Annotated in this window: 107 protein-coding genes and 1 pseudogene (2 of these 108 cut by a window edge); 53 read left to right on the top strand and 55 right to left on the bottom strand. The window is 68.2% G+C overall.

The window, feature by feature from the left end; all coding sequences use genetic code 11:
- Positions 1-1403: the 5' portion of a DASH family cryptochrome gene (locus tag WFQ67_RS02075; protein ID WP_213627529.1), read on the bottom strand. The gene continues 19 nt to the left of window position 1, outside the view; 1403 of the gene's 1422 nt are visible here — the first part of the coding sequence; its start codon is at positions 1401-1403; its stop codon lies off the left edge, out of view.
- Positions 1404-1599: 196 nt separating this feature from the next.
- On the opposite strand from WFQ67_RS02075, the gene WFQ67_RS02070 reads away from it, so the two are divergent.
- From WFQ67_RS02070 to WFQ67_RS02055, 4 genes are all read left to right on the top strand, one after another.
- Positions 1600-2280: a hypothetical protein gene (locus WFQ67_RS02070; protein WP_213627531.1), complete on the top strand. Its 681-nt coding sequence runs from the start codon at positions 1600-1602 to the stop codon at positions 2278-2280.
- Between the two features lie 74 nt (positions 2281-2354).
- Positions 2355-2948 (top strand): MarC family protein, encoded by a 594-nt coding sequence (locus WFQ67_RS02065; RefSeq protein ID WP_111259329.1) that lies wholly within the window; start codon positions 2355-2357, stop codon positions 2946-2948.
- Positions 2945-3757 (top strand): N-acetylmuramoyl-L-alanine amidase, encoded by an 813-nt coding sequence (locus WFQ67_RS02060; RefSeq protein WP_213627533.1) that lies wholly within the window; start codon positions 2945-2947, stop codon positions 3755-3757. The genes WFQ67_RS02065 and WFQ67_RS02060 overlap by 4 nt, the downstream gene beginning before the upstream one ends.
- Before the next feature lie 96 nt (positions 3758-3853).
- Positions 3854-5482: an EAL domain-containing protein gene (locus WFQ67_RS02055; protein WP_337056053.1), complete on the top strand. Its 1629-nt coding sequence runs from the start codon at positions 3854-3856 to the stop codon at positions 5480-5482.
- A gap of 137 nt (positions 5483-5619) precedes the next feature.
- Here WFQ67_RS02055 and WFQ67_RS02050 read toward each other — a convergent pair whose 3' ends face one another.
- Together WFQ67_RS02050 and algB are read right to left on the bottom strand one after the other, a co-directional pair.
- A complete protein-coding gene (locus WFQ67_RS02050) occupies positions 5620-7395 on the bottom strand; it encodes an ATP-binding protein (RefSeq protein ID WP_213627537.1) in 1776 nt (591 codons plus the stop codon).
- On the bottom strand, positions 7392-8738 hold the full coding sequence (gene algB / locus WFQ67_RS02045; protein WP_213627539.1) for a sigma-54-dependent response regulator transcription factor AlgB: 1347 nt from the start codon (positions 8736-8738) through the stop codon (positions 7392-7394). Before algB ends, WFQ67_RS02050 begins: the two co-directional genes overlap by 4 nt.
- Positions 8739-8966: 228 nt before the next feature.
- Here algB and WFQ67_RS02040 point away from each other — a divergent pair, with 228 nt between their 5' ends.
- From WFQ67_RS02040 to WFQ67_RS02015, 6 genes are all read left to right on the top strand, one after another.
- Complete coding sequence (locus WFQ67_RS02040; protein ID WP_337056052.1) at positions 8967-9791, top strand: BON domain-containing protein; 825 nt, start codon at positions 8967-8969, stop codon at positions 9789-9791.
- A 29-nt stretch (positions 9792-9820) separates the two neighbouring features.
- Positions 9821-10255: a ferritin-like domain-containing protein gene (locus tag WFQ67_RS02035; RefSeq protein WP_213627543.1), complete on the top strand. Its 435-nt coding sequence runs from the start codon at positions 9821-9823 to the stop codon at positions 10253-10255.
- A gap of 251 nt (positions 10256-10506) precedes the next feature.
- Entirely contained in the window at positions 10507-10770 is a 264-nt protein-coding gene (locus WFQ67_RS02030) for a hypothetical protein (protein WP_337056051.1), read from the top strand.
- A 19-nt stretch (positions 10771-10789) separates the two neighbouring features.
- Positions 10790-10984 carry a hypothetical protein gene (locus WFQ67_RS02025; RefSeq protein WP_213627545.1) on the top strand — a complete coding sequence of 65 codons (195 nt, stop codon included), beginning with the start codon at positions 10790-10792 and terminating at the stop codon, positions 10982-10984.
- A gap of 31 nt (positions 10985-11015) precedes the next feature.
- Positions 11016-11177, top strand: a complete 162-nt coding sequence (locus WFQ67_RS02020) for a DUF1328 domain-containing protein (RefSeq protein WP_021218842.1) — start codon at positions 11016-11018, stop codon at positions 11175-11177.
- A gap of 9 nt (positions 11178-11186) precedes the next feature.
- The gene (locus WFQ67_RS02015) at positions 11187-11651 is read left to right on the top strand and encodes an inhibitor of vertebrate lysozyme family protein (RefSeq protein WP_111259338.1); all 465 of its coding nucleotides are present in this window, start codon (positions 11187-11189) and stop codon (positions 11649-11651) included.
- Between the two features lie 273 nt (positions 11652-11924).
- Here WFQ67_RS02015 and wrbA read toward each other — a convergent pair whose 3' ends face one another.
- Positions 11925-12521, bottom strand: coding sequence for an NAD(P)H:quinone oxidoreductase (gene wrbA / locus WFQ67_RS02010; protein WP_213627547.1), 597 nt, complete (start codon positions 12519-12521; stop codon positions 11925-11927).
- A gap of 139 nt (positions 12522-12660) precedes the next feature.
- Here wrbA and WFQ67_RS02005 point away from each other — a divergent pair, with 139 nt between their 5' ends.
- Entirely contained in the window at positions 12661-13887 is a 1227-nt protein-coding gene (locus WFQ67_RS02005; protein ID WP_213627549.1) for a nucleoside recognition domain-containing protein, read from the top strand.
- A 152-nt stretch (positions 13888-14039) separates the two neighbouring features.
- Here WFQ67_RS02005 and WFQ67_RS02000 read toward each other — a convergent pair whose 3' ends face one another.
- From WFQ67_RS02000 to WFQ67_RS01975, 6 genes are all read right to left on the bottom strand, one after another.
- Positions 14040-15065 (bottom strand): DUF6602 domain-containing protein, encoded by a 1026-nt coding sequence (locus WFQ67_RS02000; RefSeq protein ID WP_337056050.1) that lies wholly within the window; start codon positions 15063-15065, stop codon positions 14040-14042.
- Between the two features lie 219 nt (positions 15066-15284).
- Positions 15285-16322 carry a DUF5924 family protein gene (locus tag WFQ67_RS01995; protein ID WP_337056049.1) on the bottom strand — a complete coding sequence of 346 codons (1038 nt, stop codon included), beginning with the start codon at positions 16320-16322 and terminating at the stop codon, positions 15285-15287.
- A gap of 91 nt (positions 16323-16413) precedes the next feature.
- Positions 16414-17805, bottom strand: a complete 1392-nt coding sequence (locus WFQ67_RS01990; protein WP_337056048.1) for a M16 family metallopeptidase — start codon at positions 17803-17805, stop codon at positions 16414-16416.
- Positions 17806-17865: 60 nt separating this feature from the next.
- The gene (locus WFQ67_RS01985) at positions 17866-19449 is read right to left on the bottom strand and encodes a methyl-accepting chemotaxis protein (protein WP_337056047.1); all 1584 of its coding nucleotides are present in this window, start codon (positions 19447-19449) and stop codon (positions 17866-17868) included.
- On the bottom strand, positions 19446-21677 hold the full coding sequence (locus tag WFQ67_RS01980; protein ID WP_337056046.1) for a putative bifunctional diguanylate cyclase/phosphodiesterase: 2232 nt from the start codon (positions 21675-21677) through the stop codon (positions 19446-19448). Before WFQ67_RS01980 ends, WFQ67_RS01985 begins: the two co-directional genes overlap by 4 nt.
- 163 nt (positions 21678-21840) lie before the next feature.
- The gene (locus tag WFQ67_RS01975; protein WP_337056045.1) at positions 21841-22146 is read right to left on the bottom strand and encodes a hypothetical protein; all 306 of its coding nucleotides are present in this window, start codon (positions 22144-22146) and stop codon (positions 21841-21843) included.
- A gap of 144 nt (positions 22147-22290) precedes the next feature.
- On the opposite strand from WFQ67_RS01975, the gene WFQ67_RS01970 reads away from it, so the two are divergent.
- Positions 22291-23244, top strand: coding sequence for a bile acid:sodium symporter family protein (locus WFQ67_RS01970; protein ID WP_442969564.1), 954 nt, complete (start codon positions 22291-22293; stop codon positions 23242-23244).
- Positions 23232-24194, top strand: coding sequence for an NAD-dependent epimerase/dehydratase family protein (locus WFQ67_RS01965; protein WP_213627562.1), 963 nt, complete (start codon positions 23232-23234; stop codon positions 24192-24194). The genes WFQ67_RS01970 and WFQ67_RS01965 overlap by 13 nt, the downstream gene beginning before the upstream one ends.
- A gap of 15 nt (positions 24195-24209) precedes the next feature.
- Here WFQ67_RS01965 and WFQ67_RS01960 read toward each other — a convergent pair whose 3' ends face one another.
- A complete protein-coding gene (locus WFQ67_RS01960; RefSeq protein ID WP_337056044.1) occupies positions 24210-25250 on the bottom strand; it encodes an AraC family transcriptional regulator in 1041 nt (346 codons plus the stop codon).
- 45 nt (positions 25251-25295) lie between these two features.
- On the bottom strand, positions 25296-26993 hold the full coding sequence (locus tag WFQ67_RS01955) for a Na/Pi cotransporter family protein (protein WP_337056043.1): 1698 nt from the start codon (positions 26991-26993) through the stop codon (positions 25296-25298).
- Positions 26994-27256: 263 nt separating this feature from the next.
- On the opposite strand from WFQ67_RS01955, the gene recC reads away from it, so the two are divergent.
- The 4 genes from recC to recD all read left to right on the top strand — a co-directional run bounded on the left by recC (position 27257) and on the right by recD (position 37115).
- Positions 27257-30505, top strand: a complete 3249-nt coding sequence (gene recC / locus WFQ67_RS01950) for an exodeoxyribonuclease V subunit gamma (RefSeq protein ID WP_337056042.1) — start codon at positions 27257-27259, stop codon at positions 30503-30505.
- A gap of 141 nt (positions 30506-30646) precedes the next feature.
- Positions 30647-31732: a Fic family protein gene (locus WFQ67_RS01945; protein WP_337056041.1), complete on the top strand. Its 1086-nt coding sequence runs from the start codon at positions 30647-30649 to the stop codon at positions 31730-31732.
- A complete protein-coding gene (gene recB / locus WFQ67_RS01940; RefSeq protein WP_337056040.1) occupies positions 31729-35268 on the top strand; it encodes an exodeoxyribonuclease V subunit beta in 3540 nt (1179 codons plus the stop codon). The genes WFQ67_RS01945 and recB overlap by 4 nt, the downstream gene beginning before the upstream one ends.
- The gene (gene recD / locus WFQ67_RS01935; RefSeq protein WP_337056039.1) at positions 35265-37115 is read left to right on the top strand and encodes an exodeoxyribonuclease V subunit alpha; all 1851 of its coding nucleotides are present in this window, start codon (positions 35265-35267) and stop codon (positions 37113-37115) included. The genes recB and recD overlap by 4 nt, the downstream gene beginning before the upstream one ends.
- Positions 37116-37125: 10 nt before the next feature.
- Here recD and WFQ67_RS01930 read toward each other — a convergent pair whose 3' ends face one another.
- The 4 genes from WFQ67_RS01930 to phoB all read right to left on the bottom strand — a co-directional run bounded on the left by WFQ67_RS01930 (position 37126) and on the right by phoB (position 41654).
- A complete protein-coding gene (locus WFQ67_RS01930) occupies positions 37126-37923 on the bottom strand; it encodes an alpha/beta hydrolase (protein WP_337056038.1) in 798 nt (265 codons plus the stop codon).
- Between the two features lie 270 nt (positions 37924-38193).
- The gene (locus WFQ67_RS01925; protein WP_173174856.1) at positions 38194-39534 is read right to left on the bottom strand and encodes a hemolysin family protein; all 1341 of its coding nucleotides are present in this window, start codon (positions 39532-39534) and stop codon (positions 38194-38196) included.
- Positions 39535-39635: 101 nt separating this feature from the next.
- A complete protein-coding gene (gene phoR, locus WFQ67_RS01920; protein ID WP_337056037.1) occupies positions 39636-40940 on the bottom strand; it encodes a phosphate regulon sensor histidine kinase PhoR in 1305 nt (434 codons plus the stop codon).
- A gap of 24 nt (positions 40941-40964) precedes the next feature.
- Complete coding sequence (phoB, locus tag WFQ67_RS01915; protein ID WP_111259356.1) at positions 40965-41654, bottom strand: phosphate regulon transcriptional regulator PhoB; 690 nt, start codon at positions 41652-41654, stop codon at positions 40965-40967.
- Positions 41655-41923: 269 nt separating this feature from the next.
- Here phoB and WFQ67_RS01910 point away from each other — a divergent pair, with 269 nt between their 5' ends.
- The gene (locus WFQ67_RS01910) at positions 41924-42295 is read left to right on the top strand and encodes a COG4315 family predicted lipoprotein (RefSeq protein WP_337056036.1); all 372 of its coding nucleotides are present in this window, start codon (positions 41924-41926) and stop codon (positions 42293-42295) included.
- Positions 42296-42330: 35 nt separating this feature from the next.
- Here WFQ67_RS01910 and ubiA read toward each other — a convergent pair whose 3' ends face one another.
- Positions 42331-43221, bottom strand: a complete 891-nt coding sequence (gene ubiA / locus WFQ67_RS01905; RefSeq protein ID WP_271104445.1) for a 4-hydroxybenzoate octaprenyltransferase — start codon at positions 43219-43221, stop codon at positions 42331-42333.
- Positions 43222-43248: 27 nt separating this feature from the next.
- Entirely contained in the window at positions 43249-43803 is a 555-nt protein-coding gene (locus tag WFQ67_RS01900) for a chorismate--pyruvate lyase family protein (RefSeq protein ID WP_173174862.1), read from the bottom strand.
- A gap of 168 nt (positions 43804-43971) precedes the next feature.
- Between WFQ67_RS01900 and WFQ67_RS01895 the strand changes: the two genes are divergently transcribed.
- Positions 43972-44139 carry a rubredoxin gene (locus tag WFQ67_RS01895; protein ID WP_021218867.1) on the top strand — a complete coding sequence of 56 codons (168 nt, stop codon included), beginning with the start codon at positions 43972-43974 and terminating at the stop codon, positions 44137-44139.
- A gap of 49 nt (positions 44140-44188) precedes the next feature.
- Here WFQ67_RS01895 and WFQ67_RS01890 read toward each other — a convergent pair whose 3' ends face one another.
- Positions 44189-44563, bottom strand: a complete 375-nt coding sequence (locus WFQ67_RS01890; protein ID WP_173174866.1) for a winged helix DNA-binding protein — start codon at positions 44561-44563, stop codon at positions 44189-44191.
- 212 nt (positions 44564-44775) lie between these two features.
- On the opposite strand from WFQ67_RS01890, the gene WFQ67_RS01885 reads away from it, so the two are divergent.
- The 7 genes from WFQ67_RS01885 (at position 44776) to WFQ67_RS01855 (ending at position 49924) form a co-directional block, all read left to right on the top strand.
- On the top strand, positions 44776-45624 hold the full coding sequence (locus WFQ67_RS01885; protein WP_213627577.1) for a sugar phosphate isomerase/epimerase family protein: 849 nt from the start codon (positions 44776-44778) through the stop codon (positions 45622-45624).
- Entirely contained in the window at positions 45621-46622 is a 1002-nt protein-coding gene (locus WFQ67_RS01880) for a fatty acid desaturase family protein (RefSeq protein WP_337056035.1), read from the top strand. The genes WFQ67_RS01885 and WFQ67_RS01880 overlap by 4 nt, the downstream gene beginning before the upstream one ends.
- A gap of 93 nt (positions 46623-46715) precedes the next feature.
- Entirely contained in the window at positions 46716-46883 is a 168-nt protein-coding gene (locus WFQ67_RS01875; RefSeq protein WP_111259362.1) for a rubredoxin, read from the top strand.
- Between the two features lie 72 nt (positions 46884-46955).
- Entirely contained in the window at positions 46956-48104 is a 1149-nt protein-coding gene (locus WFQ67_RS01870) for an NAD(P)/FAD-dependent oxidoreductase (RefSeq protein WP_337056034.1), read from the top strand.
- A gap of 188 nt (positions 48105-48292) precedes the next feature.
- Positions 48293-48565 carry an HU family DNA-binding protein gene (locus WFQ67_RS01865; RefSeq protein WP_021218870.1) on the top strand — a complete coding sequence of 91 codons (273 nt, stop codon included), beginning with the start codon at positions 48293-48295 and terminating at the stop codon, positions 48563-48565.
- A gap of 136 nt (positions 48566-48701) precedes the next feature.
- A complete protein-coding gene (locus WFQ67_RS01860) occupies positions 48702-49094 on the top strand; it encodes a helicase (RefSeq protein WP_213627583.1) in 393 nt (130 codons plus the stop codon).
- A 107-nt stretch (positions 49095-49201) separates the two neighbouring features.
- Positions 49202-49924, top strand: a complete 723-nt coding sequence (locus tag WFQ67_RS01855; RefSeq protein WP_285960339.1) for a hypothetical protein — start codon at positions 49202-49204, stop codon at positions 49922-49924.
- 67 nt (positions 49925-49991) lie between these two features.
- Here the strand turns inward: WFQ67_RS01855 and WFQ67_RS01850 are convergent, their stop codons facing one another.
- From WFQ67_RS01850 to exbB, 6 genes are all read right to left on the bottom strand, one after another.
- Positions 49992-51398: an aminoacyl-tRNA deacylase and HDOD domain-containing protein gene (locus WFQ67_RS01850; protein ID WP_213627587.1), complete on the bottom strand. Its 1407-nt coding sequence runs from the start codon at positions 51396-51398 to the stop codon at positions 49992-49994.
- A 91-nt stretch (positions 51399-51489) separates the two neighbouring features.
- A complete protein-coding gene (recG, locus tag WFQ67_RS01845; RefSeq protein WP_213627589.1) occupies positions 51490-53565 on the bottom strand; it encodes an ATP-dependent DNA helicase RecG in 2076 nt (691 codons plus the stop codon).
- Entirely contained in the window at positions 53562-54503 is a 942-nt protein-coding gene (locus WFQ67_RS01840; protein ID WP_213627591.1) for a hydrogen peroxide-inducible genes activator, read from the bottom strand. Before WFQ67_RS01840 ends, recG begins: the two co-directional genes overlap by 4 nt.
- Positions 54504-54590: 87 nt before the next feature.
- The gene (locus WFQ67_RS01835) at positions 54591-55331 is read right to left on the bottom strand and encodes an energy transducer TonB (protein ID WP_337056033.1); all 741 of its coding nucleotides are present in this window, start codon (positions 55329-55331) and stop codon (positions 54591-54593) included.
- Positions 55332-55754 carry a TonB system transport protein ExbD gene (exbD, locus tag WFQ67_RS01830; RefSeq protein ID WP_337056032.1) on the bottom strand — a complete coding sequence of 141 codons (423 nt, stop codon included), beginning with the start codon at positions 55752-55754 and terminating at the stop codon, positions 55332-55334.
- A gap of 4 nt (positions 55755-55758) precedes the next feature.
- A complete protein-coding gene (gene exbB / locus WFQ67_RS01825; protein ID WP_337056031.1) occupies positions 55759-56898 on the bottom strand; it encodes a tonB-system energizer ExbB in 1140 nt (379 codons plus the stop codon).
- Between the two features lie 202 nt (positions 56899-57100).
- Here exbB and WFQ67_RS01820 point away from each other — a divergent pair, with 202 nt between their 5' ends.
- The 3 genes from WFQ67_RS01820 (at position 57101) to WFQ67_RS01810 (ending at position 59448) form a co-directional block, all read left to right on the top strand.
- Entirely contained in the window at positions 57101-57958 is an 858-nt protein-coding gene (locus tag WFQ67_RS01820; RefSeq protein WP_213627602.1) for an SDR family oxidoreductase, read from the top strand.
- 2 nt (positions 57959-57960) lie between these two features.
- Positions 57961-58761 carry a helix-turn-helix transcriptional regulator gene (locus WFQ67_RS01815; RefSeq protein ID WP_337056139.1) on the top strand — a complete coding sequence of 267 codons (801 nt, stop codon included), beginning with the start codon at positions 57961-57963 and terminating at the stop codon, positions 58759-58761.
- 66 nt (positions 58762-58827) lie between these two features.
- Positions 58828-59448, top strand: a complete 621-nt coding sequence (locus tag WFQ67_RS01810; protein ID WP_213627604.1) for a LysE family translocator — start codon at positions 58828-58830, stop codon at positions 59446-59448.
- 4 nt (positions 59449-59452) lie between these two features.
- Here the strand turns inward: WFQ67_RS01810 and WFQ67_RS01805 are convergent, their stop codons facing one another.
- From WFQ67_RS01805 to WFQ67_RS01780, 6 genes are all read right to left on the bottom strand, one after another.
- A complete protein-coding gene (locus tag WFQ67_RS01805; protein ID WP_337056030.1) occupies positions 59453-60190 on the bottom strand; it encodes a hypothetical protein in 738 nt (245 codons plus the stop codon).
- 59 nt (positions 60191-60249) lie between these two features.
- A complete protein-coding gene (locus WFQ67_RS01800; protein WP_021218912.1) occupies positions 60250-60630 on the bottom strand; it encodes a RidA family protein in 381 nt (126 codons plus the stop codon).
- A 28-nt stretch (positions 60631-60658) separates the two neighbouring features.
- The gene (spoT, locus tag WFQ67_RS01795) at positions 60659-62767 is read right to left on the bottom strand and encodes a bifunctional GTP diphosphokinase/guanosine-3',5'-bis pyrophosphate 3'-pyrophosphohydrolase (RefSeq protein ID WP_111262950.1); all 2109 of its coding nucleotides are present in this window, start codon (positions 62765-62767) and stop codon (positions 60659-60661) included.
- 60 nt (positions 62768-62827) lie between these two features.
- Complete coding sequence (gene rpoZ, locus WFQ67_RS01790) at positions 62828-63091, bottom strand: DNA-directed RNA polymerase subunit omega (protein ID WP_111262951.1); 264 nt, start codon at positions 63089-63091, stop codon at positions 62828-62830.
- Positions 63092-63213: 122 nt separating this feature from the next.
- Positions 63214-63834 (bottom strand): guanylate kinase, encoded by a 621-nt coding sequence (gene gmk / locus WFQ67_RS01785; protein ID WP_337056029.1) that lies wholly within the window; start codon positions 63832-63834, stop codon positions 63214-63216.
- An 11-nt stretch (positions 63835-63845) separates the two neighbouring features.
- Positions 63846-64709 carry a YicC/YloC family endoribonuclease gene (locus tag WFQ67_RS01780; protein WP_173178548.1) on the bottom strand — a complete coding sequence of 288 codons (864 nt, stop codon included), beginning with the start codon at positions 64707-64709 and terminating at the stop codon, positions 63846-63848.
- 138 nt (positions 64710-64847) lie between these two features.
- Between WFQ67_RS01780 and rph the strand changes: the two genes are divergently transcribed.
- Entirely contained in the window at positions 64848-65567 is a 720-nt protein-coding gene (gene rph / locus WFQ67_RS01775; protein ID WP_111262954.1) for a ribonuclease PH, read from the top strand.
- A gap of 22 nt (positions 65568-65589) precedes the next feature.
- The gene (locus WFQ67_RS01770; RefSeq protein WP_111262955.1) at positions 65590-65955 is read left to right on the top strand and encodes a DUF4870 domain-containing protein; all 366 of its coding nucleotides are present in this window, start codon (positions 65590-65592) and stop codon (positions 65953-65955) included.
- 54 nt (positions 65956-66009) lie between these two features.
- Here the strand turns inward: WFQ67_RS01770 and WFQ67_RS01765 are convergent, their stop codons facing one another.
- Positions 66010-66789, bottom strand: a complete 780-nt coding sequence (locus WFQ67_RS01765; RefSeq protein ID WP_031287526.1) for an exodeoxyribonuclease III — start codon at positions 66787-66789, stop codon at positions 66010-66012.
- Between the two features lie 81 nt (positions 66790-66870).
- Between WFQ67_RS01765 and pyrE the strand changes: the two genes are divergently transcribed.
- Together pyrE and WFQ67_RS01755 are read left to right on the top strand one after the other, a co-directional pair.
- Positions 66871-67512, top strand: coding sequence for an orotate phosphoribosyltransferase (pyrE, locus tag WFQ67_RS01760; protein ID WP_111262956.1), 642 nt, complete (start codon positions 66871-66873; stop codon positions 67510-67512).
- A 26-nt stretch (positions 67513-67538) separates the two neighbouring features.
- Positions 67539-68123, top strand: coding sequence for a DUF4124 domain-containing protein (locus tag WFQ67_RS01755; protein ID WP_173178546.1), 585 nt, complete (start codon positions 67539-67541; stop codon positions 68121-68123).
- A 6-nt stretch (positions 68124-68129) separates the two neighbouring features.
- Here WFQ67_RS01755 and WFQ67_RS01750 read toward each other — a convergent pair whose 3' ends face one another.
- The 5 genes from WFQ67_RS01750 to coaBC all read right to left on the bottom strand — a co-directional run bounded on the left by WFQ67_RS01750 (position 68130) and on the right by coaBC (position 73952).
- Complete coding sequence (locus WFQ67_RS01750; RefSeq protein WP_213627612.1) at positions 68130-68579, bottom strand: acyl-CoA thioesterase; 450 nt, start codon at positions 68577-68579, stop codon at positions 68130-68132.
- A 136-nt stretch (positions 68580-68715) separates the two neighbouring features.
- Positions 68716-69621 (bottom strand): acetylglutamate kinase, encoded by a 906-nt coding sequence (gene argB / locus WFQ67_RS01745; protein ID WP_111262959.1) that lies wholly within the window; start codon positions 69619-69621, stop codon positions 68716-68718.
- A 16-nt stretch (positions 69622-69637) separates the two neighbouring features.
- On the bottom strand, positions 69638-72241 hold the full coding sequence (locus tag WFQ67_RS30310; protein WP_442969563.1) for a phosphomannomutase/phosphoglucomutase: 2604 nt from the start codon (positions 72239-72241) through the stop codon (positions 69638-69640).
- Between the two features lie 40 nt (positions 72242-72281).
- A complete protein-coding gene (dut, locus tag WFQ67_RS01735; RefSeq protein ID WP_111262961.1) occupies positions 72282-72737 on the bottom strand; it encodes a dUTP diphosphatase in 456 nt (151 codons plus the stop codon).
- A gap of 6 nt (positions 72738-72743) precedes the next feature.
- Positions 72744-73952, bottom strand: a complete 1209-nt coding sequence (gene coaBC / locus WFQ67_RS01730; protein ID WP_111262962.1) for a bifunctional phosphopantothenoylcysteine decarboxylase/phosphopantothenate--cysteine ligase CoaBC — start codon at positions 73950-73952, stop codon at positions 72744-72746.
- A gap of 136 nt (positions 73953-74088) precedes the next feature.
- Here coaBC and radC point away from each other — a divergent pair, with 136 nt between their 5' ends.
- Complete coding sequence (gene radC / locus WFQ67_RS01725) at positions 74089-74763, top strand: RadC family protein (protein ID WP_111262963.1); 675 nt, start codon at positions 74089-74091, stop codon at positions 74761-74763.
- Here radC and WFQ67_RS01720 read toward each other — a convergent pair.
- Complete coding sequence (locus tag WFQ67_RS01720) at positions 74760-75317, bottom strand: hypothetical protein (protein ID WP_337056028.1); 558 nt, start codon at positions 75315-75317, stop codon at positions 74760-74762. The two genes, radC and WFQ67_RS01720, sit on opposite strands and share 4 nt — an antisense overlap.
- Complete coding sequence (locus tag WFQ67_RS01715; protein WP_337056027.1) at positions 75317-76894, bottom strand: ABC transporter substrate-binding protein; 1578 nt, start codon at positions 76892-76894, stop codon at positions 75317-75319. The genes WFQ67_RS01720 and WFQ67_RS01715 overlap by 1 nt, the downstream gene beginning before the upstream one ends.
- 354 nt (positions 76895-77248) lie before the next feature.
- Between WFQ67_RS01715 and rpmB the strand changes: the two genes are divergently transcribed.
- Positions 77249-77485, top strand: coding sequence for a 50S ribosomal protein L28 (gene rpmB, locus WFQ67_RS01710; protein WP_039806568.1), 237 nt, complete (start codon positions 77249-77251; stop codon positions 77483-77485).
- A gap of 10 nt (positions 77486-77495) precedes the next feature.
- The gene (gene rpmG, locus WFQ67_RS01705) at positions 77496-77651 is read left to right on the top strand and encodes a 50S ribosomal protein L33 (protein ID WP_003457707.1); all 156 of its coding nucleotides are present in this window, start codon (positions 77496-77498) and stop codon (positions 77649-77651) included.
- A gap of 143 nt (positions 77652-77794) precedes the next feature.
- On the opposite strand, the gene WFQ67_RS01700 is transcribed toward rpmG, so the two are convergent.
- Complete coding sequence (locus WFQ67_RS01700; protein ID WP_111262965.1) at positions 77795-78157, bottom strand: cupin domain-containing protein; 363 nt, start codon at positions 78155-78157, stop codon at positions 77795-77797.
- Positions 78158-78465: 308 nt separating this feature from the next.
- Here WFQ67_RS01700 and WFQ67_RS01695 point away from each other — a divergent pair, with 308 nt between their 5' ends.
- Complete coding sequence (locus WFQ67_RS01695; protein WP_173178541.1) at positions 78466-79959, top strand: aldehyde dehydrogenase; 1494 nt, start codon at positions 78466-78468, stop codon at positions 79957-79959.
- Between the two features lie 166 nt (positions 79960-80125).
- Entirely contained in the window at positions 80126-81289 is a 1164-nt protein-coding gene (locus WFQ67_RS01690; protein ID WP_337056026.1) for an MFS transporter, read from the top strand.
- A gap of 1 nt (position 81290) precedes the next feature.
- Here the strand turns inward: WFQ67_RS01690 and WFQ67_RS01685 are convergent, their stop codons facing one another.
- The 3 genes from WFQ67_RS01685 to WFQ67_RS01675 all read right to left on the bottom strand — a co-directional run bounded on the left by WFQ67_RS01685 (position 81291) and on the right by WFQ67_RS01675 (position 84883).
- On the bottom strand, positions 81291-82838 hold the full coding sequence (locus tag WFQ67_RS01685; protein ID WP_442969562.1) for a phospholipase D family protein: 1548 nt from the start codon (positions 82836-82838) through the stop codon (positions 81291-81293).
- 88 nt (positions 82839-82926) lie between these two features.
- Entirely contained in the window at positions 82927-84258 is a 1332-nt protein-coding gene (locus WFQ67_RS01680; protein ID WP_337056025.1) for an NAD(P)/FAD-dependent oxidoreductase, read from the bottom strand.
- A 136-nt stretch (positions 84259-84394) separates the two neighbouring features.
- Positions 84395-84883, bottom strand: coding sequence for an Lrp/AsnC ligand binding domain-containing protein (locus tag WFQ67_RS01675; RefSeq protein ID WP_031287530.1), 489 nt, complete (start codon positions 84881-84883; stop codon positions 84395-84397).
- Positions 84884-85041: 158 nt separating this feature from the next.
- On the opposite strand from WFQ67_RS01675, the gene dadA reads away from it, so the two are divergent.
- From dadA to WFQ67_RS01645, 6 genes are all read left to right on the top strand, one after another.
- The gene (gene dadA / locus WFQ67_RS01670; RefSeq protein ID WP_173178537.1) at positions 85042-86340 is read left to right on the top strand and encodes a D-amino acid dehydrogenase; all 1299 of its coding nucleotides are present in this window, start codon (positions 85042-85044) and stop codon (positions 86338-86340) included.
- Complete coding sequence (locus WFQ67_RS01665) at positions 86315-86668, top strand: RidA family protein (protein WP_337056024.1); 354 nt, start codon at positions 86315-86317, stop codon at positions 86666-86668. The genes dadA and WFQ67_RS01665 overlap by 26 nt, the downstream gene beginning before the upstream one ends.
- A 59-nt stretch (positions 86669-86727) precedes the next feature.
- On the top strand, positions 86728-87795 hold the full coding sequence (gene alr, locus WFQ67_RS01660; RefSeq protein WP_213627622.1) for an alanine racemase: 1068 nt from the start codon (positions 86728-86730) through the stop codon (positions 87793-87795).
- 188 nt (positions 87796-87983) lie between these two features.
- Complete coding sequence (locus WFQ67_RS01655; protein ID WP_111262973.1) at positions 87984-88532, top strand: cupin domain-containing protein; 549 nt, start codon at positions 87984-87986, stop codon at positions 88530-88532.
- Positions 88533-88698: 166 nt separating this feature from the next.
- On the top strand, positions 88699-89229 hold the full coding sequence (locus WFQ67_RS01650; protein WP_213627624.1) for a sterol desaturase family protein: 531 nt from the start codon (positions 88699-88701) through the stop codon (positions 89227-89229).
- A gap of 142 nt (positions 89230-89371) precedes the next feature.
- Positions 89372-89794: a c-type cytochrome gene (locus tag WFQ67_RS01645; RefSeq protein WP_111262975.1), complete on the top strand. Its 423-nt coding sequence runs from the start codon at positions 89372-89374 to the stop codon at positions 89792-89794.
- Positions 89795-89877: 83 nt separating this feature from the next.
- Here the strand turns inward: WFQ67_RS01645 and WFQ67_RS01640 are convergent, their stop codons facing one another.
- Both WFQ67_RS01640 and rep read right to left on the bottom strand, forming a co-directional pair.
- Positions 89878-90450, bottom strand: a complete 573-nt coding sequence (locus WFQ67_RS01640) for a xanthine phosphoribosyltransferase (protein WP_111262976.1) — start codon at positions 90448-90450, stop codon at positions 89878-89880.
- 127 nt (positions 90451-90577) lie between these two features.
- Positions 90578-92590 (bottom strand): DNA helicase Rep, encoded by a 2013-nt coding sequence (gene rep, locus WFQ67_RS01635; RefSeq protein ID WP_213627626.1) that lies wholly within the window; start codon positions 92588-92590, stop codon positions 90578-90580.
- A 277-nt stretch (positions 92591-92867) separates the two neighbouring features.
- On the opposite strand from rep, the gene WFQ67_RS01630 reads away from it, so the two are divergent.
- Positions 92868-94544: a putative bifunctional diguanylate cyclase/phosphodiesterase gene (locus WFQ67_RS01630; RefSeq protein WP_337056023.1), complete on the top strand. Its 1677-nt coding sequence runs from the start codon at positions 92868-92870 to the stop codon at positions 94542-94544.
- A 4-nt stretch (positions 94545-94548) separates the two neighbouring features.
- Here the strand turns inward: WFQ67_RS01630 and WFQ67_RS01625 are convergent, their stop codons facing one another.
- On the bottom strand, positions 94549-95937 hold the full coding sequence (locus tag WFQ67_RS01625; RefSeq protein WP_337056022.1) for a NorM family multidrug efflux MATE transporter: 1389 nt from the start codon (positions 95935-95937) through the stop codon (positions 94549-94551).
- 137 nt (positions 95938-96074) lie between these two features.
- On the opposite strand from WFQ67_RS01625, the gene WFQ67_RS01620 reads away from it, so the two are divergent.
- From WFQ67_RS01620 to WFQ67_RS30300, 3 genes and pseudogenes are all read left to right on the top strand, one after another.
- Positions 96075-96995, top strand: coding sequence for a LysR substrate-binding domain-containing protein (locus tag WFQ67_RS01620; RefSeq protein ID WP_173178530.1), 921 nt, complete (start codon positions 96075-96077; stop codon positions 96993-96995).
- A 150-nt stretch (positions 96996-97145) separates the two neighbouring features.
- Positions 97146-98267: pseudogene (locus WFQ67_RS30305) on the top strand (Cache 3/Cache 2 fusion domain-containing protein); the annotation flags it as partial.
- Positions 98262-99122: a methyl-accepting chemotaxis protein gene (locus WFQ67_RS30300; RefSeq protein WP_420803764.1), complete on the top strand. Its 861-nt coding sequence runs from the start codon at positions 98262-98264 to the stop codon at positions 99120-99122. The pseudogene WFQ67_RS30305 and the gene WFQ67_RS30300, both read left to right, overlap by 6 nt.
- A gap of 73 nt (positions 99123-99195) precedes the next feature.
- Here WFQ67_RS30300 and WFQ67_RS01610 read toward each other — a convergent pair whose 3' ends face one another.
- From WFQ67_RS01610 to WFQ67_RS01600, 3 genes are all read right to left on the bottom strand, one after another.
- Positions 99196-100002 (bottom strand): TlpA disulfide reductase family protein, encoded by an 807-nt coding sequence (locus WFQ67_RS01610; RefSeq protein ID WP_213627633.1) that lies wholly within the window; start codon positions 100000-100002, stop codon positions 99196-99198.
- A gap of 90 nt (positions 100003-100092) precedes the next feature.
- Positions 100093-101589 (bottom strand): YifB family Mg chelatase-like AAA ATPase, encoded by a 1497-nt coding sequence (locus WFQ67_RS01605; RefSeq protein ID WP_337056020.1) that lies wholly within the window; start codon positions 101587-101589, stop codon positions 100093-100095.
- A gap of 34 nt (positions 101590-101623) precedes the next feature.
- The gene (locus WFQ67_RS01600; RefSeq protein ID WP_213627638.1) at positions 101624-101887 is read right to left on the bottom strand and encodes an accessory factor UbiK family protein; all 264 of its coding nucleotides are present in this window, start codon (positions 101885-101887) and stop codon (positions 101624-101626) included.
- A gap of 409 nt (positions 101888-102296) precedes the next feature.
- On the opposite strand from WFQ67_RS01600, the gene glnK reads away from it, so the two are divergent.
- The 4 genes from glnK to sutA all read left to right on the top strand — a co-directional run bounded on the left by glnK (position 102297) and on the right by sutA (position 105023).
- Positions 102297-102635, top strand: coding sequence for a P-II family nitrogen regulator (gene glnK / locus WFQ67_RS01595; RefSeq protein ID WP_003457590.1), 339 nt, complete (start codon positions 102297-102299; stop codon positions 102633-102635).
- A gap of 34 nt (positions 102636-102669) precedes the next feature.
- On the top strand, positions 102670-103989 hold the full coding sequence (locus WFQ67_RS01590; protein WP_111261183.1) for an ammonium transporter: 1320 nt from the start codon (positions 102670-102672) through the stop codon (positions 103987-103989).
- Between the two features lie 208 nt (positions 103990-104197).
- Positions 104198-104623 carry a secondary thiamine-phosphate synthase enzyme YjbQ gene (locus WFQ67_RS01585; protein ID WP_111261182.1) on the top strand — a complete coding sequence of 142 codons (426 nt, stop codon included), beginning with the start codon at positions 104198-104200 and terminating at the stop codon, positions 104621-104623.
- A 76-nt stretch (positions 104624-104699) separates the two neighbouring features.
- Entirely contained in the window at positions 104700-105023 is a 324-nt protein-coding gene (gene sutA / locus WFQ67_RS01580; protein WP_111261181.1) for a transcriptional regulator SutA, read from the top strand.
- A gap of 59 nt (positions 105024-105082) precedes the next feature.
- Here the strand turns inward: sutA and WFQ67_RS01575 are convergent, their stop codons facing one another.
- The 6 genes from WFQ67_RS01575 to lptM are packed head-to-tail and all read right to left on the bottom strand — an operon-like array spanning position 105083 to position 109655.
- Positions 105083-105787, bottom strand: coding sequence for an HAD family hydrolase (locus WFQ67_RS01575; RefSeq protein WP_213627642.1), 705 nt, complete (start codon positions 105785-105787; stop codon positions 105083-105085).
- Positions 105784-106683, bottom strand: a complete 900-nt coding sequence (gene xerC / locus WFQ67_RS01570; protein WP_263152011.1) for a tyrosine recombinase XerC — start codon at positions 106681-106683, stop codon at positions 105784-105786. Before xerC ends, WFQ67_RS01575 begins: the two co-directional genes overlap by 4 nt.
- 35 nt (positions 106684-106718) lie before the next feature.
- Positions 106719-107420 carry a DUF484 family protein gene (locus WFQ67_RS01565; protein ID WP_213627644.1) on the bottom strand — a complete coding sequence of 234 codons (702 nt, stop codon included), beginning with the start codon at positions 107418-107420 and terminating at the stop codon, positions 106719-106721.
- Between the two features lie 13 nt (positions 107421-107433).
- Positions 107434-108264 carry a diaminopimelate epimerase gene (gene dapF / locus WFQ67_RS01560; RefSeq protein ID WP_173176745.1) on the bottom strand — a complete coding sequence of 277 codons (831 nt, stop codon included), beginning with the start codon at positions 108262-108264 and terminating at the stop codon, positions 107434-107436.
- 4 nt (positions 108265-108268) lie between these two features.
- A complete protein-coding gene (lysA, locus tag WFQ67_RS01555; protein ID WP_213627648.1) occupies positions 108269-109516 on the bottom strand; it encodes a diaminopimelate decarboxylase in 1248 nt (415 codons plus the stop codon).
- A 10-nt stretch (positions 109517-109526) separates the two neighbouring features.
- Positions 109527-109655, bottom strand: coding sequence for an LPS translocon maturation chaperone LptM (lptM, locus tag WFQ67_RS01550; RefSeq protein WP_173176741.1), 129 nt, complete (start codon positions 109653-109655; stop codon positions 109527-109529).
- A gap of 151 nt (positions 109656-109806) precedes the next feature.
- Here lptM and WFQ67_RS01545 point away from each other — a divergent pair, with 151 nt between their 5' ends.
- Positions 109807-110612 carry the 5' portion of an AraC family transcriptional regulator gene (locus tag WFQ67_RS01545; RefSeq protein WP_173176739.1) on the top strand. The gene runs 238 nt beyond the window's last position, so the window shows 806 of its 1044 coding nt (coding positions 1-806); the start codon lies at positions 109807-109809; the stop codon falls past the right edge of the window.

Below are 110612 nucleotides of genomic sequence, written 5' to 3'. Positions count from 1 at the left end.
TAAGGCTTCCAGTCTTCAGGCACGTGCTCCAGGCGCGGGTAGTCCAGGGCGTCGAGTTGCAGGCGCGACAGCTGGAAGGGCGTGTGACGCAGCTCCGGCGGTAGCGCCCGCAACTCGGGCAGCCAGAGGCTCACATAGGTCGCATCCGGGTCGTAGTGACGGGCCTGGCGCAGCGCATTGAAGGCCTGGCTGCGTTGCGGGTCGCTGGCCACGCCGGCCAGGTAAGCCCAGTTGCCCCAGTTGCTCGCCGGGTCGTAGTCCAGGAGGTGTTCCTCGAACCAGGCCGCACCGTGGCGCCAGTCCTGCTCCAGGTCGTGCACCAGGTAGGCGGCCACCACCTGGCGACCGCGGTTGGACATGAAGCCCGTGGCGGCCAGCTCGCGCATGCTGGCGTCCACCAGCGGCATGCCGGTGCGGCCTCGACACCAGCTCTCGAAACGTTCATCCAAGTGTTGTGGCGCCCGCGCGGTGGCCTTCAGCCCGCCGGCCTCGAACAACGCGCTGCCATGGCGCAGCAGGGTCCAGCGGAAATAGTCGCGCCACAACAGCTGCTGCCAGAGCTGATGGGTGGAGGCATTGGCGCCGTACTGCGCCTCGTGACGGCGCAGCTCGGCGGCGACGCGCCGTGGCGAGAGGCTGCCGTTGGCCAGCCAGGGGGAGAACTTGGAGGAGTACTCACTGCCCACCATGCCGTTGCGGCTGTCCTGGTAGCCGCGCACGCTCTGGCTGGTCCACAGGTAGTCGCGCACCCGTGCCAGCGCGGCGGTCTCGCCACCGGAGAAGGGGAACGCACTGATCGATAGGCTGACCGGCTCGCCCAGCCCCAGGCGGGTCGGCGTCGGCAGGGGTTCGAACAGCGCATCCACCGCCTCGGGCAGCGGTGGCAGGGACTCGGGGGCCGGCCGCGGCTGGTACACGCTGGGGCGCTGCTCGATTTGCTCGCGGAACTGGCTGAACACCGCCGGCAGCCGCTCCACCGGCGTCGGCAGCTCCTCGCGGCGCAACAGGCTGTTGCCGGCCAGCTCGCGCAGGCGGATATCGCCCAGGGCCTGGCGCACCTCCTCGACCAGGGCGCGCTCCCGGGGCGCCACCTCTTCGAGGGTCAGCACCTCGTTCAGGTCCAGGTGCTCCATCAGCGCCGGGATCACCTGCGCAGCGTCGCCCTGCACCACCAGCAGGCGCGAGCCGCGCTGGCGCAGCTCGGCGTCCAGGGCGGTGAGGCTTTCCAGCTGGAAGCGGGCGCGGTGCACGCCCATGCGGCGGATGCCCAGGTCGCCCGGACGCAGCAGCTTCGGGTCGAAGACGAACAGGGGAAGAACCCGGTCGGCCGCCAGCGCGGCCTGCACGGCGGGGTGGTCGTCCAGACGCAGGTCCTGTTTGAACCAGAGCAGATGGCGGCGCATGACGTTGATCCTCGGCAGGCATTTCCCTATGCCAACGGATTCCGCTGGCCACTAGAAGTTATAGGCTTTTCGAAGGCGTTGAACAGTGCCGCCCGGAGGATGACCGGTGGCGTTGCTGCCCTCGGGCCGGGAGCTGCGTATAATCCGCCCCTTTTTTCGCGGGCCCCGCCCGCATTCACCTGTGGAGACATCGTCAATGCGTCTTTCCCTTTCGCGTATCGCCAGCTGGTTGGGTGGTTTTGCCCTGACCTTCGGCGCCGTCCAGGTCGCCGGCAACGAACTGCTGCAACTGCAGGACGGCAACCTGCAGTTCGCCACCCTTCCCTATTCCGCCGGCGAGAGCTTCCTCAGCTTCGCCTCCGAGCGCCCGGCCTTCACCGCCGGCCTCTCGCCCAAGGCCCTGGCCGACCTGCCCGGCCACACCCCCGCCCCCCTGCGCATGCGCATCGCCGGGGCCCACGCCACCCCGGCCCCCGGGCAGGGCGGCAACCTGCTCGGCCCCGCCTTCGACCTCCAGGCCCCGGGCTTCGACTACCTGACCCTCAGCCTCTACGACCGCGACGACCAGGACGAGCCCGGTCACAGCGTGCAGTTCAGCGGTGCCTGGGCCTACGCCTTCCGCCTCGGCGACGCCAGCTGGCTGCTGGACGGCGGCCTCGACTGGGCCGGCGCCGAAGGCGAGCGCGAGCAGGGCCTGAGCTTCAGCCCGCAGCTGAGCTTCGATGCCGGCGACTACTTCTTCGCCCAGGGTCGCCAGCTGTTCCTCGGCATCCAGTACCTGCAGCAGAGCGGCGGCTACAGCGAGCTGGACGACGTGCGCGGCAACGCCTCGCGCGACCAGCGCGCGGTCAACACCACCCTCAAGTACCACTTCTGACACCCGACCCGGCACGGCGGCGAGACGTCGCCGCCAGCGCCCTTTACACTTCGTCCTTCAGTTGAGGAGCGCCCATGGAAATTCTCGGCATCGCCGTGCTGATCTTTCTGGTCACCGACCCGTTCGGCAACATCGCCATCTTCCTCGCCGCGCTGAAGAACGTCGCGCCGGAGCGGCGCCTCAAGGTGGCCCTGCGTGAACTGGTGTTCGCCCTCGGCCTGCTGCTGCTCTTCCTCACCTTCGGCGAGAACATCCTCAGCGGCCTCGGCCTCTCCCGCGAGGCCATCGCCATCGCCGGCGGCATCATTCTCTTCATCATCGCCCTGCGCCTGATCTTCCCGCGCCCCGAAGGCGTGCTCGGCGACCTGCCCGACGGCGAGCCGATGCTGGTGCCCCTGGCCACCCCGGCCGTGGCCGGCCCCTCCGCGCTGGCGGTGCTGATGACCCTGCGCAACACCCACCAGGGCGAGCTCTGGGAGCTCTACGTCGCCGTGCTGGTGGCCTGGGCCTGCACCGCCCTGATCCTGCTCCAGGCCGCCTTCCTGCAGCGCTTCCTCGGCCAGCGCGGCCTGATGGCGGTGGAGCGCCTGACTGGCATGCTGCTGATCATGCTCAGCGTCGACATGCTCCTGGACAACCTGCAAAGCGTGCTACACATCAGCCCATGAGAACCCTAGCCCTCGGCCTGTTGCTGGCCCTGCTCGCCGGTTGCGCCAGCGGCCCGCGCATCGACCGCAGCCAGACCTCGGTCAACCAGAACAGCCGCGTGCAGTACGTGGTGCTGCACTACACCTCGACCGACCTGGAGCACTCCCTCGCGCTGCTCACCCATGGCGAGGTCAGCGCCCACTACCTGATCGGCGCCCAGCCGCCGACCATCTACCAACTGGTGGACGAGAACCGCCGTGCCTGGCACGCCGGCCAGAGCGAATGGCAGGGCCGCACCTGGCTCAACGCGAGCACCATCGGCATCGAGCTGGTCAACGAGGGCTACGAGCAGACCGCCACCGGGCGCAACTGGCAGCCCTTCGACGAGCAGCAGATCGACGCCCTGATCGTGCTGCTCAAGGACATCGTCAAGCGCCACAACCTGCCCCTGGGCAGCATCATCGGGCACAGCGACATCGCCCCCCAGCGCAAGGTCGATCCCGGCCCCCTGTTCCCCTGGAAGCGCCTCGCCGACGCCGGCCTCGTGCCCTGGCCGGAGGCTTCCGCCGTGGCGGTGGAGCAGGCGCGCTTCGCCCAGGCGCTGCCCACCGTCGGCTGGTTCCAGATGCAGCTGGCCCGCCAGGGCTACCCGGTGCCGCGCAACGGGCAGCTGGACGAGGCCACCCGCAACGTCATCGCCGCGTTCCAGATGAAGTACCGCCCGCACCTGTTCGACGGCCAGCCCGATGCCGAGACCGCCGCCCTGTTGCTGGTGCTCAACCGCACCCCGGGGGAGGGCCTGCCGCCCCGCCCCGTGACATTCAATTGACGCAATGACGCCGACGCGCGCCGGTCGGCGTCCGGCGCGATGATTTCCTGGCGGTGGGCTATACCTCACTGATCTCGCCAAGACGCGCTTGCCATCATGCAGCCCCCACTTTCCCGTTGGCGCCGCACCCTCTACCAGCCCCTGCCCGTGGCCATCCTGGCCGGCCTGCTGAGCGCCTGCCTGTTCGTGCTGGCGAGCCTGTGGCTGGCGGCCCAGCAGGCCCAGCGTGCCGAGCAGGAACAGATGAAGGTCCAGGGCGAACGCTTCCTGCAGCGCCTGGAGCAGGTGTTCGGCCAGCTCCACGAGGCCCTCGACAAGCTCGAAGCCCAGCCCCTGCGTGGCTGCGACATGGCCATGGTGGAGACGCTGCGGCAGATCAACTTCCGCTACCGCTTCATCTACGAGGCGGCCTTCATCGGCGGCGGCCAGCGCTGCTCCTCCTGGCCGCGGCAGAACTCCTTCGGCCCGGAGCGCCCGGCGGACATCGTCGGCCAGCGCCAGAGCTACTGGCTCAACAGCACCGACCAGCCCGACGACAACCTCGCCGCCCTGGTGGTGGGGCGCGGCTACTTCCGCCTGTCCACCTCGCGCGGGCACCTCAGCGACATGGTCGAGCTGCCCGCCGGCGCCAGTCTCCTGCTGCTGCCGAAAAGCACCGGTGCCGCCCTGCCCATCCTCGGCCTGGCGCAACCCTGGCCGCCCGGTTCCGAGTGGCCGATGCCCAAGGACTATGAGCTGGAGGTCAACGCCGATCGCCTGGCCTACCGCATGCCCACCCAGACGCCGGAGTTCGACCTGCTGGTGATGACCCCGCGCGGCGAGCTGTTGGCCCGCGCCCGTGACGCCCTGCTCGGCTGGCTGCCGGTTGCCGCCCTGCTGTCGCTGCTCTGCGGCGTGCTCGCCTACTACGCCATGTGCCGCCGCCAGTCCCTCAGCGGCGAGCTGCAGGGCGCCATCCGCCGGCGCGAGCTGCGGGTGCGCTACCAGCCGCTGTTCGACCTGGCCAGCCGCCGCTGCGTCGGTGCCGAGGCCCTGGTGCGCTGGCGCCGTACCGACGGCAACATGATGAGCCCGGACCTGTTCATCCCCCTGGCCGAGAGCACCGGGCAGATCCGCGACATCACCGACTTCATGATCGAGCAGGTGCTGGCCCAGCAGAGCGCCTTCCTGCGTGCCAACCCGGAGCTGTACATCTCCATCAACCTGGCGGCCTGCGACGTCGGCTCGCCGCGCATCGCCCCGCTCACCGCCGCGCTGCTGGCGCGCTACCAGGTGCCGGCGCGGCAGATCGCCTTCGAGGTCACCGAGCACGGCCTGGCCGATATCCAGGCCGCCCAGGAGGTGCTCGGCCAGCTGCGTGCCCAGGGCCATCGCATCCTCATCGACGACTTCGGCACCGGCTACAGCAGCCTCGCCTACCTGCAGGCGCTGCCGGCGGATGTGTTGAAGATCGACAAGGCCTTCGTCGACGCCCTCGGCCACGACGCGGCCAGCAGCGGCGTGGCCCCGCACATCGTGCACATGGCCCAGGCGCTGCAACTGAAGGTGGTGGCCGAAGGCATCGAGCACGAGGCCCAGGCGCTATTCCTCGCCAGCGAGGGTGCCCACTACGGCCAGGGCTGGCTGTTCTCGCGGCCGCTCACCGCTGCGCGTTTCCGTGACCTGGTGGCCGGCCAGCTCGACCTCGCCCAGGCCCTCAACGACGAAACCCTGCCCGCCGCCTGATCGCATCGGGAAACCCGTCGCTCCGAGGTGATGGGTTTCGCTTCGCTCTACCCATCCTACGAGGACGTTCGAGCCCGCCCTCGTAGGAGCGAGCTCTGCTCGCGAAGCGCCCCGGGGATGAAGGGAAAGGCGCGCCGCTAGAGCGGCAGCGCCAGGTAGAACTGCGCGCCCTCGCCGGGGCGCGAGTAGATGCCGATGCGTCCGCCATGGAGCTGGACGATCTCCTTGCACAGCGCGAGACCCAGGCCGACGCCGCCGGTGTAGCTGCCCAACTGCACGAAGGGCTCGAAGATGCGCGCCTGCTGGCTGTAGGGCACGCCCTCGCCGTTGTCCTCGACGCTGAGGATCACCCGCTCGCCATGGCGCCGCGACTGCAGGCGGATGTGCCCGCCGTTGGGCGTGTGGCGGATGGCGTTGCTCACCAGGTTGTCCAGCACGCGCTCCACCTGCGGCCGGTCGATGGGCACGCGGGGCAGCGGCTCCAGGAGGTCCAGCTCGATGCTGATGCCCTTGGCCTGCGCCGGCTCCTGGAAGCGCGCGCGCAGGCTGCCGAGCAGGTCGTCGATGTCGCAGGGCGCCAGGTTCAGGGTCTGCATGCCGTTCTGGTAGCGGGAGAAGTGCAGCAGGTCGTTGATCAGCCGCACCAGGCGCTGCATCTCCTCGTCCACGGTCAGCAGCAGGTCGGACTCGCGCGACTCCTCGGCGAAATCCAGGCGCTCGCGCAGCAGGCCGAACGCCATCTGCATGCCGGTCACCGGGGTGCGCAGCTCGTGGGAGGCGCGCAGCACGAACTCGTTGCGCACCCGCTCGAACGCGCGCTGCTCGGTGACATCGCGCAGCACCATCACCGCCCCGAGGATGCGCTCCTCGTCCAGGCTCACCGGCGTCAGGCGCCAGCTCAGCAGGCGGCTCTCGCCGTCGGCCTCGATGCTCAGGTCGTCCGGCTCCTGGGCCAGGGTCTCGCCGCGCAGCACCTGCTGGGTGGGCAGCTCCATGGCGGGGTTGTTCATGGCATGGCTGAGGGTCTGGCCGAGCTGCTCGGTCTCCCAGGCCAGCTGGCGCTGGGCCACCGGGTTGGCGTGCTCGATGCGGCCCTGGCGGTCGAGGATCAGCAGGCCGTCGTCGATGCTGTCGAGCACCGCCTTCAGGCGCCGCTGCTCGGCCAGCAGCTTTTCGATATTGGTTTCCTTGAACAGCCGCAGGCCCTCGGCCATCAAGCCGAAGCGACGGCTCAGCGAGGCCATCTCGCTGACCGTGGAAATCGGCAGGGTCACCTGGAAGTCGCCCTGCCCGATCCGGTCGGCCGCGCGCGCCAGTGCCTCGATGGGCTGGCCGAAGCGGCGGGCGATGCCGTGGGCGGTGACGAAGCCGATCATCAGTACGGCGATGCCCAGCACGCCCAGCAGCGTCGCGACCAGGCTGGCGCGCTCGCGGGCGGACTGCTCGGCCTCGGCGGCGCTGTGCAGCGCGTGCTTCTGCAGCGCCAGCATGGCGTTGCGGGTGGCGTTGAGCGCCTGGCTGAAATCGTCGTCGCGGCTATCTCCGTCCGCGCGCTCGCTGACCCGCAGGAAGTCGCCATAGGCATCGGCGATGGCCTGGAAGCCCTGGCGGGTCTGCTCGTCGCGGGCATTCATCAGCCCCTGCTGGAGGATGCCGAGGAAGCGCTTCTGCGAAGCCTGCAGCCCCGGCACGTCGGGGCGCTCGCGCGTCAGGTTGACCAACTGGTCGCCCAGGTGGGTGCGCAACTGCTCGCCCAGGCCGATGGTGGCGAAGTTGTAGGTGATCAGTTGCTCCTGCGAGCGGGCCAGTTGCATGACGCTGATCAGCCCCAGCAACAGGCCCAGCAGGGCGACGGTGATCAGGGCCGAGATGCTGAGAAAAAGCCGCGTGCGCAGCTTCATCGGCAGTTTCATAGACCGTACTGCTTGCGTTTTCGATAGAGCGTCGAGGCGTCGATCCCCAGGGTCCTGGCGGCCTGGTCGAGGGTCTCGCTGGCCGCGAGGACGGCGGCGATATGGGCCTTCTCCAGGTCTTCCAGGCTCATCGAGGCGCCTACGCGCGGTGCGTTGTTGGCCGGCGCCTCGCTCAGGCCCAGGTGGGCGATCTCCACCAGCTCCTGGCCGCAGATGATGCTGGCGCGCTCGATGACGTTGCGCAGCTCGCGCACGTTGCCCGGCCAGTGATAGCCCAGCAGGGCATCGCGCGCGGCGTCGCTGAAGCCGCGTGCCGGGCGCGCGTAGTCCTTCACGAAGCGGGCGAGGAAGCGCTCGGCCAGGCCGATCAGGTCCTCGGTGCGCTCGCGCAGCGGCGGCAGGTGCAGGGTGATGACGTTGAGGCGGTAGAGCAGGTCCTCGCGGAAGCGGCCCTCGCGGACCATTTCGTCGAGGTTGAGGTTGGTGGCGGCGAGGATGCGCACGTCGGCGCGGCGGGTCACCGCGTCGCCGACCCGCTCGTATTCCTTGTCCTGGATGAAACGCAGCAACTTGGGTTGCAACGTGAGGGGAAAGTCGCCGATCTCGTCGAGGAACAGCGTGCCGCCGTCCGCCTGGTTGACCCGGCCGAGGGTGCTCTCGCTGGCCCCGGTGAAGGCCCCGCGGCTGTGGCCGAAAAGCTCGCTTTCCATCAGCTCCGCCGACAGCGACGGGCAGTTGATGGTCACGCAGGATTTCTTCGCCCGCTTGCTCCAGCCGTGAATGGCGCGGGCCAGCTCGCCCTTGCCGGTGCCCGACTCGCCGAGGATGAGGATGTTGGCGTCGGTGCTCGCCACCTGACGCGCGGTTTCCAGCACCGCCATCATCGCCGGGCTCTGCGAGTCCAGGCCGTCGCCGGGCTTGCGCACCTCGCCTTCCAGGGCCTCCAGGCGCGCCGTGAGCTGGCGCACCTCCAGTTGCTTGGCGGCCGAAAGGCGCAGCTGGTCGGGGCTGCACGGCTTGACCAGGTAATCCGCCGCGCCGGCCTGCATGGCATCCACGGCGGTGTCCACCGCCGAATGCGCGGTGACGATCACCACGCGCATCCAGGGTGCCTGCACGCGCACCTGCGCGAGCACATCCAGGCCGTTGTCCTCGCCCAGGCGCAGGTCGAGGAAGCACAGGTCGAAGACCTGGCGCTGCAGGATGGCTTCGGTCTGCGCCGCGCTGCTGGCGGTGGCCACGCTGTAGCCCTCGTCTTCCAGGCAATAACGGAAGGTGCGCAGGATCGCCGACTCGTCGTCGACCAGCAGGATGCGTCCCTTGGTTTCCGTCGCTGTTGCCATTTTTTCGCTCCGCATTGTTCAGTCGTACCGCTTAGTCCAGGAATTATCGTGCAAGTTGCATGGTTCTTTCATACATGTATTGCAGCCTGCATGCAGTGACTGTCTGCGGGTTGTGATCAAGTAACTGATTAATAAGAAAAAATCAGCTCAAAAAGGGCTGGCATGACCCTTGCCATTTCCCTGTATCGGAAGGCGCCGGAGCGCCGGATCGCATGACAGGGGGTTTCCATGTGGCACTTGCGCAGGCTCGCGCTGGCGGTGATCGGCAGCACGCTGATGGCGGCCTCGTCGGCTCCCTCGCTGGCACGCGAGGGCTGGAGCCAGCGTTTGTACGAGGCTCGCCAGGAAGGCTCGGTGTGGACGGCCTTCGCCTTCAACCGCCATCTCTCGCCCTTTTCCCTCAACGTCGATGTCGAAGGCAGCCTGGCCACGCTCACCGGCACGGTGGAGAGCGAGGTCAAGCGCGAACTGGCCGAGCAGGTGGCGCTGGGCATCGGGGGCATCGAGGCGGTGGACAACCGCATCCGCGTCGATCCCGGCGTGCGCCCGCACCGGGTCTCGGTGGCCGCCGCGGACGAGCGCCTCGACGACGCCACCGTCAAGGCACGGGTGAAATCCAGGCTGCTCTGGAACACCCGCACTGAAGGCCTGGATATCGGTGTCGAGTCCCATGCCGGCCTGGTGACCTTGAGCGGCGAGACGGACAGCGCGCAGGCCCGCGAGCTGGCCGGCAGGCTCGCCGCCAGCACCGAAGGCGTCGAGCGGGTGGACAACGCCATCCGCGTGACCGGCGAGCCGGACAGCGCCGCCCGCGCCCAGGACCGGCCCGCCGCCCTGCTGGGCGACGCCTGGATCACCGGCCGGGTGAAGACCCGCTTTCTTTCCAGCGGCAGCCTTGGCGCCCTCGACATTTCCGTGGAGACCGAAGGGGGCGTGGTCCGCCTCGCCGGCACCGTGGCCACGGCTGCCGAAAAGGAACTGGCCGTGGAAACCGCACGCAATGTCCGCGGCGTGCTCGACGTGCAGGCCGCATCCCTCAAGGTCGCCGGCTGAGGCGATCACCATCGGCAAGGAGAAACTCCATGACCCGTACCACCGCGCAACTCAACGAACTGATCGAGATCACCCGTGACGGCGAGCGCTTCTACCAGCACGCCATCGAGGAAGTGAAGGACCCGGCCCTGCAAGGCCTGTTCCGCGACATGGCCCAGGCCAAGACCCAGGTCATCCAGGCCCTGGCGGTGAAGGTCGCTGCCAACCACGAGGACCCGTCCACCGGCGGCACCTTCGTCGGCAAGCTGCGCCAGGTCTATGCCGATACCCGCGCGTCGCTCTCCAGCGACGAGAAGGCCACCTATGTCGGCCAGCTGGAGGAAGCCGAAGACCGCATCCTGCACGCCTTCGAGGATGCGCTGGAAAGCGCGGAGCCCGAGGTCCGCGGCCTCATCGCCCAGGAGATGCCCCGGGTCAAGGCCTGCCACGACCGCATGCGCAGCCTGAAGCAGTCGATGAAGTGAGCCGGGACCGGACAGGGACGTCCGGCCATGCAAAACGCACGACGCCGCACCGGTGATCATGCAAGTTGCCAGTCACGATGCCCGCCGATAGATAACTAAGCTGTTGAATTTAAAGGGATTTAGTCGGAAGTAAAAACTGGCATGCGCTCTGCAATCTACATATCAGGAAGCGTCGCCAGGTGGCGATGAAAGCAGGAAAGGCAGGGGACTCCGGTCCCCCGATCGATCAACGGCCCAGGAGGTTTTTCAGGATGAACCGTCGTCACGCACGTATCGCCCTCGCGGGCAAGCTGCTGCTGGCCACCCTCGCCGTGGCGCTGGTCGTGCTCGCCGGTCAGTCCTGGCGCCTGCACCTGCATGCCGGGGAGCGCCAGCAGCCGCTGCCGGCGCGGATCGACATCCTCCCGACGCCTGCCGCCTTCCATGCCAACGGGATGCTCCATGACGGCTCGCTGCAGAGCGTGGCCCAGGAGCGCTGGAACGACCAACCCCAGCAGCCCCGCTGGGTGTTCTGAGCCAACAAGGAGATTCGAGATGTGGACCATCGCCCTGTTCCTGGTAGCCCTTCTGGCCCTTCCCCTGCTGATGCTCGGCAGCGCCCTGGCGGTCGGCCAGGCCCTGCAGGATAGCAATGATTTCAGCGGCATCGATTTCGTAAACCCGGCCGCGGAGGAAACGTCCGAAGCGCAGCCCACTCAGCCGCAACCGGCCTGGTCGCCGGCGCGCTGAGAACCCGACAAACCGAAGAAGGAGAACCACCATGCTCAGCTGGGCACTTACATTCCTCGTCATCGCCATCGTCGCTGCGGTACTGGGCTTCGGCGGCATCGCCGGCACCGCTGCGGGTATCGCGAAGATTCTCTTCGTGCTGTTCCTGGTCCTGTTCGTGGTGTCCTTCATCTTCGGCCGCCGCCGGGGCTAGGGAGGCGCAATGCACATCCTGCGCACCCTCTGCGCCGCCACCGCGTTCGGCTTCGCCAGCACCCTGGTGCTGGCGGCCGACACGGACGCGCAGCACAGGCTCAATGAACTGCTGGGCACCGACCCGCAGTACCGCGAGACCTGGCAGGCGCTGGTGGAAGATGAAAGCCGTCTGCCCGATTGGGTGATGAACCTGAGCGGAACGGCACCGCCGATGAAGGCGGTGGACCAGGACGGTGACAAGTTTCTGGTCGGCGAGTTGTGCGAGCCGCACGCCTGCGCCAGCCAACGCCTCCTGGTCGCCTTCAGCTGGGACAAGGAGGACGCCTACGCCCTGCTGGTGCAAGTGCCGGAAGGCCTGCCCCAGGACAAGTCGCCGAGCCGTCACGCCAGCTTCCGCTGGCTGGGCGAACCGGACGACGAGGTGAAGGCGATTCTGGACGAACAGCTCAAAAGCGATCCGAACTGGTACTGAAGCCGTTCAGACCACAGGCCCCGCAGGCGGGGCCATGACCAGGGGGCCGGGTTGTACCGCGTCGGTAGAGCGGCACGACCTAGGGGTAAAGGGGTTACCTCCGCGACTGCGGGCCGGGTCAGGCGAAGCCGCCGCCGGGAAGCTGCGATCCAGCTTCCCGGGGGCAGCGTTATCAAGAGCAGCTGCAAGCTGCAAGTTACAAGCTGCAAGTCAAGAACAGAAGCCGCGAGCCACTCGCTTTTAACTTGGCGCTTGTAGCTTGCCGCTATCCCTCTATTGCAACCTGATTGCCAACTTGGCCACGTGGGCGCCCTGGAACTTGGCGAGCGCGAGTTCCTTGCCGGTCGGCGTGCGCGAGCCGTCGGCGCCGGCGATGGTGGCCGCGCCGTAGGGCGAGCCGCCGCGTACTTCGCTGATGTCGGTCAGCTCGGGGGCTGCGTAGGGCAGGCCGACGATGAGCATCCCGTGGTGGGCCAGGGTGTTCCAGAACGAGGTGATGGTGGTTTCCGAGCCGCCGCCGGTGCCGGTGGAGGTGAAGACGCTGCCGAGCTTGCCCACCAGCGCGCCCTTCACCCAGAGCCCGCCGGTCTGGTCGAGGAAGGTGCGCATCTGCCCGGCCATGTTGCCGAAGCGGGTCGGGGTGCCGAAGAGGATGGCGTCGTAGTCGGCCAGCTCCTGCGGGCTGGCCAGCGCGGCCGGCTGATCGAGCTTGGCACCGGCGTTGCGCGCGACGTCCTCGGGCATGGTCTCGGCGACGCGCTTGAGGGTGACCTCAACGCCCGGCACGCTGCGCGCACCCTCGGCCACCGCTTCGGCCAGGCGTTCGATATGGCCGTACATGGAGTAGTAGAGCACCAGGATCTTCTTCATCGTCATCTCCCAGGTCAGAGGTCGCAGGCGACCGACCCGGTTCAGCCTAGATGGCTTTCATGACATTGCCGGGCGGCTTCCTGGCGCGGGCCGGCTTTGCGCCGCTATCATCCGCGCATCGTCTTTCGGGGGATCGTCCATGCTCAACGGCCTTTGGCTCGGCTTCTTCATGGTCGCCGCGACGGCGGCGCTGGTGCGCTGGATCGGCGGCGACCCGGGCGTCTGGGCGGCCATGGTGGAAAGCCTGTTCGCCATGGCCAAGCTCTCGGTCGAGGTGATGATCCTCCTGTTCGGCACCCTGACCCTGTGGCTGGGCTTCTTGCGTATCGCCGAGAAGGCCGGCCTGGTGGAGGCGCTGGCGCGCCTGCTCGGCCCCCTGTTCCACCGGCTGATGCCCGAGGTACCACCGGGGCATCCCGCCCTGGGGCTGATCACCCTCAACTTCGCCGCCAACGGCCTGGGCCTGGACAACGCCGCCACGCCCATCGGTCTCAAGGCCATGCGCGCCCTGCAGGAACTCAACCCCAGCGCCACCACGGCAAGCAACGCGCAGATCCTTTTCCTGGTGCTCAACGCCTCGTCCCTGACCCTGCTGCCGGTGTCGATCTTCATGTACCGCGCGCAGCAGGGCGCCGGCGACCCGACCCTGGTGTTCCTGCCCATCCTGCTGGCCACCAGCGCCTCCACCCTGGTGGGCCTGCTGTCGGTGGCCGTCATGCAGCGCCTCAGGCTTTGGGACCCGGTGGTGCTCGCCTACCTGGTGCCCGGCGCCCTGCTTCTGGGCGGCTTCATGGCGGTGCTGGCCGGCCTTTCCGCCACCGCCCTCGCGGCGTTGTCGTCGCTGCTGGGCAACCTGGTGCTGTTCGGCCTGATCCTGTCGTTCGTGTTCGTCGGGGCGTTGAAGAAGGTGCCGGTGTACGAAACCTTCGTCGAGGGCGCGAAGGAAGGCTTCGACGTCGCCAGGAGCCTGCTGCCGTACCTGGTGGCCATGCTCTGCGCGGTGGGGGTGCTGCGCGCCTCCGGTGCCCTGGAGTTCGGCCTGGACGGCATCCGCCTGCTGGTGGAATGGGCGGGGCTGGATACGCGCTTCGTCGACGCCCTGCCCACGGCCCTGGTCAAGCCGTTCTCCGGCAGCGCCGCCCGCGCCATGCTCATCGAGACCATGCAGAGCCAGGGCGTGGACAGCTTCCCCGCACTGGTGGCGGCCACCGTCCAGGGCAGCACCGAGACCACCTTCTACGTGCTCGCGGTGTACTTCGGCGCCGTCGGCATCCAGCGCGCCCGCCATGCCGTGGGCTGCGCCCTGCTGGCCGACCTCGCCGGCGTCATCGCCTCGATCCTGGTGTGCTACTGGTTCTTCGGCTGATCCCGGTTCGGCGATTCCCGGGCTGAAGCCCGGCTACCTGCCGAGCCTGTGGGAGCGAATTCATTCGCGATTGGCTGCGCGGGCCGCACCCGCCCTACGGCCCGCGCCCAGCCTCGTAGGGGCGAATTCATTCGCCCAGCGCCGCCAGGGGCTCAAAGCCCCTTGGCCTTGGCGAAGTCCAGCTTGGGGTCGCGCACGTTGGTGAGGTTCACCGCCGCGCCGGACCAGCCCCCTTCCATGTCCTCGGTCATGTGGTAGCGCAACAGGTTGTACTGGATGGCGGTACCCCCCAGTTGCTGGTGGCCGATGCGCGAGATCACCGTCTCCAGCAGGCTGGAAATCAGGTACTGCAGCGGCGTCGCGGAAGTCTTCAGGGCCAGGCCATAGTCGAAGCGCGCCTGCTCGCTGGTGCGGAAGGCCGAGTAGAACGCCTGCTTGCCGAGGGCAGCGTTCATCGTCTGGTTGTATGACCGGCGACAGGCCTCGAGGTCGTCCGCACCCGGGCGCGGCAGGTCGAGGAAGTTGCTGAGGTTCTTCAGGCTCACGCAGCCCTGGGCGGCGATGACTTCCGGCATCAGCGTGACGTCCAGTTCGCCGGCGGCGTTGGGCACGTTGTGCCAGCGGTTGAGGCTCCCGCGCAGGTCTTCCAGGCTGTTGGCGGTGAAGCCGCGATAGCCGTAGACGTAGGTGGGCGGCAGCACCAGGCCCATGAGCGAGTTGTACTGCTGGATCGAGAGTTCCGTGTGCGGCATGCCGAAGACGCAGCGGCTGTAGTCGTCCAGCGAGGCCTTGAGCAACGAAGGCCTGAGGTTGCGCACCGACTTGCCGTTCTCCAGGGCCTCGAACAGTGTCTTCTCGTTGAGTTGCGACTTGACCTCCACCGTGGCGACCACACCTTCGATCAGGTACACGTCCGCCGAGCCGAAGGTGCGCAGGGTGGGGAAATCGTTGCGGTAGATGATCAGGTCGATCTGCCTGGAGATGCCGCCTTCGCTATCGACGATCTGCCCCGAGCCGATGCTGATGTTGCTCGGCAGGAAGCGCTTGAGCACATCGCGGATGAAGCTCTCACGCGCATCGCCGAGAACGGTTGAGTGATCGGCGATGGTGCTGCTGACGGCAAAGCTGCTTTCCAGTACCCGGGCGATGGACTTCGCCCAGTCGCTGATGATGGCCATGGCTTCTTCCTTGAGTGGGTGAGCGCAGGGGAATCTACAGGCCCTGAGCCTGTGGGAGCGAATTCATTCGCGATTGGAGGCGGGTTGCACGCCCCTACGGGCGGCCGTCTGCCCAGGGACCTTGTAGGGGCGACTTCAGTCGCCAAGCGGTGCGTAGCAACGCCAACGGCTTCGCGAGCAGAGCTCGCTCCTACGGTCGTGCCTGCGCTGCGCCGGGGCTCAGTGGGGCTTGGGCGGCAGCGGGTCGTCGGTGACCTCGAAGCGCAGGGTGCCGATCATCTGGCCGGCCTCGGTCACCACGCGCACCTGCCAGTGGCCCACCGGGTTGGCGGGGAAGTTCTGCTTGTGGGTCCAGGCGCGGTAGCCCTTGTCGCGGCCGCCGTGGATGTCCAGGGCGATGCGGTCCACTTCCTTGCCCTCGAAACGCCACAGGTGATAGATGCGCTCGTTCAGCCCGCGCGGCGCATTGATCGCGGTGTAGGCGTAGAGGCCGTCGCTGCGCAGGTCGGCGGCGGTGACGGTGTGCACGCCCTTGCCGGGGGTGCGCTGGTGGTCGTCGAGCTCGGGGGTCACCGCCACTTCGGTCAGCCAGAGAGTCGCCGGCGGCACCATCACCCGGGTCAGCCAGCCGGCGGCGCCCAGTGCCAGGGTCAGCCCGACCAGGGCCAGGCCGCGCCACCAGCGCTGCACGCGGATGGTGCTGTAGAGGCTGAGGAACGACAGCAGCACGGCGATGCCCAGGGACCACTCGAAGCTCTGCGCGGTAGTCAGGTGGAGGATGATCGGCAGCGCCGTGAGCAACACGGCGAACAGGGTCAGCGTGTGATACGCGAGGAACAGCCAGCGGTGCGGCGCGAGGAAGCGGTTGTACAGCGGGTCGGTGATGGAAACCACCGCGGCCACCGCCAGCAGCCCGGTGAACAGGGCCTGTCCGCTGTTCCAGCTGGTGGTGATGAGGAAGAAGGGCAGCACGAAGAACAGGCTTTCCTGGTGGATCAGCTGGGTCAGGAAGCGCGTCAGCGGTGGCGGCAGCTCGATCCTGAACAGGCGCTCGATGCTGCTGCGGAACAGGTTCTCCAGCAGCAGCCAGACCCAGCTCACCAGCATGATGATGGCGATCACCTTGGCCAGGCGCGCCCCGCGGTCCACCAGCAGGAAGCTGCCGACACCCGAGCAGAAGCCGTAGAGCGCGATGAGCCGGGGGTGGCGCTGGATCAGCGCGATCAGGGCGAGCAGGCGGTTCTTCCAGATCGACATGGGCAAGTCGGACAAGGCTGCGGGGGCCGCAGGATACTGCCCGCCCGCCGGCCTGAGAAGGCGCGCGACGGCCGGGCCGACGGCCTGCGGCTCAGGCGGGCGCGGTGCGCGGGGCCTTGCGGCGCCGGTGCCACAGCAGGGCGCCGGGCAGGGCCAGGGCGAGCAGCGCCGGCAGCAGCCAGCCCAGCTGGTCATAGCCCAGCAGCGGCTGTTCGATGCGGATGTAGCCCGGCTGGCGGAACAGTTCGCGGGCGATCGCATCGACCTGCTGCGGCGTCACCGCGCGCAGGGCGGCGGCTTCGTCACCGAAGTGGCCGTCCTGGTAGTCGCCCAGGGCGCCCCAGTAGTAGTCGGCGAGCGCGGTGTTGCCCTGCGCCGCCCAGGCCTGGCGGCTGATGGCGAGGCCGCGCAGGCGCTCGAAGGTGGCCGGGTCCAGCCCCTGGTCGCGCAGGCGGGCGGTGATCCGCCGCAGCACCGCGAGGGCGGGCTCGACGTCGTCGCGCTCCAGGTCGGCGTTGAGGCTGAGGAAGACCTCGGCGCCGAAGGCGCGGCGCTCGGTCCAGGGCCCGTAGGACAGGCCGCCCTGGATGCGCAGCTGCTGGTAGAGCTCCCAGTCCAGGTAATCCTTGAGCAGTTCCCAGGCGGCGTAGTCGGCACCCGCCACCTCCGGTTCCGGGAAGATCCAGTGCAGCGTGGCGCTCTCGCCCACCAGGCCGCGACGCAGGGTGCGGCGCTCGGCGGCGTTGCCGTTGCTGGTGGGCAGCTCCGGGTGCTCGCGCACCTCCACCGGCGCCAGGGCGCCGAAGCGGCGCTCGATGAAGGCCGGCAGCAGGCGATCGAGGTCGCCGACGACGATCAGGCTCATGTTGTTCGGCGCGTACCAGTCGTGGCGCAGGGCCTCCAGGGCCTCGCGCTGCAGGTGCGCCACCTGGGGCCGCTCGGCGCAGGCCAGGCCCAGTTCGACGGCGAGCTGCTCGTGGGCCTCGCGGCCCAGGTCCTGCTGGTCCAGCAGGCGCTCCAGGTGCGAGTAGTGGCCGCCCCCCTCGCGCTCCACCACCTGCTTGGCGGTGGCGATGCGGGTGTCGTCCAGGGGCGTGTCGCCGAGCACCTGCAGCAGCAGGTCGAGTACCTTGCGCTGGTTCTGCGCCGGCGCCTCGATGACGAAGGCGGTGTCGCTGGTGCTGGTGAAGGCGTTCCATTCGCCGCCAAGGGCCTGCATGCGCGCCTCCAGGCCCGCTTCGCCGTCACCGTCCAGGCCGCTGAAGAACAGGTGCTCCAGCAGGTGCGGCAGCTCCTTGTCGCGGCAGGCGAAGTCGTCGAAGCCGACGCCCACCACCAGGCGGATGGCGACATGGCCACGCTCGGGCGTGGGTTTGAGGATCACCTGCAGGCCGTTCTGCAGTTCGTAGCCTTCGACCTTGTTGCGGTCGGCAGCGTGCACCGGGGTGCCGAGCAGGAGCAGCAGGCAGAGCAGGTAGCGCATGACATGGGTCTGATGGCGAGGAAGCGCCGAGCATAGCGGATCGCCCCCGCCCCTGCGCAATCACCCCAGGCCGCGGCGGCTGCTCCAGAACTGCAGGGCCAGCTGGCGCAGGTCGGCGGCCAGGCCGGCCACCTCGCCGGCGCTGCGCTGGCTGCACAGGCCGCTGTTGGCGTTGTCGTCGGCGGCGCGGCGGATGGTTGCCAGGCTGCGCTGGATCTCCTCGCTGGCAGCGCTCTGCTGCTCCACCGCGCTGGCGATCTGCAAACTCATGCCGTTGATGGCGCCGACCTGCTGGTTGATCCGCTCCAGGGACTCTGCCGCGCGCTGGGCCTGGGCCAGGCTGCTCTCGGCCTGGGCGCAGCTGCGCTGCATGGCCGCGACGGCCTGCTCGGCGCCGCTCTGCAGGCTGTTGATCATCTGGTTGATCTGCGCGGTGGACTGCTGGGTACGCCCGGCCAGGGCGCGCACCTCGTCGGCCACCACGGCGAAGCCGCGCCCGGCATCCCCAGCCCGCGCGGCCTCGATGGCGGCGTTCAGGGCCAGCAGGTTGGTCTGCTCGGCGACGCCCTGGATCACGTCCAGCACCTGGCCGATCGCGCTGCTGTGGTCCTGCAGCTCGCGCACCACGCGGGTGGCGTTGCGCACCTCCTCGTCCAGCTCGGCGATGCGGGCGCGGGTCGCGCTCACCTCGTGCTGGCCGATGCGCGCGGCGTCGTCGGTCTGGTCGGCGGCGCAGGCGCTCTGCTGGGCGCTGCGCGCCACTTCCTGGACGCTGCCGGCCATCTGCCCGACGGCGGCGGCCACCTGGTCGGTCTCCAGCTGCTGGCGGTGGCTGCCGGCACTGCCGTGGGCGACGGCGGCGGCCAGCTCATCGGCGTGTTCGGCGAGCTGGCGCGAGGATTCGGCGATGCGCCCGACCAGCGCGCCGGTCTCCATCTCCAGCATCTGCAGGCAGAAGCCGAGCTGGCCGAATTCGTCGCTGCGCTGGCCGTAGACCGCCTGGCTCAGCGGGTTGTCGGCGATGCCACGGGCGCGGTGCAGCAGCTCGCGCAGCGGGCGCAACTGGCGGTGCAGCACCAGCCCCGCGCAGCCCAGCGCCAGGCCCCAGGCCGGCACGGCGGTGAGCAGGCCATAGGGCGCCAGGGCCTGGTACAGGGCGAGGCCCAGCGCCATGCCCAGGGCCGGGCCGGCGAGCAGGCGCAGGTGCAGTGGCAGGCGCGCGCGGGCGGGCATGCGGCCGGCCTCGAGCCGGGCGTAGGCCCGTTCGGCACGCTGCACCTGCTCGGCGCTGGGGCGGGTGCGCACCGACTGGTATTCCAGCACCTGGCCGTCACGCACCACCGGGGTGACGAAGGCGCTGACCCAGTAGTGGTCGCCGTTCTTGCAGCGGTTCTTCACCAGGCCCATCCAGCTGCGCCCGGCCTTGAGCGTCCGCCACAGGTGGGCGAAGGCGGCGGCCGGCATGTCCGGGTGGCGCACCAGGTTGTGGCTCTGGCCGATCAGCTCGGGGCGGCTGAAGCCGCTGATATCGACGAAGTCCTGGTTGACGTGGGTGATCACGCCCTTGAGGTCGGTGGTGGAGAGGATGTTGGCGTCGTCGGCGAAGGCGACGGCACGCCCGCTGACCGGCAGGTTGCGTTTCATGGGGTGGCTCTCGTGGTGGCTTCGGGCAGCAGGCACCAGTGCCCGTCGAAGCATTCCTCGCCGTTGAACAGGCGCTCCAGCGCCTCGGGCGGACGGGGACGGCTGAACCAGAAGCCCTGGGCGTAGTGGCAGTCCTCGGCAGCGAGGAAGTCCAGGTGTTCGGGGCGTTCGACACCTTCGGCGATCACTTCCAGCCCGAGGCTGCCGCCCAGGCCGATGATGGCGCGGGAAATGGCGCGCAGCTCGGGGTCCTCGGGTGCGCCGTCGATGAAGCTGCGGTCGACCTTGAGGATGTGCAGCGGAAAGCGCTTGAGGTAGCCGAGGGACGAATAACCGGTGCCGAAGTCGTCCAGCGCCAGGCGCACCCCCTGGCAGGCCAGTTCGCGCAGGCAGGCGAGGGTGTCGGCGCCGTCCTGCATCAGCAGGCTCTCGGTGATCTCCAGCACCAGGCTGGAAGGGGCGAGGCCCGATTCCTCGAGTATCGACTTGAGCCGCGTGGCGAAGCCCGGCTGGTGCAGCTGGCGGCTGGAGAGGTTGACCGAGCAGCGCAGGTCCCGCTGACCTTCCTGCTGCCAGGTGCGGGTCTGGCGGCAGGCTTCGCGCAGCACCCAGTCGCCGACGGCGATGATCTCGCCGGACTCCTCCAGCGCCGGGATGAACTGTGCCGGCTGCACCAGGAGGTCGCCCTGGCGCCAGCGCAGCAGGGCCTCTACGCCCACCAGCAGCGGCTGGCCCTGGTCGGTTCGGCAGATGGGCTGGTAATGCAGTTCGAACTCATCGCGCGCCAGGGCCTGGGCGAGAGCGCTTTCCAGGTCCAGGCGGTTCTTGGCGGCGGCCTGCAGGTCGCTGCTGTAGCGGGCGATCTGCGCCTTGCCGGCCTCCTTGGCGCGGTACAGGGCGAGGTCGGCGGCCTGTAGCGCGTCGATGGTCTGGCCCTCGGCCTGGAGCCCGGTGATGCCGATGCTGGCGCTGACCACCAGGGTGCGTTCGTCCAGGTGCAGCGGCTGGTGCAGGCTGTCGAGCATGCGCTGGGCGACGACTTCGGCATCGCCCAGGCAGGCGAGGTCGTCGAGCAGCACGACGAATTCGTCGCCGCCGAAGCGCGCCAGGTGGTCGCCCGGACGCAGGCAGCGTTCCAGCCGATGGGCCACCTCCACCAGCACGCGGTCACCGACGGCGTGGCCGAGGCTGTCGTTGATCAGCTTGAAACGGTCGAGGTCGATGAAAAGCAGCGCCGCCTGGCGCGCGCCGGGCTTGAGCTGGCGTTGCAGGGCCTGCTGCAGGAGCTCGTCCAGGCGCATGCGGTTGGCCAGGCCGGTGAGCGGGTCGTGCCGCGCGGCGTGGCTGAGCTGGTGCTCGGTGGCCTTGCGCTGGCTGATGTCGGTCTGCGAGCCGGCCATGCGGTGGCCCTCGGCGACGCCGCGCACCAGCACCCAGAGGTAGCTGCCGTCCTGCTGGCGCATGCGGTATTCGTGGCTGAGCCAGGGGCTGTCACCGCGCAGGTGGGTGTCGATGGCTTGGCGCAGGGCCGGCAGGTCGTCGGGGTGCACGCGGGCGAACCAGCCGGCACTGCTCTCGCCGAAGGCATCGCGGGAGCGGCCGAGCATGCTCGCCCAGCGCTCGGAGATATACAGCCGGTCATGCTCCAGGTCCCAGTCCCAGAGGCCGTCGTTGGCGCCGCGCAACGCCCGTGCGAAGCGCGCCTCGCTGTCCTCCAGGGCTTGGCGCTGGGCGGCGCTGTAAGTGTCGATGGCCAGGGCGATGTCGAAGAACACCGCTTTCATCAGGCTACCCAGGGTGCGGGTGGACTCGCTGTCGCCGAGCAGGCCGGTGAGCATCTGGTCGAGGTACAGGCGGTACGCGCCGAGGTACCACTTCAGCTCGACGCCGACATGCTGGTGAACCAGGCCTACCTGCAGGCGGTGCATGACGTAGTCGCGGTCGTAGGGGCCCTTCCACAGGCGCTGGTAGTAGTCCAGCTGGCTGGCCTTCAGTCGTGCCAGGGTCGCCGGGTCGCGGAGGATGCTGGCGGTCGGCTCGAAGTGCTCGAGGTGGGCGTAGAGGCTTTCGACGAATACCTTGTGCAGGGCCTCCACCGCTTCCGCCTGGCGGTTCAGGCGCGCGGCATCGAGTGCCTGCCAGTCCAGGTAGCGGCAGCGCTGGTCGATCTCGCGGCGGCCGAGGCCCATCCTGCCGAGCATCTCCTTGAGCTGTGTTGCGAACCCCATACCTCGTCCCTCGTAAAACCTGCGGGCAATAAAAAAGGCGCCACGCGTGGCAGCTCCAATGAACTGCCACGCGTGGCGCCTTGTCTTGCAGGCCCTTGCGTCCTGCCCGGCAAAGCCGGTTTCCGCCCTGAGCGGAACCTTGCAGCGCGAGGTTGTACACCAGTCAGGCCGGGCGCGACAACTCTTCCAGCGCCTGCTCCAGGCGCCGACGCAAACGCCCGAGCTCCCGGGACTTGAAGGCATGGCGGGTGCGATCGAGCACGGTAACCGCCTCGTCGAGGAGCAGGCGCAAGCGGGTGGTTTCGCTGAGGGGCGCGTCCTTGAGCCATCGGCACACCGGAGCGCGCTGGCATTGGCCGGTTTCGGTGATCACTTCGCAGACGACGCCCATGGCGGGCAGCATTTCGCGCAGCAGGCAGGCGAGCGCGGGATCGGTTATGGCGGCGATCGGCGGATCGGAGCTGTCCATGGTCGGGGGCTACGGCTGATGGCAATTGGCTATGAACTCTAGCCATCGCCCGGTCGTCCGGCATTGATCGGCGTCAGTCTGTCGCGAATCGCCACGGAGCCTGGCGGCGTAGGCCACTGCCGTCTGTAGGAATCTGCCGTTACATTGGCGACCATAACAAGAACCACGGGCGGCCTTGCCATGAACTACGACGCGAACCAGCAGCTGATCCTCGCTCTGGTACTGGCGGTGATGATCTTCGGTGTTTCCCTGGAGCTGCGCATCGGGCAGTTCCTCGCGGTGCTGCGCCAGCCGCAGCCGGTGCTGGCGGGCATGCTCGGGCAGTGCCTGATCCTGCCCTGGGCGACCCTCGCGGTCACCCTGCTGGTGGACCTGCACCCCGGCCTGGAGCTGGGCCTGCTGCTGGTGGCCTGTTGCCCCGGCGGCAACCTTTCCAACGTGATGACCCACCTGGCGCGCGGCAACACCGCGTTGTCGATGAGCATGACGGCGCTGTCCAGCCTGCTGGCGCTGGTGCTTCTGCCGCTCAACTTCGCCCTCACCAGCGGCCTCAACCCGGAGGCCTCGGCCTACCTCGCCGGGCGCCTCAGTGCGCTGCAGATGGATCGCGGCAGCATCCTCGTCAGCGTCGTCGTGCTGCTCGGCCTGCCGCTGGTGGCCGGGATGCTGGTGGGCAACCTGTGGCCGCGCCTGGCGACCCGGGTGATGCCCTGGTTCAAGCGTTTCTCGCTGCTGGCCTTCGTGGTCTTCGTCGGCGGCGCGGTGGCCGGCAACTGGCGCCTGTTCGTCGACAACCTGGGCCTGGTGTTCTTCATCGTGGTGCTGCACAACGCCAGCGCCATCGTCCTCGGCTGGGCCATGGCCAGGCTCGCCCGCCAGCGCGGGGCCAACCTGCGGGCCATGGTCATCGAGATCAGCATGCACAACTCCGGCCTCGCCCTGGGACTGATCTTCGCCCAGTTCGGCGGCGAGCCGAACATGGCGCTGGTGGCCGCCTTCTGGGGCACCTGGCACCTGGTCAGCGGCCTGCTGCTGGTGGCGTTCTGGCGCAACCGCCCGCTGCCGGTCGGCGAGGAGGCCCTGCCATGCGCGTCCTGATCACCGGCGCCGCCGGCTACATCGGCCACCAGTTGCTGGAAGCGCTGGTCGCCCGGCATCCCGACTGGAGCCTGGTGGCCGCGGACATCCGCCCGCTGCCGGCCAGCGCCCGGGGGGCGAACGTCGAGGAGGTGCAACTGGACATCGCCCGGGCCGAGGCGGTGGAAGCCTGCATCGCCCACTGGAAGCCCCGGGCCATCGTCCACCTCGCTTCGGTGGTGACCCCGCCGCCGGGGATGAGCGAGGCGACCCTGCACGCCATCGACGTCGAGGGCACCCGCGCGGTGGTCGCGGCGGCGGCGACCCATGGCGTCGAGCAACTGGTGGTGACCAGTTCCGGCGCCGCCTATGGCTACTACCCGGAGAACGCCGAGTGGATCGACGAAGCCGACCCGCTGCGCGGCCATGACGCCTTCGCCTACGCCCGTCACAAGCGCGAGGTGGAGGAGCTGCTGGCCGAGGCCCGCGAGCGCCACCCGCAGCTGCGCCAGCTGGTGCTGCGCCCGGGCACCATCCTCGGGCGGCGGGTGGACAACCAGATCACCGCGCTCTTCGACAAACCCTCGGTGATGGGCGTGCGCGGCCACGACAGCCGCTTCGTGTTCATCTGGGACCAGGACGTGGTGGCGATCATCCTCCAGGGCCTGGAGCGCGGTGCCGAGGGCATCTACAACCTGGCCGGCGACGGTGCGCTGAGCATGGCCGAGATCGCCGCCATCCTCGGCAAGCCCTACCGGCCGCTGCCGGCGACGCTGATCCTCGCCGCGCTGGCGCTGTTCAAGCCCCTCGGCCTGACCCGCTACGGCCCCGAGCAGCTGGACTTCCTGCGCTACCGCCCGGTACTCGCCAACCGCCGCCTGAAGGAGGAATTCGGCTACCGGCCGCGTTACTCCAGCCGCGAGGCGTTCCTGGCGTTCCTCGATGCGCGGGGCATGTTGCCGCGTGCCTGAGCCGGGCGCCGCACCCTACGTCCTGGCCGGATGCCCTGCCTGTTGCTGGCGATATTCGCCGGGGGTCTTGCCGGTCCACTGGCGGAAGGCGCGGAAGAACACGCTGGGTTCGGAGTAGCCCAGCAGCACGGCGATCTCGGCGATGGGCAGGCTGCCTTCCTGCAGGTGACGCTCGGCCAGTTGCAGGCGGGTGTCGCCGAGCAGTTGCTGGTAGCTGCTGCCCTCTTCGGCAAGGCGCCGTTGCAGGGTGCGCTCGCTGAGGCCGAGGCTGGCGGCGAGGGCGCTGCGATCGGGTTCCCCGTGGGCCAGTTGGGCACTCAGCAGTGCCACTACGCGGGCGCGCAGGCCTTCGCTGGGCAGGCGCGCGAGCAGGGCTTCGGCGTGCTGGCGCAGCAATGCCTGGAGCGGCGGGTTGGCCTGGCGCAGGGCGGCGCCCCGCAACTTCAGTGGCAGCACCAGGGCGTAGTCGGGGGCGTCGAACTCCAGCGCGCAGGCGAAGCAGTCCTCGTAGGCGGCCAGGCTCTCGGGCCGCGAATGGATGAAGCAGGCACGCAGCAGGCGGAAGTCATCCAGCAGCGGCTGCATCAGGCGCATCCAGAAGGCCATCAGCGCCAGTACCCGCGTGCGGGTGGCGGGCACGTGCGGGTGCAGCGGACGGTACAGGGTCCAGAGCTGGTCGCCACGGATCTCCACCGCCAGGGTGCCGCCTTCGCCCACCAGGCGCTGGTAGCGCAACTCCGCTTCCAGGGCGTCGCCCAGGGTCGGGCTGCTCTGCAGCAGGTAGCCGAGCACGCTGAACTGGCCGGGCGCGAGCGCCTGGCCCAGCACCAGGCCGGGCTCGGGGTGGGCAAGGCGCGATTCGATGGCGCTCCACAGCACTTCCTGGGCCCGGAAGGGGATGCGCGCGTCAGGGTCACCCAATTGGGCTTCACCCAGGCCGCTGGCGGCCAGAAGCTCGGCACGCGGCAGGCCGAGGCTTTCGGCGGCGTGGAGGATGGCCTGGGTGAGGCTGGCGCTGACCGAGGCCTGGTCGGGTGATGCGGCGGTTGGGCTCATGGGTTGGATTCTGCCCAAGCCGCCGTTACTCAGGAAGGGCCGCGTTCAGCGGTGGGAGCCGATCTCCGGCTGGTAGTCCACATCGCCCTCGACCAGTGGCTCGACGCCCCCGTCTTCCAATGCCACCGGCGGTGCGTCGGGGTTGTCCAGCACGGCGTAGGAGATGGCGCAGAACAGCGAGTTGAGACGCTTCATGTCGCTGATCAGGCCCAGGTGCAGGGCGCTGGTCTCGATGCTCTGCACCACCTGCTGGTGCAGGCGCTCCACGTGGGCATGGGACAGGCGCCGTTCGAGGATGCGGAAGCGCTGCTTGGCGCGGCGAAGGCGCTTGGCGTTCTCCAGGTCGCCGTTGAGGAACACCGAGAGGCTCAGGCGCAGGTTGTTGACCAGCTGGTTGTGCAGCTCGGCGATGTCCGCCAGGCCCGCCTCGGAGAAGGAGCGCTGCTGCGAGGTCTTCTTGTGCTGCACGTCGCCGACCATGCGCTCGATCAGGTCGCCGGCCTGCTCCAGGTTGATGGTCAGCTCGATGATCTCGGCCCAGCGCCGGCTGTCGCGCTCGCTCAGGTCCTCGCGGGGCATGCGCGCCAGGTACAGCTTGATGGCGGTGTAGAGGGCGTCGATGTCGTCGTCGAGGCGGTGGATCTCCTTGCCCAGCAGCGGATCGCCACCGCGCATCAGCTTCAGCAGGTTGTTCAGCATCTGCTCGACGATGTCGCCCAGGCGCAGGGTCTCGCGCACGGCGTTGGCCAGGGCCAGGCTCGGCGTGTCCAGGGCGCTCTTGTCCAGGTGGCGCGGCTTGGCCACGTCGCTGGCCTGCTCGCGGTCCGGCAGCAGCCAGTCGCAGAAGCGCGCCATGTAGGGCGTCAGCGGCAGCAGCAGGAGGCAGCGCACGCTGTTGTAGAGAACGTGGAAGGCGATCACCAGCTCGGCGGTGGAGAAGGACCAGGTGTCCAGCCACTCCGCCGCGGGCCCCACCACCGGCAGCACCAGAGCGCAGCCGGCCAGCTTGAACAGCAGGCTGCCGAGCGCGACCCGGCGGCCGGCGGCGTTCTGCGAGGTGGCGCTGATCATGGCGAGGATGCCGCTGCCGACGTTGGCGCCGATCACCAGGCACAGCGCCACCTTGAGCGGGATGACCTTGGCCGCGGCCAGGGTCGCGCTGAGCAGCACGGCCGCCAGGCTCGAGTAGGTGACCATGGCGAACAGCGCACCGGTCAGGGCGTCCAGCATCACATCGCCCGTGAGCGAGGAGAACAGCACCTTCACGCCCTTGGCGGTGGTGATGGGCTCGGCGGCGGCGACGATCAGCTGCAGCGCGAGGATGATCAGCCCCAGGCCGATGGCCACGCGGCCGAGCTGGCCGAGGCGGGTCTGCTTGCGCGAGAGGAAGAAAATCACCCCGAAGAAGATCAGCAGCGGCGACAGCCATGACAGGTCGAAGGTCAGCACCCGCGCCATCAGCGCGGTCCCGACGTCGGCGCCGAGCATGATCGCCAGGCCGGAGGAAAGGCCCATCAACCCCTGGGCGACGAAGGAGGTGACCAGCAGCGCGGTGGCGTTGCTGCTCTGCACCAGGGCGGTGACGCCGATGCCGGCGGCGAAGGCCAGGGGCGCGTGCTTCATACTGTGGCTGAGCCAGCGGCGCAGGTCGCTGCCGTAGACCCGGAGGATGCCGGTGCGCACGATGTTGGTGCCCCAGACGAGCAGGGCGACGGCGGAGAGCAGGTTGAGCAATGTCAGCATCGGTTCCCTCCTGACGGTAACGACGTGAGCCGCTCCTGGAGGTGGAGCGACTGTATGGGGGGGCGGGTTTGTAACATATCCGTCATGTTCTGACTTGCCGGCCAGCGTCCCGTTCGCCCCTGTCGGTCACCTTTTCTACCCGTCAGTTAAGTCGCAAAACGCCGCCCCCGCTTCGTTGGGAGCTGGCGACAGACCCTGTCGCGCGGTGCCGATAGCCTCGGTGAACTGATAACCTGTGGCATCCCTGCGGACGCGACCTTCCGATGCTCAACCTCTACCACGCCAACGACCTGGAAAGCCTCGGCGAGCTGGCTTGTACCCTGCTCGTGCAGCCCCAGCGCGACCCTTTGGCGCCCTCGCGCGTGGTGGTTCCCAGCCAGGGCATGGGGCGCTGGCTGACCCTGCAGCTGGCGCGGCGCCAGGGCATCGCCATGCAGCTCGACATCCAGCTGCCGGCGCGCTTCATCTGGGACCTCACCCGCCAGGCACTGGGGGAGCTGCCGCCGCAATCGGCGTTCAACCCGGTGACCCTGTCCTGGCGCCTCTACGACTGGTTGTGCGAGCCCGCCAACCTCGAACGCACGCCGCGCCTGGCGCAGTACCTGGACGGCGGCGACGAGCGCCGCCGCCTGACCCTGGCGGCGCGCATCGCCGACGTGCTCGACCAGTACCTGCTGTACCGCGACGACTGGCTGGCCGCCTGGGAGCGTGGCGAGCTGCTCGGCCTCGGTGCCGACGAACAGTGGCAGGCGCTGCTCTGGCGCGAGCTGACCGCCGACGGCCACCCGCACCGGGCGCGCCTGCTCGGCGACCTGCTGGCCCGGCTGCACGATGACGCGCCCATCGAGGGCCTGCCGGAGCGGCTCATCGTCTTCGGCATCAGCAGCCTGCCGCCGCACCACATGCGCGTGCTGGAGGGGCTGGCGCGGCATTGCGAGGTCATCCTCTTCGCCCTCAACCCCTGCCGCGAGGCCTGGGGCGACATCCGCGACATCCGCGAGCTGGCCGCCCTGCCGGAGCCCGGCATCGACGACTGGTACCTCGATGTCGGCCATCCGCTGCTGGCCAGCCTGGGCAAGCAGGGGCGGGATTTCTTCGATGCCCTCTTCACCCTCGGCGGCCAGGAGGTCGGCATCTACGCCGAAGACCAGGACCTGGCCGACGACAGCCTGCTGCGCGCCATCCAGAACGACATCCTGCGCCTGCGCACCCGCCGCGCCGACGAGCGCATGGCCCTGCGCGCGGGCGACCGTTCGCTGGAAGTGCACGTCTGCCATTCGCCCCTGCGCGAGGTGGAGGTGCTGCACGACCAGCTGCTGGCGCGCTTCGCCGCCGACCCCGGGCTGACCCCCGACCAAGTGGTGGTGCTGACCCCCGACATCGAGCGCTACGCCCCCTACATCGAGGCGGTGTTCGCCCCGCGCGAAGGCGTGCCGCGCATCCCCTTCAGCCTCGCCGACCGCAGCCTGCGTGCCGAGCTGCCCTTGGTGGAGGCCTTCCTCGCCCTGCTCGACCTGGCCCAGAGCCGCTTCGCCGCCGAGGAACTGCTCGGCTGGCTGGAGCAGCCGGCCCTGGCCGTGCGCGCCGGCATCGAGGCCGAGGATTTGCCGCTGGTCCGCGACTGGCTGCGCGAGGCCGGTGTGCGCTGGGGCCGCGATGGCCGCCATCGCGCGCGCCTGGGCCTGCCGGAAGAGGACGCCTTCAGCTGGCGCCAGGGCCTGGAGCGCCTGGTGCTGGGCTTCGCTGCCCCGCCCCGGTTGGCTGGCGATGCCCCGCCCCTGCTGGGCGACAGCTGGCCGCTGGACGCACTGGAAGGCGCTCGCGCCCAATTGCTCGGGCGTCTGGCCGGCTTCATCCAGCGCCTGGGGCATCTCGCCGACGACCTGGCCCGCCCGCGCCCGCTGGCGGACTGGGCCGAGACCCTGCAGGGCCTGATCGACCAGCTGTTCGACGAGCGCGAGGCCGGCGAAACCCTGCTGCTGCTGTCCCAAGCCTGCGGCGATTTGCGCAAGCAGGCCGAGGCGGCGGGCATCGAGCGGCCCATCGACATGAGCCTGGTGCGCCAGCAACTGGTGGCCGCGCTGGACGCCGGCAGCGGCGCCTCGGGCTTCCTCACCGGCGCGGTGACCTTCTGCACCATGGTGCCGATGCGCAGCCTGCCGTTCCGCCTGGTGTGCCTGCTCGGCCTGGACGACGGCGCCTTCCCCCGGCGCACCCCTGCCGCCGGCTTCGACCTGATCACCCGCAAGCCGCGCCGGGGCGACCGCGCGCGGCGCCTCGACGACCGCTACCTGTTGCTGGAAACCCTGCAGTCGGCGCGCGACGGCCTCTACCTCAGCTACGTGGGCCGCGACCCGCGCGACAACGCGCACCTGCCGCCCTCGGTGCTGATCAGCGAGCTGCTGGAAACCATCGACCTCACGGCCACCGCAGGCGACGCCAAGGCCAGCGAGCAAGTGCTGATCAGCCACCCGCTGCAGCCCTTCGCTTCCGGCAACTTCGCCGGTGGCAGCCATGCCGGCTTCTCCGCCCCCTGGTTCCGGGCGGCGCAGCGCCTGGCCGAAGTGCCCCGCGAGCCGGACGCGCCCTTCGCCCTGCCGCTGCCCGAGCCTGACGCCGACTGGCTGGCCCTGGAACCTGCGCAACTCATCCAGTGCTTCCGCCACCCGGCGCGCTTCCTTCTCGAACAGCGCCTGGGCCTGCGCCTGGCCGAGGCCGAGGAGGCGCTGGCCAGCGACGAGCCCTTCGCCCTGGAAGGCCCCGCCTGGCGCGGCCTGCGCCAGCTGGCCCTGGACGCCGTGGAGCGCGGCTGGTCGGAGGCGGACGAACGCCGCATCGCCCGTGCCGCCGGCTGGCTGCCCACCGGCGAGCTGGGCCATGCGCTCTGGGGCCAGCTGCGCGGCCCGGTGCGCGCCTTCGCCCCGCGCCTGTTCGAGGCGCGCCCGGACAGCGCCCCGCAGCCGCTGCTGGTGGACATCAGCCTGGCCGGCGTGCGCATCCACGGCTGGCTGGACGGCGTCACCGAAGACGGCCTGTTCGGCTGGCGCCTCAACCGCCTCGGCGAATGGGAGCTGGCGCCCTTCTGGCTGCGCCACCTGCTGCTCAACCTCTCGGCCACCCCCGGCATCGCCCGTGAAAGCCGCCTGCTCTCGCCCGCCGGCGACTGGCAGGCCGGCCCCCTGGCCGACGCCGGGGCGCTGCTCGAGCCCTGGCTGCGCGCCTACCGCGAAGCCCTGTGCGAACCCCTGCCGCTGCTGACCAAGGCCAGCCATGGCTTCGCCTCCGGCTGGCGCAAGCCCGGCCGCAAGGAACCCCTCGACGCCGCCCGCAGCAAGGCGCGCCTCGCCTGGGACGGCATCGACTTCGGCCCCGTGGGCGAATCCCGCGATCCCTGGTACGCCCTCGCCTTCCGCGACCGCGACCCGCTGGACGCACGCTTCGAGCTTCTCGCCGAAACCCTCCTCGGCCCGGCCCTGGACGCCCTGGCGGACGACGGGGAGGAGGACGCATGAATGGCGTCAATAGTCATGCGTTTGCGCATATCCCTATGCATTTCAGGTCCAACATGCATAGAAATCAGCCTCTTTCTATATGTATTCGTATTGGGGGGCCGGAAAATCGTGATTTCCGTCGCACGAAGGGAGTCTGTCGCAATGGCTGATCTGCGCGGGTTGCACGAACTCGACCCGGCCCGTTTCGAGAGCAGGTCGATACTCCGCAAACTGACCACGGCCAGCCGCGCGCTGGCTGAGCTCAAGGGCGTGGCGTCGTCCATTCCCCATCAGGGCATTCTGATCAACACGTTGGGCATGCAGGAGGCCAAGGACAGCTCGGCCATCGAGAACATCGTTACCACCCATGACGATTTGTTCCGTGACGATGCATTCCCCGATTCCTCCAACAGCCCCGCTGCCAAGGAAGTCCTGCGCTACCGCCAGGCGCTCCACGTCGGATTCGCCTCCGTGCGCGAAACCGGCTTGTTGACGACCAATCAGATCATCGACATCCAGGCCGAGCTTGAGCGCAACAACGCAGGTTTGCGTCGGCTTCCGGGAACCACGCTTAAGGATGGCCTGGGGCGGGTGGTCTATACGCCTCCTCAGGATGCCGAACGTGTTGTCGAGCTGATGCGTGACCTGGAGCGTTTCATCAACGACGACGAGCTTTTCGATGCCGACCCGCTGGTGAAGATGGCGCTGATCCACCACCAGTTCGAGAGCATCCACCCGTTCTACGACGGCAATGGCCGGGCGGGCCGTATCGTCAACGTCCTGTATCTGCTCAAGTGCGGAATGCTGGATATCCCGGTGCTCTACCTGAGCCGCCATATCGTGCGTCACAAGGCCGAGTACTACCGCTTGCTGCAAGCCGTGCGCGACGATGGGCAATGGGAAGACTGGGTGCTGTTCATGCTGGCGGCGGTCGAGGAAACCGCGCGCCGGGCCATCGGCACGATCGAGGCAATCAAGGCTGCGCTGCTCGACTACAAGCACCGTATACGGGCGCAGCACAGGTTCTACAGCCAGGACCTGATCAACAACCTGTTTACCCATCCCTACACCAAGATCGAGTTTGTCATGCGCGATCTGGGCGTATCCCGCCTGACCGCCACGCGCTACCTGCAGGAACTCACCGACAGTGGGTTCCTTGAGAAACGCCGGATCGGTCGCTCCAACTACTACAGCAACCTGGCGCTGAACGCGGTGCTCACCGGCGACGACCTGAGGGACGACGCATGAGCCTCGACCTGCTCAACGATCCCTTCACCGGGCGCAGCCTGATCGAGGCCAGCGCCGGCACCGGCAAGACCTGGACCCTGACCGCGCTCTACGCGCGGCTGCTGCTGGAGCGCCGGCTGGGCGTGGGGCAGATCCTGGTGGTCACCTACACCACCGCCGCCACGGCCGAGCTGCGCGAGCGCATCCGCGCGCGGCTGGCGGCGCTGCTCGCCGTCTATGAAGGCGCGGAGGCGCCCGACCCGGTGCTCGCCGGGCTGCATGCGCAGTACCCGGGCGAGGACGCCCATCGGCGCCTGCTGCTGGCGGTGCACGGCTTCGACGAGGCGGCCATCTTCACCATCCACGGCTTCTGCCAGCGGGCGCTGCAGGACGCGGCGTTCGAGGCCGGTGGCGATTTCGACAGCGAGTTGACGGCGGACGACCGCGAGGTGCTCGACGGCCTGCTCGCCGACCTGTGGCGCGCCGAGCTGGCGGCGGCGGAGCCCGCCTGGGCGCGTTTCCTCGCGCAGAAGCGCATCACCCCGCAGTCGCTGCGCCAGCGCCTGCGCTCGCACCTGGGCAAGCCCTACCTGCGCATCGAACCGCGCGACGGCGAGCTGGGTGACCTGGGCGCGGCCAGCGAGGCCTGGACCCACGCCCGGGACATCTGGCTGCGTGATGCACAGGCCTGCCTGGCGGACCTGGCCGCCTTCGACGGGCTCAACAGGCGCAGCTACGACGCCGCCAGGTTCGCCCTCTGGCAGGGTGAGCTGGACGCCTATTTCGCCGACCCGGCGGCGCTGTTCGCCGCGCCCACGGGCCTGGAGAAGCTGGGCCGCGAAGCCCTGTCCAAGGCGTGCAAGAAGGGCTTCGAGCTGCCCGGACACGCGCTCAATGCCGCGCTGCAGGATCTGTTGGATGCGCTGGAGGAGGCCAAACCCGCTGGCGAGGCGCGACTCATCGACCTGCAGGTGCGCCTGCTCGACACCCTCAACCGCGAGCTGCCGGCGCGCAAGGCTGCGCAGCGCATGCTGGCCTTCGACGACCTGCTCAACCGCCTCGACCAGTCGCTGCAGGGCCCCGCCGGCGAGGCACTGGCCGCCGCCCTGCGAGAACGCTACCCGGTGGCGCTGATCGACGAATTCCAGGACACCGACCCGGTGCAGTACGCCATCTTCCGGCGCATCTACCCGGGTGGGGACGAGGGCGGCGACCTGTGCTTCGTCGGTGACCCCAAGCAGGCGATCTACGCCTTCCGTGGCGCCGACCTGGCCACCTACCTCAAGGCCCGCGACGAAGCCGCGCGGCAGTACAGCCTGAACACCAACCACCGCTCGGTGCCGGCGCTGATCGCCGCGCTCAACCGCGTCTTCGACCGGCCCCTGCCCTTCGCCGAGCCGGGCCTGGCCTACCCGCCCGTGGGCGCCAGCGACAAGGCCCGCGCGCAACTGGTGCTGCCCGAGGCGGGGGCGCCGCTGGAGCTGGTGTGGCTGGGCGACGAGCCCCTGGGCAAGGGCGAGGCCGGCAACGCCGTGGCCATCGACACCGCGCGGCGCATCGCCGCCCTGCTGGCCGCCAGCGGCCGAGGCGAGGCCTATTTCGACGAGGCCGGCGTGCGCACGCCCCTGCGCGGCGGTGACATCGCCGTCCTGGTGGCCAGCCACCGCCAGGCGGGCGACGTGGCCGAGCAACTGGCCGCGCGTGGCGTGCCCAGCGTGCGTCGCGGGCGTGACAGCGTCTGGCACAGCGCCGAGGCCGAGGAACTGGCCGCGGTGCTCGCCGCCTATGCCGAGCCCGGCCGCGAGGGCGTGCTGCGCTATGCCCTGGCCACCCGCCTGCTGGGCCGCGACGCCCAGGCCCTGGCGCGCTGCCAGGACGACGAGCACGCCTGGGACCAGGAGCGCGAAGACGCCGAGCGCTACCACCAGTTCTGGCAGCAGCAAGGCTTCATGCGGGCTTTCCGCGCCTGGCTCGACGAGCAGCGCGTCGCCGAGCGGCTGATCGCCCTGCCCGACGGCGAGCGCCGCCTGACCAACCTCCTGCACCTGGCCGAGCTGCTGCAGGCCGAGAGCCTCCAGCGCCCGGGCCTGGAGCCGCTGCTGGCCTGGTTCAACGCCCAGCGCGCGGCCGAGAGCCATGGCGACGATGCCCTGCTGCGCCTGGAAAGCGATGCCGAGCGGGTGCAGATCGTCACCGTGCACACCAGCAAGGGCCTGGAATACCCGCTGGTGTTCTGCCCCTATCTCTGGGACGGCGCGCTGTTGCGCCGCGACGAAGACATCACCTGCCACGCCGAGGACGGCACCCCGTTGCTGGACCTGGGCGGCGCCGACTACGACGACAACCGCGAGCGTGCCCGGCGCGAGCGCTTCGCCGAACGCCTGCGCCTGGCCTACGTGGCCCTGACCCGCGCCCGTGACCGCCTCTGGCTGCACTGGGGCCCGGTGGCCCTGCCCAGGGCGAAGAAGGATGGCGAGCTGCCCGAGGACGGCCTGCACAGCAGCGCCCTCGCCTGGCTGCTGCACGGCCGTGAATTGCCCGGCGAGGCGTTGCTCGGCGAACTGGCCGGCCACCTCGCCGCGCTGGATGGCGCCGGCCTGCGCCATGAGCTGCAGAGCCTGGCCGATGCCAGCGGCGGCGACATCGCCCTGGTGCCCTGCCGCGACGCCGAGGCCAGCGCCCAGGGCGAAACCCGCGCCGCGCCGCCGGCCGCCCTGGCGCACCTGCAGCGCGGCCTGCACAGCGCCTGGCGGGTCGGCAGCTTCTCCGGCCTGGCCGCCGGCATGCACATGGAGGCGCCGGACCGCGACGCCTTCTTCGTCCCGCCGGCCACCGACCCGGGCGCCGGCTTCTACGGCTTCCCCCGTGGCGCCCGTGCCGGCACCTGCCTGCACGCGATCCTGGAGGACTGGGTGCGCGGCGAGGGCGAGCTGGAGGACCTGGTGCCGCTGCACCTGCTGGGCCACGGCCTGCCGGAGGACTGGGCGGCGATCGCCATCGAGCAGCTGCGCAAGGTGCTGGATGCCGACCTGGACGGCCGGGGGCTCGCCCTGTCGCGCCTGGAGCCGAGCCGGCGCCTGCCGGAGCTGGGCTTCACCTTCCCGGTGGCGCAGCTGGACATCCAGGGCCTGCGCACGGTGCTGGCCGACCCCGCCCACGGTCTGCCCGAGCCCATGCGCGCGGCCGCCGAGCGTCTGGAGTTCGACACCCTCAACGGCTTCATGAAGGGCTTCATCGACCTGACCTTCGAGCACCAGGGGCGCTGGTACATCGCCGACTACAAGTCCAACTGGCTGGGCCCGGACGCCAGCTACTACGGCGGTGAGCGCCTGGAGCAGGCCATCGCGGCCGAGCACTACCACCTGCAGTACCTGATCTACCTGGTGGCGCTGCGGCGCTTCCTGCGCCTGCGCCTGGACGGCTTCGCCAGCGAGCAGCTGGGCGGCGCCTACTACCTGTTCCTGCGCGGCATGCCGGATGCCGGCGTGTACTTCCACCGCCCCGGCGATGCGTTGCTCGATGCCCTGGATCGCCTGTTCGAGGAGGGCCGCCCGTGAAGCTCGCCGAATGGCCGCTGGGCCCGCTGGAGCGTTTCTTCGCCGATAGCCTGCTGCGCCTCGACCCTGACGCCGGCGAGGCGGTCACCGCTGCCGCCGCGCTGTGCTGCCAGGCCCTGGCCAACGGCGATGTCTGCCTGCCCCTGGCGCGCCTGGCCGGGCAGCGGGTGTTCGACGAAGGCGCCGCCGGGCTCGACCTGCCGGCCCTGCACGACTGGCTCGCCGCGCTGCGCGCCTCGCCGCTGGTGGCCAGCCCCGGTGGCTACGCGCCGCTGACCCTGGATGGCGAGCGCCTCTACATCAGTCGCTACCACGCCTACGAGACGCGCCTGGCCGCCAGCCTGCTGGCCATGGCCGGCGCCCGCCCGCCGGTGGACGAGGCGCGGCTGGCCGAATCCCTGGCCCGGCTGTTCGCTCGCAACACCCAGCAGCCCGACTGGCAGCGCCTGGCCGCCGCCCAGGCGGTGCGGCGCAACCTGGCGGTGATCTCCGGCGGCCCCGGCACCGGCAAGACCACCACAGTGGTGCGCCTGCTCGCCGCGCTGCTCGAACAGCCCGGCGGCGAGCGCCTGGCCATCGGCCTCGCCGCACCCACCGGCAAGGCCGCCGCGCGCATGGCCGAGGCCATCCGCAACGCCAAGGCCGAGCTGCCGGTGGACGATGCCATCAAGGCCCTGCTGCCCGAGGAGGCGCGCACCCTGCACCGCCTGCTGGGCAGCCGTGGCGACAGCCCGCAGGTGCGCCACCACGCCGACAACCCCTTGCCGCTGGACGTGCTGGTGGTGGACGAGGCCTCGATGGTGGACCTGGCGCTGATGGCCAAGCTGCTCGACGCCCTGCCGCCGGGCGCCCGCCTGGTGCTGCTGGGCGACAAGGACCAGCTCTCGGCGGTGGAAGCCGGCGCGGTGTTCGCCGAGCTCTGCGAGGGGCGTGGCCTGGACGCCGCCGCCAGTGCCGACCTGGAGCGCATCACCGGCCAGCGCGTGCCCGTGGAGCAGCCGCGCTCGCGCCTGGGCGACGCCGTGGTGCTGCTGACCCACAGCCACCGCTTCGCCGGCGACAGCGGCATCGGCGAGCTGGCGCGGCGCATCAATGCGGGTGACGCGCGGGGCACCCTTGAACTGCTGCGCGAGGCGCGCCCCGATCTCGGCTGGAACCCCGGCCCGCTGCAAGGCCCGCTGCTGGAGCGCCTGGACGCCGGCTACGCGCCCTTCATCGTCGCCGCGCGCACGGGTGGTGCGCAGGCCGCCTTCGCCGCCTTCGCCGACTTCCGCGCCCTCACCGCCCAGCGCGAGGGGCCCTGGGGCGTCAACGGCATCAACGAGGCGCTGGAGGCGCGGATCAAGCGGCGCCTGGGCATCGCCAGCCGCGAGCGCTGGTATCCGGGGCGCGCGGTGATGGTGCGGCAGAACGACTACGCCCTGGGACTGTTCAACGGCGATATCGGTATCTGCCTGCCCACGGCCCACGGCCTGCGGGTGTTCTTCGAGGGCGAGGCCGGCCATCGTCCCTTCGCCCCGGCACGGTTGCCCAGCCACGACAGCGCCTTCGCCATGACGGTGCACAAGAGCCAGGGGTCGGAGTTCCGCGAGGTGCTGCTGGCGCTGCCGGAGCAGCCGAGCCCGTTGCTCAGCCGCTCGCTGTTCTACACCGGCATCACCCGCGCCAAGCAGCGCGTGGAGGTCTGGGGCCTGCCGCAGCGCCTGGCCGAGGCGGTGAGCACCCGCGCCGAGCGCGCCGCCGGGTTGGCCGCGCGCCTGGCCGAGGCCCAGCCGGTGGTGGCCGAACCGGCCCCCGTCCCGCCCCCGCCCGCGCCACCTGCGGGCGGGCAGATGGACCTGTTCTAGCGGGCTGCTCTCACAGGGTGACGAAGCGCTGCAGGCCACCGGCGAAGCTGGCCTGGATGTAGTCGTACACCGCCGCCGCGCGCTTGTAGCCGCCATGGTTGGAGACCACCTTCTTGCAGTTGGCGACGAACACCGTACGGGTGGCCACCTCGATATAGGTCTTGTCCTCGGGGCCGTAGAGGCCCAGGGCCAGGTCGCGCTCGGAGGAGGCGTAGGCGAAGCGCAGCACCTCGTCCCGCGAGGAGTGGAAGATGTAGACCCGCTCGCAGGAGGGGATGGCGTCGGCGAACTCCTCGTCGCTCTCGAAGCATTCGTTGTCCACCGCCGGCGCGGTGCAGAAGTAGTTGCGCACGATGCGCCCGGGCGAGCCCTTGAGAGCCTTGAGCGTGACCCGCGCGCCGAGGCTGTGGGACATCACGTCCACGGCGCCGGCATCCCCGGCGAGGTTGTCCAGCAGGAAGCGGAACATCCGCGCCACGGCATTGGCGCGCTTCTTCGCCTGCCACCAGTCGAGCTTCTGGTCGCCGCCGGGCCAGGAATAGCCGAGCACCATGTCGTAGGCGTCGGCGAGGTGGACCATGGCCTGCTGCTCGATCACCTGGTAGGAGTCGAACACCTCGTACTGCTCGTTGTTGTAGCCGTGCACCAGCAGGAGCAGGCGCTTGCCCTTGACCAGGTGCAGCAGGTCCTTGAAGTCCAGCACGGCGGTGACGGTGTCGTTGGCCAGGTCCACCTCGCGAATCAGGTGGCCGGTCTCGGAGAGCTGGTCGGGATTGGAGAAGTCCTTGCGCGAACTGATGATGATCATGAGTGACTCCGCGTTCCTTGCGGCGAGGGGCCGGTCGCGGCCCGGCGATGAGCCGTCATGACCGGAACCCGTGGCACACCGCAGCGTTGATGGGGGGTTCAGCACGGGCGGCCGACGGCATCGCACGCCAGCGCCGGGGCCGGGGCCAGGCGCAAGCGAAACGGCGGGTGCAGGTGAACTCTAGATCAGGGAGGGGCGGTCAGGGGGCGAGTGCGTGGGCAGGAACGAGAACGGGGCCCGTGGGCCCCGTCTTTGCTGCCGGATGGCGGGTCAGTCGATGCTGACCACCTTGGCGAGGACGATCTTCGGGCCTTTCATCTTCTTGACGATGATGCGCAGGCCTTCGGTCTCCAGCACTTCCTCTTCCTCGGGGACGCGGTTGAGGGTTTCGTAGATCAGGCCTGCGAGGGTGTCCGCCTCGACGTGGTCGAGGTCGATGCCCAGCAGGCGCTCGACCTTGAACAGCGGGGTGTCGCCGCGCACCAGCAGCTTGCCGGGCTGGTAGGCGAGGATGCCGCGCTCGGTCTTGCGGTGTTCGTCCTGGATGTCGCCGACCAGCACTTCGAGCACGTCTTCCATGGTCAGGAAGCCGACCACCTTGCCGTCGGCCTCCTCGACCAGGGCGAAGTGCGCGCCGCCCTGGCGGAACTGTTCCAGGAGGCGCGACAGCGGCATGTGCTTGGTCACGCGCTCCACGGGACGGGTCAGTTCGGCCAGGTCGAAGGACTCGGGCAGGCTGTCCAGCGCGGAGAGGGCCAGGAGCAGGTCCTTGATGTGCAGCACGCCGATGAACTCGCCGGTCTGGGCGTTGTGCACCGGGTAGCGGCTGTACTTGTGGCGGCGGATCACGCTGAGGATGTCGGCCAGCGGCGCGTCGTGCTCCAGGTAGATCAGGTCCTCGCGGGAGTTGGCCCAGTCGACCACTTCCAGCTCGCCCATCTCGACGGCGGAGGCCAGCACGCGCATGTCCTGGTCGCTGGGGTCGCGGGCGCGGCTGGAGTGGAGGATCAGCTTCAGCTCGTCGCGGCTGTAGTGGTGCTCGTGGTGCGGGCCGGGCTCGCCTTGCCCGGCGATGCGCAGGATGGCGTTGGCGCTGGCGTTGAGCAGCCAGATGGCCGGGTACATCAGCCAGTAGAAGAGGTACAGCGGCACCGCCGTCCACAGCGACAGCAGCTCGGGCTTGCGGATGGCCCAGGACTTGGGCGCCAGCTCGCCGACCACGATGTGCAGGTAGGAAATGATGAAGAAGGCGGTGAAGAAGGAGATGCCGTGGGCCAGTTTCTCCGACTCGATGCCGACGGCGCCGAGCAGCGGGCCGAGCAGGTGGGCGAAGGCCGGCTCGCCGACCCAGCCGAGGCCGAGCGAGGCGAGGGTGATGCCCAGCTGGCAGGCCGAGAGGTAGGCGTCCAGTTGGTTGTGCACGGTGCGCAGGATGCTGCCGCGCCAGCCGTGCTTGTCGGCGATGGCTTCGACACGGGTGGCTCGCAGCTTGACCATGGCGAACTCGGCGGCCACGAAGAAACCGTTGAGCACGACGAGGAACAGGGCGAACAGAACGAGGCCGAAGTCGGCGAAATAGGAAGTCAGTGAACTAGCGGGGGACGGGTCCATTGGGGGCTTTGGTCAGCGAATGATCGGCTAAGGGTGAGGGCTGGGACGGCAGTTTGCAAGACGCCGGGCCCTGTCCGGGCCCGGTGCCGCCTGGCGCGCGTTCAGGCGCGCGGCGCGACCTGGCTGGGCGGGAAGTGGCAGGTGAAGGTGCTGCCGTGGTTGAGCACGGAGCTGATGTCCAGGCGGCCACGGTGGCGGATCAGCACGTGCTTGACGATGGCCAGGCCCAGGCCGGTGCCGCCGGTGTTGCTGGCGCGGCTGGAGTCGACCCGGTAGAAGCGCTCGGTCAGGCGTGGCAGGTGCTTGCTCTCGATGCCGATGCCGGAGTCCTGCACGGCCAGGTGCGCGCCCTGCTCGTCGCTCCACCAGCGGATGCGCACGTCGCCACCGTCGGGGGTGTACTTGACCGCGTTGAACACCAGGTTGGAGAAGGCGCTGCGCAGCTCGGCCTCGCTGCCGCGCAGCCTGCAGGCGGCGTCGGCTTCCAGGGTGATCCTGTGCTGGCGGCTGCCGGACAGGGCGATGGCGTCGTGGCGGATGCTCTGCAGCAGGGCGTCGACCACCACCGGCTGGTTGTCCGAGGGGTAGTCGGTGGCTTCGAGCTTGGCCAGCAGCAGCAGGTCGTTGAGCAGGTTCTGCATGCGCCCGGCCTGCGAGTTCATCTGTTGCAGGGCGCGGGCCCAGCGCGGGTTCACGTCCTCGACGTTGTCCAGCAGGGTCTCCAGGTAGCCGGCGATCACGGTCAGCGGGGTGCGCAGTTCGTGGGAGACGTTGGCGACGAAGTCTTTGCGCATCTGTTCCAGCTGGTGGATGCGGGTGACGTCGCGCACCAGCATCAGGTGCTCGCGGTTGCCGTACTGGGTGATGTGGAACTGCAGGCGCAGGCGGTCGTTGACCGGCGAGGGCAGGTCGAGGGACTCGCGGTAGTTTTCCTGCTCGAAGTATTCCTTGAAGCGCGGGTGGCGGATCAGGTTGGTCACCGGCTGGCCGCTGTCCTGCGGGGTCTTGAGGCCCAGCAGGTTCTCGGCGGCGCGGTTCCACCAGTCGAGGTTGCCCTCGCTGTCGAGCATCACCACGGCGTCCTTGAGGGCGGCGGTGGACTCCTGCACGCGGTCGATCACCGCCTGCAGGCGCCCGCGCACGCGCTGGTCGCGGCGCTGCAGGTGGTAGATGCTGTCGAACACTTCGCCCCACAGGCCGTAGCCGTCCGGCGGCGGCTCGTCGGGTTTGTGTTCCTTGAGCCACTTGTGCAGGCGCAGCAGTTGGCTGAGGGTCCAGCCGAGGTAGGCACCGAGGCCGACGGCCAGCGCCCAGCCGTACTCGCCGGTGATGAATCCGCCGAGCAGGCAGGCGACGAGGAGGAGGAGCAAACGGCGGATTACGGCGCGACGCCAGTCCTGGTTCAACGGTCGCTTCCTTGTTCGGTGGGATCAGCCCTTGGTGGAAAAACGATAACCGGTGCCGCGCACGGTCTGCACCAGGTTTTCGTAGGCATCGCCCAGGGCCTTGCGCAGGCGGCGGATGTGCACGTCCACGGTGCGCTCCTCGACGTACACGTTGCCGCCCCAGACCTGGTCCAGCAGCTGGCCACGGGTGTAGGCACGCTCCTGGTGGGTCATGAAGAACTGCAGCAAGCGGTACTCGGTCGGGCCCATCTCGGCGGGCTTGCCGTCGATGGTGACGCGGTGGCTGATGGGGTCCAGCAGCAGGCCGCCGATCTCGATCGGCGCTTCGCTGTCGGTGGGACCGGCGCGGCGCAGCACGGCCTTGAGGCGGGCCACCAGCTCGCGGGGCGAGAAGGGCTTGGTGATGTAGTCGTCGGCGCCGACCTCCAGACCCTGGATCTTGTTGTCCTCCTCACCCTTGGCGGTGAGCATGATGATCGGGATGTCGCCGGTCAGCTCGTCGCGCTTCAGGCGGCGGGCCAACTCGATGCCGGAGGTGCCGGGGAGCATCCAGTCGAGAAGGATCAGGTCGGGTTTGCGGTCGACGATGATGGCGTGTGCCTGCTGGGTGTTCTCGGCCTCCAGGCACTCGTAGCCGGCCATTTCCAGGGCCACCGCGATCATTTCGCGGATGGGCGCTTCGTCGTCGACTATCAGGATGTTCTTGCCAACCATGTATCCGCCTCGGGTCGCTTGTTCAGCTGGTTTGCGCGCATTAGATAACGGAATTATTGCAGCTATATGACACCGGGATGTTGCCGCCGGCTCCGCCGCGCGTCGACGGGCGGCGCGCTGGCCTCGACTATGCTCAGCGGGCTGCCGGCGCAATGCCGCAGCCGGACCGGCGCGGCCCATTCCAGGGTGCCGGCTGCCTGCCTGCCGTACCCCTTGCAATGGGGCCGGTGGTTGCCGGGCCGAGGTGATCCCACCCGAGGAGAAACATGATGAGCAGAACCTATCCACAGATCCTGGCCGTCCTGGCCGGCGCCCTGCTGTCCTGGCCGTTGCTGGCTGCGGAGCCGGCGATGGAGAAGGACGGCTTGCTGGTCGACCAGCAGGGCATGACCCTCTACACCTTCGACAAGGACGCCATGGGCATGTCCCACTGCAGCGGCGAATGCGCGAAAAACTGGCCACCGCTGATGGCCGAGGCCGGCGCCAAGGCCGAGGGCAAGTGGAGCCTGGTCAAGCGTGACGACGGCTCCAGCCAATGGGCCTACGACGGCAAGCCGCTCTACACCTTCGTCATGGACAAGAAGGCTGGCGACAGGACCGGCGACGGCAAGATGCAGGTCTGGCACGTGGCCAAGCCCTGAGCCCTGGTTCGCCTTGAAGTCCGCGCTGCGCGGGTTCAGCGCAGCGCGTAGTCGGCCACCAGGCCGATGAAGATCGCCATCCCCGCCCAATGGTTGTGCAGGAAGGCCTTGAAGCAGGCCTGCGGATCTCGCGTGCGTGTGCTCCAGGATTCCCAGGCGAAGCAGGCGGCGGCGCCGAGCAGGCCGAGGTGGAAGTACAAGCCCAGCTCGAAGCGGCTGCCGGCCAGCAACAGGCACAGGAGCGCCAGGCCCTGCAGGGTGGCGATGATGATGCGGTCGGCATCGCCGAAGAGGATGGCGGTGGATTTGACGCCGATCTTCAGGTCGTCCTCGCGGTCGGTCATGGCGTAGTAGGTGTCGTAGGCCACCGTCCACAGCAGGTTGGCGATGTACAGCAACCAGGCTGCCGCCGGCAGCTCGCCGGTCTCGGCGGTGAAGGCCATGGGCATGCCCCAGGAGAAGGCCGCACCGAGCACCACCTGGGGGTAGAAGGTGTACCGCTTCATGAAGGGGTAGCAGGCGGCCAGGGCCAGGCCGCCGAATGACAGCCAGATGGTGGTGGCGTTGGTCAGCAGCACCAGGCCGAAGCTGAGCGCCACCAGCACGGCGAAGAACACCAGCGCCTCGCGCGGCCTGATCGCGCCGCTGGCCAGGGGGCGGGCCTTGGTGCGGGAGACGTGGCCATCGAAATGGCGGTCGGCGTAGTCATTGATCACGCAGCCGGCTGCGCGCATCAGCACCACGCCGAGGACGAACACCAGGACGTTCTTCAGGCTCGGGCGGCCCTCGCCGGCGACCCACAGCGCCCAGAGCGTCGGCCAGAGCAGCAGGTAGATGCCGATGGGCTTGTCCATGCGCGTCAGCTGGACGAAGTCCCAGGCGCGGGGGTGCAGGCGGTTGAGCGATTGCAGGAGCTTGAGGTACATCGGCGGTCTCCGCTGGGCGTGGGCGGATTATACGGGCTCGATGCCGGCGTGCTGCCACAGTGTGGGCAGGAATATCTCGGCCACCAGCACCGCCAGATCACCCCGGCGGAAACAGGAGCGGCGCCCCCACAGGCGCTCTGCGCGTACCTCTGCCGGCAGCCAGGCGGCGGGATAGCGGGTGACTTCGATGGGGCCGCGGGCGAAGGCGCGGTCGCTGAACAGCAACTCGCCGAGAGAGCGGCTGCCCAGCTCGCCCAGGGCGAGGCCGGAGCCCTCCAGCGCACTGCGCGCCGCCACGCTGCGGGCGAATACCCAGGCTTCGCCGTGGCCGCGCAGGTAGACCTCGCGGACCCAGCCCTGGCTGCCGTCCGGCACGCCGAGGGCGGTGCATTCGTCGGTGCGCAGCACCTGCCAGCCCTCCACCAGCGGGGTGACGCTGAAGGCGTCGGCCGAGAGGGCGGTGAGGCGACGGGTCAGCGAGCCCTGGTCGAACAGCCAGTCACGCAGCCCTGCCGGGGGCGCGGGGTGCAGTTGCGTGGCGCTGAGCCAGCGGGGCGGATGGGCGAGGGCGGCGTCTGGCACGATGGTCCTGGCGGTCTGGGCGGCGCGGGAGTCTAACACGGTGCCAGGGGCGTTTCGTGGGGTGGCGCTTTGCCGCAGGCGCTCTTCATCCCGTCGCCCGGCGTCTTGGCGCTGTGGCGCGTTTGGTATAGGTTGCGCGCCAAACCGTGAGTTCCGCCGAGGACGATAATGAAAAAGTGGCAATGCGTGGTCTGTGGTCTGATCTATGACGAATCCCAGGGCTGGCCGGACGACGGCATCGCGCCGGGCACCCGCTGGGAAGACGTGCCGGCCGACTGGCTGTGCCCCGATTGCGGCGTCGGCAAGCTGGACTTCGAGATGATCGAGATCGGCTGATCCACCCCGGGCCCCCGTGCAAGGCGGCGGGCCCGTATCCCCTTTCGCTTCAGCCCCTGGCCAGTGCCGCGAAGTGTTCGCAGGCCTGGTCGTAGAAGCGCTCCAGGCGCTCGATCACCGGCTCGGTCAGGGCCACCTGGCGCACCCGCCTGTCATCTTCCGAACCGGTTTCCTCCAGCAGGCCCTGGTCGATCAGTTGCTGCACGTATTTCACCGCGGTGCGCCGGCTGATGCTGGGCATGCAGGCGTAGAGGTCGGTCTTGCGCAGCAACTGGTCACGGCGCAGCCACATGTGGGTGAACAGGTCGCTGTAGCAGAGGTCCCCCAGGCCGAGGTCGGCGAACAGGGCGATCCAGCTTTCGTCCATGTCGATGATCGCCTGGGCGACGGCGCGGCGATTGCTCTGGCTGTGGCGGCGGGTCATGGATCGAGGCTTCCTCGGGTGTGGTGTTTATGGTGCAGATTTGCATGTTCTTGCACGGTCTTCGTGCAGGGGGGCGAAGAGGCGCGAGCCGGCCGCTCGCCCATTAATGTGCAAATTTGCATTCAAAACAACGGCTTTGTCCGCTTGCCACCTGGCTGGCACGGCCGTTGCTCCCGCCTCTCCATCGGCCCATCCCGGGCGTGGAGAATGCGATGCAGTTTAAGTTATTCAAGACCCTGTGGGGGTTCCACGGAGCGCCCGATGAGGCGGCCCGGCTGGCGCTGGAGGCCGGCTTCGACGGTCTCGAAGCCGCGGTACCGGAAGCGCCCGAGGCCCGTGATGCGTTGGGCCAGGCGTTGAGCGAGCACGGCGTGCCCTTCATCGCCGAGGTCTGCACCGGCGGCAGCTATGTTCCCGATCGCCATGCGACCCCTGCCGAGCACCTGGCGGACCTGCGGCGCAAGGTGCGGGCCGCCCAGCCGCTGAGGCCGTTGCTGTGTAACGTGATCGCCGGTTGCGATGCCTGGCCGCTGGCGGTGCAGCGCGATTTCTTCGCCGCCGCCCTCGAACTGGAGGTGGACCTGGGCGTGCCCTTGAGCTTCGAAACCCATCGCGGGCGCTCGATGTTCAATCCCTGGGTCACCGAGACGCTGCTGCGGCAACTGCCGGACCTGCGCCTGACGGCGGACATCAGCCACTGGGTGGTGGTCGCCGAGCGCCTGCTGGACGATGACTGGGACCTGCTGCTGGCGGTGGCCGAACAGGTCCGGCACGTGCACGGGCGGGTGGGTTATCCACAGGGGCCGCAGGTGCCGCACCCGGCCGCGCCGGAGTACGCCGACTGCCTGGCGTTCCACCAGCGCTTCTGGGAGGCGGTATGGCGTGCCCAGCGGCGACGTGGTGCAAGCCTGAGCAGCATGACCCCGGAGTTCGGTCCCGATCGCTACCTGCACACCCTGCCCTTCACCGACCAGCCGGTGGCGGACCTGTGGCAGGTGAACCGCTGGATGGGCTACACCGAGCGCGAGCACTTTTGCCGCTGGATCGGAGGTGACGCATGAACCTGCCCCGCCTGCGTCATGACGACGGCCTGTGGCCGACCCTGCTCGCGACCCTCTATGCCTTCGCTGCCTGGGGCGGCGGCCTGGCGCTGATGGTGCTGGCCGAACCCTGGAGCTGGCCCCTGGGGGTGCTGGCGCTGGCCCACGGGATGGTCATCGGTGCCTACCTGATCCACGACTGTGCGCACCAGGCGGTGTTCCTCCAGCGCGAATGGAATGCGCGCCTGGGCGCCCTGCTCAGCGTGCTGGTAGGTGGCTGCTACGGGGACTACGACGGGCTCCGGCGCAAGCACATGCGCCATCACGTCGACCGTGCCGACGTGGTGGCTTTCGACTACCGCGCCCTGCTCCTGGCGCGGCCCGCCCTGTTGCACGCGGTGCAGGCGCTGGAGTGGCTGCATGTGCCGGCGGTGGAGCTGCTGATGCATGCCTCGGTGATCGCCAGCCCCTTCCTGGTCGAGGGCTATCGCGCTCGTCGTCGCCGCGTGCTGGGCTGCCTGGTGCTGCGCGGGGCCGCCTTCGTCGCCCTGGGCGTGCTGGCCTGGCCGGCGCTGCTGGGCTACGGCCTGGCCTACCTGTTGTTCCTCTGGGTGATGCGCCTGATGGACATGCACCAGCACACCTACGAGGTGGTGGTCGGCCTGGACCAGCCGGCCGGCGCGCGTCCCGATGCGGCCTATGAGCAGCGCAACACCTTTTCCAACCCGTTCGGCCATTCGCCGTTGCTCAACCTGCTGGTGCTCAACTTCGGCTACCACAACGCCCACCACGAGAAGCCGACCACGCCCTGGTACCGCCTGCCGGCGTTGCACCGCGAGCTGTATGGAGCGCAGGACGAGCCGGTGCTGCCGGCGCGCCGGCTGCTGGCCAATCTGCACCGGCATCGCGTGGAGCGGGTGCTGAACGTCGACCAGGGCGACCAGGTGGCGGGCCTGCCCCACCGCGAAGGCCCCGGGTTCATCGGTGTCTACGGGGTGTCGTTCCTCACCGCGATCTGAGCCCAACCTCCGTCGGGCGGGCCGCGCCAAGCCTTGGCGAGGGGTTGGCAATTGGAGTAGGGTCTCAAGGTTTTTCGCCTGGAGGAGGTGCTCATGCGCAAGTGGCAATGCGTGGTTTGCGGCTTCATCTATGACGAGGCCCTGGGCCTGCCGGACGAGGGCATCGCCCCGGGCACGCGCTGGGAAGACATCCCGCCGGACTGGGTCTGCCCCGACTGTGGCGTGGGCAAGATCGACTTCGAGATGATCGAGATCGCCTGATCCGCGACATCCCCCCGATATTCAGCGACGGCCCCTGGGCCGTCGCGTCGTTTTGCAGCTGAGGAGTGAGAGATGAGTGCACCCGTGGTGATCGTCGGGACCGGCCTGGCCGGCTACAACCTGGCCAAGGAGTTCCGCAAGCTGGACGGCGAGACGCCGCTGTTGCTGATCAGCGCCGACGATGGTCGCTCCTACTCCAAGCCGATGCTGTCCACCGGCTTCGGCAAGAACAAGGACGCCGACGGCCTGGCGATGGCCGAAGCCGGCGCCATGGCCGACCAACTGAAGGCCGAGATCCGCACCCACACCCGCATCACCGGTATCGACCCGGGCCACCGCCGCCTGTGGATAGGCGAGGAAGCGGTGGACTACCGCGACCTGGTGCTGGCCTGGGGCGCCGAGGTCATCCGCGTGCCGGTGGAGGGCGACGCCGGGGACGCGGTGTTCCCGATCAACGACCTCGAGGACTACGCGCGCTTCCGCAACGCGGCGGCGGGCAAGAAGCGCGTGCTGGTGCTCGGCGCCGGCCTGATCGGCTGCGAATTCGCCAACGACCTGACCCTGGGCGGCTACGAAGTGGAACTGGTGGCGCCCTGCGAGCAGGTGATGCCCGGCCTGCTGCACCCGGCGGCAGCCGCGGCGGTGCAGGCCGGCCTCGAAGGGCTGGGCGTACGCTTCCACCTCGGTCCGGTGCTGGCCAGCCTCAACCACGCCGGCGATGGGCTGGACGCGCACCTTTCCGACGGCACCCGCATCGCCTGCGACCTGGTGATCTCGGCGGTCGGCCTGCGACCGCGCACTGCCCTGGCAGCGGCGGCCGGGCTAGACGTCAACCGCGGGGTGATGGTGGACCGCCACCTGAAGACCTCCCACGCCAACATCTATGCCCTGGGCGATTGCGCCGAGGTGGATGGCATCAACCTGCTCTACGTGATGCCGCTGATGGCCTGCGCCCGGGCACTGGCACAGACCCTGGCGGGCAACGCCACCGCCGTCAGCTACGGACCGATGCCGGTGACGGTGAAGACACCTGCCTGCCCGCTGGTGGTCTCGCCACCGCCCCGTGGCCTGGAAGGCGCCTGGACGGTGGAAGGCGCGGGCGCCGATATCAAGGCCCTGTGCCGCGACACCAGCGGCCGCCTGCTGGGCTACGCGCTGACCGGCGCGGCGGTTCAGGAGAAGCTGGCCCTGAACCGTGAACTGCCTCCCTTGCTGGCGTGAATGGCCGGCCTTCTGTCGGAATAGTCATCGGGTTCGCGTCCAAAACTGTCGGACAACACTGGCGCGGCCCTTTGCGGCATGCCATCCTCCCTCTGGTCTGCCGCAGCGCAGAGCTGTTGCGGCGCCTTGGGCGCTGTTCTGGATGGACAGCACGGACACAAAAACAACAAACCGTCAAAGAGGCATCTATGCGTAAACCGGAACTCGCCGCCGCCATCGCCGAAAAGGCCGATCTCACCAAGGATCAGGCCAATCGTGTACTCAACGCCGTTCTCGAAGAAATCACCAGTGCGCTGAACCGCAAGGACAGCGTGACTCTCGTCGGTTTCGGCACCTTCCTGCAGCGCCACCGCGGTGCTCGCACGGGCAAGAATCCCCAGACCGGCCAACCGGTCAAGATCAAGGCCAGCAACACCGTCGCCTTCAAGCCGGGCAAGTCCCTGAAGGACGCGGTCAACTAAGGCCATGGACACCCGGGGCCGCCAGGCTCCGGGTGTGATCTGACAGCACTTCTTGCCCATCCCAAGTCTGGCTGTAGTCCTTCTCGCAAACCGCTACAATGCGCCGCCGTTCCATTTTCAGCCGAGGCTCGTGCGCATGAAATTCCGTCTTCTCCTCTGGATGCTGGGCCGCCTGATGGCCAAGGCCAGCCGTGACAACGCCGCTTTTCAGGAGCAGCTCGCCGGCAAGGACCTGGTCTTCCAGCTGCATACCCTGGACGGCAAGGTCGCGCGGCACTTCATCGTCAGAGACCAGCGCGTGACCAGCAAGCGCGGCACCGCCGAGGCCCCGGCCTTCGCCATCGGCTTCAAGGACGGCGCCTACGGCTTCGCCACCATGAACGCCAAGAACAAGCAGCTGGCCTTCATGCATGGCATCCAGAACAAGGACATCCAGATCCAGGGCAACCCCGCGCTGGTGATCTGGTTCCAGGGCCTGACCAAGTACCTGGTGCCTAAGAAGAAGGCTGCCGCCAAAAAGGCTGCCTGATCCGCATTCGGCCGCGGCGTCGCTGGTCGGCGCGCGGTGCTTTCGCTAGGCTGATTCCTGTGCGCCCCTCTCTGGCGAGGGGTGCTCGTATCAATGGAATCCAGCTCATGCGTGCCCTCCTCGCCCTACCGCTGCTGCTCGGCAGTCTCACCGCTTTCGCGGCCCCGAAACCTGACGATCTGGCCAAGGCCTTCGAGCTGGCCGGTGTACGCCTGCTCTGCGAGCAGAGCGGCCCGCTGTTGCAGCGCGGCGCGCCGGAACGCTACCTCAAGCAGCTGAACAAGGCCTTCGAAGCCGACGCGATGTGCCGTGACCTGGCCGCTGCCGTCGCGCCCAAGGTCAGCGCCGAGCAGCTCGCCGAGGTCGAGGCCGCCCTCGATAGCCCCTTGGCGCAGCGCTTCACTGCGGCTGAGCGCGATGTGGGCGAAGGGCTGGCCAGCTACCGCACCCAGCTGGCGAGCAAGCCGCCGCGTGCCGATCGCCTGGATCTGGTGCGCCGGCTCGACCGCGCGGCGCGAACCACCGACCTCGCCGCGCTGCTGCGCTACGAAGTGGGCAAGACCCTGGCCATGCTGACCCTGCGCCAGCGCGGCGAGAAGATCGGCGAGAAGGCCCTGGCCGAACAGACCGCCAAGCAGGCCGAAGGCATCCGCGCCAGCAGTGAGCAGGCGGTGGAGTCCTTCATGCTGTACGCCTACCGGCAGATGCCCAGCGACGATGTCCGGGCCTATGCGGAGCTCTACGAGCGGCCTGCGGTCAAGCAGCTGCTGGAGCTGAGCCTGGAGGCGCTGCCCGGGGTCTTCGCCAAGCGCCGGGCGCTGCTCAAGTAGTGCGCAGCGCGTCGCCAGCGCAGCCATGAAAAAGGGGCCACCAGGCCCCTTTCTTCGACTGCCCGCGTCAGTGCGGCGGGTTGAACTGGGACGCCAGCTCGCGCAGCGCGGCCTCGGCCTCCAGCACCTTGCTCACCGATTCCTCGGCCTTGTCGCGGGACAGCCCCAGGCGCTCGAACAGCTCGTCGGGGATTTCCTCCACCGGGCCGGTGCCGATGCCGCGGGAGCGCAGCAGGCTGACGGCCAGGCAGACGAGGTTCGGGTAGGCGGCATGGGCGCCGTCGTAGTGCGGGTCGTGCTGGAAGCGCAGGCTGGTGGCCAGCTCCTCCGGCATGTCCCAGAAGCGCATCAGCCAGCTGCCGATCTGCTCGCGGGTGATGCCCAGCAGGTGCTGCTCGACATAGCCGTGCGCCAGGTGCGGGTTGACCTCCAGGTGGCGGCAGATCAGCGTGAAATGCGGCGGGAAGACATGGGCCAGCACCAGGTAGCCGAAGTTGTGCAGCAGGCCGCCGAGGTAGGTCAGCCCGGCTTCCGGGCGCTGCGCGCGGGGGATGGCGCGGGTCAGGCCCTCGATCACGGCGGCGGTGTAGATCGCCTGGTGCCAGTAGGGCGTGGCGTGTTGCGGCTGCTCGCGGGGCAGGCTCAGGGTCTTGCCCAGGGCCAGGCCGAGGGCGAGGTTGATCACCAGGTCGAAGCCCAGCACGCGGACGATGGCGTCCTCCACCGAGCGGATCTTGCCGGGCGCGGCGTAATAGGGCGACGCCGCCCAGCTCACCACTTGGGCGGCCAGGGCCGGGTCGGTCTCGACCACGCCGGTGATGTCGTCGACGGTGGCGTTGGGGTCGACCCGCAGCTTGATGATCTTCTGTGCGGTTTCCGGCAGCGGCGGGATCTCGATGGTCTCCTCGAGGCGCTGCTGGATGCGGCGGGCGGTGAAGGCCTGCACCGCCTGGGTGATCTCGGCGCGGTCGTCGTCAGGGCGATCGAGGTTGAGGCGGATACTGCTCAGCGGCACGCCGAAACGGGCGGCGCTGGCCTTGCTCAGCAGCTGGCGGAAATCCTCGGCGGCCAGTTCCAGCAATACGCCGGAGTGGCCGGATTCGATCAGCAGCTGCGGCTCCTGCAGCAGGCGCTCGTCATACAGGCAGGGCGAGCTGGTCAAGGGCGGCAGGGCCGGCAGGGTGTTGAGGTCGTGCTTGCCGAGCATGCGGTCGAAGCGCTCCGGCTTCACCGCCACCAGCTTGCGGCCGGTGAGTTCGGCGAGACGGTTCAGGTCCAGCAACTGGTTGCGCGGGTAGAACACCAGCAGGGTGCCGACCGCGTCTTCCAGCAGAACCGCCTGCACGCGACGGGCCGGCTCCAGGGAGGGCTCTTCGAGGCGTATCCGGTAGGCCAGGCCCAGTTTGTCCAGCAGTTGCAGGATCACCGACGGGGCTTGGGGTTCTGAATCTGGAGCGAGAGCGACTTCGGTCATGGGTAGCATCCAGCGAAAAAGCGACTGCCCGGAGTATAACGAGCGGCCTGGGTGACTGATGGGTCAGGCGACCGGCGCAATGTGCGCCACGTCACACTTGGCCGTATTGCTGGCCGTGGCGCAACCAGCGCTCCAATAACGGACTCACGTGCTGGGGCCAGCGTTCCATCAAGGCTTGCGCGGCGTCGCGCACGGCCGGCAGCAGGTCGGCGTCGCGCATCAGGTCGGCGACCTTGAACTGCAGCAGGCCGGTCTGCCGGGTGCCCAGCATCTCGCCGGGCCCACGCAGCTCCAGGTCCTTCTCGGCGATCACGAAACCGTCGCTGGTCTCGCGCATGATGCCCAGGCGCTCGCGGCCCAGCTGCGACAGCGGCGGGTGGTAGAGCAGCACGCAGTGGCTGGCGGCGCTGCCTCGGCCGACACGCCCGCGCAGCTGGTGCAGCTGGGCCAGGCCCAGGCGCTCGGGGTTCTCGATGATCATCAGGCTGGAGTTGGGCACGTCGACGCCCACTTCGATCACCGTGGTCGCCACCAGCAGCTGCAGCCTGCCCTGCTTGAACTCGTCCATCACCGCCGCCTTCTCCGGCGCCTTCATGCGGCCGTGGATCAGCCCCACGCGCAGCTCGCCAAGGGCGGACGACAGCTCCTCGAAGGTGGTTTCCGCAGCCTGGCAGGTCAGCTCCTCGGATTCCTCGATCAGGGTGCAGACCCAATAGGCCTGGCGCCCTTCCTGGCAGGCGGCGCGGACCCGCTCGATCACCTCCATGCGGCGGTTGTCGGCCACCAGCACGGTATTGACCGGGGTGCGTCCGGGGGGCAGCTCGTCGAGGATCGACGTGTCGAGGTCGGCGTAGGCGCTCATGGCCAGCGTCCGCGGAATGGGCGTGGCGGTCATGATCAGCTGGTGCGGGCTGAGGCGGCCGTCGATGCCCTTCTTGCGCAGGGCCAGGCGCTGCTGCACGCCGAAGCGGTGCTGCTCGTCGATGATCACCAGGGCCAGGCGCTTGAACTGCACTTCGTCCTGGAACAGCGCATGGGTGCCCACGACCATGGGGGCGCCAGCGGCGATCTGTTCCAGCGCGGCGGCGCGTGCCTTGCCCTTGAGCTTGCCGGCGAGCCAGGCGACTTCGATGCCCAGCGGCTGCAGCCATTTGCTGAAGTTGAGGAAGTGCTGCTCGGCGAGGATCTCGGTGGGCGCCATCAGCGCGACCTGGTAGCCGGCCTCCAGGGCCTGCAGGGCCGCCAGCGCGGCGACCACGGTCTTGCCGGCGCCGACGTCGCCCTGTACCAGGCGCAGCATCGGCTCGGGCTGTGCGAGGTCGTAGGCGATCTCGGCGCCGACCCGTTGCTGGGCGCCGGTGGGCTTGAAGCCGAGGTTGGCCAGGTAGCGTTGCGGCAGTTTCTTCGCCGGTGGCAGCTGGGGTGCCTGCTGGGCGCGCTGGGTCTCACGCAGCCGCTGCAGGGAAAGCTGGTGGGTGAGCAGTTCCTCGAAGGCGAGGCGGTGCTGGGCCCAGTGCTGGCCTTCGGCGAGTTCGTCGAGATCGGCGTCCGGCGGCGGCCGGTGCAGGTAGCGGATGGCTTCGTCGAGCGGGCCCAGGCGGTAGTCGCGGGCCAGCTCCTCCGGGAGCCAGTCCGGCAGGCTTTCCGGGCCCAGGCGGGCGAGCGCCAGCTGGCTGAGCTGGCGCAGGCGTTGCTGGGTCAGGCCTTCGGTGGTCGGGTAGATGGGCGTCAGGGTCTGCTCCACCGGGGCCGGTTCGTCGCCGTTGAGTGCGCGGTACTCGGGGTGGTAGATCTCCAGGCCCGAGGCGCCGGGGCGGGCCTCGCCGTAGCAGCGCAGCTGGGTGCCGCGCTTGAGGCCTTCCTTCTGCGCGTTGCTGAAGTGGTAGAAGCGCAGGCTCAGCGCGCCCGTGCCGTCGTGCAGGCGCACCAGCAGGCTGCGGCGCTTGCCCATGACCACGTCGGCGCCGGTGACGGTGCCTTCGACCACCGCGTCCTGGCCGGGGCGCAGGGCGCCGATGGGCACCACGCGGGTGCGGTCCTGGTAGCGCAGCGGGAGGTGGAAGAGGATGTCCTGGAGGTTCTCCAGGCCGACCTTGGCGAGCTTCTCCGCCAGCGCGTCACCGACGCCCTTGAGCACGGTGACGGGAACCTGAGAGAGCTCGGTCATGCCGGTTGCGGTTCGGCCTGTGCCTGCTGCGGGCGGGCCACCGAGCACAGGCGGATGGAGTCGGCCAGTACCTCGATGGCGCGCGGGCGCGGGAAGCTGGCGCGCCAGGCGATGGCGACGGTGCGGAACGGCACCGGCGGGGTCAGCGGGCGGATCTCGATCACGCCCGGGGCGTAGTGATGGCTGTCCACCGCCGAGAACGGCAGGATCGAGACACCGAGGCCGGAGGCGACCATGTGGCGGATGGTTTCCAGGGAGCTGGACTCCACGGTCGTGTGCTTGGCGCTGTCCTCGCCACCCTTGCGCAGGGTCGGGCAGGCTTCGAGCACCTGGTCGCGGAAGCAGTGGCCTTCACCGAGCAGCAGCAGGCTCTTGTCGTTGAGCAGCTCGCTGTCGATGGTCTTCTTCGTCGTCCAGGGATGGTTGGCCGGCAGCAGCACGTAGAAGGGCTCGTCGTAGAGGGGCTTGGTCAGCACATCGGCTTCGGCGAAGGGCAGCGCGATGATGATCGCGTCCAGCTCGCCGGTGCGCAGCTTGTCGCGCAGGATGTGGGTGAAGTTCTCTTCGATGTACAGCGGCATCTGCGGTGCGACGCGGTGCAGCTGGGGAATCAGGTGGGGGAACAGGTAGGGGCCGACGGTGTAGATGGCGCCGACCTTGAGCGGTGCGGTCAGCTGGTTCTTGCCGGCCTGGGCCAGTTCGCGGATGCCCTGGGCCTGCTCCAGCACCTTCTGCGCCTGGGTGACGATGCCCTCGCCCACCGGGGTCAGGCGCACCGCGCTCTTGCTGCGCTCGAAGATCAGCACGCCCAGCTCGTCCTCGAGCTTCTTCACGCCCACCGACAGCGTCGGCTGGCTGACGTGGCAACGCTCCGCCGCGCGGCCGAAGTGCTGTTCCTGAGCGAGGGTGACGATGTAGCGCAGTTCGGTGAGGGTCATAGTCTTATTCCATTGGAGTGGCCCAAGCATAGCGGCTGCTCTCAATGGAACCAACAGCAGCCGCCCCCTTTGCGGGGGCGGATCAACTCAGCGGCGGCGGTCCAGGGAGTAGACGAAGGGTGCCGTCACTTCCAGCACGCCGTTGGTCAGCAGCTCTGGCGGAGGGGGCGGCAGCGGCTGGGCGCGACGGATCATCTCAAGGGTGGCGCGATCGAGCGAGGCGCTGCCCGACTTGCCGGTGATGCTGTAGGCGGTGACCTTGCCTTCTCCGTCCACGGTGAAGCGCAGGCGGTTGACGCCCTCGAAGTTCCGGCGACGTGCGTCTTCCGGGTACTTCTTGAAGCGTGCCAGGTGAGCCATCAGCTTGCTCTGCCAGGTTTCCCTGGCTTGTGAGGGCGCGCTGGCCATGCTCTGTTGCGGCGCGGCCGGCTTGGCGTCACTCGGTGCTGCCGTGGTCGGCGCGGAAACCGTCTCCTTGGTCGATTCCTGCTCCTGGGGTTTCTGCTCGGGCTTGGGCTCCGGGGGCTTGGGTTTCGGCGGCTTCGGCTTGGGTTTCGGCTTGGGCGCGATGGCGATGGTCGGCTTCGGCGCCTCGGCCAGCTTGGGCAGCGGGTCCGGTTCCGGCTCGACGCGCGGGGGCGGCGGCGGAGTGGGCACGGGGGCCGGTGCGGGCAGCGGTTCCAGCTCGATCATCATGGCCGCCGGCGGCAGCTCGATGGGCTCGACGGTGGCGTGCCAGAACAGGGCCCAGACGAACACCAGTGCATGGATGCCGAACACGACGAGGAGGCTGAAGGCCCACCACAGGTTGCGTTTTGCCTGGCTCATCTACTTCCCGACCGTCTCGAGTCCCACCAGGCCGATCTTCAGGTAGCCGGCGCCGCGCATGGCGTCCATCACTTCCATCAGCTTGCCGTAGTCGACCGACTTGTCGCCGCGGACGAAGATGGTCTTGTCCTTGTCGGCGTTGGTCAGCTTGTCCAGTTCGGCGCCGAGCCGCTCCTGCGGGACCTGCACGTTGTCCAGGTACAGGCTCCGGTCTTCCTTGATGCTCAGGTAGATCGGCTTGTCCGGGCGTGGCGCGGGCTTGGCGGTGGAGGCCGGCAGGTCGACCTTGATGTCGACCGTGGCCAGGGGCGCCGCGACCATGAAGATGATGAGCAGCACCAGCATGACGTCGATGAATGGGGTGACGTTGATCTCGTGGGTTTCCTGGAGATCGTCACCGCCCTCGTTCAGATGCAGGCCCATCGGATCAGCTCACCTTGACCATGTGCGGGGCCTGGCTGCGGTCGGCAGGCAGGTGGTCCAGGTCGCGGCTGACCAGCAGCAGGACCTGGGCGGAAGCGTCGGCCACCTGGGCCTTGTAGCCGGCAATGGAGCGGGCGAAGACGTTGTAGATCACCACGGCGGGGATCGCCGCGACCAGGCCCATGGCGGTGGCCAGCAGGGCCTCGGCGATGCCGGGGGCGACCACGGCGAGGTTGGTGGTCTGGGATTTGGCGATGCCGATGAAGCTGTTCATGATGCCCCACACGGTGCCGAACAGGCCGACGAAGGGGGCGGTGGAACCGATGGTGGCGAGTACGCCGGTGCCCTGGCTCATCTGCCGGCCGCTGGCGGCGACCAGGCGCTCAAGGCGGAAGCTGACGCGCTCCTTGATGCCCTCCTTCTCGCGGGTGTTGGCCGAGAGCTTCATCTCTTCCAGGGCGTCGTGCACCAGGACGCGTGACAGGCTGCCTTCGCGGCTGGCGCTTTCGGCGGCTTCCGGCAGGTTGCGTGCAGCTTTCAGCCGGGCCAGCTCCTCGCGCAGGCGGCGCTTGGCGCCCAGCAGCTCGATGCCCTTGGCGACCCAGACGGTCCAGGTGAGGATCGAGGCCAGTACCAGGCCGATCATCACGCCCTTAACCACCACGTCGGCGTTCTGGTACATGCCCCAGGGCGACAGGTCGTGGCCCAGGCCGTTGTCGGCTTCCTCGCCGGCCAGCGCGCCATCCAGGGCGGCGCCGCTCAGCGCGGCGGCCAGGTCCTGGCCGAGCTTCTCGCCTTCGGCGAGGCGGTCCATGGTGGTGGTGATCTCCTCGGCGGAGGCGCCACGCTCCTGCATCTTCTGGCGGGTCGCCTCGCGGATCTGCTCCGGGGTGGCCTGCGGGCCCAGGGTGTCGATGGACTCGCGCAGGGCGGTCAGTCCGAGGGACTCCGGTGCGCCAGCCTGCGCGGCACCCGGTGCCGCTGCGGTTGCCGGGGTCTCGACCGCTGCCGGGGCGGCACTGGTGGGTTCCTCAGCCAGCGCCGCGCCAGCCGGGAGCAGCATCAGGCTGATCATCAGCGCCGCGACGGGGCGGGAAAAGCGAGAGACGAGGGTGGGCTGGACGAGGGATGCAATAGGTTTCATGGCCGGACCTGAAAAGAAAATTGCGGTTTCGTCCGTATTCGATAGAGGTATCACGGACAAAAGGGCGAACATTATTGCAAGTAATTCTTGTTTATAAAAGTGACAATGTAACTTTATTACCTTTGTCCGGCCCGGCGGCGGGGGTTTGGCGATTGCTCCTGCGCCCCCTATGCTCTGCACTTTTCCCTGGAGCCCGCCCCCTATGTCCGCCTCCCCGTCCTTGCTGATCGCCGGCTGCGGCGATGTCGGCAGCCGGCTCGCCTTACGTATGCTCGAAGCGGGCTGGCCCGTCCATGGGTTGCGACGAAATGCCTCGGCGCTGCCCCTCGGCGTGCTGCCGGTCGCGGGTGACCTTGAGGCGCCCGCCCGTCCGCAGGCCTGGCCACAGGGCCAGCTGGACTACCTGGTCTACTGCGCCGCCGCCACCCGGCACGACGAGCCCGGCTACCGCTCCGCCTATGTCGAGGGCCTGCGTCATGTGCTGGCCTGGCTGGAGCAGTCCGGCCAGCGCCCGCGTCGCCTGCTCTTCGTGTCCAGCAGCGGCGTGTACGCCCAGGCGGATGGCCAGTGGGTCGACGAGGATTCGCCTGCCGAGGCGGAGAGCTATTCCGGGCGGATCATGCTGGAGGCCGAGCGCCTCGCCCGCAGCAGCGGCATCCCGGCGACCGTGGTGCGCCTGACCGGCATCTACGGCCCCGGCCGCGAATGGCTGCTGAAGCAGGTGCGCATGGGCTACCGCGTGGTGAGCGAGCCGCCGCTGTTCGCCAACCGCATCCACGCCGAAGACGCCGCCGGCCTGCTGGCCTTCCTGCTCCAGGCCGATGCCCGCGGTGTCGAGCTTGCCGGGGATTACCTGGGCGTCGACGATGCGCCGGCGCCGCTGCACGAAGTGGTGGGCTGGCTGCGCGAGACCCTGGGTGTCACCGAGTGGGCGGAGGAGTCCACCGTGCGCCGTGCCGGCAGCAAGCGCTGCAGCAACGCCCGTGCCCGGGCGCTGGGCTGGCAACCGCTCTACCCCAGCTACCGCGAAGGCTACGCCGCCGTGCTGAAGGGGGCCTGAGCCTGGACGCCAATCGCATGCTCGCCCGTCCCGGGCTGCCGGGGGTGGAGTTGTTCCATGCGGATTTCTCCGGGCAGCCCTTCGGCCGTCACAGCCACGATGCGTTCGCCATCGGCGCGATCCTCCAGGGTATCGGCGGCTACCAGTGCCGGGGCGCGCGCCATGCCCTGGCGGCGGGCACGCTGTCGCTGATGAACCCGGAGGAGCCGCATACCGGGCATGCCATCAGCGAGCGGCTGGTCTACCGCATGCTCTATGTCGAGGAAGCACGCCTCCCGGCGCTGCTGGGGCGCAAGCGCCTGCCGACCGGCTTCACCGCGCTCAATCCGGTGGATGACGGTGCCGTCGCGGCGGGGCTGGCGCGCCTGGCCGAGGAATTCGGGCGCAATGATCCTTTGACCCTGGAAAGCGAGCTGCTGGCGCTGCTGGAGCGCGTCTTCGTGCGCCATGGCGGGTTGCGCGCGGCGGCGCCGGCGAGCCGGGATGGGGGCATGACCGCCTTCCTGCGCGACTACCTGGAGGCCCACCATGCCGAGGCCGTCAGCCTGGAGCAGTTGGCGGCGCTGGTGCAGCGCCATCCGCGCCACCTGATCGAGGCGTTCCGCCGTGCCTATGGCGTGCCGCCGCACACCTACCTGCTGCAGCGCCGGGTGCGCGAAGCCAAGCGCCTGCTGCTGGGGGACCAGACGCCGCTGGAGGTGGCGCTCGGCCTCGGCTTCTACGACCAGGCGCACTTCTCCGGCACCTTCAAGCGTTTCACCGGGGTGACCCCGGGGCAGTTCCGCCGCGCCGCGCGCACCTGAGTTTTCTCCAAGACCGGGCCGCTGCCAGGCCATGACACTGGTGCCTCGATCCTGGAGGCCCTCTCGATGTTCGCTCTGTTCCTGCTGGTCGCCGGCACCCACTTCGCCGCCTTGCTGTCCCCCGGCCCGGACTTCTTCCTGCTGTTGCGTGCCGCCCTGACCCGGGGCCGCCGTCATGCCGATGGCTGCGCGGCGGGCATCGCCCTGGCCAACCTGGCGAGCATGCTGCTGGTGCTGCTGGCATTGAGCCTGCTACCGGCCGAGGGCGGCGGGTTGTGGCGGGGGCTGCAGTTGCTGGGCGGCGCCTACTTCCTCTGGCTGGGTGGGCAGGCGCTGATGGCGCGGCGCCGTCTGCAACTGCCCGGGGAGGGCGATACCGGAGCGGAGGGCTCCTGGCGGCGGGGAATGCTGGAGGGGCTGGCGGCGAGCAGCCTGAACCCCAAGCTGCCGATCTTCTACGCGGGGCTGTTCGGCGCGCTGCGGGGTGCGGCGATGCCCGGATGGGGGCTGGGGCTGTCGATGCTGTGGATGACCCTGGTGGTGCTGGCCTGGGACATGGGGCTGGTGCGCCTGCTGGGGCATTCGCGCTGGCGGCTCTGGCTGCAGCGCCGGGTGGCGCTGCTGGACAGGGCCTGCGGGGCCTTGCTGGCGGCGTTGGGCGCGTGGCTGGTGGCCGGCGCCTGCTGAGGGCCTACTGGCGCTCCAGCAGCCAGGCGCGCTTGCCGGGGGCGTACTCGGGCATCTCGTCGATCTGCGAACGGTTGCCGGCCTCGAGTATCTCCAGGCGGTTGCCGTCGTGGACGAAGATCCAGGGGTTGCCCTGGGCGCCCAGTTGCAGCCAGATGCTGTCGTTTTCGCCGCTCATGGCCGCGCAGTCGCCCGCCAGGCACAGGGCGAAACGGTCGGCGCCGGGCAGGCCTTCGAGGCGGCCGTCGGGGTGGAACAGCACCAGGCCGCCCTGGCCCGTGCCTTCGAGGATCTTCCAGGTGCCGCCGAGGTAGGCCTGGTAGAGGGCATATTCGAAACTGCTGCCTTCCGGGGCGTCGGCCGCGGCGGGCTTGGCGGGATGGACGAAGCGCTGCTCGGGCAGGTTCTCGCTGGCTTTCTGTACCAGTTCCTTGCCATCGAGGCTGAGCTGCTCGTGGAATTCATCGCCGTAGAAGTCGACGCGCCAGTGTGCCTTGCCCTGGCTGACCAGCCGGCCTTCTCCCAGCTCGAAGCCGTTGCTGTAGTTGGCGGTGCCGGCCTTGGCGTCGATCTGCCATTCCAGGTTGGGGCCGTAGGCGAGCAGGGACTCGCGCAGCTTGCCCTCCTTGGCGGCCTCGTCGATGGCGGTCTGGTTGATCCAGATGCCGCTCGGGTCGGTGGGCGCGCTGGAGCAGCCGGCGAGGACGGCCGTGGCGATCAGCAGGGCGAGGGTCGAGCGCATGGCGGGTTCCTTCCTGAAGCGGGTGGAGCGGCGGGGCCTGCGCCCCGCACGGGCGATCGTTATTCGATCACCAGGATGGCGTCCATTTCCACCTGCGAGCCGCGCGGCAGGGCGGCGACGCCGATGGCGGCACGGGCGGGATAGGGCTGTTCGAAGTAGCGGCCCATCACTTCGTTGACCTTGGCGAAATGCGACAGGTCGGTGAGGAAGATGTTGAGCTTGACGATGTCCTTGAAGGAGCCACCAGCGGCTTCGGCGACGGCTTTCAGGTTCTCGAACACCTGGACGGTCTGGGCTTCGAAGCCTTCCACCAGCTCCATGGTCTTGGGGTCGAGCGGGATCTGCCCGGACATGTAGACGGTGTTGCCGGCCTTGATCGCCTGGGAGTAGGTGCCGATGGCGGCGGGGGCCTTGTCGCTGTTGATCACGGTCTTGCTCATGCGGAACTCCTTGGTCCTGGGGGTTCTGCTACGCGCGCACCCGGGTGATGCGGATCACCCCTTTCAGCGCGCGCAGCTTCTTGATCACGCGGGCCAGGTGCACGCGGTCGTGCACGCTGACCACCAGCTGGACGACGCTGATGCGGCCATCGCGCTCGTCCATGCTGATCTTCTCGATGTTGCCGTCGGCGGCGTTGACGCTGCTGGCCAGCAGGGCGATGAGGCCGCGCTGGTGCTCCAGTTCGACGCGCAGTTCGACGTTGAACTCGCCCGCGACGTCCTTGGCCCAGGAGAGCTGGATGCATTTCTCCGGGTTGTGGCGGATGTCGCCGATGTTCTTGCAGCTTTCCAGGTGCACGACCATGCCCTTGCCGGCGGACAGGTGGCCGACGATGGGGTCGCCCGGGATCGGCGTGCAGCACTTGGCATAGCTGAGCACCAGGCCTTCGGTACCGCGGATCGCCAGTGGGCCCTCGGGGCTGGGCAACTGCTCGCCTTCGCTGGCCAGCAGGCGCCGGGCGACCACATAGGCCATGCGGTTGCCCAGGCCGATGTCTTCGAGCAGGTCTTCGATCACGTCCAGGCGGTACTCGGCCAGCACGGCCTGCACACGCTCGGGGGCGATGCGGTCGAGGCCGCTTTCGAAGCCGGCCAGCACCTTGTTCAGCAGGCGTTCGCCGAGGCTGATGGACTCGGAGCGGCGTTGCAGCTTGAGGGCGTGGCGGATGTGGGTGCGGGCCTTGCCGGTGACCACGAAGTTGAGCCAGGCCGGGTTGGGCCGCGCGCCGGGGGCGGTGACGATCTCCACCGTCTCGCCGCTCTGCAGCGGTTCGGACAGCGGCGCCAGGCGGCGGTTGATGCGGCACGCGATGCAGGTGTTGCCGACGTCGGTGTGCACCGCGTAGGCGAAGTCGACGGCCGTGGAGCCCTTGGGCAGCTCCATGATGCGGCCCTTGGGCGTGAAGACGTAGACCTCGTCCGGGAACAGGTCGATCTTCACGCTCTCGATGAATTCGAGGGAGTTGCCGGCACGCTGCTGCAGTTCCAGCACGCCCTTGACCCATTGGCGGGCGCGGGCGTGGGTGCCCTTGGGCTGGTCGTCCTCGGCGGACTTGTAGAGCCAGTGGGCGGCGATGCCGTTGTTGGCCATCTCTTCCATCTCGCGGGTGCGGATCTGGATTTCGATGGGCACGCCGTGCATGCCGAACAGAGTGGTGTGCAAGGACTGGTAGCCGTTGGCCTTGGGGATGGCGATGTAGTCCTTGAAGCGGCCTGGCAGCGGCTTGTACAGGTTGTGCACGGCGCCGAGCACGCGGTAGCAGGTATCGACCTTGTCGACGATGATGCGGAACGCGTAGACGTCCATGATCTCGTTGAACGCCCGGCGCTTGCCGCGCATCTTCTTGTAGATGCTGTAGAGGTGTTTCTCGCGGCCGATGACCTCGCCTTCCATGCCTTCGCGGGCCAGGCAGTGGGTCAGCGATTCCTCGATCTTGTTGACGATTTCCTTGCGGTTGCCCCGCGCGCGGCGGACGGCTGCGCGGATGCGCTCGGAGCGCATCGGGTGCATCGCCTTGAAGCCCAGGTCCTCGAACTCGATGCGCATGCTGTGCATGCCCAGGCGGTTGGCGATGGGGGCGTAGATTTCGAGGGTTTCCTTGGCGATGCGCCGGCGTTTCTCGCCGGACAGCACTTCCAGGGTGCGCATGTTGTGCAGGCGGTCGGCCAGCTTGACCAGGATCACGCGGATGTCGCGCGCCATGGCCATGGCCATCTTCTGGAAGTTCTCGGCCTGGGCCTCGGCCTTGGACTCGAAGTTCATCTGGGTCAGCTTGCTGACCCCGTCCACCAGCTCCGCGACGGTATCGCCGAATTGCGCGGTGAGCGCTTCCTTGGCGATGCCGGTGTCCTCGATGACGTCGTGCAGCATCGCGGCCATCAGGCTCTGATGGTCCATGTGCATGTCGGCGAGGATGCTGGCGACGGCGAGCGGGTGGGTGACGTAGGCCTCGCCGCTGCGGCGGCGCTGCCCGTCATGGGCTTGCTCGGCGTAGAAATACGCTCGGCGGACCAGGTTGACCTGGTCATTGCCGAGGTAGGTCGAAAGGCGTTCGGCGAGGGCGTCTATGCTCGGCAAGGTGATGCTCCTTCCCGGCTGTTGCGGCCCTGCGCCGTACGACGTCGACCCGGCATGGACTTACAGGGCCTCGTTGGCCTCGTCCTCGAATGCGGCGAACAGCGGCTCGTCCTCGACGATGTCGTCCTGGGCGATGACGTCGTAGTCCACCAGGCCGGCAGCGATTTCACGCAGGGCCACAACGGTGGGCTTGTCGTTTTCCCAGGCTACCTTGGGCTCTTTGCCGCCGGTAGCGAGCTGACGGGAACGCTTGGTCGCGAGCATGACCAGCTCGAAGCGGTTATCGACGTTGTCCAGGCAGTCTTCAACGGTAACGCGGGCCATGGTGTTCCTCGTAGCACTAGATTTGGATGCGGAAGCATTTGCCCGAGTGGGCGAGCGGACTGGATAGTCTAAAAAATCACCAGCATTTATGGAAGCGCTGATTTAACAGCGCTTCCGGGCGGTCAGTCCAGCAGCTGCGCCAGCAGGGCGCCGTGGGCCAGTTGCTGGTGCGCCTGCTGCAGGCGGTTGGCGCGGAATATCGCCTTGAGGTCTTCCAGGGCCACGTCGAAGTCGTCGTTGATCACCAGGTAATCGTATTCGACGTAGTGGCTCATCTCGCTGACGGCTTCGCGCATGCGCCGCTCGATGATCTCGGCGCTGTCCTGTCCCCGATTGTCCAGGCGCTGGCGCAGGGCTTCCTGGCTCGGCGGCAGGATGAAGACGGACTTGGCCTGGGGCATCAGGTGGCGGACCTGCTGGGCGCCCTGCCAGTCGATCTCGAGGATCAGGTCGAAACCTTCGGCGAGGGTCTTCTGCAGCCAGCGCTGCGAGGTGCCGTAGAGGTTGCCGAAGACCTCGGCGTGCTCCAGGAAGTCGCCGTGCTCGAGCATCTGCACGAACTGTTCGCGGCTGACGAAGTGGTAGTTGATGCCGTCCACCTCGCCCGGGCGCATGCCGCGGGTGGTGTGGGAGACCGATACGCGAATCTGCGGCTCGGCGTCGATCAGGGCCTTGACCAGGCTGGTCTTGCCGGCGCCGGAGGGCGCGGAAACGATGTAGAGGGTGCCGGGAGTGACGCTCATGTGTCTGTCTCTTACTCGATGTTCTGCACTTGTTCGCGCATCTGCTCGATCAACACCTTGAGGTTGACCGCCGCCTGGGTGGAGCGCGGGTCGAAGGCCTTGGAGCCCAGGGTGTTGGCTTCGCGGTTGAGTTCCTGCATCAGGAAGTCCAGGCGACGGCCTGCCGCGCCGCCGGCCTTGAGCACGCGGCGGACTTCGCCGACATGGGTGCTCAGGCGGTCCAGTTCTTCGGCGACGTCGCTCTTCTGCGCCAGCAGGACCAGTTCCTGCTCCAGGCGCTGGGGGTCCAGCTCCGCCTTCATCTCGCCGAAGCGGTCGAGGATCTTCTGGCGCTGGTTGGCGAGCATCTGCGGCACCAGCTTGCGCAGGGCCTCGACCTCCTCGAGGATGCCGTCGAGGCGCTCGTTGAGCAGCCGTGCCAGTTCGGCACCCTCGCGGGCGCGACCATTGCGCAGTTCCTCCAGGGCCTTGGCGAAGACGTCCAGGGCGGCAGCGTTGAGCGCCTGCGGGTCGGCCGAATCGGCGACCAGGACGCCCGGCCAGGCGAGGATCTCCAGGGGATTCAGCGGAGCCGGCTGCTTGACCAGCGCGGCGACGGCCTCGGCGGCCTCGACCAGTTGCGCGGCGCGTTCGCGGTCCACCTGCAGGGATTGGCTGGCATTTTCCTCGGCGAAACGCAGGGTGCATTCCACCTTGCCGCGGGAGATGCCCTGGCGCAGCGCTTCGCGCACTGCGCCTTCGAGGTCGCGGAAGGACTCGGGCAGGCGCAGGTGGGGCTCGAGGTAGCGATGGTTGACCGAGCGCAGTTCCCAGATCAGGGTGCCGTGGGTGCCTGCCTGCTCGACGCGGGCAAAGGCGGTCATGCTGTGCACCATGGGTTTCCTCTCGGTGTTGGCAGGGTTGAAGAGGGCGATTGTAGCCCAGAGCGGCGGCCCTCCCAACGCGGCGATGTCCCAGCGGCTGGCTGCCCTCTATAATGGCCGTCAGATTTTCCCCTCGACAGGTATTCCCAGATGAAACGTCCCAGTGGCCGCGCGGCTGACCAGCTGCGTTCGATCCGCATCACCCGCAACTACACCAAGCATGCCGAAGGCTCGGTGCTGGTCGAATTCGGGGATACCAAGGTGATCTGCACCGCCAGCGTCGAATCCGGCGTGCCGCGTTTCCTCAAGGGCCAGGGCCAGGGTTGGCTCACCGCCGAGTACGGCATGCTGCCGCGTGCCACCGGCGAGCGTAACCAGCGCGAGGCCAGCCGTGGCAAGCAGGGTGGCCGTACCCTGGAGATCCAGCGCCTGATCGGTCGCTCCCTGCGTGCCGCGCTGGACATGAGCAAGCTGGGCGAGAACACCATCTACCTGGATTGCGATGTGATCCAGGCCGACGGCGGCACCCGCACCGCGTCCATCACCGGCGCCATGGTCGCCCTGGTGGATGCGCTGAAGGTCCTGAAGAAGCGTGGCGCGCTGAAGGGCGAGCCGCTGAAGCAGATGGTCGCCGCCGTTTCCGTCGGCATCTACCAGGGCGAGCCGGTGCTGGACCTGGACTACCTTGAAGATTCCGCCGCCGAAACCGACCTGAACGTGGTCATGACCGATGCCGGCGGCTTCATCGAGGTACAGGGCACTGCCGAGGGCGCGCCCTTCCAGCCGGAAGAGCTGACCGCCATGCTGGCCCTGGCCAAGCAGGGCGTCACCGAGCTGTTCGAGCTGCAGCGCGCCGCGCTGGTCGACTGATCACCCACCCGAGGAAACACGCATGAATGAGCCAACCCAAGTTCCGCAGCCCAACCAGGAAGTTAGGCAATGGGCGATGTTCTGCCATTTCGCCGCTTTCCTTGGCGTGGTGCTGCCTTTCGGCAATCTGCTGGGCCCGCTGATTCTCTGGCAGGTGAAGAAGGACGTCGATCCGTTCATCGACCAGCAGGGCAAGGAAGCGCTGAATTTCCAGATCACCGTGACCCTCGCCGGCCTGCTGTGCATGCTGCTGATGCTGGTGCTGATCGGCTTCGTGCTGTTGCCGCTGGTGGGTCTGATAGCGCTGGTACTGACCATCATCGGTGGCATCAAGGCCAACGAAGGCCAGGCCTATCGCTATCCCTTCACCTGGCGCCCGGTGAAGTAGCCATCGCGGAAACGAAAAAGCCGGCTGATGCCGGCTTTTTTCATGCTTGCGATTTCAGATGCTCAGCAGCCAGTCGTAGTCGACGATCAGCGGCGCATGCTGGGAGAAGCGCGGCTGGCGCGGCAGGCGTGCGCTACGTACGGAGCGGCGCATCCCCGGCGTGAGGATGTGATAGTCGAAACGCCAACCGAGGTTGAGCATGTCGGCCTGCTCGCTGTCAGGCCACCAGCTGTACTGGTCGCCTTCGCGGCTGACTTCGCGCAGTGCGTCCACGTAACCCATGGTGCCGAACACCTCGTCCATCCACGCGCGCTCCGGCGCGAGGAAGCCGGGCAGTTGCTGGCAATCGCGCCAGTTCTTCACATCCAGCTTCTGGTGGGCGAGGTAAAGCGAGCCGCAATAGATGTACTCGCGGCGCTTGCGGCGCTGCTTGTTCAGGTAGTGGGTGAAGTCGTCCATGAACTTGAACTTGTGGTTCAGGTTCTCGTCGCCGCCCTGGCCCGAAGGCAGCAGCAGGGTGGCGATACTCACCTTGTCGAAGTCCGCCTGCAGGTAGCGCCCATAACGATCGCAGGTCTCGAAACCGAGACCCCAGATCACTGCCTTGGGTTGCAAACGCGAATAAAGCGCCACGCCGCCTTGGCTTGGCACTTCAGCATCGCTGGCATAGAGGAAATAGCCGTCCAGTTGGAAGGCCGGGTCGTCCAGATCAAAGGCAGAGGCGCGGGTGTCTTGCAGGCAGATCACGTCGGCATTCTGTGCTTGCAGCCAGCTGAGGAGTCCTCGCTCGGCTGCCGCATGAATACCATTCACGTTCACACTGATGATCCGCATAAATGGCCCCTAAAAACTCGTGCGTGTATGATACCCGAGCTCTTTCTATTTAGCTAAATCCGTGCCGTCCGGGGCTTTTACATGCAGGCGTATCAACGCGATTTCATTCGCTTCGCCATCGAACGCGGTGTACTGCGTTTCGGTGAGTTCACTCTCAAGTCCGGGCGTACCAGCCCTTATTTCTTCAATGCCGGCCTGTTCAACAGCGGGCTCGCGCTGTCGCAGCTGGGTCGCTTCTATGCGGCGGCGGTGGTCGACAGCGGCATTCCCTTCGATGTGCTGTTCGGGCCCGCCTACAAGGGCATTCCCCTGGCCGCCTCCACGGCGGTGGCGCTGGCCGAGCACCATGGCATCGACATCCCCTGGTGCTTCAACCGCAAGGAAGCCAAGGATCACGGCGAAGGCGGCACCCTGGTGGGCGCCCCGCTGGCAGGCCGCGTGCTGATCATCGATGACGTGATCACCGCCGGGACCGCGATCCGCGAGGTCATGCAGATCATCCAGGCGCAGCAGGCCCAGGCCGCCGGCGTGCTCATCGCCCTCAATCGCCAGGAGCGCGGCAAGGGCGAGCTGTCCGCCATCCAGGAAGTCGAGCGCGACTTCGGCATGCCGGTGGTGAGCATCGTCTCCCTGGAGCAGGTGCTGGAATATCTCGCAGGTGATGCTGAACTGAAGACGTATCTGCCAGCGGTCGAAAGCTACCGCGCCAGCTACGGAATCTGATTCGCCAACAACGACAGGGTGTCCCTATGCCGAAATCCGGTGCAGTCCGCTTTGCCTTGCTCATGGGTGTGTTGATGCCTGCTCTGGCGCAAGCCGAGCTCTATCGCTATACCAATGACAAGGGCGTGATTGTGCTCGACCGGCTCGGGGTGCCCTCGCAGTACATCGACAAGGGCTACGAGGTCCTCAACGACCAGGGCCGTGTGGTCAAGACCATACCGCCGGCGCCCACCCTGGAAGAGCGCAAGCGCATGCAGGAGGAAAAGGCCCGTGCCGGCTCCGATGCGCAGCTGCTGCGCCTTTACACCAGCGTCGAGGATGTCGATCGCGCTCTGCAGCGCAAGCTGGCCGAGCTCGACGGCCTGATCAGCGTGGCCCGTGGCAACCAGCAATCCCTGCGCACCCAGCAGGCCAACCTGCAGGCCCAGGCCGCCGACAACGAGCGTGCCGGGCGCCAGGTGCCGGAGCAACTGGTGTCGCAGATCGACAACCTGCGTGCCGAGCAGCAACGCCTGGAGCAGGACATCACCCGCTACCAGCAGGACCGCAAGAATGCCCAGGCCGGCTTCGCCGCCGACCGTGAGCGCCTGGCCCAGCTGCTGCAGCGCTGAGCCGCATCAACCCTCGGCGGCACGCCGCTCGAATGCCCTGACCTTCTCCCGCAGCCAGTCCGGCAGCCGCTTGCTGCTGCGGCTCGTGCCGTCCGCGTGGACGTAGACGATCTCGCCCGCCGTCAAGGCCGCCTCGCCGCGCCAGATACCGATGTTGAACGTGAGGCTCGAGCCCCCCAGCCGGCCTACCCGTACGCCGATGGACAGTTCGTCGTCGAAGCGCGCCGGGGCCAGGTATTCCAGGAGCGTGCGCACAGCGAAGAAGTCGCCGCCGTCCTGTGCCAGGTCCTCCGGGTAGCGAATGCCCAGCGCGCGGAAGTATTCGGTGATGCCGACGTCGGCATAGGTCAGGTAGTGGCCATTGAAGACGATGCCTTGCGGGTCCACTTCTGCCCAGCGCACGCGCAGCGGCATGAGGAAGGTGAAGTCGTTCAGGGAGGGGGGTGTGGCGGCCATGCTCGTGCTCCATGCAGTGAGCGGCCAGCTTCGACGCCCGGGCGCGCCACGGCAAGAGCGGAGATGGGTGGATCGCGGATATGAATAAGCCGGATCGCTCCGGCTTATTCGACTACCGCCTGGGCCTCGGGATGGCTCAGTGACGCTTGCGGTTGGAGATCAGGGTGCCGACGCCACTGTCGGTGAAGATCTCCAGCAGCACGGCGTTGGGCACGCGGCCGTCGATGATGTGGGCGCTGGTCACGCCGCCTTGCACCGCTTCGAGGGCACAGCGGATCTTCGGCAGCATGCCGCCGTAGATGGTGCCGTCGGCGATCAGCTCGTTGACCTGCTCGGTGGAGAGGCCGGTGAGCACCTGGCCCTGCTTGTCCATCAGGCCGGCGATGTTGGTCAGCAGCATCAGCTTCTCGGCTTTCAGCGCTTCCGCCACCTTGCCGGCCACCAGGTCGGCGTTGATGTTGTAGGACTCGCCATCCGGGCCCACGCCGATGGGCGCGATGACCGGGATGAAATTGCCCTTCACCAGCATGTTCAGCAGCTCGGTGTTGACCCCGGTGACTTCGCCCACATGGCCGATGTCGATGATTTCCGGCTGGGTCATCTCCGGCGTCTTGCGGCTGACGGTGAGCTTCTTGGCGCGGATCAGCTCCGCGTCCTTGCCGGTGAGGCCGATGGCGCTGCCGCCGTGGCGGTTGATCAGGTTGACGATGTCCTTGTTCACCTGGCCGCCGAGGACCATCTCCACGACGTCCATGGTCTGCGCGTCGGTGACGCGCATGCCGTCGATGAAGTGGCTCTCGATGGACAGGCGCTTGAGCAGGTCGCCGATCTGCGGGCCACCGCCATGCACGACCACCGGGTTGATGCCCACGGCCTTCATCAGGACCATGTCGCGGGCGAACCCGGCCTTCAGCTCGTCGCTCTCCATGGCGTTGCCGCCGTATTTCACGACCAGGGTCTTGCCGACGAAGCGGCGGATGTACGGCAACGCTTCGGACAGGACCTGGGCGACTTGGGATGCGGCGTCACGGCTGAGGGTCATGCAGGGCTCCGGTGGATCAGAACGGCAGGTTGATGTCGGGGGCTACGGTGTAGAGCTGGGCGCGGAACACTTCCTTGATGCGCTCGAGCTCCTCCTCGGTGTCCGCCTCGAAGCGCAGCACCAGCACCGGCGTGGTGTTGGAGGCGCGTACCAGGCCCCAGCCCTTGGGATAGTCGACGCGCACGCCGTCCAGGGTGGTGAGGTTGGCGTCGCCCCAGGTGCCGTCGCGCTGCAGGCGCTCGATCAGGCGGAACTTGTTCTCGTCGGTGACGGTGATGTTGATCTCCGGCGTCGAGATGTCGCTGGGGAAGGCGGAGAACACGTGCTCGGCGTCGCGCTTGTCCTGGCTGAGGATCTCCAGCAGGCGGGCGGCGCTGTAGATGCCGTCGTCGAAGCCGAACCAGCGCTCCTTGAAGAAGATGTGGCCGCTCATCTCGCCGGCCAGCAGCGCGCCGGTCTCCTTCATCTTCTTCTTGATCAGCGAGTGGCCGGTCTTCCACATCACCGGGCGGCCACCGTAGCCGCTGATCAGCGCGGTCAGGCGGCGGGTGCACTTGACGTCGAAGATGATGTCGGCGCCCGGATTGCGCGAGACGACGTCCTTGGCGAACAGCATCAGCAGGCGGTCGGGATAGATGATGGTGCCCTGGTTGGTCACCACGCCGACGCGGTCGCCGTCGCCGTCGAAGGCCAGGCCCAGGTCGGCCTTCTCTTCCTTCACCTTGGCGATCAGGTCGACCAGGTTCTCGGGCTTGCCCGGGTCCGGGTGGTGGTTGGGGAAGGTGCCGTCCACGTCGCAGTACAGCGGGATGACGGTGCAGCCCAGGGCTTCGATCAGTTGCGGGGCGATCACGCCGGCCACGCCGTTGCCGCAGTCCACCACCACCTTCATGGGCTTGGCCATGGCGATGTCGTCGCGGATCTGCTTGAAGTAGCGGTCGAGGATCTCGACCTGCTCGACGCTGCCGACGCCGCTGGCCAGGTCGTTTTCCTTGATGCGGGTGTGCAGCGCGGTGATCTGCTCGTTGGCCAGTGTCTCGCCGGCGACGACGATCTTGAAGCCGTTGTAGTCCGGCGGGTTGTGGCTGCCGGTGAGCATCACGCCGGACTTGCCGGCCAGCACGTTGGCGGCGTAGTAGAGCACCGGGGTCGGCACCATGCCGACATCGCTGACCTGGCAACCGCAGTCCAGCAGGCCCTGGATCAGCGCCTGCACCAGCTCGGGGCCGGAGAGGCGGCCGTCGCGGCCGACCGAGACGTTCGGTTCGCCACGGGCGAGGCTCTCGGAGCCGATGGCGCGGCCAACCCAGTAGGCGGTTTCGGCGGTCAGGGTATCGCCGACCACGCCACGGATGTCGTAGGCGCGGAAGATGCTTGCGGGCAGGGTGGGTGCTGCTTGCGGGGTGCTCATGGCGGGGGCTTGCTCCAATCCCAGGAGGTCCTGGTCTTCGTCGAGGATGTCGATATCGAGGATGTCGGTATCTTGGAAAAGCGGATCGGCCAACACGGGTGGCTCGATCATCTGGGCCGGGGCGGGGGTAACCGCCGGGCCGGGTTGCCGATCGCCGTTAGCGCTGCCCGCCGCCGGCTCAGACTTGCGCCGCGACTGTCGCGCGAGCGACTGGGCCAGGGCCTCAAGCGCCGACAGGCGCAGACTGAAGGCTTTGACGCTTTTGCCGCTGGAGAGTTCTTGCACCATCTGATTGAGCTGCACGACGTCCATGAGCAACTTGCGTTGCAGGCTGCCGCGCAGCAGATAGAGGCCGACCAGGGCTCCGGCCAGGGCCAGCAGCCCGGCGATGGCCAGCAGGATCGGCGACATGCCCGAATCGCTCAGTTGCGCGCCGGGGGTGAACGACAGCTTCCAGTTCGGGTTGCCGGTGTTCAGCGCGATGGGCGTGCCTTCGGCTTGCGCGCCGCGTGAGGCCAGGGTCTGCGCCGGGGCGTTGCCGAACTGCTGGGTGAATTGCAACTGGCCGACGCCATCGGGCAGCGGCGCGAGGGCGCCGAGCAGGCGTTCGAGGTCCACCACCAGCAGCAGGGTGCCCTGCACCGGTGAACTGTCGGTCAGGCGCAGTGGCGCGGCGCTGTAAACCAGCCAGCGCTGGCCGACCCGATAGGCTTCGGGCGCGGGCTTCTGCCCGGCCTCGACGCGGCGCAGCATGTCCAGGGCGGCGAAGTTCATCGGGGCTGCGCGCTGGCTGTTTTGCTGGGCCTGGCCTGGCAGGTTGAGGTGCGCGTCGACCACGGCGTTCCAGTAGCCGAGCCCGCGCTCGGCGGCCTGCACCTGGCCGGCATCACCGCTGTTCAGCGCCTCGGCCAGGGCCGGGTTGCGAGCGGCGGCGGCGGTATCGGCGACGAGCTGCGCCAGGGCCTGGCGCAGTGCACCGGCCTGGCTTTCACCCCAGGCCTGGCTGAGCTGGTTGCGTTGGGTCTGCTGGGCGCCGTTGATCAGCGCGGCCCAGAGCAGCACGCCAGCGGCGGCGACACCCAGGGCCGCGGCGATGGCGCCGGGCAGCAGCTCGCCCAGGCCCTTGTCCCGGGCTGGCGTCTTCTTTTCGGCAGGGCTGGCCAGGATCTCGGTGTCGGCGTCCTTGGCGTTGCGCTTGAAGAGTTTCACTGGAGGTCCCCCCCGCGGATCATCCTGAAGTCGTTCCGAATCAGTGGCTGCCGGAGTGACCGAAGCCGCCGGCGCCGCGCTGGCTTTCGTCGAACTGGTCGACCAGCTCGAAGTGCGCCTGCACGACTGGCACCAAGACTAGCTGAGCGATGCGCTCGCCGATGGCGATGGTGAAGGCGCTCTGGCCGCGGTTCCAGCAGGAGACCATCAGTTCGCCCTGGTAGTCGGAGTCGATCAGGCCGACCAGGTTGCCCAGCACGATGCCGTGCTTGTGGCCCAGGCCCGAGCGCGGAAGGATCAGCGCGGCGAGGCCCGGGTCGGCAATGTAGATGGACAGCCCGGTGGGGATCAGCACGGTCTGGCCCGGCTCCAGGGTCAGGTCTTCCTTGAGCATGGCGCGCAGGTCGAGGCCGGCGGAGCCCGGGGTGGCGTACTGGGGCAGCGGGAAGTCGCGGCCGATGCGGGGGTCGAGGATCTTTGCTTGCAGTGAGTGCATGGGGTCTCAGGCCTGGTTGAGGCGTTCGGCGATGAAGGCGATCAGCTGGCGGGCGATCTTGCCCTTGCTGGTCTGCGCGAAGCTGTTCTGGTGCAGCGCGCGATCGATGATGGTGATCGCGTTTTCCTCGCTGTTGAAGCCGATGCTGGGGTTGGCCACATCATTGGCGACGATCAGGTCGAGGTTCTTGTCCTTGAGCTTGCGCGAGGCGTATTCGAGCAGGTTCTCGGTCTCGGCGGCGAAGCCCACGCTGAAGGGGCGATCGGCACGCCCGGCGAGGGTCGCGAGGATATCCGGGTTGCGCACCAGTTGCAGCAGCAGGCCTTCGCCGCTGGTGGGGTCCTTCTTCATTTTGTGCGCCGCCACCACTTCCGGGCGGTAGTCGGCCACGGCGGCCGCCGCGATCAGCAGGTCGCAGGGCATCGCCGCCTCGCAGGCCGCGAGCATGTCGCGGGCGCTGACCACGTCGATGCGGTTGACCCGGTCGGGAGTGGGCAGGTGCACGGGGCCGGTGATCAGGGTGACCTTGGCGCCCGCCTCCACCGCCGCTTCGGCGAGGGCGAAGCCCATCTTCCCGGAGCTGTGGTTGGTGATGTAGCGCACCGGGTCGATGTTCTCCTGGGTCGGGCCGGCGGTGATCAGCACGTGGCGGCCGGTCAGGGCCTTGTGCTGGAACAGATCGGCGGCCGCCTGGGCGAGCTGGTCGGCTTCGAGCATGCGGCCCAGGCCGACGTCGCCGCAGGCCTGGCTGCCGGCGGCCGGGCCGAACAGGTGCAGGCCACGCTTGGCCAGGGCTTCGGCATTGGCCTGGGTGGCCGGGTCGCGCCACATGGCCTGGTTCATCGCCGGGGCCAGGGCGACCGGCGCATCGGTGGCCAGCACCAGGGTGGTCAGCAGGTCGTCGGCGACGCCCTGGGTCAGGCGCGCCATCAGGTCGGCGGTAGCGGGGGCGATCAGCACCAGGTCGGCCCAGCGCGCCAGCTCGATATGGCCCATGGCCGCTTCGGCGGCGGGGTCGAGCAGGTCCAGGTGCACCGGGTGGCCGGAAAGGGCCTGGAGGGTCAGCGGGGTGATGAACTCGCGCCCGCCATGGGTCATCACCACCCGTACTTCCGCGCCCTGGTCGCGCAGGCGGCGAACCAGCTCCGCGCTCTTGTAGGCCGCAATGCCGCCGCCCACGCCCAGTACGATGCGTTTCCGATAGAGCCGCTGCATAGGCCTGCCTTATGGATGTTTGAATTTGCGCTGCGGCGACGACGCCTCCCCAGGCCAATCGCCGCGCAAAAAAGGTGGATTAAGATAGCACAGCGACCGCATGGGAACAGCGGCCCCGCTCAACCACGGAGGTGCCATGAGCATCCGTCACTGGCCTGCGGCGGAGCGCCCGCGGGAGAAGCTTCTCGAACAGGGCGCGGCGGCCCTCACCGACGCCGAACTCCTCGCCATTTTCCTGCGTACCGGGGTCTCCGGGCAGAGCGCGGTCGACCTCGCCCGCCACCTGCTCAACGACTTCGGCGGCCTGCGTCCCCTGCTGGAGGCAGACATCGATTCCTTCTGCCTCCGGCTCGGCCTCGGGCCGGCCAAGTACGCGCAATTGCAGGCCGTGCTGGAGATGGCGCGGCGGCACCTGGCTGAAGGATTGCGCCGCGATTCGGTGCTGGAGAGTCCTCAGGCCGTGCGTGATTACCTGAAGGCGCAGCTGCGCCACGAACCCCACGAGCTGTTCGGCTGCCTGTTCCTCGACTCCAGGCACCGGGTACTGGCCTTCGAGGTGCTGTTCCATGGCTCCATCGATGGCGCCAGCGTCTACCCGCGCCAGGTGGTCAAGCGCGCGTTGGCGCATAACGCTGCCGCGCTGATCCTCACCCACAACCATCCGTCCGGGGTCGCCGAGCCGAGCCAGGCCGACCGTGCGCTGACCCAGCGCCTGAAGGAGGCGTTGGCGCTGGTCGAGGTGCGGGTGCTGGACCACTTCGTGGTGGGTGATGGCGAGCCGCTGTCGATGGCCGAGTACGGTTGGCTCTAGGGTGCGTCGACTTGGCGCTGGATGGCTGCCAGCAGGCGGCGGCGGATCAGCCCGCTGGCCGGTCGGATGGCCAGCCAGTAAGGGGTGAAGAGCAGGCGGCTGCGGCGGTCCGGGCAGTGCACGCGGGTCTCGGTGTGCAGGACGATGCCGCCGTCGGTGCCGGGGCTGCAGTGGAAGCCCATGAGCAGCTTGGCGACACCGGGCTCGGCATAGGCGCTGAAGGCATTGGCGTCATCCACCCGCTCCAGCCCGAAGTCGCTGCGCCAGAAACGGCCGATCAATCCATAGGCCAGTGCCTGGTCGGCGTCCCGCTCCAGCAGGGTGAACTCGTGCAGCCCGAACGGCGGCCGGTCCTTGAGGCGGTTCTCGCGCCCCAGTGCCCCGGCCAGGCGGGCCGGCGCCTCGCGGATGCGCAGCAGGGTGCGCACCAGCGGGTCGTCATGCACGGTGAGATCGCCCACCGCGTCCAGCGCCTGCCGCGCGGTTGCCCGCAACGGCAGCTGGTGCCGCTCGACGAATTGGAAGTGCGGCAGATAGCGCTCGCCCAGCTCCATCAGGGCTTCACGCTGACGTGGGAGAAGTCCTGGCGACCGAAGGGGTTGGCCTGGTAGCCGTCGACGCCGGAGCGGGCCAGGGCGAAGGCGGTGGGGTGTGCCAGCGGCAACCACAGGGCCTGCTCCTGGATGATCTGCTGCGCCTTTATATAGAGGATGCTGCGGTCGGCCTGGCTGCCCTGGGTCTTGCCGTCGCTGATCAGCTTGTCCAGCGCAGCGTCGCAGTAGCGCGCGAAGTTGAGGCCGGACTGCACCGAGGCGCAGGAGAATTGCGGGGTGAGGAAGTTGTCCGGGTCGCCATTGTCACCGGCCCAGCCCATGAACAGCAGGTCGTGCTCGCCGGCCTTGGCGCGACGGATCAGCTCGCCCCACTCGATCACGCGGATCTCGGCCTGGATGCCGACCTTGGCCAGGTCGGCCTGCAGCAGTTGGGCGCCAAGGCTGGGGTTGGGGTTGAGCAGGCTGCCGGAGGGGCGTGTCCAGATCGTGGTCTTGAAGCCGTCCTTGAAGCCGGCTTCGGCCAGCAGTGCGCGAGCCTTCTCCGGGTCGTGGGGGTAGCCGGGCAGGTCCTTGGCATAGCTCCAGGTGTTGGGCGGGTATGGGCCGCTGGCGGCGCTGGCGCTGCCCTCGAACACCGCTTTCAGGTAGCTCTGCTTGTCGAAGGCGAGGTTGATGGCCTGGCGCACCCTGGCCTGGTCCAGCGGTGGGTGCTGGCTGTTGATGCCGACGAAGGCCGTCATGAAGGCCGGGGTCTGCAGCACCTTGAGGCTGGCATCCTGGCTCGCGGCCTGGACATCCAGCGGCTTGGGCGAGAGGGCGATCTGGCATTCGCCGCGGCGCAGCTTCTGCAGGCGCACGTTGGCGTCGGGGGTGATGGCGAAGATCAGCCCGTCCACCTTCGGCTTGCCGGCGAAGTAGTCCGGGTTGGCGGCGTAGCGCACGGCTGCGTCCTTCTGGAAGCGCTTGAAGACGAAGGGGCCGGTGCCGATCGGCTGGGCGTTGAGCTTCTCCGGCGTGCCGGCCTGCATCAACTGCCCGGCGTACTCGGCGGAATAGATGGAGGCGAAGCCCATGCTCAGGGTGGCGAGGAAGGTGGCGTCAGGCTTGTTCAGGGTGAAGCGCACCTGCAGCGGGCCGACCTTGTCGATGGCCTTGACCAGCTGCGGCAATTGCATCGACTGGGCGTGGGGGAAGCCGCTCTGGGCCACCTTGTGCCAGGGGTGGGCGGTGTCGAGCATGCGCTGGAAGCTGAACAGCACGTCATCGGCATCCAGTTCGCGGCTGGGCTTGAAGTACTCGGTGGCATGGAAGCGCACGCCAGGGCGCAGCGTGAAGAGGTAGCTCAGGCCATCGGGCGAGACCTCCCACTGCTGCGCCAGGCCCGGGACCAGTTCACCGCGCTGGGCATCGAACTCCACCAGGCGATTCATCAGCATGTCGGCGGAGGCGTTGGTGGTGGTCAGCGAGTTGTACTGCACCACGTCGAAGCCCTCGGGGCTGGCCTCGGTGCAGACGCTCAGGCTGGCTGCCTGGGCGAGCAGCGGGGCGAACAGCAGGGGCAGGGCGGCGAGACGCATGGGGTGCTCCTTGTGCGAGGGCCCGGGGCGGGCTGCGGGCGAAGGCCTTACGCTAGACCATGGCCGGAGCCGGAGCAACGCGCTTTTGGCGACGAGCGGTCATTTTTCATGCAGGCCGCACCGATGCGGCCGCAGGCGCCCCCTGCGTTGCCTGGCCTTTCGCCCGGATGCCGCAGCCCTTGCTGCTCCAGGGGGTTTCTGATATAAAGCAGCGCTCTTTTCTAGGGGCCCGGTCTTTCGCAGTCTTTGTGTGGCCGGTAAGACCCTGACGAGACGGGCGCTAAAACGCCCACAAGTGAGAGTTCAAGCGGCCAACCCATGCCGGGTTGGGCATGAGGTTTAGAGGGCTGAGGCATGTCTAGAGTCTGTCAAGTAACCGGTAAGGGTCCGGTTACCGGGAATAACATTTCCCACGCAAACAACAAAACCCGTCGTCGTTTCCTGCCGAACCTGCAGCACCACCGCTTCTGGGTCGAGTCCGAGAAGCGCTTCGTGCGTCTGCGCGTTTCCGCCAAGGGCATGCGTATCATCGACAAGCGTGGTATCGACGTAGTTCTCTCCGAACTGCGCGCCCGCGGCGAGAAGGTATAAGGAGCTAATCATGCGTGAACTGATCCGTTTGGTGTCCAGCGCCGGTACCGGCCACTTCTACACCACCGACAAGAACAAGCGCACTACTCCCGACAAGATCGAAATCAAGAAATTCGATCCGGTCGTGCGTAAGCACGTGATCTACAAGGAAGCCAAGATCAAGTAATTGATCCGGCCCTTGTCGAAGAAGCCCGCCTACATGGCGGGCTTTTTCATGCCCGCGATTTGCCGTCGACTGCGACGACACCCATAAAAAAGCCCGCTTGCGCGGGCTCAAGGGGGTGACAAGCATGGAGGTGAAGCGGTGGATCACTTGGCCTGTTCGAAGATCACATAGACCTTGCGGCAGGCCTCGAGCACTTCCCAGGTGCCGGAGAAGCCGGCCGGGATGACGAAGCGGTCGCCGGCGCGAACGGTCTTGGCATTGCCGGCGGCGTCGCGGATGACGGAGACGCCCTGGAGGATCTCGCAGTATTCGTGTTCGGTGTAGTTCACCGTCCACTGGCCGATGGCGCCCTCCCAGATCCCTACGTTGAACTGCCCGCACGGGCTGCCGTAGTGGTTGCGCACGCTCTGCTCCGGGTCGCCCTTGAGGATTTTCTCGGGGGCGGGACGGTAGTGTTCGGCGGCGGCTGGGCTGTTGGCGAAGTCGACGATGGATTCGATGTTCATGGCGGTTCCGTTGCGGCTGGCGGATGGCCCTCGTTCGTTGGGCCTGTTTTTTATTCTGCCCGGCTGTGGGGTCTTTCCACGCTCCCGAAGAGTGAAAGGAAAAACGCCTGGGCGATCCGACTTGGAGTCTATGTTTAATAAAACGAACATGACAAGGGCGTTTGGCTGAATTTTGTCAAAAATATTGAAAATCCAGGGCCCTCTGGTTTAGGGTTGCGATCAGGTCCGGCCGCATGCCGGCCTTGCAGAATTCTTGACAGTGCCGGGTCTGGAATCCGGCACTTATCGACTAATAAGAGGAACGCCCCATGACCACCCTGACTCGCGCCGACTGGGAACAGCGCGCCAAGTCCCTGCAGATCGAAACCCGCGCCTTCATTCATGGCGAGTACACCCACGCCGTCTCCGGCGCGACCTTCGACTGCATCAGCCCGGTGGATGGGCGCGTGCTGGGCCAGGTCGCCAGCTGCGACCTGGCCGATGCCGAACTGGCGGTGAAGGATGCCCGTGCCGTCTTCGAGTCCGGTGTCTGGTCGCGCCTGGCGCCCACCGCGCGCAAGGCGGTGATGATCCGCTTCGCCGACCTGATCGACGCCCATGCCCAAGAGCTGGCGCTGCTGGAAACCCTGGACATGGGCAAACCGATCAGCGACTCGCTGAACATCGACGTCTCCAGCGCCTCCCGCGCCATCCGCTGGAGCGGCGAGGCCATCGACAAGATCTATGACGAAGTCGCCGCCACCCCGCACAACGAGCTGGGCCTGGTGACCCGCGAGCCGGTGGGCGTTGTCGCCGCCATCGTGCCGTGGAACTTCCCCCTGCTGATGACCTGCTGGAAGCTCGGCCCGGCGCTGTCCACCGGCAACTCGGTGATCCTCAAGCCGTCCGAGAAGTCGCCGCTGACCGCCATCCGCATCGCCCAGCTGGCCATCGAGGCCGGCATCCCCGCCGGCGTGTTCAACGTCCTGCCGGGCTTCGGCCATACCGTGGGCAAGGCCCTGGCGCTGCACATGGACGTCGACACCCTGGTGTTCACCGGCTCCACCAAGATCGCCAAGCAGCTGATGGTCTACGCCGGCGAATCCAACATGAAGCGCGTCTGGCTGGAAGCCGGCGGCAAGAGCCCGAACATCGTCTTCGCCGACGCGCCGGACCTGCAGGCCGCCGCCGAGGCCGCCGCGGGCGCCATCGCCTTCAACCAGGGCGAAGTCTGCACCGCCGGTTCGCGCCTGCTGGTGGAGCGTTCGATCAAGGACAAGTTCGTGCCCATGGTGGTCGAGGCGATCAAGGCCTGGAAGCCGGGCAACCCGCTGGACCCGGAAACCAACGTCGGTGCCCTGGTCGACACCACCCAGATGAACAACGTGCTGTCCTACATCCAGGCCGGCCATGACGACGGCGCCAAGCTGGTGGCCGGCGGCAAGCGCGTGATGGAGGAAACCGGCGGCACCTACGTCGAGCCGACCATCTTCGACGGCGTGGACAACGCCATGCGCATCGCCAAGGAAGAAATCTTCGGCCCGGTGCTCTCGGTGATCGCCTTCGACGACGTCGAGGACGCCATCGCCATTGCCAATGACACCGTCTATGGCCTGGCTGCCGCGGTGTGGACCAGCAACCTGTCCAAGGCCCACCTGACCGCCAAGGCACTGCGCGCCGGCAGCGTCTGGGTCAACCAGTACGACGGTGGCGACATGACCGCGCCCTTCGGCGGCTTCAAGCAGTCGGGCAACGGCCGCGACAAGTCGCTGCACGCCTTCGACAAGTACACCGAGCTGAAAGCCACCTGGATCAAGCTCTGAACCAGGGCGGCGCGACCGCCCCATAAAGGTCCGCCTTCCTTCGGGAGGGCCGGCTCCACGGAGCCAAGCCTGCGGCCGGGTTTCCTTCACAGGAGCCCGGCCGTTTTTGCTTTTCTGCCTGCCAGGATCCTCCGGGATACCGGCCCATGGAATGGAGGACACCTGCATGCGTTGGGGGACCTACTTCGCCGTCTGCGGCGCGGTGATCAGCATCGGGCTCGCGCTGGGGGTGACCATGCCCCTGGTCTCGCTGCGCCTGGAAAGCTGGGGCTACGACGCCTTCGCCATCGGCGTGATGGCCGGCACCCCGGCGGTCGGCGTGCTGCTCGGTGCCTCCCTGGCCGGCCGGCTGGCCGCGCGTTTCGGTACCACGACCCTGATGCAGCTGTGCCTGCTGGTCAGTGCCGTGTCGGTGGCGATGCTGGCGCTGGTGCAGAGCTACCCGATCTGGCTGGCCCTGCGCCTGTTCATCGGCGTGGCGCTGACCGTGGTGTTCATCCTCGGCGAGAGCTGGATCAACCAGTTGGCGGTGGAGAAGTGGCGCGGTCGCCTGGTGGCGCTCTACGGCACCGGCTACGCGCTCAGCCAGCTGTCCGGGCCGCTGCTGCTCAGCGTGCTGGGCACCGGCAACGACCTCGGCTTCTGGACCGGCACCGGGCTGCTGGTGGGCGGTTCGCTGATGCTCCTCGGGCGCACCGGCGCGCCCAGCGTCGACGCCCACAGCGCCTCCGGGCGCGGGTTGCTGACCTTCTGCACGCGGCTGCCGACCATCGCCTGGGCGGTGGTCCTGTTCGCCGCCTTCGAGGCGATGATGCTGACCCTGCTGCCCATCTACGGGCTGCGCCAGGGCTTCAACCAGGAGATCGCACTGCTCATGGCCAGCGTGGTGGTGGTCGGCGATGCGGCACTGCAGCTGCCCATCGGCCTGCTGGCGGATCACATGTCGCGGCGCACGCTGTTCCGTGGCTGCGGGCTGGCCCTGCTGGTGTCGAGCCTGAGCATCCCGCTGTTCCTGCACACGCCGTTGATCTGGCCGATCTGGATCGTGTTCGGCGCCAGCGCGGGCGGGCTCTTCACCCTGGCGCTGATCCTCATCGGCGAGCGTTACCGCGACGATGAACTGGTCCGCGCCAATGCCCACGTCGCGCAGCTCTGGGGGATCGGTTGCCTGATCGGCCCGCTGGTGACCGGCGCCGCCAGCCAGTGGATCAGCGGCCATGCCCTGCCGCTGATGATGGCCATCGGCGCGGCCGGCTTCGTCTGGCTGGCCTGGACCCGCGAGCTGTTCGACGACGAGGGCGAAGAGTCGGCCGTCGCGGGCAGCCGCTGAGTCAGAGCATCCGCTCGAGCCCCACACGCTCGGCGAACCACGCATTGAAGTGCCGCCACAGGCCGCCCGGCTCGCGGCGCAGCTCCTGCTGGCGCTCACCCTCCCCGGTTATCCACAGCATCTCTCCGCCCGGGCCCAGCCTTACCTGGTAGCTGCGCCCGGGGCTCATGCCCTGCAGCGCCAGGCGGTGCAGGTGCGCGCTCAGCGCGGGGCTGTCGATCAGCACGCCGACCTCGGTGTTCCATAGCACCGAGCGCGGATCGAAGTTGAAGGAGCCGATGAAGGCGCGGCGCCGGTCGAGGATCATCGCCTTGCTGTGCAGGCTGGAGTTGGACGAGCCGCTGAAGCTGTATTGGCCGCTGCCCGCGCCATCCCCCGGCTGGCGGCGCAGCTCGAACAGGTGCACGCCGTGCTCCAGCAGCCGCTGGCGATAGGGCGCGTAGCCGCCGTGGACGGCGGGTACGTCCGTGGCTTCCAGGGAGTTGGTCAGCAGGCGGATGTCGACGCCGCCATCGGCCTTGCCGATCAGGTAGTCCATGCCTTCCGGGGCGGGAACGAAATAGGCCGAGACCAGCACCAGGTCCTCCTTCACCTCGTCCAGCACCGGCTGCAACTGGCTGGCCAGCAGCAGGTGCGGGTCGGGTGGGCCGCTGGCCAGCACCTTGCTCGGCGCATCCCACAGGGCGCTGGCCGGCGCCCAGATCAGCTCGCGCAGCCAGAGGTCCAGGCGCGGGTCGTCGCGGTAGGTGTGCAGCCGATCGTAGAGGGTCTTCTGCCGGGCCCGCGCCTGGGCCAGGTAGCCGCGCAGGCGCTGGCGGGCTTCGTCCAGCTCCTGGCGTTCCGGCTGGCGCCAGAGGAATTGCTGGATCGGCTTGCTCAGGGCGCTGTTCCAGTACTGGTCGAAGCTCTGCCCCAGCTGCTCCGCCACCGGGCCGATGGCCAGCAGGTCGATGTCGGTGAAGTTGAGGCTGGGCTCGGCATCGAAGTATTCATCCCCCAGGTTGCGCCCGCCGACGATGGCGGCGGCGTTGTCGGCCAGCCACAGCTTGTTGTGCATGCGCCGGTGCTGCTGGCCCAGGTCCAGGGCGCGACCGAGGGTGCGCGTGACGCCGGTGGCGCGGCCCAGGTGCAGCGGATTGAACAGCCGCACCTGGATGTTCGGGTGTGCGGTGAGCAGGGCGATGCTGGCGTCGCGGCCGTCGCTGCTGGTGTCATCGAGCAGCAGGCGCACGCGTACGCCGCGGTCGGCGGCGCGCAGCAGTTCATCGAACAGGGCGCGGGTGGAGAGGCCGTCGTGGACGATGTAGTACTGCAGGTCGAGGCTGTTGCGGGCCGAGCGGATCAACTCGGCGCGGGCGCTGTAGGCCTCGTTGCTGGCCGGCAGCAGGCGGAAGCCGGATTGCCCGGGATGCCTGGCCGCGAGGGCCAGCAGGCGCTGACCGAAGGGCGACTTTGCAGCGGCGATGGCCTGGCTCGGTGACGCCGGGGGTGGCGTGACGCAGCCTGTGAGCGTGGCCAGCAGGCAGATGAACAGCAGGGAGATGCGCACGTCGGCCTCCGACTCGCCGGGTCCTTGAGCTCAGACGCCAGCGCAGCCGGAAGATTCAGGTAAACCCGCGGCTGGCGCGGGTCGTGGGTCATTTCGCCAGGCTGTTGCCGACGCTTTCCCTGATCCGGTACCAGAGCATGCCGAGGGCCAGCAGCGGCGAGCGCAGCAGCTTGCCGCCGGGGAAGGTGATGTGCGGCACCTTGGCGAACACGTCGAAGCCGCCGCCCTGTTCGCCGCTGATGGCCTCGGCCAGCAGCTTGCCCGCCAGGTGGGTGGCGTTGACCCCGTGGCCGGAATAGGCCTGGGCGAAGTAGACGTTGGGCTGGTCCGGCAGGCGGCCGATCTGCGGCAGGCGGTTGGCGCCGATACCGATCATGCCGCCCCACTGGTAGTCGATGCGCACATCGGCCAGTTGCGGGAACACCTCCAGCATCTTCGGCCGCATGTAGGCGCCGATGTCCGCCGGGTCGCGCCCGGAATAGTGGCAGGCGCCGCCGAACAGCAGGCGGTTGTCGGCGGAGAGGCGGTAGTAGTCGAGGGCCACGCGCTGGTCGCACACCGCCATGTTCTGCGGCAGCAGCTGCCTGGCCAGCGCCTCGGGCAGGCGCTCGGTGGCGATGATGTAGCTGCCCGCCGGGAGCACCTTGCCGCCGAGGGTCGGGTTGAGGTCGTTGAGGTAGGCGTTGCAGCCGAGCACCAGGGTCTTCGCGCGGACCTGGCCCTGGGCGGTGTGCACCTTGACCTCCGGGCCGTAGTCGATGCGCTGCACCGCGGAGTGTTCGAACAGGCGCACACCCAGCGAACTGGCGGCGGCGGCCTCGCCCAGGGCCAGGTTCAGCGGGTGCAGGTGGCCGGAGCCCATGTCGATCAGGCCGCCGGCGTAGCGGTCGGACCCCACCACGCTGCGCATCTCGCCCGGCTGCAGCAGGCGCATCTCGTGGCGGTAGCCGAGGGACTTGAGGTCCTCCATGTCCTCGGCGAAGCCGGCGAGGTCGCGGGCCGTATTGGCCAGGTCGCAATAGCCCCAGGTGAGGTCGCAGTCGATGGCGAATTCCTCCACCCGGCGGCGCACCAGCTCCACGGCCTCCAGGCCCATCAGCTTGAGCGCGCGCACGCCGTCCCGGCCGACCACCGATTCGAAATGCTCGACGTCGTGGCCGACACCGCGGATCAATTGGCCGCCGTTGCGCCCGCTGGCGCCCCAGCCGATCCTGTGCGCTTCCAGCAGCGCCACCGAGAAGCCGCGCCTGGCCAGTTCGATGGCGGTGTTCAGCCCGGAGAAGCCGCCACCGACGACGCAGACGTCGGCCACCTCCTCGCCTGCCAGGGGCGGATGCTCGATGCGACGGTTGGCGGTCGCGGCGTAATAGGAGGGGGCGTGCTGGTCGCTGTGGACCGGATGGCGAACGCGGGCGTTCATGTGCGGAATCCTGATTATTGTGTTTGGAAAATTTGACGGAGGATAAGCACGAAGCACGCCAACCGCCAAGGGGCGCCCAGGAAAAATCCCTGTGCCCCGCAGGCAACTATCCAGGGGCGCGTCGGCGCCCCCGGGTTCACTCGGGAATGGGCAGGTTGAGGGATTCCTTGACCTCTTCCATCACGATGTAGGACTTCGACTCGCGCACGTGCGGCAGCTTCAGGAGGATGTCGCCGAGCAGCTTGCGGTAGGACGCCATCTCGTTGATCCGCGCCTTCACCAGGTAGTCGAAGTCACCGGAAACCAGGTGGCATTCGAGCACGTGGGGCAGCTTGAGGACGGCGCGGCGGAAGTCCTCGAAGGTGTCGCCGGACTTGTAGTCCAGGCTGATCTCGACGAACACCAGCAGGCTCGCCTTGAGGTGCTGCGGGTTCAGCCGGGCGTTGTAGCCCATGATGATCCCCTCGCGTTCCAGGCGGCGTACCCGTTCGGTGCAGGGTGTGGTGGAAAGGCCCACGCGCTCGCCCAGCTCGGTGAAGGAGATACGGCCATCCTCCTGGAGGATTCGTAAAATATTCCGGTCTATCTTGTCTAACTCACGACGCGATTGATGCTGGGTACGCATGGTGGATGCCCCTCCGCAAAAGCCGTATTGGCCAAGAATTATCGCCAAATATAGCTGGCTATATAGTGAATATCACTGGGGCGCTCTTCATATACTGCGCGGCATCTACGCTCAAAATAACAAACGCAACGGTGACGCCCGTTGCGCTGGAGGCAGACATGCGAGTGATGGTGCTGGGCAGCGGTGTGATCGGTACGGCGAGTGCCTACTATCTGGCCCGGGAAGGCTTCGAAGTCGTGGTGGTCGACCGGCAGAACGCCGTCGCCATGGAAACCTCCTTCGCCAACGCGGGCCAGGTCTCTCCTGGCTATGCCTCGCCCTGGGCCGCCCCGGGCGTGCCGCTGAAGGCCATCAAGTGGCTGCTGCAGAAACACGCGCCCCTGGCCATCAAGGCCACCGGCGACATCGGCCAGTACCTGTGGATGGCGCAGATGCTGCGCAACTGCACCGCCGCCCGCTACGCGGTGAACAAGGAGCGCATGGTGCGCCTGTCCGAGTACAGCCGCGACTGTCTCGACGAGCTCCGCGCCGAGACCGGCATCGCCTACGAAGGCCGCCAGCTCGGCACCACCCAGCTGTTCCGCACCCAGGCCCAGCTCGATGCCGCCGCCAAGGACATCGCCGTACTGGAAAGCTCCGGCGTGCCTTATGAAGTGCTCGACCGCGCCGGCATCGCCCGCGCCGAGCCGGCCCTGGCCAAGGTCACCGACAAGCTGGCCGGTGCCCTGCGCCTGCCCAACGACCAGACCGGCGACTGCCAGATGTTCACCACCCGCCTCGCCCAGATGGCCCGTGACCTGGGCGTGGAGTTCCGCTTCGGCCAGGACATCCAGCGCCTGGACTTCGCCGGTGACCGCATCAATGGCGTATGGATCGACGGCAAGCTGGAAACCGCCGACCGCTACGTGCTCGCCCTCGGCAGCTACAGCCCGCAGCTGCTCAAGCCGCTGGGCATCAAGGCCCCGGTCTACCCGCTCAAGGGCTACTCGCTGACCGTGCCCATCACCAACCCGGAGATGGCCCCGACCTCCACCATCCTGGATGAGACCTACAAGGTCGCGATCACCCGGTTCGACGACCGCATCCGCGTCGGCGGCATGGCCGAGATCGCCGGCTTCGACCTGTCGCTGAACCCGCGTCGCCGCGAGACCCTGGAAATGATCACCGCCGATCTCTACCCGCAGGGTGGCGACCTGGCCCGCGCCGAGTTCTGGACCGGCCTGCGCCCGGCGACCCCGGACGGCACGCCGATCGTGGGCGCGACCCCGTTCCGCAACCTGTTCCTGAATACCGGACACGGTACCCTTGGCTGGACCATGGCCTGCGGTTCCGGCCGCCTGCTCGCCGACCTGATGGCGCGCAAGCGTCCGCAGATCAGCGCCGAAGGCCTGGACATCTTCCGTTATGGCAACACCAAGGAGAGCCAGAAACATGTCACTACAGCGCCTGCGCACTGAAGCCCGCTACAGCGAGATCGTCATCCACAACGGCACCGTCTACCTGGCGGGCCAGCTGGATGAAGCGCTGAACCCGGGCATCGAGCGCCAGACCCGCGAAACCCTCGATGCCATCGACCGCATGCTCGCCGAGGCCGGCACCGACAAGAGCCGCATCCTCTCGGTGACCATCTACCTCAAGGACATCGAGGCGGACTACGCCGGCATGAACGCCGTGTGGGACGCCTGGGTCGCCAAGGGCGCCGCCCCGGCCCGTGCCTGCGTCGAGGCGAAGATGTACTCGCCCGAGGTGCTGGTGGAAATGACCGTGGTCGCCGCCCTGCCCTGAACCCTTGCTCTGCCCGGCGTCCGCGCCGGGTTTTTACATAACCAGAAGAAGCCCCTGCCATGCGTCCCGCCCGTGCCCTGATCGACCTCGAAGCGCTGCGCCACAACTACCGCCTCGCCCGTGAAACCACCGGCGCCAAGGCCCTGGCCGTTATCAAGGCGGACGCCTACGGGCACGGTGCGGTGCGTTGCGCCCAGGCGCTGCAGGCGGAGGCCGACGGCTTCGCCGTGGCCTGCATCGAGGAAGCGCTGGAGCTGCGCCAGGCGGGCATCACCGGTCCCATCCTGTTGCTGGAAGGCTTCTTCGAGGCGGACGAACTCCCCCTGATCGAGCAGCACGCACTCTGGTGCGTGGTGCATTCCACCTGGCAGCTGGAGGCCATCGAGCGCGCCAGCCTGCGCCGGCCGCTCACGGTGTGGCTGAAGATGGACTCGGGCATGCACCGGGTCGGCCTGCATCCCGCCGAGTACCGCGACGGCTACCAGCGGCTGATGGCCAGCGGCAAGGTCGGCAAGATCGTGCTGATGAGCCACTTCGCCCGGGCCGATGAGCTGGACAGCGGCAGTGCCGCCGAGCAGGTCGCGGTATTCGAGCAGGCCCGCGCGGGCATCGCGGCGGAGGTCAGCCTGCGCAACTCCCCGGCGGTGCTGGGTTGGCCACAGGTGCCGAGCGACTGGGTGCGCCCCGGGATCATGCTCTACGGCGCCACGCCCTTCGAGCAACCGCACGAACTGGCTGCACGCCTGAAGCCGGTGATGACCCTGGAGTCGAAGGTCATCAGCGTGCGTGAGTTGCCGGCCGGCCAGCCGGTCGGCTATGGCGCGCGTTTCGTCACCGAGCGGCCGACCCGCGTCGGCGTGGTCGCCATGGGCTACGCCGATGGCTATCCCCGGCATGCGCCGACCGGCACGCCGGTGGCCATCGACGGGCAGCTCTCGCGCCTGATCGGTCGCGTGTCCATGGACATGCTCACCGTCGACCTCACCGATCTGCCGCAGGCCGGGCTCGGCAGCCGCGTCGAGTTCTGGGGCACTCAGGTACCGGCCAGCGAGGTCGCCATCCAGGCCGGCACCATTCCCTACCAGATCTTCTGCAACCTGCGCCGGGTGCCGCTGATCTACCTCTAAAGCCGCGGCCGGCGGTCATCCGGCGCGCTGATGATGGTCCAACTATCTGATTTTCCTTGGGGTTTCCCGGGGTGGTGAAAGTTTGCGCAGGATTTACGGCCGAAGTGTTGTAAATACTGAACGCTGGCCGCATGATACGGCCACCGTGACCACCCCCCTCAACAAGAATCCCAAGGAGGATCCCACCATTGGACGTCGGTGTTCGACTGCAAGCTATCCGCAAGCTCAAAGGCCTCTCCCAGCGTGAACTCGCCAAACGTGCAGGCGTTACCAACAGCACGATTTCCATGATCGAAAAGAACAGCGTGAGCCCCTCCATCAGTTCGCTGAAGAAGGTGCTCGGGGGCATCCCCATGTCGCTGGTGGAATTCTTTTCCCTCGATCTGGAACAGGACAACCAGACCCAGGTCGTCTACCGGGCTTCCGAACTTACCGATATCTGCAGTGGTGCGATCACCATGAAGCTGGTGGGCAAGGCCCATCCCAGCCGGGCCATCGCCTTCCTCGACGAGACCTACCCGCCGGGCAGCGACACGGGTGACGAGATGTACGCCCATGAAGGCGAAGAGGCCGGGATGCTGGTCGAGGGCCGCCTCGAACTGACCGTCGGCAACGAGCTGTTCATCCTCGAGCCGGGCGACAGCTACTACTTCGAGAGCAGCAAGCCGCACCGCTTCCGCAATCCGTTCGACCTGCCGGCCCGCCTGATCAGCGCGACCACGCCGGCCAATTTCTAACCTGTTCCGACCCTGCGCGGGGGCTTCGCGCCACCTGCGCGGTGCATGCCGTGCAGCCCAACCGTTCTGCACCGGCCTGCGGCACCCGCATGCGCCGCCAGAGGGCGGCCTGACCCCGTACACCAGAGTCGTGCCGCCTGCGCCGGGCCCATGACAGGGAGATCCCATGGCCGCCTCCAACAAATGGCTGATGTCCTCGCTCGCCTACTACCTGGACTTCTTCACCGCCCCGCTGTTCGTCCTCATCGCACTGCTGATCGGCCCAGTCCTGCCCTGGCAGCTGGTCGGCGGCCTGTTGCTGTGGTCGTTCATCGAGTACGGCGTGCACCGCTTCCTGTTCCATTCGCTGTATCGCCGCGAGCACTGGACCCACCACCTCGACGTGCTGGCATTCATCGGCATCTCCAGCTGGAAGACCAGTGCGGTCTACGCGCTGCTGCTCCCGCTGTGCGCCTACCTCGGCCTGGCCTCGCTCTATGCCGGGCTGGTCGCGGGCTACTTCCTCTACATTTCCCTGCACTACGTCATGCATCGTCCCGGGCACTGGTTCTACCGCTTCATTCCCGGCCTGGTGTTCAACCATGACCTGCACCACAGGAAGGGGATCGAGAAGAACTTCGGCGTTTCTTCGCCGCTCTGGGATCACGTCTTCGGCACCTACGTCCGCGTTGCCGAAAAGGAGACCGCGGCGGGCTGACCCCCGACCCTGGTCGCAGCGGCCTCATGCTTTGGTCGTGCGACAAGCTGGGTTGTTTCAGCCTGGCGGGCTAACCGTTATACTGGCGCCCGCCCGCGAAACCGTGGCCGCGGGCGTCACTAGCCACGATGAGGGTGTAAGGGTGAACCTAATAAACAAAATGCTGGCAGCGCACGTTGCCGTATTGGCCCTTTGGGCTGTAAGCGCTCAGGCCGCGACCGACGATGCCATCGCCGAACGCATCAAGCCGGTGGGCGAAGTCTGTGTCCAGGGCCAGGAATGCAAAGGCGTCGAAGCCGTAGCCGCCGCTGCTGGCGGTGGCGCGAAGACGCCGGACGACATCATCGCCAAGCACTGTGGCGCCTGCCACACCGCCGGCGTCCTGGGTGCACCGAAGATCGGCGACACCGCTGCCTGGAAAGAGCGTGCCGACCACCAGGGCGGCCTCGACGGCATCCTGGCCAAGGCCATCACCGGTATCAACGCAATGCCCCCGAAAGGCACCTGCGCCGACTGCACCGATGACGAGCTGAAAGCGACCATCAAGAAGATGTCCGGCCTGTAACAGGAACCTGGCATCAATGAAAAAGCCGCCCTCGGGCGGCTTTTTCGTGTCCGGCTGCTGCGACCCGTTGTCGCAGGTGCCCGTCAATCTATGAAGGTGACGCTGCCGTCGGCCAGGGAGCCGACGCGGGCCAGGGATTCCACCCGGTAGCCTTCGCTTTCCAGCAGGGCGCGGCCATCCTGGAAGGACTTCTCGATGACGATGCCGAGGCCGGCGATGCTCGCGCCCGCCTGGCTGATCAGGTCGATCAGCGCCTTGGCGGCGTGGCCGTTGGCGAGGAAGTCGTCGATCACCAGCACATGGTCGGAGGCCGTCAGGTGCTTGGCGGAGATGGCGATGGTGCTCTCGGTCTGCTTGGTGAAGGAGAACACCTTGGAGATCAGCAGGTCGTTCTTCAGCGTCAGCGACTGGAACTTGCGGGCGAAGATCACCGGGATGCCCAGCTCCAGGCCGGCCATCACCGCCGGGGCGATGCCCGAGGCCTCGATGGTGACGATCTTGGTGATGCCCTGGCCGCGGAAGCGCTCGGCGAACTCATGGCCGATGTGCTTCATGAGCTGCGGGTCGATCTGGTGGTTGAGGAAGGCGTCCACCTTCAGCACCTGGTCGGAAAGCACGATGCCTTCGGAGAGGATCTTTTCTTTGAGAATGTTCACGGGAGGGGCTTCCTGCGAAGCTGCTGTCGCTGATGAAGCGCGGCATTCTACCTCGGCGCGGGGGCATCGCGCGATGCCCTTGTGACAGCACGCGCGGGAGTCCCCGGCAGCCAGGCGGCCGGGGGCCTCAGGGCTTCCTGAGCATGGCGCGGATGTCCGCCAGCGCCGTGTTGCCGCGCACCGCCTTGACCTCGACCGGCGTGTCCTCCATGCCTTCCCACTGCAGGTCTTCCTGCGGCAGCTCGTCGAGGAAGCGGCTCGGCGCGCAGTCGATGATCTCGCCGTACTGCTTGCGCTTGGCGGCGAAGGTCATGGCCAGGTTCTGCCGGGCGCGGGTGATGCCGACATAGGCGAGCCGGCGCTCTTCCTCGATTGTGTCGGCCTCGATGCTGGAGCGGTGGGGCAGGATGTCTTCCTCCACGCCCATGATGAACACATAGGGGAATTCCAGGCCCTTGGACGCGTGCAGCGTCATCATCTGCACCCCGTCGGCGCCCTCCTCCTCTTCCTGCTGGCGCTCCAGCATGTCGCGCAGCACCAGCTTGGCGATCGCCTCCTCGATGGTCATCTCGCCGTCCTCGTCGCGCTCGAGGGTGTTCTTCAGGGCGTCGATGAGGAACCAGACGTTGCCCATGCGGAACTCGGCGACCTTGTCGCTGGAGGCGTTCTGGCGGATCCAGTTCTCGTAGTCGATGTCCATCACCATGCTGCGCAGGGCGGCGATGGGATCGGTCTGCGCACATTGCTGGCGGACCTTGTCCATGAAGCGCTTGAAGCGCTGCAGGCGCTCGGTGTAGCGGCTGTCGAGGTGCTCGCCGAGGCCGACCTCGTCGGCGGCGGCGTACATCGAGATCTTGCGCTCGGTGGCGTAGTTGCCGAGCTTCTCCAGGGTGGTGGAACCGATTTCCCGGCGTGGCACGTTGATCACGCGGAGGAAGGCGTTGTCATCGTCCGGGTTCACCAGCAGGCGGAAGTAGGACATCAGGTCCTTCACTTCCTGGCGGCCGAAGAAGCTGGTGCCGCCCGACAGCCTGTAGGGCACCTGGTGGTGCTGCAGCTTCAGCTCCATCAGCTTGGCCTGGTGGTTGCCACGGTAGAGGATGGCGAACTGGCTGTAGGGGCGTTCCGTCTTCAGGTGCAGCGTGAGGATCTCCATGGCGATGCGCTCGGCCTCGGCATCCTCGTTGCGGCAGCGGATCACCCGGATCGGGTCGCCGACGCCCATCTCGCTCCACAGCTGCTTCTCGAACACGTGGGGGTTGTTGGCGATCAGCACGTTGGCGCACTTGAGGATACGGCTGGTGGAGCGGTAGTTCTGCTCCAGCATCACCACCTTCAGCGACGGGAAGTCTTCCTTGAGCTGCATCAGGTTTTCCGGTCGCGCGCCGCGCCAGGCGTAGATCGACTGGTCGTCGTCACCCACCACTGTGAACTGCGCCCGGTGCTGCACCAGCATCTTCACCAGCAGGTACTGGCTGGCGTTGGTGTCCTGGTATTCGTCCACGAGCATGTAGCGCACGCGCTGTTGCCATTTCTCGAGGATGTCCGGGTTCTCCTGGAACAGCTTCACCGGCAGCAGGATCAGGTCGTCGAAGTCGACCGCGTTGTAGGCCTTGAGGGTGCGCTGGTAGTGCAGGTACACCACGGCGGCCGTCTGCTCCTTGGGATTGCGCGCGTTGGCCAGCGCTTCCTCGGGCAGGATCAGGTCGTTCTTCCAGGAGCCGATGTAGTTCTTCACCTCGTCGGCGCCATCGTCCCCGGCGTACTCCTTCTGCATGATGTCCGTCAGCAGCGCCTTGATGTCCGACTCGTCGAAGATCGAGAAGCCCGGCTTGTAGCCCAGCCGGGCGTGCTCCTTGCGGATGATGTTCAGGCCCAGGTTGTGGAAGGTGGACACCGTCAGGCCGCGGCCTTCGGCGCCGCGCAACAGCGTGCCGACGCGCGCCTTCATCTCGCGGGCGGCCTTGTTGGTGAAGGTGACGGCCACGATGTACTGGGCGCGGATGCCGCATTCCTGCACGAGGTAGGCGATCTTGCGGGTGATCACGCTGGTCTTGCCGGAGCCGGCGCCGGCGAGCACCAGGAGAGGGCCGCCGACATAGTTCACGGCTTCCTGCTGCCGGGGATTGAGTCGGGACATGCTGGATGTATCACGGGGGAATGGCCGCGCATTCTAGCAGGCCGGCCCGGATATGCCGATGTGTGCCGAACAGTGTGACGCAGCGCCCCTTGATGAAGGGTCATGCTTGGATATTTCCATTCATCAAGTACGATTGTTCCGACAATCGGTGTTGATGGCTGTTCACATTTCGCGCAGAGTTCGCGGCAATGTGCCAGGAACGCACTAGAAGAACGACGTCGATCACGACGCGAATCAGGCCTTAGAAGCCATTGTTTTGTGACCCCGGGGAGGTCATTTGTCCGCGCTTGCCGAGCCCACGCGCATGCTCCTGCTGGCGGAAACGCCTGGCTGGGCGGAATCCTTACGCGAGCTGCTCGGCTCGCTGGGCAGCGTCGCCCCGCTCATAACCGCCCCTTCCTGGGAAGCCGCGAGCAGCCTGTTCGACGATGCCGACGGCGGCCTGCTGCTATGCACCCCCGGCCTGCTGCCGGCACCCGGTCGCTGCCACCTGCCCACCATCCTGCTGCTGGAGCACGAGCCCGAAGAGGCCCCAGCCGGTGTCAGCGACTGGCTGGTGCATGACCAACTGACCCCGGACCTGCTGCGCCGCAGCCTGCGCTACCTGCGCGAGCGCCGCACCCTGCAGGACACCCTGCAGAGCCTGGCCGAACAGGACCCGCTCACCGGCATCGCCAATCGCCAGGGCTTCCAGACCCTGCTGGCGGCCCGCCTTGCCGAATTCGCCGGGCGCGGCCTGGCATTGGGCCACCTGGACCTCGACAACTTCCGCCACGCCAACGACGCCCTCGGCTACCAGGCCGGCGACCGCCTGATTCTGCAGGTGGTGGCGCGGCTCAAGGGCGAGCTGGCTGCCGGCGACCAGCTCGCCCGCCTGGGCAGCGACGAGTTCGCCCTGCTGCTGGATACCCGCCGCGACCCGTCCCGCGCCGAGAAGGTCGCCGAACGAATCGCCGAAGCGCTCGGCGAGCCCTACTGGGTCGATGGCGAGAGCCTGCTGATCGGCTGCAGCCTGGGCATCGCCCATGCCCGCTCCGACGAGGGTGCCGACCCGCTGATGTGGCACGCGCACATCGCCATGCAGCAGGCCAAGGCCGTGCAGGGCTGCACCTTCCACGTGTTCGACGAACGCATCAACCGCAGCGCCCGCAGCCTCGCCGACCTGGAAAGCGAGCTGCGCCGGGCCTTGCGCCGTGACGAGCTGGAGCTGCATTACCAGCCGCGCCTTTGCCTGGAGACCGGTCGCATCGTCGGCCTCGAGGCCCTGGTGCGCTGGCGCCACGCCGAGCGCGGCCTGCTCTCGCCCAACGAATTCGTGCCCCTGGCCGAGGAAAGCGGGCTGATCGTACCGCTCGGCTACTGGGTCATCTCCCGTGCCCTGCGCGACATGCAATGGCTGCGCGGACGCGGCCTGCCGGCGTTGCACATGGCGGTGAACCTGTCCTTCCGCCAGTTCCAGGACAGCCAGCTGCTGCCGACCCTCAACCGCCTGATCAGCGAGCGCGGCGTCGACGCCCAGTGGCTCGAGTTCGAACTCACCGAGACGGCGGTCATGCGCCGCAGCGAGCAGGTGCAACAGACCATGCAGGCACTGGGCAAGGTCGGCGTGCGTTTCTCCCTGGACGACTTCGGCACCGGCTTCTCCTCCTTCGTCCACCTCAACAGCCTGCCCATCACCCTGCTGAAGATCGACAAGAGCTTCGTCGGCGGCATGCAGGACCGTCCCGAGAACCGCCAGCTGGTGCGCGCGATGATCAACCTGGCGCACAACCTCAACCTGGAAGTGGTGGCCGAAGGCGTCGAGACCTCCGAGCAACTGGCCCTGCTGCGCCAGTTCGGCTGCGACCAGGTGCAGGGCTACTGGATCAGCAAGCCGCTGCCATTGGCCGACCTCGCGCGCTTCCTGGTGTTCGGCGTGCGCCAGCCGCTGCTCACGGGCCTGCCCGGGGTCTGAACCCTCAGCCGGCCTCGCAGGCCCCGGCCAGCGGCACCTGCGGGCGCAGCATGCGCAGGGTCTTCCATTCGAAGCCCAGGGTCAGCCCGACCGCCGCGCAGGCCAGCCCCGAAGCCAGCCCCCACCACACGCCCTGGGCGCCCATGCCGAGCGGGAAGGCCAGCAGCCAGGCCGCCGGGGCACCCACCAGCCAGTAGCAGCCGAGGCCGACGAGGAAGGTGGTCTTGGCGTCCTTGAGCCCTCGGATGGCGCCCATGGCGATGGTCTGGATGCCGTCGAAGAGCTCGAACAGCGCGGCGATGGCCAGCAGGCTCACGGCCAGGGCGACCACTTCCTGGTACTCGCCCGCCGTGCGGTCGAGGAACAGCCCCACCACCCATTCCGGCGCCAGCCAGAACAGCGCGGCGAAGCTCAGCATGCAGCCGGCGCCCACGGCGATGCCCAGGCGCCCGGCGCGGCGCGCGTCCTCCAGGCGGCCGGCGCCGAAGTGCTGGCCGATGCGGAAGGTCACCGCGTAGGAGATGCCCACCGGCACCATGAAGGCGACGTACACGGACATGATCGCGATCTGGTGCGCCGCCAGCGACAGGCTGCCCAGCGCCCCCATGCACAGCGCGGCGAAGGCGAAGAGCCCGGACTCCACCGCATAGGTGCCGCCGATGGGCAGGCCCAGGCGCAGCAGCTCGCGCAGGTCGTCCAGGCGTGGGTGTAGCAGGCCGTGGCGCAGGGAATAGGCGGCGTAGGCCGGGTGGCGGGTCACGTGCCAGGCCAGCAGCGCCGCCATGGCGCTCATCACCAGCGCGGTGACCAGGCCGATGCCGGCCAGGCCCAGTGGCGGCAAGCCGAACCAGCCATGGATGAGCATGTAGTTGAGGGCGAAGTTGGCCAGCGCACCGCCGATGCTGATGGCCATCACCGGCCCGGGACGGCCGATGGCGCTGGTGAAGCCGCGCAGGGCCATGAAGGTCATGTAGCCGGGCAGGGCGAACACCAGGGTGGAGAGGAAGCGCATGCCGCCCTCGATGTTGTGCGCCTCCTGGCCGAACAGGGCCAGCAGCGGGCCCAGGTTCCACAGCAGCAGCCCGGCGCCCAGGGCCAGGCCCCAGCCGAGCCAGAGGCCGGCCTGGGTCAGGCGCGCCGCCCCGGCGCTGTCGCCCGCGCCATGGCGGATGGCGACCAGGTTGCCCACGGCGGCGATCACGCCGACGCAGAAGATCGAGACGAAGGAATAGCTCGCCGCCCCCAGGCCGCCGGCGGCCAGTTCCGCCGGGCCGAGCAGGCCCATCATCACCGTGTCGGTGAACACCATCAGCACGTTGGCCAGTTGCGCCGCGATCAGCGGGCCGGCGAGGCGGAGAATGGCCAGGAGTTCGGAGCGGATCTGCTGTGGCATGAGTCTGGGTCACTTGTGGGGAGCGGAGCCCGAAAACGCACCGGGCCAGGGACGATGGATTCTCCAGCGCTTGAATCCGCGCCACAAAGGGAAAAAAATGATGCCTTCCATGACTCTGACTCATGAGTGGGTTCATCATGACGCGCCGCCTGCCACCGCTCTACGCCCTGCGTGCCTTCGAAGCCGCGGCGCGCCACGCCTCCTTCACCCGTGCCGCCGAGGAGCTGGCCATCACCCAGAGCGCGGTGAGCCGCCACATCCGGACCCTGGAGGAGCACTTCGCCTGCCGCCTGTTCGAGCGCAAGGGGCGCAACCTGCAGCTCACCGAGCCGGCACGGATGATCCTGCCCGGCCTGCGCGAGGGCTTCGATTCCCTGGAACGTGCCTGCGCCACCCTGCGGGTCGACGACAGCATCCTCTGCCTCAAGGCACCCTCGACCCTGACCATGCGCTGGCTGCTCGCCCGGCTGTCGCGCTTCCGCCTGCAGAACCCGGACGTGGAGGTGCAGCTGACCAGTGCCTGGATGGACGTCGACAAGGTCGACTTCAACCACGAGCCCTTCGACTGCGCGGTGTTGCTGAGCAGCGGCGGCTTCAGCGACGAGTGGGAAAGCGTCGAGCTGTTCGCCGAGTGGCTGATCCCGGTGAGCGCGGCCTCGGCCGCCGCCGACGGGCCCTGGGACCTGGCACGGCTGAAGCAGGCCGAGTTGCTGCACCCGACGCCGGACCGGCGTGACTGGCGGCGCTGGCTGCAGGCGATGGGGCTGGAGCAGGACATCCCGCTCAAGGGCGGGCAGGTGTTCGACACCCTGGAGTTGGGCATCGTCGCCGCCACGCGGGGTTACGGCGTCTCCATCGGCGACCTGGTGATGGTCGCCGAGGATGTGGAGCAGGGCCGCATCGGCCTGCCCTGGCCCACGGCGGTGCCCAGTGGCGACAGCTACCACCTGGTCTGGCCGAAGGTACGCAGCGGCCAGGACCGCCTGCGTCGCCTGCGCGACTACCTGCTGGCCGAGGTGGCGGCCATGCGCCTGCCGGCGGTGGAATTCAAACGCTAGAACCGCGTGGCGTCTGCTTACAGATTTTTCCGGTGCTTTGAGCAGATGCGTCCTATACCTCACTAGGGCGGTCAAGTATTCTCGCCGCCCGCCGAAGGAGCCACAGAAGTTCCTCGCCAGCCTTGCCTGCAAAATACTGGAGAAAACCCCATGAACCCGCCCAGGTCACGAATCGCCTGGCAGCTCGCCGCCGCCCTCGCCCTCATCCTCGTGCTGCTGATCAGCGGCAGCACGCTCTTCGCCCTGCGTTCCCTCGACCAGGCCAACATCGCGACCCGTGAAGAGCACCTGGCCAGCGAAGCGCGCCTGCTCGCCGACCAGCTGAGCACCTTCCACGGCAGCCTGCGCGAGAGCACCCAGCGCCTGGCCAGCCTGTTCGAGCAGCGCTTCGCCAGTGGCGTCACCCTGCATGCCGACGAGCGCGTGCCGGTCGCCGCGCTCAACCCGCCGGCCCTGTACCTCAACGGCCAGGCGCTGAACAACGACTTCACCCTGGTGGACGAATTCCGCCAGCTCACCGCCGGTGTCGCCACGGTGTTCGTCCGCGATGGCGAGGACTTCGTGCGCATCACCACCTCGCTGAACAAGCAGGACGGCAACCGCGCCATCGGCACCGTGCTCGACCACGCCCACCCCGCCTACCAGCGCCTGCTGTCCGGGCAGAACTACGTGGGCCGGGCGCTGCTCTTCGATCGCTACTACATGACCCAGTACACGCCGGTGCGCGACAGCGGCGGCCAGGTCATCGCGGTGCTCTTCGTCGGCTTCGACTACACCGACGCGCAGAACGCCCAGTTCGCCAACCTGCAGCGCTTCCGCATCGGCAAGACCGGCTCCCTGGCGCTGATGGGCGAAGCCGGCAAGTGGCTGGTGACCCCGGCCGGCGTGCACCGCCCCGAGGCCATCGGCGACACCCTCGCCGCGCTGGCCCGCGAGTCCGGCCATGGCCGTTTCTGGAATGACGGCGCGCAGGACTTCTTCAGCGTCGCCGTGCCGTTCGCCGACGGCCCCTGGCAGGTGGTGGCGAGCATGCCCAAGGCGGAGATCCGCGAGGTCACCTGGAGCGTCGGCGGCCAGCTGGCCTTCGGCAGCCTGCTGGCCATGGCGCTGGCGGTGGCGGCGGTGATCTGGCTGCTGCGCAAGCGCCTGCGCCCGCTGGGCGAGCTGGTGGAACAGGCCCGGGCACTGGGTGCGGGCGACCTCAGCGTGCGCCTGGATGTTTCCAGCCACGACGAGATCGGCGAGCTGGCGCGCAGCTTCAACCAGATGGGCGAGGCACTGTCGACCATGGTGGCGCACATCCGCAGCTCGGCGCAGCAGGTCGGCAGCCGTTCCCAGGTGCTGTCCGGGCTCTCCAGCGGTGCCTATGAAGGCATGGAGCAGCAATCCGGCGAGATCAGCAGCATGGCCGGTGCGGTGGAGGAATTCAGCGCCACCTCGCTGAACATCGCCGACAACATGCGCGCCACCGAGCGCCTGGCCAGTGACAACGCCCAGCAGACGCGCATCGGCCAGAGCTCGATGGGCGAGGCCTCGGCGGCGCTGGAACAGATATCCACAGCCCTCAACGGCACCGCCGAAGTGATCAACACCCTCGGCCAGCGCTCCCAGGAGATCGGCGGCATCGTCGGCGTGATCACCGCCATCGCCGACCAGACCAACCTCCTGGCGCTCAACGCCGCCATCGAGGCGGCCCGGGCCGGTGAGCAGGGCCGTGGTTTCGCCGTGGTGGCGGACGAGGTGCGCAACCTGGCTGCCCGCACCCGCGAGGCGACCACCGAGATCTCCAGCATGATCGGCAGCATCCAGGACGAGACGGCCAGCGCCATCAGCACCATGGAGCACGGCAAGGCGCTGATGCAGGACGGCCTCGCGCGCAACGCCAAGGTCGCCGCTGCCCTGGCGCAGATCGCCCAGCAAAGCAGCGCCGCCGGCGAGCAGTTCGCCGCCATCACCACCGCCACCCAGGAGCAGAGCAGCACCGCGACCCTGCTCAGCAGCAACCTGCAGAGCATCGCCCTGGCCAACAGCGAGCAGCGCGAGGTGGTCGCCAACCTGGCGCAGACCGCCCAGGAGCTGGATCGCCTGGCCGAGGAGCTGCGCCAGGAAGTGGGGCGCTTCCGCTAGGCCCCGGTTTCACCGCAATGAGAAAAGGCGCCCCTCGGGGCGCCTTTTTCATGGGGGCCGGTCGTGCCGGCGCTCATTTTCCGGCCAGGTCCTCGAGCGCCCGGCTCAGGCTGGCGCTGGACAGCTCGCCCATGTGGCTCTTGAGCAGGCGCCCCTTGCGGTCATAGAACAGCGTGGTCGGCAGGCCGTAGGAGCCGGTCAGGGCGCCGAAGCGGTTGCTGCCGTCGATCAGTACGTCCTGCACGTCCAGGCCCTGCTCCCGCAGGAAGCGTTGCACCTGCTCGCGGTTCTCGCCCTGGTTGACCAGCACGAAGCGCAGGTCGGGCCGGGCCTTCTGCGCCGCCTGCAGGGCCGGCATCTCGCGGCGGCAGGGCGGGCACCAGGTGGCCCAGAGGTTGACCACCAGCGGGCGGCCATCCCGTTCGCGCAGGTCGACGGGCTTGCCCGCCAGGTCGGTCAGCGCCACCTCCGGCAGTTGCCGGCCACGCTCGAGTGCCGCGATCACCGCGCTGCCGCCGCCCCAGAGCAGGGCGCCCACCAGCAGCGCGATGCCCAGCGGGCGCCGCACGGCCGGCTGGCGGCGGGCATGCAGGAACCCCACCAGCGCTGCCATCGCCAGCCCGGGAAGCAACAGGAAGCCGCCATCGCGGATGTCCAGCATGCGCCAGGGTTCGGTGCGGTACTCGGCGAAGTAGAGGGCGACGAAGGCGAGTCGCGCCGCCAGCACGCCGGCCAAGAGCATGGCGAACAGCACGGGCTCGGGATTGCCTCCGCGTCGGCGGCCCTGCCACCAGCCGCAGGCGAGCGCGGCGAAGAAGCCCAGGTAGAACAGGGCTTGTGCGGAGGAAATGGCCAGGGGGCCGAGTTGCAGGCTGTTCATCGCACGGGACCGGGGCTGGGCGGGTGGGGCCGCAGTATGCCATCGGCTCCGGCGGGCGCCTGGGTGCAAGTGTTTCCCTGCTTTGCCGGCTCAGGGCTCCGAGGAGGGACGGTACTGCAGTGCCTCGGCGAGGTGGTGGCGGGCGACGGCCTCGGTGTCTTCCAGGTCGGCGAGCGTGCGGGCGACCTTGATGATGCGGTGTGCGGCCCGCAGCGACAGGCCGAGGCGCTCGCAGGCACCCTCCAGCCAGCGGCGGTCCTCCTCGGGCAGCGGGCAATGGCGACGCAGGCCCTGGAGATCGAGGAAGGCGTTGGCGCAGCCCTGGCGATCGAGCTGGCGCTGGCGGGCGCGGGCCACCTCGGCGGCGGCGCTGGCGCTGTCCTGGCCACCGGGAAGCGGGTCGTCCAGCGACGTGGCTTCGCGGGCGACGGTCAGGTGCAGATCGATACGATCGAGCAGCGGGCCGGAGAGCTTGGCGCGGTAGCGCTGGATCTGTTCGGGCGTGCAGCGGCAGCGGTTGGCGCTGTCGCCCAGGTAGCCGCAGGGACAGGGGTTCATCGCGGCGACCAGCTGGAAGCGTGCGGGGAAGCGCACACGGTCGTTGGCGCGGGCGATGACGATCTCGCCGCTTTCCAGGGGCTCCCTGAGCACTTCGAGCACCTTGCGATCGAACTCGGGCAACTCGTCGAGGAACAGCACGCCCTGATGCGCGAGGGTGATCTCGCCGGGCCTTGGCTTGCTGCCTCCGCCCACCAGGGCGGGGCCGGAGGCGCTGTGGTGCGGTTGGCGGAACGGGCGCAGGGGCCAGGCATCCAGCGGGGCGTGGCTGGCCACCGAGTGGATGGCGGCGACTTCCAGCGCCTCCTGCTCCTGCAAGGGGGGTAGCAGGCCCGGGAGGCGGCTGGCGAGCAGCGTCTTGCCGGTGCCCGGCGGCCCGGAGAGCAGGAGGTTGTGAGCCCCCGCCGCCGCCACCAGCAGGGCGCGCTTGGCCGCCACCTGGCCTTGCACCTCGATCAGGTCGGGGTAGGAGGCCGCCTGGTCGGGCAGGCCGGCGGAAACGAAGGGTTCGAGGGGCGCCTGCCCGTTCAGGTGCGCGGCCAGCTCCAGCAGGTGGCCGATGGCGATCACCCGCAGGCCACTGGCGAGGCTGGCTTCCTCGGCGTTCTCCCGTGGCACCACCAGGGTGCGTCCGGCGGTGCGGGCGGCGAGCGCGGCCGGCAGCACGCCCTGGACCGGGCGCACGGCGCCGGAGAGGGCCAGCTCGCCCAGGCACTCGAGCATCTCCAGGCTGGAGGCCGGCACCTGGCCGCTGGCGGCGAGGATGCCGAGCGCGACGGCGAGGTCGAAGCGACCTCCGTCCTTGGGCAGGTCGGCGGGAGCGAGGTTGAGGGTGATGCGGCGCAGCGGGAATTCGAAGCCGCTGGTGAGGATGGCGCTGCGGACGCGGTCCTTGCTCTCCTTCACCGTTGTCTCCGGCAGGCCGACCAGGGCCAGCGAGGGCAGGCCGTTGGTCAGGTGCGCCTCGACCGTGACGGCCGGCGCTTCCACGCCCACCTGGGCGCGGCTGTGGACGAGGGCCAGGGACATGATCACTCCTTGATCGCTGTCACCGGCCGCCGGGTCATTCGGTCGGCGGCGGTGTCGGCGTGGCTTCGAGCTCGGCGACCTTGGCTTCCAGGGCCTCGAGGCGGGCGCGGGTACGGGCGAGGACGGCCATCTGGCTGTCGAATTCCTCGCGGCTGACCAGGTCGAGCTTGCTGAAGGCGCTCTGCAGCAGGGCTTTGAACTGGGTTTCGAATTCGGCGCGCGGCAGCGGGGTATCACCGTTGAACAGGCGGGAGGCGTGGGCACCGAGGGCGTCTAGCAGGGCTTTGGGCGGCAGCATGATGGACTTCCATGGACAGGCGGTGCGCAGTCTACCACGGGCGGTGGCAGGCCGATCCGGATGGACGGCGCACGATTTTTGAGCAACGACCGATCATCCGCTGCGCCAAGTTGGTGCGTGTCGCCGGTGCCGCAACGGGCACCGAGGGGGCATACGGCCAGTATCTGCTTGAAAAGAAGCGCTTTTGACGGAGCTGGCAAGCTTTCTGCTTTAGGGCTCATGACGCATGCACCGATGCAGTACCGGTGTGTCGGGCGAGGCGGGGGAGTGTTTCGCCGGAAGCGGTTGGTTTGCGTTCGAAGTGGCCGAGCCAGGGCGGTTCGACGCGTTACAAAGCCAGACACTGCGCTTAGACTTGAGCCGGGTTCGTTTTTCCTGGGGCAAGTCCACCAATACGGGAGAGAGTTTCATGAAGCTAGTCACTGCCATCATCAAGCCGTTCAAACTCGATGACGTGCGCGAGTCGCTGTCCGAGATCGGCGTGCAGGGCATCACCGTTACCGAGGTCAAGGGCTTCGGTCGCCAGAAGGGTCACACCGAACTGTACCGTGGCGCGGAATACGTGGTCGATTTCCTGCCCAAGGTGAAGATCGATGTCGCCATCGCCGACGATCAGCTGGATCGCGTGATCGAGGCCATCACCAAGGCAGCCAACACCGGCAAGATCGGTGACGGCAAGATCTTCGTCGTCAATCTGGAACAGGCCATCCGTATCCGTACCGGCGAAACCGGCACAGACGCGATCTAAGCCTCCGAACCCCAACGCCCCAGGAGAAAACAACATGACTCTGCGTAAAGCCGCAGGGCTAGGAGCCCTTTTGTCCCTCGTCACCCCCGGCCTGGCCATGGCCGCCGACGAGGTCGTGCTGAACAGTGGTGATACCGCGTGGATGCTGACCGCGACCGCGCTGGTGCTGTTCATGACCATCCCCGGCCTGGCGCTGTTCTACGGCGGCATGGTGCGTTCCAAGAACATCCTCTCGGTGATGATGCAGTGCTTCGCCATCACCGGCCTGATCAGCATCCTCTGGGTCATCTACGGCTACAGCCTGGCCTTCGACACCACCGGGATGGAACAGGGCGTCGTCAACTTCAACTCCTTCGTCGGTGGCTTCGGCAAGGCCTTCCTGTCCGGCCTGACCGTCGACAGCCTGACCTCCGCCTTCCCTGAAAGCGTGTTCATCACCTTCCAGATGACCTTCGCCATCATCACCCCGGCCCTGATCGTCGGTGCCTTCGCCGAGCGCATGAAGTTCTCCGCGATGCTGATCTTCATGGCCATCTGGTTCACCCTGGTCTACGCGCCGATCGCCCACATGGTGTGGAGCGGCAACGGTGGCCTGATGTGGGACTGGGGCGTACTGGACTTCGCGGGCGGCACCGTGGTGCACATCAACGCCGGTGTCGCCGGCCTGGTGGCCTGCCTGGTTCTGGGCAAGCGCAAGGGCTACCCGACCACCCCGATGGCCCCGCACAACCTGGGCTACACCCTGGTCGGCGCCGCCATGCTGTGGATCGGCTGGTTCGGCTTCAACGCCGGCTCCGCGGTCGCCGCCAACGGCACCGCCGGCATGGCCATGCTGGTGACCCAGATCGCCACCGCCGCCGCCGCCCTGGGCTGGATGTTCGCCGAATGGCTGACCCACGGTAAGCCGAGCGCCCTGGGCATCGCTTCCGGCGTGGTCGCAGGCCTGGTCGCCATCACCCCGGCCGCCGGCACCGTCGGCCCGATGGGTGCCCTGATCATCGGCCTGGCCGCTGGCGTCCTGTGCTTCTTCAGCGCCACCAGCCTCAAGCGCAAGCTGGGCTACGACGACTCCCTGGACGCCTTCGGCGTGCATGGCATCGGCGGCATCATCGGCGCGCTGCTGACCGGTGTGTTCGCGGCCCCGGCCCTGGGTGGCTTCGGCACCGTCGAAGACATCGCCAGCCAGGTGTTCATCCAGTTCAAGGGCGTCGCCTTCACCGTGATCTACACCGCTGTCGTGACCTTCGTGATCCTCAAGGTCCTGGACCTGGTGATCGGCCTGCGTGTAAGCGAAGAGGAAGAGACCGTAGGCCTCGACCTGGCGCAGCACAACGAGCGCGGCTACAACCTGTAAGCGACGAGGCCCGGCCCCAGTGCCGGGCCGATCCGCGGCGGCCCGGTGCCGCCGGACCTGGGGCCCTGGCTCGCTCGAGGTTGCCGTCGCCACGCGGCGTCGGCAGAGATTGCAACACGAGCCACGAAGGGCGCCCGCAAGGCGCCCTTTGCTTTTTCTGGAGCCGCGCTAGAATGCGCGCCGGACGACTTCGCAGCGGGAGATGCGCATGTGGCAGCAGACACTGATCACCCTTGGCGCGCGACCGCGGGGCTTTCATCTGGTGACCGATGAACTGCTTGCGAACTTGCCGGAACTGCGACGCTGTCGTGTCGGTCTGTTGCACCTGTGGCTGCAGCACACATCGGCATCACTGACCGTCAATGAGAATGCCGACCCCTCCGTGAGGCGCGATTTCGAGCGATTCTTCAATCGCCTCGTGCCCCAGGGGGAAGGTGGCTACGAACATGACTACGAAGGCCCGGATGACCTTCCGGCGCATTTCAAGTCGAGCCTGCTGGGCTGCCAGCTGACGCTGCCGATACAGGAAGGGCGGCTCGCGCTGGGGACCTGGCAGGGCATCTACCTGGGGGAACATCGCGATCATGGCGGTGCACGCCGGGTAGTCGCCACGCTCAATGGCGAGGCGATCTGATTTTTTTCCAGTGGCGTTAGCGCGCTGGCGCGGCTGGGCTATAACTAACCTGCTTTGGCAAGACAAGAGGTAGAACATGAGCGACGAAGATCTGGAACAAGACGAGCTCGAGGCATCCGACGAGGATGAGGGCGAGGAGCTCGCCGCAGCCGAAGACAGCGACGACGGCGACAGCGAAAGCGACAGTGAATCCCCCGCGCCTGCCGGCAAGAGCAAGAAGGCGGCGGTAGAGGTCGAGGAACTGCCGAGCATCGAAGCCAAGCAGAAGGAGCGCGATGCGCTCGCACGGGCCATGGAGGAATTCCTGGCGCGTGGCGGCAAGGTGCAGGAGGTCGAGCCCAACGTGGTCGCCGACCCGCCGAAGAAGCCCGACAGCAAGTACGGCAGCCGTCCCATCTGAGGTTCGTCGCCCCATGAAAAAGCCCGCTTTCAGCGGGCTTTTTCATGGGCGCCGGTTACTCAGCCCGGGGTGTTCCAGCGGCCCAGCAGGGCTGGCAGTTCCGCCAGGCTGCGAATCTCCGCGTCAGGATCGGTCTCGCCCTCCCAGGGCTTGCCCTGCGGGTTGAACCAGATGGCGCGCATCCCGGCGTTGCGTGCGCCGTGGATGTCGTCGCTGGGGTGGTCGCCGATGTGGACCGCCCGCTCGGCCGCGACCCCGGCGCGCTTCAGGGCTTGCTCGAAGGGGTGCGGGTCGGGCTTGCCGACGCCCAGCTCCTCGGCGCACAGGGCGAACTGGAAGTAGTCGGCCAGCCCCAGGCGGCGCACATCGGCGTTGCCGTTGGTGATCACCGCCAGGCGATAACGGTTGGCGAGAATCTCCAGGGTCGGGTGCACCTCGGGGAACAGGTCGATGCGGTGACGTGCCTCGAGGAAGACCTCGAAGCCGCGGCTGGCCAGGGTGCCCGCCTCGTCACGGGGATAACCGGCCTCTTCCAGTGCATGGAAGAGGATGCGCCGGCGCAGCTCGCTGAGACGGTGCTTGAGCCCGGGCTCGTCCGCCAGCAGCCGCGCGCGGATCGCCCACAGGTGCTCGATGGGCACCGGGCCCAGCTTCGGTGCCTGCAGCGCCAGCCACTCGCGCAGCGCCGCCTCGGCGCCGTGCATCACGGTGGCGACATCCCAGAGGGTGTCGTCGAGGTCGAAGGTGATCAGCTGGATGCTCATTCGTCGCTCGCCTTGTTCCGCTTGGCCCGGGGATGGGCCTTGTCATAGACCGCCGCGAGGTGCTGGAAGTCCAGGTGGGTGTAGATCTGCGTGGTGGAGATGTCCGCGTGGCCGAGCAATTCCTGCACGGCGCGCAGGTCCTGGGACGACTCCAGCATGTGGCTGGCGAAGGAGTGGCGCAGCATGTGCGGATGCAGGTGCTGGCCCAGCTCGCGCACCCCGGCGGCGCGCACGCGCAACTGGATGGCGCGCGGCCCCAGGCGGCGCCCGGTGCGGCCGATGAACACGGCGCCGTCCTGCGGGTTGGCCAGGGCGCGCAGTGGCAGCCATCGTTCCAGCGCCTGCCGGGCCATGCGTCCGACCGGCAGCTCGCGCACCTTGTTGCCCTTGCCGTGCACGCGCACGCTGCCGTCGGCCAGGTCGAGGCCGTCGAGGTTCAGGCCCACCAGCTCGGACAGGCGCAGGCCGGAGGAATAGAACAGTTCAAGGATCGCCTGGTCGCGGCGGGCGATGAAGTCGTCTTCGACCGCGCCGTCCAGCAGCTGCTGGGCGCGATCGGCGTCGAGGGTCTTGGGTAGGCGGCGCTCGCCCTTGGGCGCGCTGAGCCCGCTGGCCGGGTCGTGGCGGCAGACGCCTTCGCGTACCAGGTAGCGGTAGAGCCCCCGTACCGCGGAGAGCAGGCGTGCCAGGCTGCGGCTCGACTGCCCCTGCTGGTGCAGCCGGGCGACCATGCTGCGCAGGGTGCGTGGGTCGAGCGCGGACCAGTCGGCGACGGCGAAGGCCTCGCACAGGGCGACAACCTTGCCCAGGTCGCGACGGTAGCCGTCGAGGGTATGGGGGGAAACCTGGCGCTCGCTGCGCAGGTGCTCGATGTAGCGGTCCAGATCGGCGTTCATCCGTCTACTCCTGCCGCTGTGCCGTCGCCCGCCGCCTACCTCACCGAACGCAGCGGGGAGGCGAAGAGGGGCAGCACACGGGCCAGGACCTCGGCGATGTAGCCGAGGAACAGGGTGCCCAGTGAGCTCTTGTAGTGCTGCGGATCATGGCTGCCGATGGCCAGGATGCCGTGCTGGCCCTGGTGGTTGAGGGAGACCACGGCGGCGGAGCCGACCTTGGCGCCCTCTTCCTTGCCGAAGAGGAATTCCAGCTCATGGGCACGCAGCACGCCGCAGATGGTCTTGCCGGCGACCAGCAGGCCGCCGACGGCCTGTTGCGCTTCCACGCTGGTGACGCTGCGGCCTACCGGCAGGGTGCTGTCGCTGAACAGGATGAGGCTGACGAAGGGCACCTGGAACTCGTGGCGCAGGCTGTCTTCCACCGCGCTGACTACCTCTTCCAGGGTGCCGGCGTCGAGCAGGTCGAGCACCAGGCGGCGGGTCTTGTCGAACAGCCGGTCGTTGTCCCGGGCGACGTCCATCAGCTGCGAGAGCCGATGGCGCATCTCGATGTTGCGCTCGCGCAGCAGCTTGACCTGGCGCTCCACCAGGGAGACGGCCTCGCCCGGCTGGTGCGGGATGCGCAGTTCGGGGATCAGCTCCTCGTGGTCGACGAAGAACTCCGGGTGGTGCCGCAGGTAGGCGGCGACCGTCTCGGCCTCGAGGTGCTGAGGCGGTTCCTGGTGCTTGTCACTCATGCTCGCTGCTCGCTCATAGGCGGACCTGCCCTTCGTACACGCGTACGGCGGGTCCGGTCATCATCACGGACTGGTCGGGGCCGGCCCATTCGATGGACAGCTTGCCACCCGGCAGCTCCAGTTGCACGGGCGAGTCCATCCAGCCCTGGCGGATGGCGGCGACCGCGGCGGCGCAGGCGCCGGTGCCACAGGCCTGGGTTTCCCCCGCACCACGCTCCCACACGCGCAGGCGCGCCTGGTGGCGGTCGATGACCTGGAGGAAGCCGACGTTGACCCGTTGCGGGAAGCGCGGGTGGTGCTCGATCTTCGGGCCCAGCTCGTGGACCGGGGCGCTGCCGATGTCGTCGACCCGCAGCACCGCATGGGGATTGCCCATGGACAGGGCGGCCAGCTCGACCTGGCGACCGTCGACCTCGACGGCGTAGCTCAGTGCCTCGGCGTCGGCGACGAAGGGGATCTGCTGGGGCGCCAGGCGGGGCGGGCCCATGTCGACGCGGACCTGGCCATCGGCGCGCACGTCCAGCTCGATGATCCCGCTCTTGGTCTCGACGCGGATCTGCTTCTTCACCGTCAGGCGCTTGTCCAGCACGAAGCGGGCGAAGCAGCGGGCGCCGTTGCCGCACTGTTCGACCTCCGAGCCATCGGCGTTGAAGATGCGGTAGCGGAAGTCGACGTCCGGGTTGGTCGGCGCCTCGACGATCAGCAGCTGGTCGAAACCGATGCCGGTGTGGCGATCGCCCCATTGCTTGGCGTGCTTGGGCTGGATGTGCGCGTGCTGGCTGACCAGGTCGAGGACCATGAAGTCATTGCCCAGGCCGTGCATCTTGGTGAAACGCAGCAGCATGGGTTCACTCCGGTAGCAGGCTTTCGCCGGCGTAGAGTTCCTCGACGGTCTCGCGACGGCGGACCTCGTATGCCCGCTCGCCGTCCACCAGCACCTCGGCGGCGCGGCCGCGGGTGTTGTAGTTGGAGCTCATGACGAAGCCATAGGCACCGGCGGAGCGCACGGCCAGCAGGTCGCCTTCGGCCAGCGCCAGTTCGCGGTCCTTGGCGAGGAAGTCGCCGGTCTCGCAGATGGGGCCGACCAGGTCGTAGCGGCGCTTCTCGCCATCGCGAGGCTCGACCGGCACCACGTCCATCCAGGCCTGGTACAGGGCCGGGCGGATCAGGTCGTTCATGGCCGCGTCGATGATCGCGAAGTCCTTGTGCTCGGTGTGCTTGAGGTATTCCACCTGGGTCAGCAGCACGCCGCCGTTGGCGACGATGTAGCGGCCCGGTTCGAAGACCAGGGTCAGCTCGCGCCCGGCGATGCGCTCGCGCACGGCCTTGATGTAGTCGCCGGCGACCGGCGGCTGCTCGTCCTTGTAGCGCACGCCCAGGCCGCCGCCGAGGTCCAGGTGGCGGATGTGCACGCCCTGGGTGGCGAGGCGGTCGATCAGCGCCAGCAGGCGGTCGAGGGCATCGAGGAAGGGCGGCAGCGTGGTCAGCTGGGAGCCGATGTGGCAGTCGACACCGATCACGTCCAGGTTCGGCAGCGAGGCGGCGCGCAGGTAAACGGCCTCGGCCTGCTCGATGGCGATGCCGAACTTGTTCTCTTTCAGGCCGGTGGAGATGTAGGGGTGGGTGCCGGCGTCCACATCGGGGTTCACCCGCAGGGAGACCGGGGCCTGCATGTCCATCTCGGCAGCGACGACCTGCAGGCGCTCGAGCTCCTCGGTGGACTCGACGTTGAAGCAGTGCACGCCCACTTCCAGGGCGCGGCGCATGTCGTCACGGCTCTTGCCGACGCCGGAGAAGACGATGCGGTCGGCGCGGCCACCGGCGGCGAGCACGCGTTCCAGTTCGCCGCTGGAGACGATGTCGAAGCCCGAGCCCAGGCGCGCCAGGAGGTTCAGCACGCCGAGGTTGGAGTTGGCCTTGACCGCATAGCAGACCAGATGCGGGACGCCCGACAGGGCATCGGCATAGGAGCGGTACTGCGCCTCGATATGGGCGCGGGAGTAGACGTAGGTGGGCGTGCCGAAGCGCGAGGCGATGGCGGACAACGCCACGCCCTCCGCGAACAGCTCACCGTCGCGGTAAGTGAAGGCGTCCATCAGCGCCCCCTCAGTGCGAATGTTCGGCGGAAGACGGCTTGGATTCGTCCGGCAGATACAGCGGGCCCTTCTGGCCGCAACCGGCGAGCAGGCAGGCAACGGCGACGAGCGCGACGAAAGGGGTGAGCAGTCGCTTCATGGCGAAATCCTTGAAGAAAGCGTGAATTGCCCGGGAGTATACCGACCGCCCGGCGCCTTGCCTATGCGCCGGAAAACCCGCCGGACGTGGCTTGCGGCTAGCCAATAGGCCCTCCACGGGCCTAGGATTGGCGCCCAAAAACGGAGGCCGAATGGACCTATCCACCCCGCTGGCCAGCTCGGTTTCGGTGGCCTACCTGCAAGGCCTGGTCGATCACCTGGCGCGCCAGGGCATCGAGCCTGCCGAGCTGCTGGCGCACGTCCAGCTGACCCCGGCCATCCTCGGCCAGCGCGACCAGCGCATTGCCGCCAGCGCCTACCTCGAGCTGCTCGCCCAGGGCATCCGCCTGACCGGCGACACGCGCCTCGGCCTGCACCTGGGTGAAGCGGTGCGGCCCGGCTACTACGGTGTGCTCGGTTACCTGCTGATGAGCTGCGCGACCCTGGCCGATGCCCTGCACCGCCAGGCGCGCTATGCGGCGCTGGTGGGCAACCTGGGGCGGGTCGACCTGGCCGACGAGCCGGAGCGCCCGGGCCATGAGCCGCTGGTGGTGCATAGCTGGGAACCCTTGCTGCCGCAGCAGCGCGAGCAGGTGGCGGAGGAGTCCCTCGCCGGCTGGGTGACTTTCGGGCGCTGGATCAGCGGCCTGGACATCCCGCCCACCGAGGTGCGTTTCCAGCATGCCGCGCCGGCCGATCTCACCGAGTACCAGCGGATCTTCCGCTGCCCGGTGCTGTTCGGCCAGGCGGACAACGCGCTGGTCTTCCCCCGTCGCCTGCTGGCCACTCCCCTCGGCCAGGCCGATGCCCAGGTGCGGCAGATGCTCGATGCCTACGCCGATCGCCTGCTTGGCGAGATCAACCGGGGCAACAGCGTGCTCGACCGGGCCCGGGTCATCCTCGCCGGCCAGCTGTCGGAGCAGGGCCCCGACCTGGAGCGCCTGGCCGAGGCATTGGC

This window comes from Pseudomonas sp. USHLN015 (assembly GCF_037153275.1).
GTDB classification, from domain to species: Bacteria; Pseudomonadota; Gammaproteobacteria; order Pseudomonadales; family Pseudomonadaceae; genus Metapseudomonas; species Metapseudomonas tohonis.
Note: the sequence above shows the minus strand (reverse complement) of the source record. Positions and strands in the feature narration are given on the sequence as shown.

Coding starts and splice junctions, on each gene's coding strand:
- argB (WP_111262959.1), bottom strand. CDS start 69,621: ATGACCCTCAGCCGTGACGCCGCATCCCAAGTCGCCCAGGTCCTGTCC.
- pyrE (WP_111262956.1), top strand. CDS start 66,871: ATGCAGGCGTATCAACGCGATTTCATTCGCTTCGCCATCGAACGCGGT.
- recG (WP_213627589.1), bottom strand. CDS start 53,565: ATGACCGAGCTCTCTCAGGTTCCCGTCACCGTGCTCAAGGGCGTCGGT.
- radC (WP_111262963.1), top strand. CDS start 74,089: ATGAGCATCCGTCACTGGCCTGCGGCGGAGCGCCCGCGGGAGAAGCTT.
- WFQ67_RS01990 (WP_337056048.1), bottom strand. CDS start 17,805: ATGCGCTACCTGCTCTGCCTGCTGCTCCTGCTCGGCACCCCGGTGCAC.
- exbB (WP_337056031.1), bottom strand. CDS start 56,898: ATGAAACCTATTGCATCCCTCGTCCAGCCCACCCTCGTCTCTCGCTTT.
- WFQ67_RS02070 (WP_213627531.1), top strand. CDS start 1,600: ATGCGTCTTTCCCTTTCGCGTATCGCCAGCTGGTTGGGTGGTTTTGCC.
- xerC (WP_263152011.1), bottom strand. CDS start 106,683: ATGAACGCCGATCTGGACCGCTACATCGAGCACCTGCGCAGCGAGCGC.
- WFQ67_RS02065 (WP_111259329.1), top strand. CDS start 2,355: ATGGAAATTCTCGGCATCGCCGTGCTGATCTTTCTGGTCACCGACCCG.
- phoB (WP_111259356.1), bottom strand. CDS start 41,654: ATGGTTGGCAAGAACATCCTGATAGTCGACGACGAAGCGCCCATCCGC.
- WFQ67_RS01715 (WP_337056027.1), bottom strand. CDS start 76,894: ATGCGTCTCGCCGCCCTGCCCCTGCTGTTCGCCCCGCTGCTCGCCCAG.
- WFQ67_RS01820 (WP_213627602.1), top strand. CDS start 57,101: ATGTCCGCCTCCCCGTCCTTGCTGATCGCCGGCTGCGGCGATGTCGGC.
- WFQ67_RS01945 (WP_337056041.1), top strand. CDS start 30,647: ATGGCTGATCTGCGCGGGTTGCACGAACTCGACCCGGCCCGTTTCGAG.
- WFQ67_RS01625 (WP_337056022.1), bottom strand. CDS start 95,937: ATGCCACAGCAGATCCGCTCCGAACTCCTGGCCATTCTCCGCCTCGCC.
- WFQ67_RS01960 (WP_337056044.1), bottom strand. CDS start 25,250: ATGAGCCCAACCGCCGCATCACCCGACCAGGCCTCGGTCAGCGCCAGC.
- WFQ67_RS01720 (WP_337056028.1), bottom strand. CDS start 75,317: ATGGAGCTGGGCGAGCGCTATCTGCCGCACTTCCAATTCGTCGAGCGG.
- dapF (WP_173176745.1), bottom strand. CDS start 108,264: ATGCTGCTGCGTTTCACCAAGATGCACGGCCTGGGCAATGACTTCATG.
- WFQ67_RS01870 (WP_337056034.1), top strand. CDS start 46,956: ATGAGTGCACCCGTGGTGATCGTCGGGACCGGCCTGGCCGGCTACAAC.
- WFQ67_RS02020 (WP_021218842.1), top strand. CDS start 11,016: ATGCTCAGCTGGGCACTTACATTCCTCGTCATCGCCATCGTCGCTGCG.
- lptM (WP_173176741.1), bottom strand. CDS start 109,655: ATGAAGCGACTGCTCACCCCTTTCGTCGCGCTCGTCGCCGTTGCCTGC.
- WFQ67_RS01650 (WP_213627624.1), top strand. CDS start 88,699: ATGGCCGCCTCCAACAAATGGCTGATGTCCTCGCTCGCCTACTACCTG.
- alr (WP_213627622.1), top strand. CDS start 86,728: ATGCGTCCCGCCCGTGCCCTGATCGACCTCGAAGCGCTGCGCCACAAC.
- ubiA (WP_271104445.1), bottom strand. CDS start 43,221: ATGTACCTCAAGCTCCTGCAATCGCTCAACCGCCTGCACCCCCGCGCC.
- WFQ67_RS01980 (WP_337056046.1), bottom strand. CDS start 21,677: ATGGGGTTCGCAACACAGCTCAAGGAGATGCTCGGCAGGATGGGCCTC.
- coaBC (WP_111262962.1), bottom strand. CDS start 73,952: ATGCAGCGGCTCTATCGGAAACGCATCGTACTGGGCGTGGGCGGCGGC.
- WFQ67_RS01975 (WP_337056045.1), bottom strand. CDS start 22,146: ATGGACAGCTCCGATCCGCCGATCGCCGCCATAACCGATCCCGCGCTC.
- wrbA (WP_213627547.1), bottom strand. CDS start 12,521: ATGAAGAAGATCCTGGTGCTCTACTACTCCATGTACGGCCATATCGAA.
- WFQ67_RS02060 (WP_213627533.1), top strand. CDS start 2,945: ATGAGAACCCTAGCCCTCGGCCTGTTGCTGGCCCTGCTCGCCGGTTGC.
- WFQ67_RS02015 (WP_111259338.1), top strand. CDS start 11,187: ATGCACATCCTGCGCACCCTCTGCGCCGCCACCGCGTTCGGCTTCGCC.
- WFQ67_RS01860 (WP_213627583.1), top strand. CDS start 48,702: ATGAAATTCCGTCTTCTCCTCTGGATGCTGGGCCGCCTGATGGCCAAG.
- WFQ67_RS01575 (WP_213627642.1), bottom strand. CDS start 105,787: ATGAGCATCCAGCTGATCACCTTCGACCTCGACGACACCCTCTGGGAT.
- WFQ67_RS01680 (WP_337056025.1), bottom strand. CDS start 84,258: ATGAACGCCCGCGTTCGCCATCCGGTCCACAGCGACCAGCACGCCCCC.
- WFQ67_RS01855 (WP_285960339.1), top strand. CDS start 49,202: ATGCGTGCCCTCCTCGCCCTACCGCTGCTGCTCGGCAGTCTCACCGCT.
- WFQ67_RS01765 (WP_031287526.1), bottom strand. CDS start 66,789: ATGCGGATCATCAGTGTGAACGTGAATGGTATTCATGCGGCAGCCGAG.
- WFQ67_RS02035 (WP_213627543.1), top strand. CDS start 9,821: ATGACCCGTACCACCGCGCAACTCAACGAACTGATCGAGATCACCCGT.
- recC (WP_337056042.1), top strand. CDS start 27,257: ATGCTCAACCTCTACCACGCCAACGACCTGGAAAGCCTCGGCGAGCTG.
- sutA (WP_111261181.1), top strand. CDS start 104,700: ATGAGCGACGAAGATCTGGAACAAGACGAGCTCGAGGCATCCGACGAG.
- WFQ67_RS01780 (WP_173178548.1), bottom strand. CDS start 64,709: ATGGTGCACAGCATGACCGCCTTTGCCCGCGTCGAGCAGGCAGGCACC.
- WFQ67_RS01770 (WP_111262955.1), top strand. CDS start 65,590: ATGAATGAGCCAACCCAAGTTCCGCAGCCCAACCAGGAAGTTAGGCAA.
- WFQ67_RS02055 (WP_337056053.1), top strand. CDS start 3,854: ATGCAGCCCCCACTTTCCCGTTGGCGCCGCACCCTCTACCAGCCCCTG.
- rep (WP_213627626.1), bottom strand. CDS start 92,590: ATGTCCCGACTCAATCCCCGGCAGCAGGAAGCCGTGAACTATGTCGGC.
- recB (WP_337056040.1), top strand. CDS start 31,729: ATGAGCCTCGACCTGCTCAACGATCCCTTCACCGGGCGCAGCCTGATC.
- WFQ67_RS01700 (WP_111262965.1), bottom strand. CDS start 78,157: ATGAACATCGAATCCATCGTCGACTTCGCCAACAGCCCAGCCGCCGCC.
- dut (WP_111262961.1), bottom strand. CDS start 72,737: ATGCACTCACTGCAAGCAAAGATCCTCGACCCCCGCATCGGCCGCGAC.
- rpoZ (WP_111262951.1), bottom strand. CDS start 63,091: ATGGCCCGCGTTACCGTTGAAGACTGCCTGGACAACGTCGATAACCGC.
- WFQ67_RS01930 (WP_337056038.1), bottom strand. CDS start 37,923: ATGATCATCATCAGTTCGCGCAAGGACTTCTCCAATCCCGACCAGCTC.
- WFQ67_RS01895 (WP_021218867.1), top strand. CDS start 43,972: ATGAAAAAGTGGCAATGCGTGGTCTGTGGTCTGATCTATGACGAATCC.
- WFQ67_RS01605 (WP_337056020.1), bottom strand. CDS start 101,589: ATGTCCCTGGCCCTCGTCCACAGCCGCGCCCAGGTGGGCGTGGAAGCG.
- WFQ67_RS01840 (WP_213627591.1), bottom strand. CDS start 54,503: ATGACCCTCACCGAACTGCGCTACATCGTCACCCTCGCTCAGGAACAG.
- WFQ67_RS01995 (WP_337056049.1), bottom strand. CDS start 16,322: ATGTCGATCTGGAAGAACCGCCTGCTCGCCCTGATCGCGCTGATCCAG.
- WFQ67_RS01800 (WP_021218912.1), bottom strand. CDS start 60,630: ATGAGCAAGACCGTGATCAACAGCGACAAGGCCCCCGCCGCCATCGGC.
- WFQ67_RS01690 (WP_337056026.1), top strand. CDS start 80,126: ATGCGTTGGGGGACCTACTTCGCCGTCTGCGGCGCGGTGATCAGCATC.
- WFQ67_RS30300 (WP_420803764.1), top strand. CDS start 98,262: ATGGGCGAGGCACTGTCGACCATGGTGGCGCACATCCGCAGCTCGGCG.
- gmk (WP_337056029.1), bottom strand. CDS start 63,834: ATGAGCGTCACTCCCGGCACCCTCTACATCGTTTCCGCGCCCTCCGGC.
- WFQ67_RS01675 (WP_031287530.1), bottom strand. CDS start 84,883: ATGCGTACCCAGCATCAATCGCGTCGTGAGTTAGACAAGATAGACCGG.
- WFQ67_RS01610 (WP_213627633.1), bottom strand. CDS start 100,002: ATGAACAGCCTGCAACTCGGCCCCCTGGCCATTTCCTCCGCACAAGCC.
- WFQ67_RS01750 (WP_213627612.1), bottom strand. CDS start 68,579: ATGGCCGCCACACCCCCCTCCCTGAACGACTTCACCTTCCTCATGCCG.
- WFQ67_RS01850 (WP_213627587.1), bottom strand. CDS start 51,398: ATGACCGAAGTCGCTCTCGCTCCAGATTCAGAACCCCAAGCCCCGTCG.
- glnK (WP_003457590.1), top strand. CDS start 102,297: ATGAAGCTAGTCACTGCCATCATCAAGCCGTTCAAACTCGATGACGTG.
- WFQ67_RS01835 (WP_337056033.1), bottom strand. CDS start 55,331: ATGAGCCAGGCAAAACGCAACCTGTGGTGGGCCTTCAGCCTCCTCGTC.
- rpmB (WP_039806568.1), top strand. CDS start 77,249: ATGTCTAGAGTCTGTCAAGTAACCGGTAAGGGTCCGGTTACCGGGAAT.
- WFQ67_RS02025 (WP_213627545.1), top strand. CDS start 10,790: ATGTGGACCATCGCCCTGTTCCTGGTAGCCCTTCTGGCCCTTCCCCTG.
- WFQ67_RS01565 (WP_213627644.1), bottom strand. CDS start 107,420: ATGAGTGACAAGCACCAGGAACCGCCTCAGCACCTCGAGGCCGAGACG.
- dadA (WP_173178537.1), top strand. CDS start 85,042: ATGCGAGTGATGGTGCTGGGCAGCGGTGTGATCGGTACGGCGAGTGCC.
- WFQ67_RS01620 (WP_173178530.1), top strand. CDS start 96,075: ATGACGCGCCGCCTGCCACCGCTCTACGCCCTGCGTGCCTTCGAAGCC.
- WFQ67_RS01585 (WP_111261182.1), top strand. CDS start 104,198: ATGTGGCAGCAGACACTGATCACCCTTGGCGCGCGACCGCGGGGCTTT.
- exbD (WP_337056032.1), bottom strand. CDS start 55,754: ATGGGCCTGCATCTGAACGAGGGCGGTGACGATCTCCAGGAAACCCAC.
- WFQ67_RS01755 (WP_173178546.1), top strand. CDS start 67,539: ATGCCGAAATCCGGTGCAGTCCGCTTTGCCTTGCTCATGGGTGTGTTG.
- WFQ67_RS02050 (WP_213627537.1), bottom strand. CDS start 7,395: ATGAAACTGCCGATGAAGCTGCGCACGCGGCTTTTTCTCAGCATCTCG.
- WFQ67_RS01965 (WP_213627562.1), top strand. CDS start 23,232: ATGCGCGTCCTGATCACCGGCGCCGCCGGCTACATCGGCCACCAGTTG.
- WFQ67_RS01880 (WP_337056035.1), top strand. CDS start 45,621: ATGAACCTGCCCCGCCTGCGTCATGACGACGGCCTGTGGCCGACCCTG.
- WFQ67_RS01590 (WP_111261183.1), top strand. CDS start 102,670: ATGACTCTGCGTAAAGCCGCAGGGCTAGGAGCCCTTTTGTCCCTCGTC.
- WFQ67_RS01890 (WP_173174866.1), bottom strand. CDS start 44,563: ATGACCCGCCGCCACAGCCAGAGCAATCGCCGCGCCGTCGCCCAGGCG.
- WFQ67_RS02040 (WP_337056052.1), top strand. CDS start 8,967: ATGTGGCACTTGCGCAGGCTCGCGCTGGCGGTGATCGGCAGCACGCTG.
- algB (WP_213627539.1), bottom strand. CDS start 8,738: ATGGCAACAGCGACGGAAACCAAGGGACGCATCCTGCTGGTCGACGAC.
- WFQ67_RS01925 (WP_173174856.1), bottom strand. CDS start 39,534: ATGGACCCGTCCCCCGCTAGTTCACTGACTTCCTATTTCGCCGACTTC.
- WFQ67_RS01600 (WP_213627638.1), bottom strand. CDS start 101,887: ATGCTGCCGCCCAAAGCCCTGCTAGACGCCCTCGGTGCCCACGCCTCC.
- rph (WP_111262954.1), top strand. CDS start 64,848: ATGAAACGTCCCAGTGGCCGCGCGGCTGACCAGCTGCGTTCGATCCGC.
- WFQ67_RS02030 (WP_337056051.1), top strand. CDS start 10,507: ATGAACCGTCGTCACGCACGTATCGCCCTCGCGGGCAAGCTGCTGCTG.
- WFQ67_RS01985 (WP_337056047.1), bottom strand. CDS start 19,449: ATGAAACGCAACCTGCCGGTCAGCGGGCGTGCCGTCGCCTTCGCCGAC.
- WFQ67_RS01885 (WP_213627577.1), top strand. CDS start 44,776: ATGCAGTTTAAGTTATTCAAGACCCTGTGGGGGTTCCACGGAGCGCCC.
- WFQ67_RS01805 (WP_337056030.1), bottom strand. CDS start 60,190: ATGCGCTCGACCCTCGCCCTGCTGATCGCCACGGCCGTCCTCGCCGGC.
- WFQ67_RS01955 (WP_337056043.1), bottom strand. CDS start 26,993: ATGCTGACATTGCTCAACCTGCTCTCCGCCGTCGCCCTGCTCGTCTGG.
- WFQ67_RS01695 (WP_173178541.1), top strand. CDS start 78,466: ATGACCACCCTGACTCGCGCCGACTGGGAACAGCGCGCCAAGTCCCTG.
- WFQ67_RS01910 (WP_337056036.1), top strand. CDS start 41,924: ATGAGCAGAACCTATCCACAGATCCTGGCCGTCCTGGCCGGCGCCCTG.
- WFQ67_RS02000 (WP_337056050.1), bottom strand. CDS start 15,065: ATGGCCATCATCAGCGACTGGGCGAAGTCCATCGCCCGGGTACTGGAA.
- lysA (WP_213627648.1), bottom strand. CDS start 109,516: ATGGACGCCTTCACTTACCGCGACGGTGAGCTGTTCGCGGAGGGCGTG.
- rpmG (WP_003457707.1), top strand. CDS start 77,496: ATGCGTGAACTGATCCGTTTGGTGTCCAGCGCCGGTACCGGCCACTTC.
- WFQ67_RS01875 (WP_111259362.1), top strand. CDS start 46,716: ATGCGCAAGTGGCAATGCGTGGTTTGCGGCTTCATCTATGACGAGGCC.
- WFQ67_RS02005 (WP_213627549.1), top strand. CDS start 12,661: ATGCTCAACGGCCTTTGGCTCGGCTTCTTCATGGTCGCCGCGACGGCG.
- WFQ67_RS01665 (WP_337056024.1), top strand. CDS start 86,315: ATGTCACTACAGCGCCTGCGCACTGAAGCCCGCTACAGCGAGATCGTC.
- WFQ67_RS01865 (WP_021218870.1), top strand. CDS start 48,293: ATGCGTAAACCGGAACTCGCCGCCGCCATCGCCGAAAAGGCCGATCTC.
- WFQ67_RS01810 (WP_213627604.1), top strand. CDS start 58,828: ATGTTCGCTCTGTTCCTGCTGGTCGCCGGCACCCACTTCGCCGCCTTG.